Origin of the sequence: Nocardia sp. NPDC047654 (genome assembly GCF_043205035.1) — a bacterium.
In the GTDB taxonomy this organism is placed as follows: domain Bacteria; phylum Actinomycetota; class Actinomycetes; order Mycobacteriales; family Mycobacteriaceae; genus Nocardia.
Map to the genome: position 1 here is coordinate 114,862 of NZ_JBIDDF010000002.1, position 115,343 is coordinate 230,204.

Genomic DNA, 115,343 nt, shown 5'->3' on the forward strand with positions numbered 1-115,343 from the left:
TTGCGCAGGTGGAAGTACGCCTGCCAGTCGATGGCGTCGTCCTTGTCGCTCCAGGCCATGTGCCACACCGCCGCGCCGGGCAGGGTGACGGTCGGGTACCCGGCCGCGCGGGCGCGCAGACCGTATTCCGCGTCGTCCCACTTCAGGAACAGCGGAAGCGGCTGGCCGAGTTCCTCGGCGACGCGGCGCGGGATGACGCAGGTCCACCAGCCGTTGAAGTCGACGTCGATGCGCCGGTGCAGCAGCTTCGAGTTGTCCCGGTCTTTGAGCGGGTACTTCGAGAAGTCGTGGTCGTATTCGACGTTCGGGGCCGCGGTCCACATGAAGATGCCACGATCGACCACTTCACCCATGACGTGCAGGTGCGAGCGCTCCTGCAGGTTGAGCATCTGACCGCCGACCAGCACCGGCGACTTCGCGAAGCGGGCGAAGGCCAGCGCGCGCAGGATCGAGTCCGGCTCGATCTCGATGTCGTCGTCCATGTAGACGATGTACTCGGCGTCGGTGGTCTTCAGCGCCTCGTACATGACCCGGCTGTATCCGCCGGAGCCACCGAGGTTGGGCTGGTCGTGAATGGACAGGCGATTCCCGAGCGCCGCCGCGGATTCCGCGAAACCGGGCTCGTCGACGACCTTCCTGGTGCCCTGGTCCGGGATGATGACGGCCGCGATCTTCTCCAGCACCAGCGGATCCGAGCCGAGGGCGGCCAGGGTCTTCACCGCGTCGGTGGGCCGGTTGAAGGTGGGCATGCCGACCGCGATGCTGCCCTCGCCGGGCGCCTCGATCGGCGCGTACCAGCCGCCGGACAGCAGCGTGACCGCCGTGTCGGTGGTGATGTCGAACCAGATCCAGCCGCCGTCCTCGAACGGGGCCAGGTCGGTCTCGAACTCGACGACCACCGAGTCGGCGCCGGTCGCCACCGCGAATTCCCTGCCCTGCACGTGGATTCGCGAGCCGTCGGCCTTGGAGCGGTACACGTCCACCCGGCCGTGCCCGGCCAGTTCCAGCCGCAGCACCACCGACGACAGGATGCTCCAGCGCCGCCAGTAGCTCGCGGGCAGCGCGTTGAAGTAGGTGCAGAACGAGACCTCGGACTCCGCGCCGATCGACAGCGACGTGCGGGTGGTCGCGTGCGCGCGCCGGGCGTTGGTCTGCGACTCCTCGACATAGAGCGTGCGCACGTCCAGCGGCTCACCCGGCCTGGGCAGGATGATGCGTTGCAGCAGCGACTTCGCGCGGGTCTCGGTGGTCATGTCTTCCAAAATGGATTGGGAGGTCATCGGTCTCCTAAGCCTCCTGGTCCACCAGCGGCGCACCGTCCGCCAGGTGCGGGTGCAGCACGTTGTCGAACATGCTCAGTGCGCTGCCGATCGCCATGTGCATATCCAGGTACTGGTAGGTGCCGAGGCGGCCGCCGAAGACGACCTTCGCGGCGGCGGTCTCCTGCTTGGCCAGCTCCCGGTAGGCCAGCAGCTTCGACCGGTCCTCCGGGGTGTTGATCGGGTAGTACGGCTCGTCACCGGTCTGCGCGAACCGGGAGTACTCCCGCATGATCACCGTCTTGTCGGCGGGGTATTCGCGCTCGGGGTGGAAGTGACGCGGCTCGATGATGCGGGTGTAGGGCACGTCCGCGTCGTTGTAGTTCATCACCGAAGTGCCCTGGAAGTCACCGACCGGCAGCACCTCGGTCTCGAAATCGATGGTGCGCCAGCCCAGTTCGCCTTCGCTGTAGTCGAAGTAGCGGTCCAGCGGGCCGGTGTAGACGACCGGTGCGTCCGGGTTCTCGGCGCGCAACTGCTCGCGCACCTCGAACCAGTCGGTGTTCAGCCGCACCTCGATCAGCTCGGAGGCGGCCATGTTCTCCAGCCACTTCGTGTAGCCCTCGCGGGGCAGGCCCTCGTAGGTGTCGTTGAAGTAGCGGTTGTCGAAGGTGTAGCGAACCGGGAGCCGGGTGATGTTGCCCGCGGGCAGCTCCTTCGGGTCGGTCTGCCACTGCTTGGCGGTGTAGTCGCGCACGAACGCCTCGTAGAGCGGTCGGCCGATCAGCGAGATGGCCTTCTCCTCGAGGTTCTGCGCGTCCTTGGTCTCGATCTCCGAGGCCTGCTCGGCGATCAGCTTGCGCGCCTCCTCCGGCGAGAAGTAGCGACCGAAGAACTGGGAGACCAGACCGAGGCCCATCGGGAACTGATAGGCCTGCCCCTTGTGCATCGCGAAGACGCGGTGCTGGTAGCCGGTGAACTCGGTGAACTGGGTGACGTAGTCCCACACCCGCTTGTTCGACGTGTGGAACAGGTGCGCGCCGTACTTGTGGATCTCGATCCCGGTTTCCGGATCCGGCTCGGAGTACGCGTTACCACCGAGGTGGTGTCGCCGTTCGATCACCAGAACCCGTTTACCCAGCACGGTGGCGGCGCGTTCGGCAACGGTCAGCCCGAAGAATCCGGAGCCGACGACGATCAGATCGAACTGTGAGGCGGAATGGACGGAGTTACCCGGGGACGATGCGACGGTCACGGGAGCCCAGAGTATCGGAAGTCCCGGCCGCGTCCGGGCGGAGTAGGAAGTGCGCTCGGCGGCACCGTTCGCGACACCCGATTTCACGCCCCCGACCTCCTGATTTCGCCGGATGTTTGCCGGAATGGACCGCACGGGCAACCGCCGGGCTGTTTACTCCCCATGGCCGGCGATCGCGCTCGGTTCGCGATGCTCCGTGGCGGTGGGCCACCACGAACCGGTGCGCGACGAAGAGGACTCCCTTCCGCTGCCCGCGAGCACCTCGGATGGATCCGTGCGGAGGTGCCCGGGAGCCGCCCGCGTCCGGATCCACCCCACCGCGCTCAGGCCGGGAAACCGACGTCCTGCTCGACCTTGTCCCGCTCGGTGTACAGCCGCCAGTAGTGGTCACCGAGTTCTTCGCCGCTGATCCGCACGATTTCGAGGCCGTCGGGAATCAACTCCGGGTGCTCGTCGACGATCTGCGCGGCTTTGCTGCCTTCGATCAGTGCGCCGATGTTGAGCAACCCCACGTAGACGCCGGTGCCGCGCAGTTCCACCTCGAGCTGGCGCAAGTAGCCCCGCTGCGCGGCCAGCGCGATGCCGAAGTTGGCGAGGTAGGGCGCCACGAAGTGCTCGGACGAGCCCGAGGAGAACAGCAGCGCTCCGTCGCCTCTTTCCACCATTTTCGGCGCGAGTGCCCGCGTCATCAGAATCGGTGAGTGCAGCTTGAGCGCGAGCGGCGCATCGAGGGAGGGGATGTCCACCTCCAGCGTCGAGGGCAGCCGGTCGCTCATGTTTCCCGCCGCGCCGTGCATCGCCACGTGGATCGGCCCGAAAGTCGCCTCGATCTTCTCGATCACGCCCGTGACCTGCGCGGCGACTGTCACGTCCGCGGGGAAGGCGGCGGCCTCGATGCCCTCGGCCCCCAGTTCCTCGGCATGTCGGCGCGCCTTCTCGGGATCGCGCCCGATGACGGCCACACGGAACCCGTCGCGTCCGAATCGGCGGCCGGTGCCGACGCCCAGGCCGGGGCCGTACCCGAAGATCGCGATGGTCTTGGTCATTTCCACTCCAGAAATTAAGTTGAGAGATGGTTCAAGTTCGATATAGACGGTAACCTAACTTGAACCCATGCTCAACATATCCGCCACGGCCGATTTGTAGGATCGGCCCGTGGACAAGCCGTTACGCAGCGATGCCCAGCGCAACCGGGACGCGCTCGTGACCGCCGCCCGCGCCGTCTTCGAGGAACGCGGCCTCGACGCACCGCTGAAGGAGATCGCCGCCCGCGCCGGGGTCGCCATCGGCACCCTCTACAACCGCTTCCCCACCCGCGACGACCTCATCGCGGCGGCGGTGGAGGACCGCATCGAAGCGGGCGGCCGCATCGCCGAAGTCGCGCTGGCCATGGACGACCCTTGGGAGTCGTTCGTCTATCTGGTCGAGCAGGTCTGCGCTTTGCAAGCCGCCGATCGGCTGCTCAGCGAACTCGCCGTGCGGGCGGCCCCCAGCCGCGCCGTCGCGCAGGCGCAGGAATACGGCCACGGCTTGATGCGCCGGATCATCACCCGCGCCCAGGAAGCCGGGGTCCTGCGGGATGACTGGGTACTGGAGGACATCGCCTTCATCACCTGGTCGCACACCAGAATCGTCGAGGCGACCAGCCACATCGCCCCCGAAGCCTGGCGCCGCCACCTCGGCCTGGTGCTCGACGGCTTGCGCGCGGAGGCCGCCCATCCCCTCCCGGTTCCCCCGATCACCGAAGACCAGCTGATGCACGCGCTCGGGCGCGACGACCTGGCCTAGTGGGCCTGTCGGCGTGGTCCCGTGTCGCACCGTGCGCGCAGGCCGCGCGTCAGTAGGGCGGTCGCGACTGCGGTGCGGGCGGGTGTTGGCCGAATTGGGACGCCGGTGGCTGGGCACCGGGCTGCGGCACCGGCGGCTGGAGACCGGACTGCGGCACCGGCGGCTCGGGACCGAACTGCGGCACCGGCGGCTCGGGACCGAACTGCGGCATCGGCGGCTGGAGACCGAACTGCGGCACCGCTGACGGGTGGCCGGGCCGCGGGAGCAGGGGTGCGGGTGAAGCAGTGCGGCGACCGAGCAAACTGGTCACGATCGCACCCAGCGCGACCGTGCAGAGAGCTGCCCCGACGATCAGGTAGAAGGGCGAAGCAGCCGACCGCGCGGCCAGACCATGCTCACCGCCGTAGGTCGCCGTGATCAGGCCGCCGAAGAATCCCCATGCGGAGCCGATCAGCACCGCGGGCCGCCCAGCGGACTTGCCGAACAGCATGAGGATCGCACCGGCGACCAGGACCACCGCCAGCAGCGCGGATACCCCCAGCAAGATCTCCTGCACCGCACGAATACGGGAGGCAGCCCACCAAGCGTCGAAATCCTTGGAGGCATCCGGGATTCCGCTGGCCGGGGCGTTGAGTTCCCCGATGCCGAGCAGTGCACCGACACCGATCCCGCCGCCACCGAGACAGGCCGCGATCACCGCCGACGCGACGTGCCAAGTCGACGGCGCTCCGCTGCCCTGTCCCCCGGGCGGAGCAAACGAATTGTTCATCGAACCCCCCTTCGATATCGAACCCTACCGGCCCCTCCCGACAGAAATCGACCCGAAAGCGGCTCTCGCACAGTGGAATGGGCGGCGTTCACAACCGGGCGGACGACGGCCGGTACGCGGGCATGCGTACCGGCCGCCGGAGGGTTGTGCTCTACAGCCGCTGCTCGGCGTAGACCTTCATCGCATCGCGCACGAACTCCGCGGTACCCGCACCGTGGACGTCGTAGTTGACCGCGAAACGCGGATCGGCCACGTACATCTCGCCCAGGTTGACGAACGCCTCCTTCACCACCGGACGACCCTGCCACCCGATGCCGATCCAGTCGTAGTGGCGTTGGACGATGGCCTGCACCTCGTCGCTGTCGGGGGTGAGCCCGTCGGCGCGCGCACGGCCGTAGTCGGCGGCGATGTCGAGATGGGTCTGCTGGAAGGTCTTCTTGTCCGCGTCGGACATCGAGCGCCACCAGCGGTCACCGCTCTCGTAGGCGTCCTTGCCCCAGCGTTCGATCACCTCGTCCTTGTATTTCGTGTGGTCGAAGCCGTCGAAAACTTCTGCTGCCACGAGTTGTTCACCTCTTTCCGTCTTGTGCAGCGTGGTGTGCACCGACTCGATCAGCCGCCGGATCCGATCCTGTTCCTGCCGAAGCAGGTCCAGGTGCGTGCGCAGCGCGGCGGCGGTGTCCTGCTCTCCGGCAAGGACTTCGGCGATGACCGGAAGCCCGAGGCCGAGTTCGCGCAGCAGCAGGATGCGTTGCAACCGCACGAGGGAGGCCTGGTCGTAGAACCGGTATCCGTTGGCGCCGATCCGGCTGGGCGGCAGCAGCCCCAACTGCCCGTAGTGGCGCAGCGTGCGGCTGGTGGTACCGGCCGCCTTCGCCAGATCTTGGATGGACCATTCCTTGGTGACCACGACTTGTCCTCCCTCCTTACTCTCGTCGGTGTAACCAGCTTGCAAGTTGACGTTACGTCAAGGTCAACCCCCGATATCCGGGCGATTTCCGGCTCGGCGCAGGCTCTGATCGGCGCGACCAGCACTGGCGACGGCACAAAACGAGCCGGGACCTCGCGGGCACCGACCGTCCGGCCGAGCAGGGTTCCGCCCAGCGCGATCGCCATGCCGGGCACTGGAGCGGTCCGGATCCCGCTCACCGAACAGGGCCACTCGCTGACCGATGACCTGCTGCTCCAGCACATGATCGACCACAGGGGCTGCGCGCGGCACTCGACGGCACCATCGCGCCGGCGACCGGCCGGACTACTGCCGAGTCGGCCGAGCCGCTGGGCGACACACCTCGGTAGTGATCATCGCGAGGGGTTGCGGGCTAAGCCCCACCGCCCTGCGTGGTGGTAGCACCGAGCGGTGTCCCACCACGGGGTGCGATAACACCGGACTGGGCGACGCCACCACCACGCGAGGTAACCCCGGGTTCAGCCGCACCGGCAGGCAAGGCATCGTCTGCCGGAGCCGCACTGCCAGGCGAAGCAACATCTGCCTGAGCCGCACCGTCAGGCGCGGTGGCTGTAGGCGGGATTTCATCACCCCGGGCGGTGGCATCGGACCGAGCCGGATCACGGGATGCGATTGCAGAAGACATAGACCCATCACCGGGCTGCGCACCGTGCGGCGAAACAGCGTCGGGCTGAGCGCCACGAGACGCCGTGGCGGGCTGATCCACACCCGCAGGGGCGACAGCGTCGGCCTGAACCGCGCCGGGCGAGATGACACCGGCCCCACCGGGTGCGGTAGCACCAGGAGAAGGCGCCGCGCCAGACGACGCCCCGGGCGGGATTCGTAACGGCTCACCCGCTTCCGGAACCGCCTGCAACATGCGTGAGTAGTCCACGACCTGCGCGCCCAATGTGGGCGTCACGATAATGACGCCGTTGGTGTAGAGCCGGTAGGTGCCCGCGCGACGCGGCAGGATCATCTCCGGCCCGAGCGGCGTACCGATCGTGCTGGTCGCGCCACCGATACGGCGATACTCGGCATCGATCGCCGACTCGGTGACCGCCGCCTGTTCGCGCGGATCATCGGGTGGCGCGGTGGTGGTCGACTCGCCCGGCGCGGGGCCGACCTCGAGGGTCCGGATGTCCGCGGGTTCCCCGCCGTCGGGCGCGGCCGAGTACTCCGTGCGCAGGATCCGGCCGTCGCGCAGCAGGACCGCACCGGCCGTTGCCGAGACGGCGGCCGCCGTCCTCGGATCCTCCTGCGCGGTGCCGGGATACCGCTGGCAAGCGGTGGTGTCGCAGGTCTGCGCGTACGGATAGCGCTGTTCGGCAAGGGCATAGGAGCGCGCCGCGATCGCCTGGGCGCGTATGGCCTCCGCCGCGCCCTTGTCCGCCCAGTTGGGCTGCACCTCCGCCGGGACCACGCCGAGTAGATAGTCCTCGACGTCCACCTGGTTGATCGTGCGGGCCGCGCCGTCCTCGAGGGCGACGCCGAGCGCACCGCGATACGCCGAACCCCCGCACAGCGTGAGATGTTCCGCCGCAGGGCGGTTCGGCCGGGAGTCGACGGGATGGATCCAGGGGTCGTCGGTCTCGGCCTGCCACAGCACGTCACCGGCGCAGCCCGCCGTAACGACCACGCCCGCTCGGCCACCCGGCTGCGGCGTCAGGTGCGCGACCTGACCGGGCGCCACCTCCCTGCCCGCCACGCGCAGGCCGGCGTCCGCGAAGGCGTCGAGAGCCGAGTTGTCCCGCGTCATGAGACGAACCCGGACGGCGGTGGGCGCGATGGTGGTGAGCGTCGCGCCTGGGTAGTAGTGCTCGAGGATGCGTTCGGCTGCCCACCCCGCTCGCGCGTTCTCGAACGCGCCCACCTGGCTCATGCCGCGCCCGTGCCCCGGTCCTGCCAGAGGGCGATATGGAGCGTCCAGTGCACGTCCGGAATGCACGAAGAGCGTTCCAGCTACCATTCCGAAGCCGATTAGCAACACAATCGATGGCGAGTGGAGGCGCAGCTGTCGCCGATGCGGACGCACGACGCGCGATCGCTCCGAAAAAATGCCCTTTACCAGCATTGTTCCGCTCTCGGTGTGCTCAAATTACGAGGCATCCGTTCACTCCCGTGGTTTCCTCAGACGGTCGATCTCCATCTTTTCTGCACGTTCAGTAGATGCGATAGCAATCAACAAGCTACATTCAGGCAATCACATAATCCTCAACCAGAGGTTTAGTTATGTGACAAATGTGGCTATTGTGATCATTGCTACATCAGGAAGCAACCCTGAATCACTCATGATCACTGGTTCGACCTGATTGGAGACGCTCGTGCGGTACCGCAAACCGAAACGTTCCTACGTGCTCCCAGTTGTCACCACCCTCGCGGTAGCTGCCCCACTGGGCACGCTGACGTTCGGCGATTCGACCGACTACCGCACCACCACCGACAGCGAACCGGCCGCCGTAACGGCCGAACTCGCCGAGGTCGCGCTCACCCAGGCGCCCGATATCGTGCTGCCGCTGCGCGAACTCACCGGGTTGAGCCTGCCTGATCTGCATCTTTCCGATCTGCGCATGCTTCCGATCGCCGAGTCCATTCCGATTCCGGATGGCCCGCTACCACCGGACGCGCGGCTAACGGAGGGAATACGACTACCCAGCTCGAATTCCGGCCAAACCTCCGGCCCGGAATTCACTCCGAATCGTTCGCCGGAGAGCCCGAATTCCGCAGCTCAGCCCATCTCCCAGGGCAGTGTGCGCTTCATCGCGGAGCCCGACCGGCTCCAGCCGGGCACCACTCCCGACACCCCCGCGCTGTCTCCCGGCGCCGTGACCCCCGAGCTGATGAGCCAAGTGGGGGCACAGGTGAAAGAACTCTCCAGCGACACGCCGTTCAGCATGGTCGCGCTCACCGCCCGGCAGCTGGCCGACACCGCGGCCACGATCCGGGCTCGGCAGCCCGACGGCACGTGGGGGCCCTGGTACGACACCGAACCGGTCGACACACACCGCACCGACCGCTCCGGCCCGGGTGCGACCGACGGCACCGAGCCGATCTACGTCGGCGATACGAACGCGGTGCAGGTCCTGGTCACTCGAAAGCAGGCTGCGGCAGGCCCGATTCAGCCGGTGGCGCAGCCCGCACCCAGCGCGGACGACGCGGCGCAACAACCCGCCCCGCGTTCCGACGACCCGGCCCCCCAGGCCGCGGACCTGACCGCCGTGCTCATCGATCCCGGTCGGGGCGCTGCCGACGGCTCGCTGCACAACGTCGCCGCGGCGCTGCCCGGCGGCGGACCGAGCGTGATCACCCGCGACCAGTGGGGCGCCGACGAATCGATCCGCTGCGCCGAGCCGACCTACGACGACGGCCTCGGCGGCGTCACCGTGCACCACACAGCGGGCCGCAACGACTACAGCAAGTCCGAGTCGGCCGGAATCGTCCGCGCGATCTACACCTATCACGCGAAAACGCTGGGCTGGTGCGACATCGGCTACAACGCGCTGGTCGACAAGTACGGCCAGGTCTTCGAGGGGCGCTTCGGCGGCCTGGACCGCCCGGTGCAGGGCGCGCACGCGGGTGGGTTCAACGAGAACACCTCCGGCGTCGCGCTGATGGGCAACTACGAATCCGAGCAACCGAGCGAGGCGGCGATCGAGGCGATCGGCGCCTTCGTGGGCTGGCGCACCAAGATCGCCGGACTCGATCCCAAGGGCAACACCACGATGGTCTCCGAGGGCACCTCCTACACCCCGTATGCCCAGGGCGAGTCGGTCCAGTTGCCGGTCGTCTTCGCACACCGCGACGTCGGCAACACCACCTGCCCCGGCGACGCCGCGTACGCGCTGATGGATCGGATCCGCGATATCGCCGCCGGTACGCCGGGTGCGTCCGGCGGGCAGGACAGTCGACCCCCGGCATCCGGCGAATCCGATGTGGCGAACCTCGCCGCGCTGACCACGAAGCTGCTGAACATGGTGCAGGAGAACATCATCGCCAGGCACTGGTCCCAGTCCGGCGGACCGAACGGCCCGCTCGGCGCCGTCCGCTCGGACGTGCTGCCCGCCGCGGGAGGCCGACAGTACGCGAAATTCTCCAACGGTTACGTCTACACCGCGGCCAACGGACAGGTCGTCGAGGTGCTCGGCTCCATCCTGGATCGCTTCCTGCAACTCGGCGCCGACACGGGTGTCCTCGGACTCCCGCTGCAGAACGCCTACCCGGTCCCGGACGGCCTGCGCGTCGACTTCGAACGCGGCTCGCTGATCCTCAACCAGCTCACCGGCATCGTCACGACCGTGTGGAAGACCTACAACGACACCTACCGGGAGCAAACCCACCGGGACCCGATCGCGGCCCAGGTCAGCGCGCCGATTCCGCCCCACGCGCCTGCTCCGGCCGCATCGGTTCCGGGCGGCGCTCCGGGTCAGGGTGTTGCCCAGGCCCCGGCCGCTCGGACTCCGGGCGATGCCCCGGCCCAAGGCGGTGCCCAAGCTCCGGCCGCTCGGACTTCGAGCGCTCGGACTCCGGGCAGCGCCAAACCCCAAGCTCCGGCCGCCCAAACTCCGGGTAACGCCCCGCCCCAAGCTCCGGCCGCCCAGACTCCGGGTAACGCCGAGCCCCAGGCTCCGGCCGCGCAGACTCCGGGTAACACCCCGCCCGAAGCTCCGGCCGCCCAAGCTCCGGGCAATGCCCAGCCCCAAGGCGGTGCTCAGGCTCCGGCCGCCCAAGCTCTAGGTGCCCCCGCTCCGAGCTGACGCCCCGGCTGCTGTGCACGCTCCGCCGATCGCTTCCGAAGCAGGGACCCCGCTCACCCAGACTCCGACAGAGTCAGGCGCTCGCGCCCCGATCGGTCCGTCCCCGGCGGAACTTCAGCAGGCGGCCACCATCCAGCCGCTACACGGTCCGGCACCCGCGGTTGCCGACCCAGCCCAAGCCGCATCCACACCCTCACCCGAGGACTGATCGCGAACCACTCAGCAGGTCGGACTGATTCGGAGCCCGCGCCACGGCGCGGGCTCCGGCTGTGTACCACCGCTACATCCACCAGCGTTCGAGAATTCGCGCGACTCCGTCGTCGGAGTTCGATTCGGCGATCTCGTCGGCGGCGGCGATAGCCTCGGGGTGGGCGTTGCGCATCGCGACGCCGTGGCCCGCCATGGTGAGCATGGGGACGTCGTTGGGCATGTCGCCGAACGCGACGATGGTCGACTCGTCCACGCCGAGCCGCTGCGCGACCACCGCCAGCCCGGCGGCCTTGGTGATGCCGGGCGCGGACAGTTCGATGAGCCCGTGCTCGGTCGAGTAGGTGATGTCGGCTCGCTCACCGATCAGCGGGGCGAGCACGGTGCGCATGTCCGAGCTGCGCGCGCCGGGTAGCCGGATCAGCATCTTGATGGCGGGCGCGTCGATGACCTCCTCGCGGGCGACCGAGGTGTCGTCCGGGTTGAGCCAGGCGTGCTCGTACTGCGGCGAGCTGACGAACTGCGGGGTCACCGCGTCGTGCGCGCGCTCGCCGACGCGTTCGGCCGCCAGACCGCAGCCCGGCAACGCCCGCTCGGCGACGTCGGCGAGCCAGGCGAGCGTCGGCACATCCAAGGTCATGCTGGCCAACACCCGGTCGGCGGCGCTGTCATAGATCACCGCACCGTTGCCGCACACGCACAGCGGGGCGTAACCCAGGCCCTGCACCACGGGATCGATCCAGCGTGGCGGACGCCCCGTGGCCAGCACGAACGGCACACCGTCGGCGATCAGGGCGCCTACCGCTGCCTTGGTCCGCGCGGTGACCCGCTCGTCGTGATCGATGAGCGTGCCGTCCACATCGGTGGCGACCATCTTCGGCTTGGGCAGGTGCAGGGGCATCACCCATTCCATCCTGCCGGACGACGCCCGTCCGGTCCTGCGGGCCGGTGTCCGGCCGAGCCTCGGACATGCCCGGATGTCGTGTGGCACGCGCGCCGCCGACCACGTCCTTATGATCGGGGACTAATACCGACGCTGGCCCCGTCCAGCCGAAAGACCAGAGGACTGATGACCGGCTTCCTGCTACGACGCGCGCTCAACTATGTCGTGCTGTTGCTGCTGGCTTCGTTCCTGACGTTCAGCCTGGCGTCACTGACGTTCCGGCCGCTGGACAGTCTCGAACAACGCAACCCGCGCCCGCCACAGGCAGTGATCGACGCCAAGGCCGAGGAGTTGCATCTCAACGACCCGATCCCGCAGCGCTATATCACCTGGCTCGCGGGCATTCCGCACGGCGACTTCGGCACCACGCTGGCCGGTCAGCCGGTCAGCCGGGAACTGCCGCGGCGGGTCGCGGTGAGTCTGCGCCTGCTGATCGTCGGATCCCTGGTCGGCACGGTGCTGGGCGTACTGATCGGCGCCGCGGGCGCGATCCGGCAGTACAAATTCAGCGACTACTTCACCACGGTGGTGTCGCTACTGGTCTTGAGCACGCCGGTGTTCTTGCTCGCGACGCTACTGAAATACGGTGCGCTGGAGATCAACTCGCTTACCGGGTCGCAGATCTTCCTCTATACCGGCGAGACGTCGGCGAACAAGATCGAAGGATTCGGGCCGCAGCTGCTCGACCGCGTCCAGCACCTGATCCTGCCCACCACCGCGCTGGCTCTCGGCGCCATGGCGGGCTACAGCCGCTATCAGCGCAACGCCATGCTCGACGTGCTGCAGAGCGATTTCATCCGCACCGCTCGCGCCAAGGGCCTCACCCGAAGCAAGGCGCTGTACAAGCACGGCCTGCGCACGGCGCTGATCCCGATGGCCACACTGTTCGCCTACAGTCTCGGCGCCCTGATCACCGGCGCGACGTTCACCGAGAAGATCTTCGGCTGGCACGGTGTCGGGGAGTGGCTGGTCGACTCGATCAACGCGCAGGATCTGTACGTCGTGGTGACGGTGACCGCGTTCGCCGGCCTGGTCGTGCTGGTGTCGGGTCTGCTGTCCGACATCGTGTACGCGATTCTCGACCCCAGGGTGCGTGTGGGATGACCGAAGCCGAAATCATCGTCCAGGGCGCCCCGGAAGTCACCGCGACCGGACGGCGCAGGCTGGTCCTGCGGCGCTTTCTGCGTAACAAGCCCGCCGTCGCGGGTGGCTTGATCCTCATCGCGCTGTTCGTCGCGAGCTTCGCGCTGCCGCCCTTGCTGGCCTACGACTACCAGGAACTGGACTACACCGCCCTGCTCAAACCGCCGAGCGCGAAACATCCGTTCGGCACCACCCAGATCGGTCAGGACGTGCTCGCGCAGACTCTGCGTGGATTGCAGAAATCGCTGGTCATCGGCTTGTGCGTCGCGCTGTTGTCCACCACGATCGCGGCCACCGCCGGTTCGCTGGCCGGATTGCTCGGCGGCTGGACCGATCGCGCGATCATGTGGCTGGTCGATCTGCTGCTGGTGGTCCCGAGTTTCATCATCATCGCGCTGTTCGCGCCGCGCACCAAGGGCAGCGGTTCCATCCTGCTGCTGATCCTCCTGCTGTCCTGCTTCGGCTGGATGATCTCGGCGCGAATCGTGCGCGGGCTGACATTGGGCCTGCGTGATCGCGAATTCGTCCGGGCCGCGCGGTACATGGGAGCGCCCACCCACACGGTGATCTTCAGTCACGTCCTCCCGAATATCGCCTCGATCCTGATCATCGACACCACCCTCACCGTCGGCTCGGCGATCATGGCCGAAACGGGGTTGAGCTTCCTCGGTTTCGGCGTGCAGCCGCCGGACGTGTCGCTCGGCTCGCTGATCGCCGCGGGCACTAAATCAGCGTTGACCTATCCCTGGCTGTTCCTGTTCGCGGGTGGTCTGCTGATCATCACCGTGCTGTGCGCCAACCTCGTCGGTGACGGACTGCGCGACGCGTTCGATCCCGGCGCGAAGCGGGCTCGGTCGAAGAAGAAGGCGAAAGCATGACGGGCGCAGGAGAAACCGAGAAGACGGCCTCGACCGCGCCGCTGCTGGAGATCACCGATCTGCGGGTGAGCTTCCCCAGCGAGGAAGGCCGGATCGACGCGGTCCGCGGCGTCACCTACACGGTGTCCGACGGCGAGGTGCTCGCCATCGTCGGTGAATCCGGCTCGGGGAAGTCGGTGTCCTCGCTGGCGGTGATGGGATTGCTGCCGGAGCAGGCGCGGATCACCGGATCCATCCGGTTCCGCGGACGCGAACTGCTCGGGCTCGGTGATCGCGAATTGTCCAGGCTGCGCGGCAGTTCCATCAGCATGGTGTTCCAGGACCCGCTGTCGGCGCTCACGCCGGTGTACCGGGTGGGCGATCAGATCGCCGAAGCCCTGCTCGCGCACGGCAAGATGGGCAGGCGCGAAGCCGCGAAGCGGGCGGTGGAGCTGCTCGACCTGGTCGGCATCCCGGATCCGGAGGTGCGGGCCAAGGCGTTTCCGCACGAGTTCTCCGGTGGCCAGCGCCAGCGCGTGGTCATCGCGATGGCGATCGCGAACGATCCGGCGCTGATCATCTGCGACGAGCCCACTACCGCGCTGGACGTGACCGTGCAGAAGCAGATCTTGAATCTGCTGCGCAAAGCGCGCGACATCACCGGCGCGGGCGTCATCATGATCACCCACGACATGGGCATCGCCGCGACCCTGGCCGACCGCGTCGCCGTCATGTACGCGGGCAGGATCGTCGAGACCGCCACCGCGGCGGACCTGTTCAGTGCGCCGCGAATGCCGTACACCGTCGGTCTGCTCGGTTCGATTCCGCGCATGGACGGTCCGCCGCGGCAGCCGCTGATCCCGATCGTCGGCGCGCCGCCCGCTATGCACGCCCTGCCGCCGGGCTGCTCGTTCGCACCGCGCTGCCCGGTGGCGATCGACGAATGCAGGACTGCGGAACCCCCGCTGGAGGCCGTCGAACCCGGGCATACCGCCGCCTGCATTCGCACCGCAGAGGTCGGCGCCGACGACTTGTTCGAGGCCTACCGCCGCGAGATCGCCGAGCCGGACGCCGTGGCGGAGGTGGAGTCCGATGTGGTCTTGCGCGTCTCGGATCTGGTGAAAGTCTTCCCGATCACCTCGGGTGTAGTACTGCGCCGCCGCACGGGGGAGGTCAGGGCCGTCGACGGCATCAGCTTCGAGGTCCGCGGCGGGCGTACCTTGGCGCTGGTCGGGGAGTCCGGCTCCGGCAAATCCACCACGCTCACGCAGATTCTCGATCTGATACCGCCGCAGTCGGGCGCCATCGAGATCATGGGCAACGATGTCGCGTCGCTGAGCAAGGCGCGCAAGCGGGAGATCCGCCGGAAGATGCAGATCGTCTTCCAGGATCCCACCGCCTCGCTGGACCCGCGCCTGCCGATCTTCGACGCGATCGCCGAGCCGTTGCGCATCGACGGGCGAACGCGGGCCGAAATCGTCCGCCGGGTCCCGCAACTGCTCGAGCAGGTCGGGCTGCGCCCGGACCACGCCGACCGCTATCCCTCGGACTTCTCCGGCGGCCAGAAACAGCGCATCAGCATCGCCCGCGCACTCGCGCTGGACCCGGAGCTGCTGGTGCTGGACGAGCCGGTCTCCTCGCTGGACGTCTCGATCCAGGCGGGCGTGCTCAACCTGTTGCGCGATCTGCAGACCGAGCGCGGGCTGTCCTACCTGTTCGTCTCGCACGACCTGTCGGTGGTGCGGAATCTGGCGCACGACGTCGCGGTCATGTATCGCGGCAAGATCGTGGAATACGGCCCGGCGGAGCAGATATTCGCTGATCCTCGGCACGAGTACACCAGGGCGCTGATCGACGCGGTGCCGGTTCCAGCAGTCAGCCGATAGTCAGGAGAGCGCGATGCGGATCCGTTTCGACCGAATGCGATGGACCGCGGGCTTGGCGGCGTTCGCGCTGATCGCCGCGGGCTGCGGCGCGGGCGTCGACGATTCGGCGAAGGGTTTGTCCGACGCGCTCGGTACGACCAGCGATATCAATCCCAAGAACCGCGACGAGGTGCGCGAAGGCGGCAATCTACGCCTGGCGGTCACCAGTTTTCCGGAGAACTGGAACACGCTGTCCGTCGACGGCAACGACGGTGATATCGGCGACCTGGAGCGTCCGCTCATGCCGCGCGCGTTCGCCGTCGATGCGGCGGGCAACTCCACCGTGAACAAGGACTTCTTCACCGATGTCGCGCTGACCGGCACCGATCCGCAACAGGTCACCTACACGATCAATCCCGCGGCGGTGTGGTCCGACGGCACTCCGATCACCTGGGAGGACATCGCCGCGCAAGCACACGCGCTCAGCGGTCGCGATAAGCGCTTCCTGATCGCGATCACCAATGGCTTCGAGTTCGTCGACAAGGTCGAGCGCGGTGTGGACGATCGGCAGGCCGTGCTCACCTTCAACCATCCCTTCGGTGAATGGCGCGGCCAGTTCGCCGGCGACTCCGCGCTTTTCCCGAAGTCGGTGACGGCGACCCCCGAGTCGTTCAACAAGGGGCTGGTGGACCGGCTCGGCCCCAGCGCGGGCCCGTTCGTGATCCAGTCCACCGACCGCGCCCAGGGCCGGATCGTGTTGAGCCGCAACCCGAGGTGGTGGGGTCAGACACCGAAGCTCGACACCATCACCTACAGCGTGCTGGACAGCGCGGCCTGGGTGGGGGCCTTGCAGAACAATGAACTCGACCTGATCCGGCTGGCCTCGATCGACGAGGTCAAGACCGTCCGCAATTCCGATGGGCTGGTGATTCGCCGGGCACCGGGTAACCGCTGGCGGCACATCACCTTCAACGGCGCTCCCGGCTCCATTCTCGCGGACCCGCGCCTGCGGGTGGCGATCTCGAAGGCCATCGACCGGCAGGGTATCGCGACCGCGACCCAGAACGGTCTGGTCGAGAACCCGAAGCCGCTGAATAATCACATCTTCCTACAGGGTCAGGAAGGCTATCGGGACAATTCGGCGCCGGTGGCCTACGACCCCGACCAAGCGGCGCGGGAACTCGACGCGCTCGGCTGGAAACTCAACGGCGACGTCCGTGAGAAGGACGGTCGGAAGCTGGAAATCCGCGACGTGATGTACAACGACCCGCTGTGGATCCAGATCGCGCAGATCATCCAGCAGAACCTGGCCCGCGTGGGCGTACGGCTGACCATCGATACCAAGCCCGGCGCCGGCTATTTCACCGACGTCATCATTCCCGGTGATTTCGACGCCGCGCAGTTCATCTTCTCCGGAGACGCCTTCGCGATGAGCGACATCCGGCAGATCTATTACTACGACCCGAACGACCTACAGGGCAACTACGGTCGCATCGGTTCGCCCGAACTCAACGCCCTGATCGAGCGCACGCTGACCGAACTCGATCCGAAGAAGGCGATCGAACTGGCCAACGAGGTCGACCGGAAAGTGTTCGAGGAAGGACATTCCCTGCCGCTGACCCAGTCCGACGGCAGTTTCGGCGCCCGCGCGGACCTCGCCAATATCGGCTCCCCCGGTCTGGCGTCCTACGATTACACCGAGATCGGATTCGTGAAATGAGACCAGTACAGCCAACCCGCAACCGCCGGCGGCGGACACCGACCGTGATCGTCCGGGCACTCACGGTGGGCACGGCGCTCGCGCTACTGGTCGGCTGCGGCTCGGGCGACAGCGAGGTGAAGTCGGGTTCCAACGCGCTGGGTTCGACCAACGACATCAATCCCCAGGAGCCGAGCGCACTGCGCGACGGCGGCAACCTGCGTCTGGCCATCACGAATTTCCCCGCGACGTTCAATTCGCACCACGTCGACAGCAACTATGACCTCTCCGAAGTGGTCGACTGGACATTGCCAGGGCCGATCACCTCCAACGCCGCAGGCGAATTGTCGATCGACCACAATTTCTTCACCGACATCGCGCTGACCGAGACCAACCCGCAGCGAGTTGTCTACACCATCAACCCCAAGGCGGTCTGGTCCGACGGCAGCCCGATCACCTGGGAGGACCTGCGGTCCCAGGCGGAGGCGCTGAGCGGCCGCAACACGGAATACCGGGTCTCCGCGACCCAGGGTTACAGCCGGCTGGCCGGCGTCGAGCGCGGCGTCGACGACCGCCAGGCAATCGCCACCTTCGGACAGCACTACGCGGATTGGCGGGGCCTGTTCAGTCAGCTGATGCCGAAGGAATCGACCGAGACGCCGCAGGCGTTCAACGAGCGTGACCGCAACGGGCTCGCCAAGTCGGCGGGACCGTTCGTGATCACCTCCGTCGACCGGGCGCAGCAACGCATCGTGCTCAGCCGCAACCCGAGATGGTGGGGCGAGACGCCGAAACTGGACACCGTCACCTACAGCGTGCTGGACTATTCGGCCCGTCTCAACGCCTTGCAGAACAATGAACTCGACGCCATCGATATCTCGGGCATCGAGGAGGTCAAGTCCGCGACCAACTCACCGGGCATCATCGTGCGTCGCGCTTCGCGTCCGTCCAACTCGCACATCACGTTCAACGGAGCGCAAGGGTCGATTCTCGCGGATCCCCGCCTGCGCGTCGCGATCGCGAAGGCGATCGACCGTCAGGGCGTCGTCACGGCGCTGCAGAACGGGATCGTGGAGAATCCCAAGCCGCTGAACAACCACATCTACCTCGACGGGCAGAAGGGCTACCAGGACAACTCCGCGGTGATCGCCTACAACCCCGACGAGGCGGCCCGCATGCTGGACGAACTCGGTTGGAAGCTCAACGGCGACGTCCGCGAGAAGGACGGGCGGAAGCTGGTGATCCGGGATGTGATGTTTCAGCAGGACACCTGGGTGCAGATGGCGCAGATCATGCAGCAGAATCTGGCTCGGGTCGGGGTGAAACTCGAAATCCAGACCTTCCCCGGCAACGGCCTGTTCACCGATGTCATCGACCCGGGCAACTTCGACATCGCTCAGTTCAGCTGGCAACGAAGCATTTTCCCGCTCGGCGCGCTGCCCCAGATCTACGCCTACGACCCAGCGAATACGCTCAGCAACAAGGGGCGGATCGGGTCACCCGAACTGAACGCGCTGATCGAGCAGACCATCTCCGAACTCGACCCCGAGAAGGCGATCGAGCTTGCGAACAAGGCCGACCGGATGATCTTCGAGCTGGGTCATTCGGTGCCCGTCGCGCAATCGGCCGGCAACGTAGCGGTCCGTGCGGGCCTGGCCAACTTCGGCGCCTTCGGGCTGGCTTCCACGGACTACCTCCGGGTGGGCTTCGAGAAGTGAGGTCGTTTCCGTAGGACGCAACGAGCAGGAAGGATCACCATGCGGATTACCTCTGCGTGTGCCCGGCTGGCCTTATCGCTGGTCGTCGTAGGGCTGGCAGTCACCGGCTGTGGCGATGACAACGGAGTGACCCCGGGCTCCAGCACGGTCGGCAGCACCAACGACATCAACCCGAGGGACCCGAGCGAACTGCGCGACGGCGGCAACCTGCGGCTGGCACTCTCCAATTTTCCGGAGACTTTCAACTATCTGCACGTAGACGGCGGAACGGAAACCGTCTTCTACATAGCCGAAGCGACGATGCCCGCCGCCTTCGTCAGCGACGCGGCGGGGCAACTGAGCGTCGACCACAACTTCTTCACCGATATCAAGCTGACCGGCAACAGCCCGCAGCAGGTGGAGTACACCATCAACCCGAAGGCCGTCTGGTCCGATGGCTCGCCGATCACATGGGAGGATCTCCGGTCTCAGGCGAATGCGCTCAGCGGTAAGGACAACGCGTTCCTCGTCTCGGCCACCGGTGGTTTCGAACGGGTCGGCAAGGTCGAGCGGGGCGCCGATGACCGGCAAGCCGTGGTGACCTTCGACCAACCGTATGGCGAATGGCAAGGCCTGTTCAGCCCGCTGTACCCGAAGTCGGTCACCGCGACCCCCGACGCCTTCACCAACGCGGCCAGGAACGGGCTGCCGCAAAGCGCGGGCCCCTTCGTGGTCACCTCCATCGACCGCAGCCAGAATCGCATCGTGCTCGGGCGCAATCCCAAGTGGTGGGGCGATACGCCGAAGCTCGATTCCGTCACCTTCAGCGTGCTCGACCATTCGGCCTGGCTGCCCGCGATCCAGAACAACGAACTCGATATCGCCTACATGTCCGGCATCGAGAACGTCAGCGCGGCGCGCAATGCCGCGAACGTGGTCATCCGGCGCACGCCCGAGCCGACCTGGTCGCACATCACGTTCAACGGAGCACCCGGTTCCCTGCTCGCCGATCCACAGCTGAGAATCGCCATCTCCAAGGCGATCGACCGGCAGGGAGTGGTCACCGCCTCGCAGCACGGCGTCGTCGACGATCCCAAGCCGCTGAACAATCACGTCTTCGTGTCGGGGCAGAAGGGCTACCAGGACAACGCGGCGCCCATCGCCTACGACCCGGACGAGGCGGCCCGCATGTTGGACGCCCTCGGCTGGAAACTCAACGGCGATGTCCGCGAGAAGGACGGTCGCAGGCTCGAACTCCGCGACGTGATGTACCAGCAGGATCAGTGGGTGCAGACCGCGCAGATCGTGCAGCAGAACCTCGCGAGGGTCGGAGTGAAGCTGAGCATCCAGACCGTGCCCGGCACCGGGCTGTTCACCAACGTCATCGACCCCGGTAACTTCGATCTGGCCCAATTCAGCTGGAACGGCAGCGTTCTCCCGCTGAGCGGACTGCGGCAGATCTACTACTACGATCCGAACAACCTGCAGGGCAACAAGGCGCGGATCGGTACCCCGGAACTCAACGCGCTGATCGACCGGACACTTTCCGAGCTCGACCCGGACAAGGCCATACAGCTGGCCAACGAGTGCGATCGGATGATCTTCGAAGAGGGCTACTCCATCCCGCTGCACCAGGCGGCGGGCACCTACGCGGCCCGAACCGACCTGGCGAACTACGGTGCGTTCGGCCTCGCCTCGCGCGACTACACCAAGGTCGGCTTCCTGAAGTGAGTTCTGGATCGGGCCACCCGCTGGCCTATCCGGTCGCGGTGACGTGCGGCGCCCTCGCGGTCTGTGCCGCTTGGGCGCCGTTCGGCACGTTGGATCAGGTGGCCGGGATCGCGGCCGTCATGCTCGGCATCATCTCGTACACGGGATACCGGCTCGTCCTCGCATTCGGCCTGCTGCCGTTCCGGCGTTCCGGCTCAGCGCAGACCGTACGAGTCACACGCATCCGGCAACAGCACCGCCTGACCAACCGGTCGTGGTTACAAATCGAAGGAACCGACCGTCCGTACTGGCTTCCCGTGTATTTCGACCCGGCGCTGGCCACCCTCCCCGGAGCCGAGGCGAAGCTCACCGGCCGCACGATCCATCTCGGCGAGCAACGCCTCTACCCCTCCGGCCGGATCCGCAACGCCGAACCTCCCGGCCGCCTGATCGACAACCCCAGCCGCCCCGACCAAGATGCTGTCGCCCACACCGCGATGGCCATGCGCCCGCGCCGCCGCCTCCTGCTCGATGCCCAATCCACCGTCGCCGCGCCCATCGCCGCTCTCTTATGGGTCTATATCGACGACGGCGGCCTGCCCGCTTTCGTCGCCGCCGCTACCGTCGCCGCCACCACGACGATCTGGCTCTCCGCCATCCAGGGGTCCGACCCGACCTGATATCCACTTCCATGCGGATTCGGTTCGTTGTGTGACAGCGCCTGCGCGTGTGGGTTTATCCACAATCGACTGACCGGTGCGAGGAGGTCGGTCGCGTCTGGTGGACGGGTGTGTCGTGGTACGGCCGTCTACCGCGGCAGGAACGCTAGGGCACAGCTGACGGCAACCGCAACTGAAGGATCGTGTCGCAGACAACGACCGCGCAGGTCATACAGAGGCAAATGCCGTCCGGACCGGACACAGGACGGTGCAGGTTCATGGCGGCGTACCGCGATGGTGACCGGCTGGTCGCACCTCCGCGCCCTCGAGGCGTACTGCTGGCGGGAGCGAAAACATCCGCACTTCGATGGAACTGAATCAACCCGGCCGTCGTCTAAGCCTTTTGTAGAGACACAACCGATCCCGTCGTCAACGACGACGCGGTCGTCACACTCTTCGGGGGGAACACATGAAGCCGGCATCATCCGCCATAGCCAAGTACGCCACCCATGGCACGTCCGCGCGCGAGGAATTCGCACGACGACTATCCGCCTTGCATCGGGACGCGGGCGCTCCCTCGTTGCGGCATGTCGCCACGCTCGCCCAGCAGCAGGTGCGCGATGCCGACGGCGAGACCCGTTCAGCACACGCAACAGCCCAGAGGATCAGCGACTGGATGAACGGACGCAACGTTCCGGCGCGGTTCGAATCACTGGCTCCGGTGCTGAACGTCTTGGGCGCCCGGGCACGACGCCGCGCCGGAACAGTGACCGGGACAGTGCATCTACGCGCCTGGAGATCGTTGTGGGCAGCGGCGCGCAGCGCCCCGGTCACCGCATCTGGTACCGCGACCGAGCCGCCGTATCCGGATGCCGATGGGTTCTTCGAACGGCACGATCCCGCCTTCTTCGGGCGACAGCGCGCCATTGCGTCCATCCTGAAAATGATCCGAACATCGGCATGTTCGCAACGCGATGCCGATGTCATCGTGCTGACCGGCGCTTCTGGTATCGGCAAGACCGCGCTGCTACGTGGGGGTGTGATTCCGGCTCTGAGCGCGGAATCGACGCAGTGGGCGGTCGCTGTCACTGCGGCAGACCACAATCCTCTCGGTTCGCTGAAGCGCATATTCCGTGCCACAGATAGTTTCGGCGGACCGGGTTCTGATCTCGATGCCGTGCGGCGATGGGCCGGTGACCGTCGGCTGCTGCTGATCGTCGACCAATTCGAACATTTGTACCAGCCCGAGGTCGATGCCACGGTCCGCGAGGCGTTCCTGATCTGGTTGAAGCAGGTGTCGACATTCGCGTCGGTCCTCGTTGCGGTGCGTTCTGACCAGGTCGTCAACTGTTTGCAATGTCCGTGGCTTGCGCATGCCGTACAGCACAACAGCTTCACACTGAACCACCCACGTCGTCAGGAGCTGATGTCGGCCATCATCGGGCCACCACGCACACGCGGAATCGCAGTCGATCCCGCTGTGGCAGAACTACTTGTCACCGAACTCGAAGGAGGCCGACCGGGCAGCGACCGGCCGACCATCAACGCCGGTGTCCTACCTGTGCTGTCGGCGACCATGCGATCGATGTGGGCCTGTCAGTTCGGAAGTCGACTGGAACTCGCGGCCTATCATCGGGTCGGGGGCGTGGCCGGAGTGGTTGGTCGAATAGCCGAACAGATCTGGGAGGCGTCGACGTCGGCAGAACAGCGCGATACGCGCCACATTCTGCTTGCATTGGTGACCGTCCATCGCGACAGCACCGTCACCCGCTGCCGGACACCGACCAAGGAACTCGCTCGCATCGCCGCTTGCACCAGCACCGGTCCTGAGCTTGTTCACCGCTTGGTGGATGCGCGGCTGATCACCTTGGAGTCCCAGCATGCCTACCTTGTGCACGACGCACTGCTGGAGTGGGAACGGCTGCGCGGCTGGATCACCGAGAACCAATCACAACTCATCTGGCGACAGCGCATCGAAGACGACGCCGCGGAATGGGCGGCCGCCCGCCGAGACCCTGGCCTACTCTATCGAAGCACCCGGCTGACCACCGCAATCCGTCATGCCGACTCCACAGTGAGCACCATCGCCACCGCGTTCCTCAGCGCATCTGCCAGAGCAGAACTAGAGGCACAACCAGCTCAGCTTCTCCGCGAACCCGAATATCCGGCAAAGACCCAGCCGTGAGCACGGCCATCGAAACCCACCCGCTACCTGCGGCCCCGCGCGCACCGCCCCCGAACTACCGCAAAGATCAGCGCCGCCGAGCGCGGGCGACCCGCGTCCCTGTCGACCGCTGGCGCGAGACATCACACCGGCGACGAAAAGGTGTCGGGAGGAGGCGATCGGTTCAGGTGTATCAACTGTCAAGGTAAAGGCGGTCCGAGATCAGTCGAACCTTTCAACACACCGATTCGTCGTTCTCCACGCCCATCGAATCGCAGCGCCTTGATGAGTCCGTTTCAACATCACTCGCATGAATAGAAGTAAATCAAGCGACAGGAGTTGTACATGAGCAAAATCGTTGGACGCCCCATGGGGATCATCATATTCTTTGGAATAATCCTTCCGGGTCCGATCGTTCTCCTGAATTTCCCTGCAATACAACCAGGAGGACAATCACCGACTGCAAGTTACATTGCGGAGGGATCCCCACCCCCCTGTGAGAAGCTCGATCCTCCGTGGCCACCGAGGTGCGTATAACCATACCGGCGTCTTCGGGTTCTCACGGCCACCGGGGAAGGGAATTACCGCTCCGGCCGGCGGGTGACGGCGCCTGGATAATGGACAGAGCACCGATGGCCAGGGTGCTCATATGGTCCGTGCTTGGACAAGCCGGATAAAGCCGGGGATCGGCGGTGTCGCGGTCGCTGAGACCACGTCCGCACCGGGCGTAATCGCCCGACCGGGACACCTCCGACTCCAGAACATGAACGCCCATCGAATTCACCTCGCCGCTCGATTTGCGATAGCGGCGCGACTCGCCGCTATTCTTTCGCGAATACGCTGATCCTTGAAATCACGCTGCCCACCTCGCATCCCCGTGGCGGCGCAGCCCCGCACCCTGGCAGGTCGCCGACGGAATTACCACGCGAGATCTTCGAGACGAATTGTTCCACTGGGGACAAACTCTGCTGCCCGCCCTGAAAATAGCCGGTGCTCCAGAGTGTCGCACCAGGTCAGGACCGTGTCGCTCGGGCCGAGGGCGGTATCAAGAAGATATTCGGGGAGTGGATCACCGATGTCCAGCTCATCGCATATCGTTGTCCCGAACAATTTATCAGTGTGCTCGTAAATCCACTTGACAGGAAACACCGTTCGACTGTCCATCATGATACGGCGAGCTTCGGACTTCGCCTCGGGTGTCATAATTTTCCACAACTGGATGACATCTCGATATTGCGCCAGTGTAGACCCACCCTGAAGGGCGTCCCGCGCAATCCATGTCTCCCGGAAAAGATGAAGAACGGTAAACAGCCAGAGGAAAGGGCGGGAGAGTGAACTGATAGCTCCAGAAAAGCCTTGAGCGCAGGCAAAATCTTCTCTAGGAAGTACCGTCATCGGATCAGCCAGCGCGCGACCCATATCAACCTGCCAGGGCGACTGGAACCAGGTGAGACTGAATGCGAAATCCACCATGACAAATGGCACCAAAGGGTCATCTCGCATTTTTACCGCATGCGGCAAATGGTCGGGGTACATCCGATAGACCAGCTCGTTCTCCCTGCTGAGCGGGTTGATTCGATGAGTGTAACGGTCATAGGTTCCGAATTCGAATCCGAGATCCAGCAATGCCGTGGTGGCGGCATGCTTATTTTCGGGATGAATCATGAAGTCGATATCCGACAACCGCCGCGACCCATCGCCATTGTAGAGCAGATACTGCAGCACAACGCCTTTTGTCGCTAACGCCGGAAATCCCCTTTCCTGCAGTGCGCCGGCGATCTGAACTGCTTCCGAGGTCAACACCCGATTCCGGATGCGATTGGCGTTCAAATTAGTTCTGAGGAATTCTCGCACTTGCGGGTAGAACAAGTCTTTTCTATCAGTTAGTTCAATCAGAGTGGCAAGCGCTCCGGCCACCTTTTGCCTGATCGCCATATTCACGAGGGTCATACTGTCAGCTCGTCCCGCGGTAAGTGGAGAGAGCCAATCTTCTATCCACCCTTCCGCGGCGTCAGAGATAGGCGTGGCACACAGCCGCTTCAACATGCACCATTCGAGTTCACTGGCTAGATCGCCCGAGAGCACACTCATAGGACACAACCTTTCAGAATTCCTCATCGCGCCGCCGACTTCGTTACGACCGATTCGATATTTTTTACTGGGGCGAAGAATCTCCGGGAAGATCCATCAATTCGCCGACGCCGTCCGTCATCCTCAGGATTCTCGAGGCGCCGACCGTCAGCGCCGCCCGGTGGCCGAGAAGTATCGTCGTGATTCCGAGATCCTGAATATTACGGAGGATCGCGCTTTCGGTGTCGGGGTCGACGGCACTGGTGGACTCGTCCAGAATCAGTAGGGAAGGCTTTTTCACCAGCGCTCTCGCCAGAGCCATACGCTGCCGCTGACCGCCGGAAACACCGGCGCCACCAGCACCTAGCAGCGTCTCGTATTTCATCGGCAAGGTGCAGATGAAATCATCGATCTCAGCAAGACGTGCGGCAGACCTTACCTCCTCGAGCGAAGCGTCCGGGCAGCTGAATCTGATATTGTCCAGAATGCTCCCCGACATCAAGGTACTGTTCTGGTCGACATAGCCGATGTGGCTGCGGTACGCGATCGGGTCGATTTCGGCCAGATCGATCCCATCGATCAATATCCGCCCCGCGGTCGGACTCAGCAAACCGCCGATCAGCATTCCCAACGTAGACTTCCCGGATCCGGATGGTCCGATGATCGGCAGCAGCCGACCGGATGAAATCTCGGCCGTCGCCTCATGGACCGATGCTGCGGTCGCACCGGCATAGGTGTACGAGACGCCTTCCAGCCGGATGCACGGTGGCCGATCTTCCTGCGCCATGCCTCGCAGCCCGCCCCGCTCGACGGGGCTCGTCAGCACGTCATCGATCCGAGACAGGTCGGGCAGCAGCTCCACGAGTGCAGCCGATGCCAACGACAGGTTCGACAGCGACGCGAACAACCCTGAGCTCAAGGCCCCTAACGAGACCGCAGCGGACAGACCCGCATCGCTGCGCACGGCGACGGACACCCCTATGAGCAGGACCAACAACGGTGCAGCAAACTGTATGGTCGCCATGAATGACGAGACCATGCCCGCATGCCGCCGCTGCCTCGTCCCGTGAGTGAGTTCGTTCGCGAACGAATTCAGCCATCGAGCATGCGCGATGATTTCGGCACCCAACGACTTCACGGTCGTCATATTGGTGAGGATCTCGTGCAGGTCGTTCGACGACCTGGTGCGAGCTTCGAGCACATCCGAGGCCAGCTGCCGGTGTCGCTGCCACGACAGTGTCGTCACGAGTGCGAAGCAAACGATGCAGATGACTATTGCGAGCGATAACCAGAATTCTCGGTAGCCGATGACCAGCACGTACCCGATGACCAGTAGGGCGTCGAATACAGCGCCGACCGTGGTAACCGAGACGATCTGCCTGAGTCGCGCAGTGGACCGGACCCGCTGCGCCAGATCACCTGGGTGCCGGGCGTGAAAGAATTCCAGCGGCAGTCGGCTGAGGCGTCCCATCAGTTGATGTGCCGCACGTTCTTCGAGAAGGCTCTGTATCGAGACGATCAACCGCGAGCGCGTGAAGTGCAGTATTCCGAAAGAAGCGGCTGCGCAAGTCAGCACCGCAGCCCATCGCAGCTGGCCTGAAATGCCGCCTTGCAACGCATCAGCACCAGCGGTGACCATGCGTGCCAGAGCAAAAGGAAAGGTCAGCGCATAAACAAGGAGCAAAGCGGAGGCGGCCAGGGCTCCCAGCCACTTGGGAGTTCGCGGGAGAAAGGCTGTCGCCAGGGCTCTGCTACTGCTCTTACCCGCGGGTTCAGTTTCAGGTCGGTCGGTTGTTGTGTGGCCTGTGAACTCCAAAGCCAAGCCGGTGAAGTCGACATCGGCCTCGCTCCAGCTGATAACTCGACGCCCGACTGCCGGGTCGATGATCACAACGTGAGACCGGGTGGCCTTTACCAGCACGACAAAATGGTTGAATCGCCAGAACAGGATAGAACCGGATGCCAGATGCGCGAGGCCGGATAGGTTGGTGCGCACTCCGCGGCCATCCAGCCCGTGCCGCCGGCCGAGCTCCAGCAACCTCGATGCGGACACCCCGTTTCGACCGCTGCCCGCTTCTTCTCGAAGTTGCTGAGCGGGTACGTGAACGCCACGGCTGGCAAGGACCATGCGTAGACACGCGGGACCGCAGTCCGCTGCCGTCATCTGCGGGTAGAAGGGCACATCGCAGGACTCGACAGCCCGGAGGACGAAACCTAGCCTGTTCGGATCACGGCCGGCGCGGAACGCTACCGCTCCGAAAATGCTGGAGCGGCCGTACCGGTCGAGGGAAGACTTGCGGAACCGGGGTCTACCCGGGCATTCTTCATCTTTCTCCGAAACTATGTCCTGTGTCATTGCCCCGCCAATTGACTGAAAAGGTGCGCCGACTCTTCGACGGAGAATGCAGCGGAGTTCGTCTCCACAGTGATGTTGAAAGCCTCTCCGGTGTCGCTGATCTGCAGAGATATCGGCCTTGCCAGGGCATACGGCGCATTGAATCTCTCCGTGGGTACGACATCGGCTTGCCTGCTCCGGCTGCTGGGCCTGGAGGCATCGATGTAGTTGAACACCGGAAAGGGACGCTTCGGTATGCCTTGTCGTAGTTCGAGGTTGCGCAGCTCCCGGCTGTCGATCTGCTGGTGGGCAGCCGTACGAATCAGCTGACCGGCTATTCTGTCTCGCCATGTCCGTGCGCCGAAGTCGATGATAATTGGACGAATTGTCGAAAACATGCCGACTTGGTTCGCCAGTCTTTCCGAACGGACCGTGTAGAGGACATCGATCAGAGTTGTCCGCGGCTGGTGCTTTCGCCAGGCGGAAACCAGACGATCGAGAAACAACGCGGAGAGGCCCCACGCCCCCGACCCGGCGGTCCGCTTGAGCTCGACATATGGTTCACCCGCGAGGATTGCCCTGTGTGTTCGCGGGCGCGCAGGAGGAAAAGCCAGGTGCCCGCCGAATGCGTCGTCGGGTAGATCGAGTTCACGTTTCCAGTGACGTCTTGCCGCCGTATCGGCCGCAGGTGTCAAGAGCACCCCGCCGACCGCGGCTTCGTACCGGTCGGGAGGCATCACCGGATCTTCGCCTTGCGCGGCGGTGAGCACAGACGATCGGAGGGCGTTCAACACCAGCACGATCGAAGGCCGGTCGATTGCGACATGCTGCAACGAGAACACGAGCTGATATTTGTCGGCCGAACCTTTGACGACCACGAAGTTATAGACTCCGCGACGGTCCCGATTCCACTCGACGGTATCTCTGTAAAGAATGCTTCTTGCGTAGCGTGCTTGCCTATCGGCGGTAGCGTCCGACACATCATGGAATTCAACTGCCAGCTCATGCTGGTCGTACGGCTCGACCTCTTGGAGATACCCATGTGACGCCGACCCCGAGAATCTCAGCCGCAGTGCCGCGAATCCACGGACAATCGCTTGTATTCCCGAGACGATATGCTCCGGTCGTACGTGATCCGGGAACGTCATCGTGAATCCGAAAGGACTGCTGGAATGCTCGGCCTTCTCCTGCCCCATCAGCAAGTCCGCCTGACCGGCGAGAACGGGAAACTTCATACACGACCTCGAGTCAATGAATCTTCGGCGACCGAACGGGACCACCAAGGGCCCCAGACATGTCTGGGGCCCTTGGTGGCATGTAACGAACACATGGACGGCACTAGACACCAACGCAAGGCACTACCCGGCCTCCGACGATGTCGTCGAGGTCGAGATCATCGATGAACTCGATGTTCACTTTCTCGAAGTCGATCTGCATAATATTTCACCTCCTTCCGAAGCTGTCGTGGAAAGGGATTTTTTCTTCACGCCCGGCGGACGTTCCGAAAACCTACCTGGGAACATGGCGACACTTCGGAATTACGCCCCCGCCGCCCGCGCGATTGTCGGATCGTGAGCAGGCACTCGTTTCAACTCATCGACACGATATCGACCGCATCCCGAGCGGAGCCGCCATGAAAGTGAATCCGGCGGGCCAGCAGCACGATCCACGCCGATAGCCAACCTCCGATCGACTACTGAGCGGGAGGAATTCTTGCGAACAACCCCTCGCGTTCGACTCTAGGCACGCACCGAGGCGGTGGCAATCTCCACGACGCACCGAACGGGGATAACCGAAGGACAACGGCGTGAAATAACCGTCCGGACCGGACATGGCCCTATGACATTCACGCACAAATCGCACATCGCCCCCCAATGCCATGGTCATATATGTACCGATGACAGCTGTCTGCGCCGAGGAGTACGGATAACTGTGGAACCGCAAGCAGGTGCTCGTACGTCCCCTGATAGAGCAGGACCAGGGTGACGGAAATGTACACGCGCCGAGGCGCTCGGAGTTACACCGTGATTCGGCGTACGATTTGAAACGGGCAAGCGGAGTTCCCGCCCGGCTCTCACAAAATCGCGCGAACCACATCTCGTTGCACGACTCGTGCTGGCCTGGTCACCAGACAGCGGGCGCAATTCACAGGCCCACTGGACGAATATGCGGGCGGGTCACCATGACCCGCCCCAGGCCTTTTGCGGTTTCCGCGCAGCCAGCGCACCAGGTAGGCATCGATGTGCCACCCCGCGGGATCAGAGTCGACCGGGGCTCCGCTAGGCCGCCAGGATCGAACTACCGCGCCAAGTTATTCGAGGTCATGACCACTGGCGCGCAGCACGATCCGTGACGTGCGGTCGCGATGTCATTGGTGATGCCCACGTTTCACGGTCTTTGGGTGGATGCGCGCAGGGAAGCTTGGTCCTTGCCGGTGGAAACACGGTGGATTCGCCCGCCGAGACGGTGCTGTGTCACTGGGTCCGGCAGCTGCGCCAGTCGACGCATCACTGGACCGCGTTGTCGTCCCGCAGGCTGTCGATGGCCGCCCAGAGTCCGGCAGGCGTCGCGAAGGTGTTCACGGAGAGCAGATGGTCGGGGATCATGACAGCGAAGGTCTCTTCGAGGTCGAGCAGCAGCCTCACGGTGGCCATCGAGTCCAGGCCGTGATCAGCGAGGTTCATATCCGGAGTCACCTCTGTGTCCACCGATAGGAGAGGTAGATAGGTGCGCAAAATCTTCTCGAACGGTTCGGCCCACAGCTGCCGACTCATGCGAACTCCTTTATTACCGTGATTGAATGGGCCGTAGCGGCCACGCCGCTCGGTATATTTCCTCGTCTCAGGCCCTCTCGGCCGACTCCGCCTGACAGAGACCTGGGCCGGATTCGACACCGGCTGCGAGGGAGCCGGCTCCATCCAGCAAGGTCAGCGTGCCGATCGCGGTAAGTAGACGGTCGTTGGAGTAGTTGAGACTGGCCGACCGCAAGTCACGGAAATGACGCTCCAGCGGCACGGGTGCGTCGCGCTGATAGCCGGTCATCGCGCCGCCGAGCTGGACCAGGCGGTCCACTGCCGAGAACGTCAGCTCCGAAGAGGCCACTTTGAGCGTGTCGAGTTTGATCTGAAAGGCATACTCATCCATCCCTTGCTCGGCGCGCCTTCGATGCATCACCTCGTTCCGAATGTGCAGTAGATAGGCACCGCACAGCTCGAGATCGACGCGAGTGCGGGCGAGTCGGTGCCGGACGAGATCGTTGTCGATGTCGATGCTCGCCGGACGGTCCGAGGATCTGATGAGCGAAGCCATGGAGTTCAGGGCTGCCCGAGCCGCCCCCAGCCAGCACGCCGACCAGGCGAGATGGCCGGCCGGGATCATGCTGTCCACAGCCACCGCTCGGAACCCGCCCGCGGCCCCGATCAACTGGTCGGCGGAGGCGGTGCCAGAGAGCACCATTGCGACGCTACGCGTGCCGCGCATGCCCATCGCGTTCCAGTCACGCACCGTTCGAGCCTCGACCTGGCTGCGGTCCAGATACACGAGACTGACCCGGTTGGGTGGTTCGTGGGCGCTCGCGCGCATGGTGACCAAGAAGCCGTCGGCGAACTCACCACCGGTCACCACGGGCGCGTCGCGCCGCACCAACAGCTGCTGGTCCTCGCTGACAATTGCGGAACTCGCGGTCAACAGGTGTGCGCCCTTGCCGGGTTCGGTGGTCACCGAGGCGAGGTAGTACCCGTCCACGGCGATGCGGCGAAGGAGAACCGCCCGCAGCGCACCACCTGCGTGGCGGACAACGGTGTCGACCTGCTGGCAGTGCATCGCCCAGATCATGGCGGTGGACAGACAACCGCCCGCCAGCAGGGCCGCCGCCTCGACCATGTCTCCGAGGTCACCACCCATTCCGCCGTACTCGGTCGGGACCAGCAGTCCGAAAAGGCCCGCCTCGCGGAGCGCCTCGACACTGTCGCGGGGGAATTCGGCGTCGGCGTCAGCCTTCGCAGCGTGCTGGGCCAGCACCGGAGCCAGCTCGGCGGCGAGCGCAGCGGCTTTCGTCACGACGCCTCCTCTACCGGTTCCGCAACGGGAAAGCTTTCATAAGTCAGGCGCATCCGCCTCACTTCCACCACCTTGTCGTGCGCCAGGACGATCTCTGTGGGTGCCGGCCGCCCCAGGAACGCCACGAGGCTCGCACTCAACCCGTAGGCACCCACATTGGGCACGACCAGCAGATCGCCCGGAGCTACGGCGGGTACTTCGACATCGCGACCGAGTACATCGGCGGGGGTGCAGAGCGGCCCGACCAGTGTCACTGTCGCGGTCTCACCACCGGCATGGTCCGGGGTGGCCGACGGCCGAGCCAGCCTCCCCAACCCGGTCATCCCGCCGAGATGGTTGATCCCGGAGTCCAGCACCACGAATGTGCTGTTTCCGCTCGTTTTGATCTCCTGGACGGTGGTGACCAAACGACCGCTGTCGCCGACCAGGTACCGGCCGGATTCGAAGGCTATCTCGACTTCGTGATGGCGCCACCCAGGCAAACCTTCGTCCAGCGCGGCATCCAAGGCTTTGCGCAGACCGGGATACCCTGGCCGACGCCCCGGCCGCGCGTACGGCGTAGCGAATCCGCCACCGAGGTCGACGACGAGCAGCGGCAGTCCGGCCCGGTCGCGCAACCGTGCGGCGAGGGCGATGTTCTCCCGGAAGGCTGCGATCAGGCTGCTCTCGTCACGCGCGTTGCTGAGAGGGAACAGATGCAATCCCACCAGGCGAGCTCCTTGCACATTCATGAAACGTCCGGGATCTGCGATCACCTGCTTCTCATCCACCCCGAACTGGGACTCGGTCCCGGTCATCCGAAGCCCACTCGCTCCGACAGAGGTTCCGTTGACACGCAACAAGACTGTTGCTTCGGTGTGGTGCGCCAGCGCCGCCCGACCGATGCGGTCGAGTTCGCCGGCAGATTCGACGGAGAAGCGTCGCACCCCTTCGGCGATCGCGTTATCTATCTCGGAGTCGGTCTTGCCCGGGCCGGTGTAGAGACAGTCCTCGCCGCGGAAGCCGGCATTCCGGGCAGCCGCCAGCTCACCCGGCGAACTGATCTCCGCTCGGCAGCCGGACCTCCGCAATTCCCGGGCCACCGCTACGTGCGGATTGGCTTTGAGCGAGTAGTAGACGACCGATTGCGTTGGCAGGGCGGCCCGCAAATCCGCGAGAGCCCGTGCTACCGCGTCGAGTTGGTAAACATAGAGCGGGCTCCCATACTGCCTGGCCAGGCTGGCGATATCAGGCATGAGCGGCTTGCGCTTTCTCACCATCTACCAAAGCGGCCAACGCGGTTCGGTCGATTTTGCCTCTCGGCCCGAGCGGCAGCCGCGACAATGTCTGGCACCGCGTCGGCACCTTGAGCGGGTCCAGCCGGTCGCGCAGTCGACGCAGGACTTCAGAAGGCTCCAGAACAGTGACCGCGAACAGGACCGCTTCGTCATCACCGCGCGGTGGCACCACAGCGGCTTCATCGACCTCCGGCACCGCGGATGCCGCCGCCTCGATCTCAGCAACACTCGTGCGTACGCCATGGTGTTTGAACAAATCATCGCGGCGACCGTGGAAGAACAGGTTGCCACCCTCATCCATGTGCCCGTAGTCACCGGTGTGGAGCACCCGTTCGCCGGTGACGGCGTCCTCCTGGTAGATCCGTGCGGTCAGCTCCTCGTCCCGCCAATAGCCGTTCATCAAATGTGGTCCGGCAACCGTGATCTGGCCCTCCACTCCCGGTGGTACCGGACGCGCATCGTTGTCGACGATCCGCACACTGGTGCCGGGTAGCGGCGATCCCACCGAGCCGGGCAGGGCCAGGTCTTCGTTGGGTTGCCCGATGGTGATCCGTTTGCACTCGGTGGTGCCGTACATCAGTTGAACGGCTGCGGACGGAAACGTCCGGCGCAACGCAGCGATTTGTGGCGGCGTCAGTTCCTGGCCCGTATTGGTGAACAGGCGAATGCTGGGCACCGTGCCCCGTACCGCGAGCCGCGCAAGCATCGTCGCGAGGGATGGCACCAGTGGAGCAACAGTCACGCCATGGCGGCGCATGATCCCCAGTAGACCAGCGTCGTCGCCGGGTCCGGACAGTACCAGCGTCGCGCCGCAGAGGGCTGTCAGAAAGGTCTGATAGAGGCCGTAGTCGAACGAGAGCGGGAGCCTGCACAGCACCACATCGTCCGACCGATAATTCAGCCGGGAGGCGATCGCAGACGTCGCGAATAGTATCGAGCGGTGCGCGCACACCACAGCCTTCGGCGCGGCAGTGCTGCCGGAGGTATACAGGAGGAGCGCAACCGCGTCGGAATCGAAGTTTTCCGGCGACGCAGGTTTCCATGCCGTCGCCAGGCCTGCCGTCGGCAAGGGATCACTCATCACGAGTGCCGGCTCCGCGTCCCGATTGATCTGCTCCCATTGCGTCGGTCGCAGATCGGGATTGAGCGGCACGGCCATCGCGCCGATGCGGGAGCAGGCATAGATCGCCGCGATCACCCAGCGCTCGGCCATGGCGCGGATCAGAACCCGGTCACCGGCACGCACGCCCGCCGCAGCGATGTGTGTCGCGTATTCCACAGTGTGGCTGTGCAACTCCGCATACGTCCATGAACCGTTCCGATCCGCGACCGCGACTTTATCCGGATTCTGTGCGGCAGCGTTGGCAGCGAGTTCGTGAAGAAAAAGTGGCGCCGATTGGCGGAACATATACTATCAGCCTCCCCAGTGCTACCAGAAAAGTACATAGCAGCGTGCTCGATGTCAACGAAGTAAGAATTGAATCGTTGTCGGCGAGAAGCAATCGGTTTGCCTTGCATCCGCCGCACTCTCACCCCGTATCACAAAATTTCGGCATCGGCGATCTCGGCGACGACTAACCTGTCACATCCGGTTGAGCCGGCGGATCAGTAGTCAGGTAGCCGAAGACACGAGATCTATGAATATTGCCTGGGCCAGACCGATCTCGAAGCCGGTCTGCCCTCGTCGCCTGCATCGCACAGTTGTTGAACCCAAGTGGTGGCCGCGACATGGACGGTTGGCTGATGCCCGACCCCGACAGCTACGTCAGCTGTTCAACTGCTGACCACCAGCGGTTGAACAGCCGACATGGGTGGACGGCAGGTTCCGACAACTGGACAGCACTGAGACTCGTCCTCGCGGCCAAGCCTTACGCGCCACCCGACAACTGCCGCGAAAGGGCTGACCGCAACTACGTTGACTGTCGGACTGTGGATTTGGTCTGATTGGGACGAGGATGGGGTCATCCCGCTCACCCAGGGGGTCTTCTGCGATGCACGCTGCCGATTCGCCCGGCGAGTGATTCTCTTCTGCGAGGTGAATCGGAGCGTTCCCGCATTGCCGAACACGTTCCGGTTATCACGCATTTCGTCGGCCCCCGCAGCGGCGTCGCTGTAAGACCCACCGCCGGGAACCAACGGGATGGCGATGTGGGGAGGCGGTGATCAACATCGACGGGTTGACATTCGCCGTGTAGTAGCTGGCACGCGCCTGACGGCGGGGATTGTGTGAGACGAGGACGGAATGCGTTTCGGGATCGATATTGCCCAGAAGAACATGCCGTGGAGCGAAGTAGTGTCGCGGGTGAGGTTTGCCGAGGAGCTCGGATTCGACTGTGCCTGGGGATTCGATCACCTCGCCTCGAATCCGGAGGAACACGTAGACGCGACCTTCGAGGGAATGACGACATTGGCCGCGTTGTCCGGCCTGACTGATCGAATCAGACTCGGACTGCTCGTGACCGCCGTCACCTATCGCCAACCCGCACTGCTCGCCGCACAGGCGATGACGGTGGACCATGCGTCGGGCGGTCGCCTGAACTTGGCGCTGGGCGCCGCATGGAACGCCGATGAGCACAAGTCGTTGGGTATACCCTTCCCTTGCGTCGCTGAAAGATTCGAGTTACTCGCGGATACCATCGAGGTTCTCAATCGGCTGTTCTCCGGCGCGCGGGTATCGTACGACGGTGTCGGCGCGTCGCTCAGCGAAGCCCGCCTGCTTCCTGAACCTGTACAGGTGCCACGGCCACCGCTTTGGATCGGCGGCACCGGGCCACGGCGCACACTCCCCATGACGGCCTGGCACGCCGACGGATGGCACGCCTACGGAACGCCCACCTCGTTGAAGCCGTATATGCGTCGCCTCGACGAGCTCGCCACGGCCGCAGGCAGGAGTCCGTCGGAAATCCTTCGGGCCTCCACTCTGTCTGTTACCGAACCCATGGACGACGTCCGTCGCAGCGTGGCGGCTTGGCAGGAGGCCGGGTGGGACTACCTGGTGTGCTCATGGCCAGACGGAGGTCGTCGCGTGCTCGAGTCGTTGGCCGCGACGGTGATGATCGAGGCCGGGTGCTGATGCAGATCGTCGATCGGCGGTTGCCGGCGGGGTCGCACAAGCGGCCGGTCGTCAGTGCCAGAACCAGTCTGCACGAGATGGGACCGCAGCGATGGTGAACCTCGACGCGTTCGATCTCGACCCGCTGGATAGCGCACTCGCTGTCTTGCTGTCCACCGAGCGTGGACGCCAGGACCCGTACCCGTCGTATGCTGAGCTCTTGGCCAAGCCTGGCCTGCACCGCAGTGCGATGGGATCGCTTGTCGCGACACGCTTCCTCGACTGTGAGGTCATCCTCAAGAATCGGCGGTTCGGACATGCGCCCGCCACGACCCCCGCTGATTTCACGACCGCGGAACAGTACGAGGCTTTCAGACAGCGATATCCGCGAGTCGCGCAGCGCGCTCCTGTCATGTTGGAGCTGAATCCGCCGGAGCACTCCCGCTTGCGCGGGCTTGTCTCGAACGTATTCACACGCAGGGTCGTCGAGAATCTCAGGCCACGAATAACAGCCATCGTGGACGAGCTGTTACGAGGCATCACCGGCAAGTTCGACGTGGTATCCGATTTGGCTATACCGCTTCCGGCGCTCGTCATCAGCGAGTTGTTGGGGATTCCACGCGATGGTCATTACTACGTGATTCCGCATATTCGCAGGATCATCCAGGCGTTCGATACCCCGCTACCGCGTTCACAAAATCTGGACGAGATCTACCGGGCGACCGAATTGGTCGAGGAGTACTTCACCTCCCTCATCCGCAGCAAGCGGGCGAAGCCGGAGGAGGACCTGATCAGCGACCTGGTCGGAGTGCAGGATTCGGGCGGGAAGCTCTCCGAGGCAGAACTGATCTCGATGCTTCTGCTCTTGTTCGTTGCGGGCTATGAATCCAGCACGAACCTGATAGCCAATGGCTTCCACGCACTGCTGACCCACCCGAGCTCGGTAGAACTGCTTCACCGGGACCCCGGTAGCATCCCGCTCGCCGTCGAGGAGATGCTCCGCTGGGACGCACCGGTCCAGTTGGTCGGCCGCTCAGCGCTCGAGGACGCGGAAGTATCCGGACAGGTCGTTCGTAAGGGGGAGCAGGTTCTGCTGTTTCTAGGTGCTGCGAACAGGGACCCAACCCACTTCAGTGATCCGGACCGCTTCTCGATCACGCGAGACGAGGGTGCCCCCCTCAGCTTCTCCACCGGAATCCACTACTGCCTCGGTGCGCCACTTGCTCGGCTGGAGGCCCAGATCCTCTTCGCGGAATTGCTTCCGCTCTGGTCCCGGCTAGAGCCCGTGAGCGCCGCTCCTGTCCGGTTCCGCACCAACCTCGTGCTCCGCGGCGTCGCATCGCTGGAGATGCACCTGCGCACCGGAGGTCGATGAATGAGACAGCGAAGTTTTGTGGGCAAGCCCATCGTGGGGTGGGTTGCCGACAACTCGTTGCCACGATTCGGGCGGCTTCTCGAAGAACCGCATTCCCGCCGTGTTTTCGCCATAGATGTCACCCGGCAGTGGATCACACCTTTGGCGTCCGGACCAGGCCTGCAGGTCGAGGGCCCCTCTGGGAGCTACATCTTCGATGTGACGTGGCACCCGGATTACGGCCGGTTCTTCGCGTTCGGTCGAACCCACAACCGCGGCTCATGGGCATTGCTTCACGTTTGTGAGGACGGTTCTACTCGAGACGTAGGAGCACCAGCCGACATCGCCGTCATGTCCCTGTGCTATTCAGATGATGGGGATCTGATCCTCGGCGTTGCCTCGGTAGAAAGCGCCGACGGCCGGCAGATAGGTGGCGGAATCGCTTCGTTCTCCCCGTGGAGCGGGTCCTTCCATTGGCTATATCGGCCGCCTGAGGGAGAGCACTTCGTCCCGTCCGGTATCTGTTGTGATTCCGGTGCCGTCCTGTTCGTGCACACGAGCAGACATGCGCTCATGCGGCTGGTCCCGGATGGCCGGCTCGAGTGCGTGACCGGACATTTCGGGCGACCGGCTTCAGACTTGCGCGGATTGAACACCCCTACCGGGTTGACCGCTTCGGATGGCCGTTACTTGGTAACGGACAGTGGAAACCACCGTGTCCTGCGGTTGGACCGAGATGGAAGCGTGCTGGGCAGTTTCGGCGGCACGGAGCAGGGTGCGCATCTCATCGATCCCCGGCACGCCCTCGGCGCCGAAGACAAGGTCTATGTCGCGGATCTGGGAGCACGCTCTGTGCTGGTACTAGGTACTGATCTGCGGAGCATGCGAGCGCGGTGGGGCGGGCCCGCTGCCACCGGGCTGGTGCTTTCCAGGCCCCGCTCGATTGATCGGGCAGCGACCGGTGAACTGGTCATCGCGGACACGAACAACAACCGAGTCATCGGCGTGGACGACGACGGTGGCCTGCGCTGGCAGCTTCGCGAGCTGAAACGTGCCGACGGGCGAACCGAGGCGCTGAGATGGCCGCGGAGCGCTCGCATTTCGGATGGTGGTCTCCTCGTTGTCTCGGATAGCTTGAATTCGCGGTTCATTGTTGTTGGTCGAGACGGCTCGATCGAAAATGAGTTCGGCGTCGTACGCCTGGGCAATGACTCGTTTGTCGTCTCGGACCCTCATGATGGCCGATGGCTGGGCGAGGATGAGTTGCTCGTTGTCGACAGCGCTTCCGGGTGGGTAGCCAGGGTCGGCTGCGACGGCATTGCCTTGTGGGTCGTCTCAGGTCTGAACGATCCGCATCAAGCAGCTGTATTCGACGATCGGGTAGTCATCGTGGATCCGGAGATGGACACCGTGCTACTTGTGGATGCTGCGACCGGCACCGTGCTGTGGCGGAGGAACGAGTTCTTCGACTCGGCCGGGAACCGCTACCGCCTGTTCAAGCCTCGTGTTGTCCACACAGCATTCGACTATGTCTTGATCGTCGACGCAGACAGCCAAGTAGTCGCCCTGGGGGAGGACTGGCTGGTGCGGTGGACCTGGAGCGGCAGCCTCGCTCCCGCCTGTGGGCGTGACGGGGATTTCGAAGTGCCCGATGCTCCGCGCGACTTACTCATGGACCACCGGAACAAGATGTTGCTCACCGACTATCGCCGCAACTGCGTACTCGAGTTGCAGGCTGACCAGTAGGTTGTCTGTGCGCCGCCCGCTACGCCACGGTTCCCGCATCGGCGCCGCCTACGTGACAGGCGCGTCGAAGCTGGTCTCACCGTGCCGATCATCCGATGAGCCGAGCGCCGGCCCACTCAGCACAGCTGCGCCCTCTTGATGACCCACTCATACCGGCACGCCCAAGCCGCCAGGTACGCGGCATGCCGCTCCCGGGGCCTTCGCCACTCCGTCAACGATTGCCTTACGCCGGCGATCTCGATGACCGCGCTGGCGAGCGTTCTGACAGCCAAGTCGGACTCACTGATTCCCATCTCGACCCATGCCGGCGCGAGCTCGAGGAGGTCCTTGTAATCGAGGCCACCGATGCCGTTGTCCATCGCTTCACGAACAAGGATTTGCAATCCCATACCGGGAAGCCCCCAGTAGCCTTCGTCCCAATCGAAGATAACTGCCTGCTTCGTGGAGGTGCGCAAATAGTTTCCTACATACAGATCAGCATGCACCGGGGCGCATATTCCCTCGGGTGAGAGCGCAGTCAGCAGACTCGCCACAGATCGGAGCGCCGGAAGGCCGATTTCGGTCATGGCCCGAGCGTCGACCCCAGCCCAGTGCAGAATTTTGGGATCGGTCCAGTGGACTGGATCCCATGATTGTAGAAGTTCTTCGCTCCAGGTGGAAACTTCGTTGTGGCAGGCATCGATCAATACCCTCGTCGATTCGGTGCCGTACCGCGCAGCTGATTCCTGCAATGCCGCATAGATATTGAGACAATCCTTGGTGTCGCGCGCGGTTCCGCCTTCACCGTGGACATACTCGAAGTATGCGATACTGACCTCATCGTCGATGCAGTCGATCGCTAGGAGCGTCGGCACAAATCCGGCCGGCAGCGCAGCGCGCTGCAACAGGGGGTAGAAGTTTTCCAAACGGTGCGCCGAGTCGGGAGTCATCGACTTACAGAAGGTATCCGGACCGCGCCCCATTACATGCTTTCGACTATTCTCGCCGATGATGGTGAACCCATTCTGTATCAGGTAATACTTTGCGCGCGCACTGGCTTCTGGGGATATGCTTCGCGTGACTTTTTCGAGCCGCGAGCTCGCGATTCCCGACGAAAGTATGAATGGGTAGCCGATGGTTGACAATTAAAGATCCCCCCGAAAAATGGACGCGGTTTACTCGCTTCCGCGGACCATCCGTTGCTCGGCGGTGGGCACAATTCGGTCGAGTTGATGCCGTACCGGAATGTGCGCCCCCGCCTGTAATCAGTATCGTTCAGTTCACAAGGACCGCCTGACCGTCGTGAACTAGATCATTCCGCCGTATGTCGACGCCCACCCCGAGTAAGCCTACGAACGCTGGGAGCATTCCTTTTCGATCCAGTCGCACACTAGATCGGCTACCTCAGCGGATGTCATCCGAGTCGTATCCACGATCAGATCGGGCCGAGCGGCTTGCTTAGGAAGAGTGTTGTGATGAAGGGATAGCCCAACGGGATGTGCATGACGTCGCTGCCGGTCCGCCAACTGGTCGTCGGCCGCGCCGATTTCGATGATCGCGACCCGCGCTTCTCCCTTGGCCTCCAGCTCACGGAGGCGATCCTCCAGATCCTGGTTGACGCTGGGTTCGAAGGCTTGACCATCCACGATCACGCCTACGCCGGCGCTGAGCATTCCCACGACAGCCGAATTCATCGCGTAAAGCATGGATATGGCATCGACGCCGTTATGGATTCGACGCACCCCTGGAGCGTCGGGTACATCCTGGTAGGTGAAACCTCTGTCGGCGTAACGTGCGTTGGCTACACCACCAGCCCACTGACCTGGAACCATACGATAGAGTTCGTCCACTCCGAACCGCAGCAACGGTTCCTCGATACGATCCTGAATGGCTGCTGTGAGCGTCGATTTTCCGGCGGCAGATGGCCCATTTATGACGATACACAGTGGCGCCTTGTCAGACATCAGTTCCCTCTGTTTCCGCAGTCAGTAATTGCGTCAAGAACTTACACGAGCGACCCGCCTGGACGGGCACCGTCCCGTGAACGACTTGAGAACCCCAGATCAGCATGTCACCTGGCTCATGCTGGGCCGTCCAGCGAACGCGGCGCTGATCACGGAAGGATGGAGTGCTCCAGTCCAACCCGCGCCGCGCGCGGTGCGGCTCTTCCCACACAGAACTATCGCCACTCGACTCGACAAAGAACTGCCCGCCTACGTCGGCATTGTGAATCGATAAAGAGACAGTCGCCAGGACACCTGGCCAGGGGTCTCCTATCCGTCCATGATAGTCGACGTGAGGATTGACGAACTGACCGACGCCATATTCGACATAGAACCACCCATTGTTACGCACGGCATCGGGGTAGACGTACTGAATAGACGAAAGGTTTCTGCCGAAGATGTCATCGAGGATCTCTTCCACCGCCGGAGGAATCTCCGCGCACTCGATACGCCCCCTCGGCTCATAAATCGCCGCTGCTTCCCTGCCGGTATGACCCGGAATTTCGTGCACCGAAACGACTCTGCGGCCGCCGGTCACATATGCTCCGTCTGAGGCTCCGATAAAGTCCTCCATGAGATGCAACAGCTCGGCCGCCTCCGGCGGTCTGCACGCTTGCTCGACACTGTGTATCTCTTGCCCCGAACTCGGCACCTGTCCTCCCCCTCCTCGGGTTCGACCCAATTGGATATATCGACCTGCTATCAGGCCTCGGTCGGCTACTCGAACCGGACGCACATCGACGCGCGCCCGATCTGGCCGCCCGAAATGTCAAGCTGGACATCAGTAACCCAGAAGCTGCGCGGTCATCGAGCACTCGATTATCAATGTCACTTCCGAGACGGCTTGGGAGGCCTTTCTCATCGCGTCCGCCTCAGTCGGGCCGGACGCTCGTGCGGCTACCACCCGCGAGGAACGAGTCATATCCGCGGTCACCAGATCACCGCTATTGACCAGCACCTCGACCTGGGCCTCGGACTGCGCCGCACTCCGGACAGAGCGGACACGCCCCCGAACAGGCGAATACCCGAACCACACCGCCCGGCTGGATCCAGCGCGGGGCAGGACCTCGGGTACGCGCTCAATCACCGAGGCGCCCGCCGCCTGAGCGAATGTGAGGTCATACATGTCGATACCGATTGCATCCGCTACAAGATCAGGGATTCCGTGACCACCGAGGCGAGTGTGCGTCTCGATGAGATCGACTCGGCCGGCTTTCCCGAGAACAAGCTCGGTGTGGGTCGGGCCGTACCGCACTCCTAGCGCGCGGAGGGCGGCGACTGTGCCCGTCACGACCGCATCGGCCTCCGCAGTCGACAGGTCAGCCGGAACGCAGTGCCCTACCTCGGCGAACGTCCGCTCATCAGTGTATTTCTGCGTGATTGCCACTGGGCGATGCTCGCCTGCCTCGGAGATACACTCCACACTCAACTGACGCCCCGGCTTGAACTGCTCGACCATTACGCGCTGCGTGCCGGCGACGGGGTGGGCCACGTCATGTGCCCGATTGAAGGCTTCCGCACACTGGCGTAGGTCTACGAGTTCCGAAACCCCGCGACTGCCAGTCCCCATAGCCGGTTTGACGAGGCAGCGATTCTGCGATTGCCCGTGAGCGAACCGTTCAATCGCTCGATGATCCGCGGCCTCCGCGAAATCCACGGTGCCCAGCCCGGTGGCTGAAAGCCTCTTGCGCATCTCGATCTTATCGGCGACTACCCTTGCGACATCTACGCTGTGGTGGCCGTCCAGCTCCAGATCCGCGGCGATAATGGCAGCTATTATCTGCTCGTTCTCGCCGAAAACGACCACGCGGTCGACAGGACATGCCTTATCGACCTCTCTCGCGCTGTCGAGCCACGTCGTCGGTGCACTATTACGCTCAACATAAATTTCGCGGAGGAAAATGCATGGCGACGTTGGCTCGGCAGGCTTGTGACAGAGAACCGATGTGTGCACCTCTGGATGCGCCCTCGCGAAATCGGCGGCAAGGGCGGCACCCACGACGAGCACGTGGATACGAGCCATGGCTATGTCATCCTCTGGTCCAGGGGTAAGTCCCATCCGGCACGATGCACCCCGAAAGCCAGGTCGCCGAAGCCGAGAATCACATCGAGCTCCAGGCGGCCGGCGGTGACTTCATCCCAGGCTTTCTTTACCCCCGCCATCTCGGCCCAGGCGTGCGGATTCTTGGCCAAGTCCGCATAGTCGTCCATGATCACTGTGGCGCCGGGTACCAGCCGTGGAAGCACCGCTCTCAACGCACACGCCATAGACTCGTAGAAATCTGCATCAATATAAGCAAAAGCTATCTGGTCCGGCAATTCTACGAGCGTGTCCTCGAACCAGCCGGGGTGAACGATCGGGGGTCTCATCTGCAACCGATCGTGCAGCTCCAGCACATCTTCTGGAGACGCCCGTACATCGCCTTCCTTCAGATGGTCACCATCGATCTCCGATGGTCGTGGCAGGCCTTCGAAAGAGTCGAATACATGAATCTCGCGCGTCGAACGACAAAAGTCCAGAAGTGCCCGCATCCACGCGGACATCGCGCCTTTGTAGCACCCCAGCTCGACGACAGCGCCGTGCTCGGTCCGCGAAAGACTGGCCATCAGCTCCCCGTACACCGACAACAATCGATCGCGATCAATCGTGTTGTAATGCTCGCGGAGCAGACCGGCTCCCAGCTCACGCAGGGCAGCCGGAAGGGGCTCCCTCTCCAATGACATAATCGAATCTGCGGAGACCTGAACTTCCGCCACGCCCATCCACTTCCGTTCCACTGAATTGAATTGCTGCCGAGCCGACGGCTCGCTTGCCATCAAGGGGACACCCGATCGAGCGGTATTCCCCTCGCGTGGTTTATAGACAGATAGATCGTGTCGCCTCGTTCGACGATCTCCAGGTGGCCATCGGAAAATGAGCCGGGGGTCTCGCGCTCGAGTCTGCCGAGCACTCGGTCGCCCGCGCTCACGACGAGTGCGCCGTCAGGCGCTCCCGCGAGGGACAGCTGAACACCGAGGGAAGCAGCGGCGAACGTTCCCTCGAATGCAAGCAGACCGCCGGCCACGTGCTCACGCTCGCGGCTCATCGTCTCTGTTCCTCCGACCCGGAGGCCCGTGTGCGTGGCCATGATATTCAGCGGAGTCAGCGCGGGGTTGTTCGTGAGCGCAACGTGGCAGCGCGTGTTATTCGCGTCTATGACGGCCGCAGCCTGGAATCCACCGTCCTGGCCGGCGGCATAGAACATACCGCTGCTCAGCGCCAGGCCTCCATAAACCGGCCGGGTCTTGAAGCCATTCGTTATGCGCTCGATGAGCGTGGCCAACTCTTGGGCGTTGGCCCAGAAGTTGGTCGAACCCCTCCCGTCAACGAACGAGCCGAATTCGAGTACATCATCGTTCGCGCCGACTTCATAACCTCGAGCCCGCGCAGGCACAACTGCACGTGGATTGGTAACAAAGTTGCCGACGTCCGCGCCCAGCCAATCCCCCACGAGATCTTGGAGCGGGGCGCCGGTCACCCGTTCGATTGCCACCCCGAGCAAGAGATAGTTGGTGTTGCTGTATTGCCGCTCGAAGCCCGGCACCAGTTGCGTCTGCTTGATCGCGAGTTCGAATGCATCCGACACTCCGTATGCGAAGGTCGATCTCTCGCCGAACAGTGGTATCAGCGACCGAAAGTCCCACAGTCCTGATGTATGCGTCAAGCAACTCTCGACAGTGACGTCGCGCAACGGGCCCGGAAGTCCGGGAAGCAGAGTACCGATGCGGAGTTGCTCACGATCATCTCGACTGCTCCAGAGCCGCGTCACGAAGTGTGCGGTCACCAGCTTCGCGATGGATCCACAGTTCACTCTGGTCTGGAGAGTGAACCTTTCACCGCCCGCCAGACTGGCCAAGCCATCCGCGCCGGCACGCTCGGCGCCGTCCGGGCCATACTCGGCGCACGCGTAGCCGTACTCCGGCTTGAACTCGCCCCACGGGGAAACCACGACGGACATGCTCTATTCCACCGCCAGCGCATAGACGGCCGCGACGCGCTTGCCGAGGTCGTCGGGCAGCATCGACACAGCGGATGCCACGGACTCCTCACAACTGCGCAGCCGATCCCTCTCCGCACCGTGGAACGGGCGCAGCCAGGACCAGTCCGAGCTATCGTCGGACATCACGCTCGCCAGGAATGCGGTCACGATCGAGAAGGCCATGATCGAGTGAACAAACCCGAACAGTGGCCGCTTCGTGTCCTTCCACGGCGACCAGAAGGCGGGCGTGTATGGGTCGAGACGCAGCCCCCTCGAGGCCAGCCAGTCGTTCAAGTAGGCATGTGTCGCCTCGTGAATCAAGTCGCGAGCGACAAGCTCGGCTCGTGGCATGAGGTGCAGGTGCACGACATACGGAAGCCCTCCCGTAGCCCAGGTAGCCGTTGGCGCTCCCGGGGTCGCGATGCCGAGAACCGCTACGACGCCGACTGTGTCGCTGAAGCACTGCAGGTTTCCGGTTCGCTCGAGCACCCGCACGGCGTTCTCCAACAGTTCTCGTTCCTGCGCGGAAGGACTCGCGATGGCAATTCCTCGGGAGAACATGCACTGATCCTCGTCGAGCCCTGTGCACTGCAATGCCTTGACCGAATCCACCGAGACCAAGGCCCTAGCTCCGTGGTCCAATAGCTCATGGGCGGATGCGCGCAACTCGGTTTCGCTATGCTGGGAGTTCTCGATGGATTCCCTGAGGTGGAAGGCAACTTCGTTTGCGATCGCGTAGTCGGCGAGTTCGTCCCCACGAATTACGGGGTGGTCGAGTCCGAGACTTTCGAGCCCGTTCCGGACGAATCGGGCCCGCCGCGTACGAAATTGTCGAATCTCGTCGTCCACCGTAAGAAAGCGGCTGATCTCACTCATTCTTCGCTCCTCTGAAGCAACCGGTCCACACTGCCCACGATTTTTCGGCGAGCATCACAGAATTCCTCTGAAAGACCTGCATCACGCATGACTTTGCGCATGAACAGTTCACTGCCGCGGCAGCCGGCCCAGGCAGAACAGGCCTTGCATTCTTCGAGGAATGGCGCCCACTCGGCACCGGCCTGATCCAACTGCGTCTCGAGGAACTCATCGATCTGGTCGGTCGTGGTCTCATTGAGGGCGAACTCGTGTCCGCGGTCGTGCCCCGCGACCCTGCCACCGGGGTAGAGCGTCAGGAGCTGTCCGTCCTTCGTCAACGAGTAGTCGGTGTACGTACCTTCCAGGCCCGACAGGTTGTTGGCTATCGACACCGTGGGCTCCAACGAGAACGACCGCCATGCACCTGAGGAGATCCATGCGTCTTGGGCATCCTCGACGAACTGCGCGTAGTCGGCGGGGCCGATGGTCCAGCCGGGCCGGCCGCCGCTACCGCCCCCCTCGCTCGCGTACAGCTCCATGAGCTTTCCACTGACGGTGGCACGTGGGCGCACAGCCACGTCCTGGTCATAGCAGGGCAGTAGCTTGACCGATGCGAGGCCTTCGAAGTCCTTCACCGACTCGACGAACTCGCGCCCGCCACCGATATGAGCCGCAGTGACAACACAGATCAGACCGAAGGAATGGCCTGTATCGCCGAGCAGCCTGATGCCGGCCAGCGTGGCCGCATCGGTCGATCTTCCCTTGTAGTCGATGCGGTACTTCGACTGCGGCCCCAAGCCGTCGAAGCTCACTCCCCAGGTCAAGTCGGGGCAGTACTCGTCGAAGAGTTGGAGCCAGGAGGCGTCGAGTTTGACGGCATTGGTCTGGATCGTCACCGACTCCACGGTCGGGCAATCCCGCAATACTTCCAGAATCGGTGTCATTCTTCGCTTCCCGAGCAGGAGCGGTTCTCCACCGTGCAGGATGCAGTGCACACTCCTGGAGCCCAGCCGATCGAGAAAGTGCTGAACCTGTTCGGGATTCAAGGCACCTGCCTGGTCGGGCTTTCGCCGCTCGTAGCAATACGAACAGTCGATATTGCAGGCCTGACCTACCAGCTTGAGAATCGCGATCACAGAATTGTCGTCGTGGCGTATTTCCACAGGCACAGGCTTCACTGTGAACGACTGCATCTCTTACTCGCTCTCGCTCTGCTGGAATTCGATGTTTCCCGGCGCCCGGGAAGAGGGTCCGATAGCTGGCACGGGGATGGCTGACGCACCCCCGTGCCAACTCGCGCGTCAATCCTGAGCACGCATCTCGTCGGTCAGCAACGCCCAGTCCCGCGTCGAAACGCTAGACGTGAAGGCTGTAACCACTCGGTCCTGCCAGACCGGATCGGACTCGCGCATCGCTTCCATGAATTTGGCGAAGCCGGCACGTTCCTGAGTGGCCTGCAGATCGTTCTTGTTCTGGCTCATATTAACACCCCCTTAAATTCTCGAGAAATAGGCGTTCTGTACTGTTTCAATACAGCACAGGATATTTACGATCACATGGCCCATTGCCTCTGTCAAGATTCCAACTTTACGTACTCAACAGTCATGGGAATGGACCGGAGATTTCTACAGGTAAGGACGATTCGGCATGGTGAATCCCAAGAGCTACACCGCCCGGTGGCAGCGCGACGTGCCGTCCGTCGATCCCGACATCGGGAGCGTGCTACCGCTCGGAATTCGAACTGAATCGCAAATACAGACCGCTATATTTCGCAGTCGATCTGTGCCGCTGACATCGTGATACTTCCAGCCTGCGGATGGATGACTTTCAGGCGGCTCCGGAGTCCGCCTCGAATGTCGGGGGACCCTGATCAACCTCGGCAGCAAGTTCTTCGGCAAGGTCTTTCCACACTTGCGCCCACCCGCCTGCTGCCTTCGCGATCAACATCACGGTGTGCGTGGGCAGGCGTCCGAGCACGTTGTCTCTGGCCGAATGGTCGGACAGGTCGAGGCTCAGCACTGGCAGCAGCGTGCGGCCGAGTTGACTCGCCCGCAAAGCGGGATCGCGTTGAAGCAGTCCTAGAACACGACCGTAATCGACAAGATCTCGTCGAGAGGGGCCCGGGCGGCGCCGGGACCGTGCCCCGTCGGGCACTGCGTTCTCGCCGCACGCCAATCTGCGGCGCACGTCCGCCACTGTCGCCGGCGATAGGCCGACCTGTTCCGCGATCTCCCGCAGCGACCGGTTCCCATCCGCTTCCAGGAGTTCTTTCGCTCTTAGCCTCGCTTCGGCGCTGTGCAGCGGCCGTATCTTGCCGTCGCGGCCGTGTCGCGCGTTCAACTGCTGCTCGTCGCCGGTTGAACTTCGTAATGTCGCCACAGTCCGCGGGCTGACGCCGCTTGCCGACGCAACCAATCGATCCGACCATTGCGGGTGACTCTCGATGATCCGACTTGCCGCCGCGAGACGTTCGGCCCGAGTCAAGGGCAGGCCGTGGGCTACGTTGCCCTTGACCGCCAACACGAACGCATCAATCTCGTGACCCTCGAAGAAGCGCACCCGAATTGTCGCGTCACCGCGCCATTTTGCAGCACGCAGGCGATGAGCCCCGTCGACGACACGCATCGTAGAGCGGTGCACGACAATTGGCGGCCACCGATCGGATGTTTCTGCCAATGCCTTGACATGAGCTTCGCTCTCACCGTCTTTCCGAGGCGAAAAGCCCAAACGCAATCGGGATAACGGAACCTCGACTGTTTCGGCTGCCACCTGACGGCTCAACATATCGTCGAGCTCGTTGTGGTCTCCCCCTGCTCCGGAACTTCGGTCCTCATCAGTCATTCGCGCGCATCTCCCCGTACTCCCCGTTACTCGACTTACAGCTCGGCAAGAGCCTGCGGCGTGCCAGTCCGCTCCTTCGTCCTCGAACCGGTCGGCCGCTCTCCACCGTACAATTTCCCGCAGCTCGCCAACTCGAGTCGGATCGCGGGCCGACACGCAGTTGAGTCCCAACACACAGGTCATGGCCGAAAGCTGGCGTCCGGTCCGGACGGCTCAGGTGTCCGGACCGGACACCCTCGAAGGCAGGGTGATCGCGAAATCGAACGGCGCAGGCATCGTAGACAACGTCGTGTCGACTTCGATTGGCGCGGAGGGAGTAATCGGCGGCGACAGCGTACGCTCTCGGGCCGGTGATCGACCGGCTCGGAGGAGCAGCACGAGCTGCCGCTGACCGACAGCTCTCGGAGCTGGGGTGCGGAATATGTCAAACCCGGTGACCTGCTCGGAGCACGGATCTTATGTCGGTGTTCGCCTTCGGCTAGGTGGTATGCAGGAGCTCCGGCCGTATGAGCGGCCTTCGGATTGGTCTGACCACTTGACCTCCTGACCAACTCGGCGCACAGTAGACGCATGGCGTTGCAACCTGTGGTCAAACGGTCGGTGTCGGCGGATGTGTTCGAGCAGATCGCCGCGGATGTGCTCAGTGGCGAGCTGGCGCCGGGGGCGACCTTGCCCAGTGAGCGGCAGTTGGCGGAGGCGCTGGGGGTGTCCCGGCCCGCGGTTCGGGAGGCGCTGCAACGGCTGGCGGCGGCCGGGCTGGTGGCCGTGCGGCAAGGAGACGCGACGACCGTGCTGGACTATCGGCGCGGTGCGGGGCTCGAGGTGCTGCCCAGGTTGCTGGTGCAGGCCGGGGAACTCGACCCCGCTGTCGCGCGCAGCATTCTGGAGGCTCGCCTGCACAACGGGCCGAAGGTGGCGGAGTTGGCCGCGCGCCGGGTCGGCGCAGTCGGCGCGGAAGAGATTCGCCCTCTGCTGGAGAGCTCGGTCGAGGCGCTCGCCGCCGAACCGGACCTGATCGCCCAGCAGCGGCACGCGATGGAGTTCTGGGATCACGTCGTGGACGCGGCCGACTCGATCGTTTTCCGGCTGATGTTCAACATGTTGCGCGCCGCCTATGAACCAGCGCTCGCGGCGCTGGCCCCGATCATGTCCGCCGAGGTGGGCAACGTCGAGGCGTACCGCGAACTGGCCGCCGCCATCGCGGCGGGCCGGCCGCAGAAGGCCGCCACCACCGCTCGGGCGCTGCTCGAGCCGGCGACCACCGCTCTGATCGAGGTCCTCGGCGGACCGCCGGTCACGCACAGCTAGGAACCATCATGACCAAATCCAAGACATCCGACCGGGAATCGGTCGACGCGCGGGCGCGGGTGCGCAGGGACGAGCGAGCGCTGCGCCGCGGACTCACCCTGGGTCGGGCATTCGAGGAATTCCTCCGGCACCCTTCCCCGTGGATGATCGGAACCACGCTGGTCGGCGCACTGATCGCCCGGATCGTCGTCGGCGACTGGCAGCCCACCGATCTGCTGGTGCCCGCCGTGATGCTGGCGTTCTTCCCGATTTTCGAATGGATCGTGCACGTCACCGTGCTGCATTGGCGGCCACGGCGGCTCGGCCCGATCGCGCTCGACAGCGAACTGGCCCGCAAGCACCGCGAGCATCACGTGGATCCGCGCGACATCCCGCTGATCTTCATCCCGACCAGGACGCTGGCGGTGCTGGTCGTCGTGTTGATCGCACTGGCGGCGTTCGCCTTCCCCCGCGCGGGCCTGGGACTGACCTTCCTGATCACCATCACCCTGCTCGGCCTCGGCTACGAGTGGACGCACTACCTGATCCACACCGACTACAAGCCGAAGCGCTCGCTCTACCGGGCGGTGTGGCGCAACCATCGCCACCACCACTACAAGAACGAGCACTACTGGTTCACGGTCACCAGCTCCGGCACCGCCGACCGCCTCTTCGGCACCTATCCCGACCCGGCCACGACCGAAACCTCACCCACCGCGCGTAGTCTCCACTCGGCCTGACGGGAGCCCCAGGGATCACTTGTGGTCAGCAAATGTGTCATCACTCGGCCAGCAGGACGCGGCGGCGGTGCACACCGCGCTGACGCACTTCATGACCGAGGTCCAGCGCTAACCGAGTGTCGCCCGAGTCGCCGCATCGGACCGGCGGCGATCGGAAGTTCTACCGCGCGGCGAGCAAACGTTCTGCGATCGCACGCGCCCGGGAGGCCGCATCCGGATTCCCCTCACGAACAGCGGTGACGATCGCTCCGTCCACCAGCAACGCGAGTTCTGCGGCCATTCCCGAAGCATCGGACCAACCCGCCTCGGCGAGAAGTTCGGACAGGTAATCGATCACCCGCCGCTTGTGCCGATCGGCGACCTGGTGCGCGGCGCTCTCCCGATCGGCGACCTCGACCATGGTGTTGATGAACGCGCAGCCGCGAAAGTCCTTGCGGGCGAATCGGTCGGCCAGGGCGTCGAAGACCGCCAGCGGGCGGGCGGCCGGATCGACGGTCTTCGCCTCGACCGATTCCCGCAGCCAGCTCAGCCACCGGCGATCACGATCTTCCAGCACCGCGACGACAAGTTCGTCCTTGCTCGCGAAGTGGCGATAGAAGGACGCGCGGCCCACGCCGGACTCCTGGAGCAGCCGGTCTATGCCGACGGCTCGAATGCCTTCGGCATAGAAGAGCTCTTCCGCCGTGGTGAGCAGACGCTGCTTGGCCTGAGTTGCCATGACGTCACGGTAGCAGAACGGAACCAATCAGTACCATCCGGCTTGACCAATACGGAACCGATCAGTACCGTCCAAGTTCGGCACCGATCGGTACCATCTTGTTCGAGCTGGAGGCTTCGATGTCCCGCCTGCCCCTTGTATCCCCCGACTCCGCCGATGCCGAGCAAGCCGACCTGCTCGCCGAGGTACAGCGCCAGCTGGGCCGCGTCCCGAATCTCTACGCCGCCATGGCGAACAGTCCCGCCACACTGCGCGGATACCTGAATCTGCGCGACGCACTGACCAGGGGAAAGCTCTCCACTCGAGTGCGCGAGCAACTCGCACTGCTGGTCGCCGACGAGAACGGCTGCGACTATTGCACCGCCGCGCACACCATGCGCGCCGAGCGGATGGGCTTCACCGAGCAGGCGATCGCCGACACCCGCGCGGCGCGCGCCGAGGACCCGCACGCCGACGCGATCCTGCGCCTCGCTCGCGACGTACTGCGTTCCCGCGGCCGGATCGACGACGCCGCGCTCGCCGCGGCGCGCGCACGCGGCATCAGCGATGCCGAACTGAGCGAGATCGTCGGCCATGTCGCGCTGAACGTCTTGTCCAACTACTTCAACCACGTCGCCGAGCCGGAACTCGACTTCCCGCCCACGGCCCCGACGAAAGGCACAGTGATGGAAGCGAAATGGCGGTCCGCGGGCAAGGTCGTCCTGGTCGAGGGCTACTCCCTGCTGGACCGGGAGGGGCGGAGCGTGCGCAGCGTCGATGACGTCCGAATCGCCATCGAGGGCGGGTTCCTGCACATCAAGGTCTCCGATGCGGCCGAAGTACAGGTGGTCTCGGCTCCGGCCGTCGCCCTGGTGACCTACCCCGCCTCCTGATCCTCGACCAGCGAGCCCGGTCCGCAATCCATCGCGGACCGGGCTTTCGTCTACGCCGGGCTTGACAACTAAATACCCTAGGGGGGTAGGGTAAAGGCATCAGCAGCACCGCACGAGGAGAACGACCATGAGCACCAGCACCGTGACCGTCACCGGTATGACCTGCGGCGGTTGCGCCGCCTCGGTCCGCACCGAGATCGGCCGCATCTCCGGCGTCGATTCCGTCGCCGTCGACCTCGCCGACGGCCTGGTGACCGTCGACAGCGCGACTCCGATCGATCACGCCGAACTCACCGCGGCCGTGGCCCGCGCCGGCTACACGGTCACCGACTGACGGACGGAGCACTCCGATGAACGCATCCACCAAGTTCGGCGGTTTCGCCCTCGGTCTCGCCGCGGTCTTCGGGATCGCTCTCGCGGCCGGTTCGCTCATCGGGCCGGAACCCGCAGCCCATGACTCGACCGCACACGCCGCCGACCAGGGCGAACCCAACTCATCACCCGGAGGAATGATGGCAACCGACCGCGGCTACACCCTGCGGCTGGACACCGCCCAGACCACCGCCGCGGCGAACGTACCGCTGCGCTTCACGATCCTCGACCGCGACGGAAAACCCGTAACCCGGTATGTGCGCAGCCACGACAAGGATCTCCACTTGATCGTCGTGCGCCGCGATATGGCCGCCTTCCAGCATGTGCACCCGGTGCTCGACGGCAACGGAACGTGGAGCGTCCCGCTCGACCTCACTCGCGCCGGTGATTACCGGGTGTTCGCCGACTTCACCCCCGAGGGCGGCGACAACCTGACACTCGGCGCGGACCTGCGGGTGGCGGGCGTCTACGACCCACAGAAGCTGCCCGCGACGGCTTCCACCACCACCGTGGGCGACTACACCGTCACGCTGGAGGGCGCTGTCGTCCCGGGCCGGGCTTCGCAGGTGACGCTGTCGGTGAGCCGGGCGGGCAAACCGGTGACCGATTTGCAGCCCTACCTCGGTGCTTACGGCCACCTGGTGGCCCTGCGCGCCGCTGACCTGGGTTATCTGCACGTCCACCCGGAAGGCCACCCCGGCGACGGCGTGACCGCGCCCGGACCGGGCATCACCTTCGCGGTGACGGCGCCGAGCGCGGGCGACTACCGCTTGTTCCTCGACTTCCAGCACGAGGGTGTGGTCCGCACCGCCGAATTCACCCTGACCGTCACGCCGGGCACCCCCGCCGTAGACGCCTCCACTCACAACGAACACACTGGTCAGCAGCAGGCGCCGGACGGCCACGCGCACTGACCGACGACCGTCCGCGCACAGAACGGAGCACCTACCATGACCACCGCGACACAACCGCCGCCCGCCGGGCAGGTCGAACTCGTGATCGGTGGAATGACCTGCGCGTCCTGCGCCGCCCGGATCGAGAAGAAGCTCAACAAGCTCGACGGCGTCACCGCGACGGTCAACTACGCGACCGAGAAGGCCCGGGTCGAGGTCACCGGCAGCGTCTCGCCGGACGAGCTGATCGCCACCGTCGAACAGGCCGGTTACACCGCTGCCCTGCCCGCCCAGCCGGAGCGCTCGGAGAAGGCCGAGACCGAGGACGATCCCGCCGCCGCCCTGCGCACCCGCCTGCTGGTGTCGCTGGTGCTGTCGGTGCCGGTGATCGCCATGGCGATGATCCCGGCGTTGCAGTTCACCAACTGGCAGTGGCTGTCGCTGACCCTGGCCGCCCCGGTGGTGGTGTGGGGCGCGCTGCCGTTCCACCGTGCGGCATGGACCAACCTGCGCCACGGCACCGCGACCATGGACACCCTGGTCTCGATGGGGACGCTGGCCGCACTGGGCTGGTCGCTGTACGCCCTGTTCTGGGGCACCGCAGGCACGCCGGGCATGACGCATCCGTTCGAGTTCACCATCTCGCGGATGGACGGCACCGGCAGCATCTATCTCGAGGCCGCGGCGGGAGTCACCACGTTCATCCTGGCCGGACGCTTCTTCGAGGCGCGCGCCAAGCGGCGCGCGGGCGCGGCGCTGCGGGCTCTGCTCGAACTGGGCGCCAAAGAGGTCTCGGTGCTGCGCGGCGGAACCGAGCAGCGTATCCCGGTGGAGCAGCTGACCGTCGGCGACCGGTTCGTGGTGCGTCCCGGCGAGAAGATCGCCACCGACGGCCTCGTGACGGAAGGTTCCTCGGCCGTCGACGCCTCGATGCTCACCGGTGAGTCGGTGCCGGTGGAGGTCGGCAGAGACGACGTCGTGGTCGGCGCGACCGTCAACGTCGGCGGACGGATCGTGGTGCGTGCCACCAGGATCGGTTCGGACACCCAGCTCGCGCAGATGGCGAAGCTGGTCGAGGACGCGCAGACCGGCAAGGCGCAGGCCCAGCGGCTGGCCGACCGGATCTCCGGGATCTTCGTGCCGATCGTGATCGCCCTGTCGGTCGCGACGCTGGGCTTCTGGCTCGGCACCGGCGGATCGGTGGCCGCGGCCTTCACCGCGGCGGTGGCGGTGCTGATCATCGCCTGCCCGTGCGCGCTCGGGCTGGCCACGCCGACCGCGCTGATGGTCGGCACGGGTCGCGGCGCCCAGTTGGGGATCCTGATCAAGGGCCCCGAGGTGCTGGAATCGACCCGGCGGGTGGACACGATCGTGCTGGACAAGACCGGCACCGTCACCGCGGGCAAGATGACGCTGCTCGATGTCGTCCCCGCCGAAGGCGAGCAGGTCCCCAGGATTCTGGAACTGGCCGGAGCGCTGGAGGATTCCTCGGAACACCCGATCGCCCAAGCCGTCGCCAAGGGCGCCCGCGAGCGGGTGGGCGAGTTGAAGCCGGTCGAGGATTTCGCCAACGTCGAGGGCCTGGGTGTGCAAGGCATGGTGGACGGCCACGCGGTGCTCGTCGGCCGCGCCCGGCTGCTCGCCGACTGGTCACAGCACCTCGACGACGATCTGACGCAGGCGATGCGCGCGGCCGAAGCCGAAGGCAAGACCGCCGTCGCGGTCGGCTGGGACGGCAAGGCGCGCGGTGTGCTCGTGGTGGCCGACGCGGTGAAACCGACCTCCGCCGAGGCGATTTCCCAGCTGCGCGCCCTCGGTCTCACCCCGATCATGCTGACCGGCGACAATCGGGCCGCCGCCGACGCGATCGCCGCGCAGGTCGGCATCGATGAGGTGATCGCGGAAGTGCTGCCGCAGGACAAGGTCGACACCGTCAAGCGGTTGCAAGCCGAGGGCAAAGTGGTGGCGATGGTGGGCGACGGCGTGAACGACGCCGCGGCGCTGGCCCAGGCCGACTTGGGCCTGGCGATGGGCACCGGCACCGACGTGGCCATCGAGGCGGGCGATCTGACCTTGGTGCGCGGCGACCTGCGGGCGGCGGCGGACGCGATCCGGCTGTCGCGCCGCACCCTCGCGACCATCAAGGGCAATCTCTTCTGGGCCTTCGCCTACAACGTGGCCGCGATCCCGCTGGCCATGGCGGGCCTGCTGAATCCGATGCTCGCGGGCGCCGCGATGGCGTTCTCCTCGGTCTTCGTGGTCAGCAACAGCCTGCGGCTGCGCGGCTTCCGCTCCACCGCGAACTGACGAAAACACCGGACGGGACGGCACACGTAGTGTCGTCCCGTCCGGGCATCCGCCAGGAGGTCTCCATGTCGGCAATCACCGAAGGCGCGGCGCGAGCCGCGCGGCATCCGGCGGCGCGAGCGGCGGCCAGATGTCTCGCCGCGTGCCTGCTCGCTGCCGCTGCTCGAGTTCTACGCTCGAGCGCCGCGGATTCCGGCAAAGCATGCGCATAACGCCATGGGCGAGCGTACCCCTGGCACACCGAAATCCGAAATGAAATCTCGCTCAGCCGCGAAGGGTGGTGACCGTGACCAGCGATGGCTGGATGGGCGACCCGTACACCTCGATCGATACCCCGCCGGTCGGGGTTTCGCTGGCCCACCGGGCGTGCTCGGTGATCCCCTCGCCGAGCAGAGCTTTCGCTCCGGGAGACCACGCGACGGCCACCTGGCTCAGCGCCGGTCCGAGGTTCAGGTTCGCGATCGCCGCGGACTCACCGTTGTCGAAGTAGACCTCCGTGCCGCCGGGGAAGGGGTTCACCGCGACCGCGGACGCACTCGCGCCGCCGAACGCGGCGGCCGATCCGCCTGCTACGACCGCTACCAAGACCGTCATGACCCGTTGACGCATCCGAATTTCCTTTTCGTGTAAGCACACCGGCCGACCGGCCGGTCCTGTCACCCTTACCGAGCAGGCACCGTTCGGCAATTCGATGTGGCGCTGATCACAGGTACCCTACGGCGTGCGCTCGTCGGCCACGAAGTTACCGGCGTAATCGGTGGCCCATTCGGCAAAACTTCGGGCACGCCCGAGAATTCGGGCCACATCGTCGGTGACGATCGCATTGTGTCCCGCGCGCACATATGCCTGCCCGGCCAACGCACCGTCGGCGAATTCGGCGGACATTCCGGACGCGAGCATATGGGCCCTCGCTTCGGTTTCGGGAATATCGGTCACGTCGACGGGGCGGCCGGTGACAGTAGCCAGAATGGCGGCCAGGTCGTGCGTGGTCAGCAATTCCGGCCCGGTGAGGGTGTAGATCCGTCCCGCGTGATCGGCGGAGGTCAGCGCCTCGACCGCCACCCCGGCGACGTCGCGTGGATCGATGACGCCTTGCGCCGCGTCACCGGTCATGTTCGGCACCGGCTGCCCGGCACGGATCGCGGCGGCCCAGCTCAGGGTGTTGGAGGCAAACGAGCTGGGGCGCAGGATGGTCCAGTCGACGCCGCTCTCGCGCGCGGCCCGCTCACCCGGCAGATGCCAGGTTCCGACCCGGCCGAGGCCGGTATCGCCGGTACCGATCGCGGAGAGTTTGACGATCCTGCCGACTCCCGCGTCCCGCGCTGTCGCGATCAGCGCACGGTCGGCCTCCACATACTCCGGACCCAGCACGCCGACGATGAAGGCGGCCTCCGCACCGACCATCGCCTTCGCCATGGACGCGGGGTCGGTGTAGTCGCCGCGCACCACGTCGACGCCTGCGGGCACCTCGGCCCGGTTCGGGTCACGAGTGACAGCGCGGATCGCGGTTCCGCGCGTGCTGAGCTGCCGGACGATTTCACTGCCGATGGTGCCGGTCGCACCGGTGATCACGATCATGGGACCACCGTGCCGGGCATTCGCGCAGGTCTCTAGGAAATTCCGGCACACCTGCGGGAGGCGCGACTGCATACAGTGGATGCCGTGACCACCCTGCTGCGCCCGCCCGTCGTGACCGCCGAACTGGTCGAGACGTCCGAGCCGGCGCCGGAGTCGCTGCGCCCGTGGCTGGCCGAACTCGGCCGCATCCCGACCGTGCTCGACCTGTCCGAGCCGTTCGCGCACGTGCCGCAGACCGCCACCACGATCGTGCTGCGCACCGAGCACGGAGATGGCGGAGACCATCGTGTCGCGCTGGTCGTCGGGCCGCAGACCAAGGCGAGCTACTCGCGCGCGAGCAAACCCGCGGGCTGTGTCCGCTTGCGGCTGGCCCCGGGTGCGGTCCCCGCGCTGCTCGGCGTTCCGGCGGCCGACCTCACCGATCGCGTGCTCCGGCTGGACGATCTGCCCGGCCCGGTCGGGCAGCTGGCCGCCGCGCTGATCGAACTCGACCACGACGAGGTCGTGCCGTACCTGGAGAACGAGCTGCCGCGCCGCATCCCCGACGATCCGGTCCGGCGCGCCCACCACAGACTCCTCACCACCGCCGTAGCGGTCATCACCGCCGACCACCCGCTCTCCGTCACCGAATTGGCCGCGCGCCTCTCGGTCAGCGAACGCCAACTTCGCACTCTGTTCACCAATGGCATCGGCGTCTCCCCCAAACACTTCGCACGCATAAACCGAGTCCGCCGGGTCCTGTCCCGGACCGACGACGCGTCGTTGGCCGATATCGCCACCGGCACGGGTTATTACGATCAGTCCCACATGACAGCCGACTTCCGCAGCCTGATGGGCGTCCCGCCCACCTCATACCTCCGAGGTGAGGTCCCGGCCCCTTCCCCGTGCCGCGCACTCACCCGTCTCCGCTGATCGGGGCAACATCGCGTTCGTTTCCCGTCGAAATGACGCACAACGCGAGCTGACCGACCGCTCTTTCCGGGCAGTGCGCTTACCTGCCTCCACTGACCTGGCGTGCCGCGCGCTCGCAGTACAGACGTTCGCAAGGGAGGCGGGGTAGGCCTTCTGCGCCGTCCGGAAGGATTTCGACCGCGTCGGGGTAATGGGCGTGCCGCCATTCGCGCGCGAATGTCATCGCCGCCGTGACGCATGCGGCGAAATCCATTCGCAGACCGTGCAGGAACACACTCACGTGGACGTCGTCCGATGGATTCGCGCAGGGATCGCCGCACATCACGCACCTGATCCCAGCGTGTGGGTCGCGGGTTCGCGCACGGTCGCGGCGGCATTCGTTTCGGTGCGGCGGAAGTACCGGTAGTCCTCGCGGCTGACGATCACCGCCGCGACGAGCGTCGCGCACGATGAGTAGTCGCAGTTGTAGTGCAATTCGAGCGCCTTCCTGGCATTCGCGGGACTGGATACCGCCCACTTCGGGTTGTCATGCGCCAGCCGGGACCGCAACTCCTCCACGCGGAGGAACCGCCGAGCGCCAGAGAAGTCATCCGACATGAAATGTCCCCGAACCGCGCCGAGTACGCGGCATTTGATCCGCCCACGCCCGAACGGCCTCGACCACAGCCGCGCCTGATGGCTTGAAGGCGTTGCGCGGCGGGACTATCCACTGCCGGATGGCCCCGGCCGAGGCCGTAGGCGAAGGCAGCGTGATCGTCGCTCCGGCCCGCGCGACCGCCACGTCCATGCGGAACAACTCGGCGAACAACCGCACGTCATCGGGCAGATCAGGCTGGATGAGGAAGGTCCACCGCCCCGAACGCGGATGCCCCACGATCGGTCCCGGCGCGACGCCGCCGTTCTGCATGTGCGCTTTCACCGCCTGCCCGAGGCGAGTAGGCATTGTCATCGCCCACACCGACCCCGCTCGCATGACGATCCACCCGAGTTCCGGCGGGTCGACCACAGCGGGGAGGCCGCACTCCCGCCGGTAGAACAGGCACCGTGACCGTGGTGTGTCTCCATGCGTTTCCATCGATAACCCCCGCTCTCACGATTCGGACCGGCCTCTACCAGGCGCTACGTAGTAGTCTCGGACCAATAGGTCAGGCGCGGAATCGGTTTGCAGTCCACAAGCGTCCACAGAAGCGGGGGTGCGTCGGCTCGATGGAAAATCCTGGATTTCTGCTTCGAACTGCCCGGCTGAGCCGAGGAGTGAGCCTTGCGGCGCTCGCCGCGAAAACCAACTACAGCAAGTCTCTGCTCGGGATGTTGGAGAACGGGCAGCGCGATGTGAAGCAAGAGCACATCGTCAGCTACTCGCGAGCGCTGAACATTCCGATCAGCGCCCTGATGGCACCATCACCGGACCCGATCCGAGTCGCACACGAATGGCTGGTGGGAGAATCCGAACCCAAGACACATGCCTCCGCTGGTCGGCGCGTCGGGGACGAGCTGGCGACCGAGATGGAACGACGTGTGGTCGAACTTCGGCATCTGGATGACAGCGTAGGTGGCGAGGACTTGTTCCCGCTGGTATTGCAGGAGTTCGAAAGCGCTCGGAAGATCATCACGGAATGCAGTTATTCCGATCGAGTCGGGAAGCGGCTGCTGACGGTCGCGGGTGAACTGGCACAACTCGCCGGGTGGGTGGCCAGCGACGCGGGCAGATACGACGACGCGCAGCGGCTTTATCTGAGCGGCGCATCCGCCGCCGATGACGCCGGAGACCGCGTGTTGACGGCGCAACTTCTGTCGAGTCTGAGCTACCAGATCGCCAATGTCGGGAATCCCAGCGAGGCGACGCTGCTCGCTCGCACCGCCGTCAAAGGCGCGACGGACGCACCCCCGGTAGTCCGCTCCTTGCTGACGGATCGCTTGGCGTGGGCATGCGCGCGCTCGCGAGATCGCGAGGGAGCCGAACGGGCGCTCGATGCGGTCGACGAATCGTATGATCGCAGGTCATCCGACATTTCCGAGCCCGAGTGGGTGTACTGGATGGACCGCACCGAGATAGACGTAATGGCAGGCAGGTGCTTGGTCGAGCTGGGCGAACCGGCCAAGGCGAGCGCACTGCTTTCCCGTGCGATCGGGCAACTCTCGGCCGACCGAGCTCGTGAAGTTGCCCTGTATCGCACCTGGCTCGCGGAGTCCTTCCTGAAGAAGCGGGAACTGGACGCAGCACGCGCCACCATTCGAGAGGCGGAGACGGCAGCCGCCACCGCCCACTCGGCGCGGTTGGATCGGCGGATCGCCGAAGTACGGGGAATGCTCACCGGCTCCCACAGCCATGCGAGCGGGCCTCACTGATGGCCTCGATCACCATGCGGCTAGGCATATCACCCTTGCCGAGCCAGCGTCCGGCAATTCGATACAAGGCCGATCACACATCGACGCATGCGGCCATTCGTGCCCGGAATGCCGGGGGTGCGAACGTTTCCGCATGGGCGCGGATGACGCGGGGGTCGTAGTGGGCGTTGTCGAAGTCGGCCATCGCCGCGGCTAGGCGGGTGACGACATCCGTATCGGTGCCCGGAGCGAGGTGTTCGCCTGTCACGCCCGGTCGTACCGTGTCGAGTGCGCCGCCGGCGCCGAGGGCGATCACCGGGGTACCGCAGGCCATGGCTTCGACCGGGACGATGCCGAAGTCTTCCACGCCGGGCATGAGCAGGGCTCGGCAGCGTTGGTACATCTCCCGCAGCGTGTCGGTAGAGGTGGCGCCCAGAAAAGTCGTCTCGGGTCCGGCGAGAGCTTCGAGCTGAGACCGGAAGCGTCCGTCGCCCAGGACGACCAGCCGTTTCCCGGCGACTCGAGCGGCGCGGATGGCGAGATCGGCGCGCTTGTAGGGAACGAGGCGACCGGCGTAGAGAAAGAAGTCCTCCCGGGCACGTGCGGGATCGGGGGTGAAACGGTCGACGTCGACGGGGGGATTGATCACGGTGGCGGTCAAACCCCACCAGTCGCGGATCCGGTCGGCGACGGCGGTCGAGTTGGCAATCACCCGGGCCAGGCGCGGCGCGGCGCGCAGCTCGGCATGGCGGGCCAGTGCGCCCACGGCGCCGAGGGCGAACTGGCCGGCCCGTCCGCCGGCTTCGCGGATGCGGAACTCTCGATCCCAGGCCCATCGGGCAGGGCTGTGCACATAGGCGATCACGGGTGCGTCGGTGGCCAGTGCGGCCTGGGTAGCGAATGAGTGGTGGCTGACGACCACGGCGTCATAGCCCCGCAACGGCATCCGGCGCAGGGACCGGGGGACGAGCGGCAGCAGAGGGGCGTGCCGGCCGCGGGTCAGCACGTGGGCGCGGGAGAGCCAGGTGTCGTGGACATGCTGGACGGGCGGGCGGATTCCGCTCGGCATGACGATCGGCGCGTAGATGTCCGCGCCGGGCCAGGTGCGGGCGAACTCCCCCACCACGGCTTCGGAGCCGCCGAATTCGGTGAACCGTTCGTGGACGATGGCGATGCGGGGTGCGGTCATCGAGATGTGCTCGCTTCGATCTGTCGGGGTGCGGCGGTGCGGCGAAGCGCGGGAGCGACCGATCGTCCGCGCAGCAGTCCATCGACGGTGCCGCGTTCGAGGGCGGTCCGGTATACCTGGGCCGCCGCCGCGCAAGCCGACAAGGTGGCGGCGATCGCGTCGTGGTCGTGTGCCGCCGAGGTGACGAAGGATTGCCCGAGTACTCCGCGCTGGAGCAGTTCTTGCAGGAACAAGGTGCGGAATGCCTGGCAGGGTTTTCCGTCGGAATCGAGGGTTTCGAAGATCAGACACGAGGAGCGACCGCGGACCCGGAGGTGATCGCCGATGCCGAGTTCGTCTGCTGATGCCGCGAATCCGGTCGCCAGCGCGGCGCCTGCCGCTTCCATGCGGGAGATCGGATCGCCGGTCCGGTAGGCCGCGGCGACCGCGCGGAAGGCCGCGAGCCCGCTGGTTTCCGGGCCGTGCGTGGTGGACAGCAGGAATACGCGGTCGGCGCCGGTGCGCAGGCCGCCCCGCTCGAGGTATTCGCGTCGTCCGGCGAGCGCCGAGATGGGGAATCCGTTACCCATGGCCTTGCCCCAGCAAGACAGGTCGGGAGTCACGCCGTAGACGGACTGGGCGCCGCCGGTGGCCCAGCGGAATCCGGTGATCATCTCGTCGAATACCAGCAAGGTGCCGTGCCGATCGCACAGGGCGCGTACCGCTTGGAGGTAGCCGGGCTCGGGTTCCGCCGTCGCGGTGGCCGCCTCCATGACGACCGCGGCCACGCTGTCGCCCGCCAGGACCGTGGCGAGAGCGTCGACGTCGTTGTAGGGGAACCGGACAATTTCGGCGCCGACATGCTCGGGGATGCCTGCCGACATCGGTGTCGTCGCGATGAACCAGTCGTCGACCGAGAAGAACGGCTGCTCGCAGACGGCGATCCGCCGGCGGCCGGACACGGCCCGGGCCAGCCGAACGGCGGCGGTGGTGGCATCGGAGCCGTTCTTGGCGAACTTGACCATGTCCGCACCGGGAACGAGGTCCAGGAAGTCCTCGGCCGCGAGTAGTTCCAGCTCGGTCGGCCTGCTGAAGTTCACCCCGTCGGCGATGGTGGTCGTCACGGCGTCGAGGACCGGTGCGTAGGCATGGCCGAGGGTGACCGAACGCAGGCCCATCCCGTATTCGACGTACTGGTTGCCATCGGCATCCCACACTCTGCATCCGTTGCCGCGCACCAGTATCGGCGCCATCTGCTCGGGATACTGGTCGGCTCCGCGGGCGTAGGTGTGAGCGCCGCCGGGCACCAGCTCGTGCAACCGACGCTGCAGCGCATTGCTGCGGGCGAACCCGTGGTGCGGTGGGACGTCGGGATGCGGATTCATCTGGTGCTCCGTGTGCGGTGCGGGCGGGATACCGGCGGGCAGCCGGGATAGCAGAGCGATGCCGGCGAAGTGTCGGACGGGGATTCGCTCCGGCGTCGAGAGGGTCGCGGGGCCGGCCGGAGGCGTTGTGGTCGTGCGTCGGGGCGCACCCGGTCGCCGAACTCACGGATCCGGCCATCCACGGACCGGCCGGCCACGGGTCGGCGCGTCATCCGGGGGCGGCCGGGCCGGCCGGATGACTGTACGCCCAGAGGTCGTGATCGCCGCGGGGTCCGAAGACATCGAGGTGCCCGCGCATCCGCCCCTCCTCGGTGAACCCGGCCGCGGCGACCGCAGCCGCGGCGGCGAGGTCGGATACCGGGATCGCGGTGGCGATGCGGAGGATTCCGAGCCGTTCGGTCGCATGGCGCACCAGCAGGCGGAGCACGCCGGCGCGGAGTTCCGGACGGGCCGAGGCATCGGTCCAGATGCTGAGCCGGATGTTGTGATCGAACATGTCCAGCCCGTGCAGCCGGGCTTCCCCGACGAAGCGGCCGTCGTCGAGGATCGTCAGCGTCAGTCCTGGCCGGGAACGCAGGCCGGTCCTGGCTTCGGCGAGTTCGGCCAGCCAGCGGCGCAGGGAATGTCGGCGCAGCCAGGCGGCGGGTGACATATGCGGGTCACGTGCCAGCGTCGCACGGTTGCGGATGCGGGCCGCGCGGCAGTGCCGGTAGTCGGAGACCCGGCGGGATCGCACCAGCACCCGGCCGTGGGCGTCGGAGCCGGTGAGGGCGATGACAGCGCTGCCACGAAGCCACCTGACCACCCGGCGCGCTCGGGACAACCGGAACCGCAGATGCGCTGCTGCGACGCTCGAGCGGGGCGGCCTGTGCGGGACGGCAGAGGCGGCGGGCAGTTGCGTCGTCATCGGGCGGAAGCGTTGCCGGGCCGGATACGCGGCGGCGAACCCGCGATCGGGCCGATCGGCGCGGATCACCGCCCACAACTCGTGGTCGCGGCGTGCGCCACCGGCATCGAAATAGGTGCTCATCCGGGCTTCGTACCGCAGGCCCGCCGCGGCCGCGATCTTGGCGGCGGCGATATTGCCGGGTGCGATCGGTGCGGTGATCCGCATGAGACCGAGACTGTCGAATCCGAAGTCCACCATCATGGCCAGCACGAGGCCACCGATGCCGCCGCGGGCGACGGCGGAGCCTATCCAGATTCCGAGCTCGGCGCTGCGGGCCGTCGCATCGATCGAGGTCAGTTCGACCTGCCCGGCGAATCGACCGGCTACCTCGACGACCATGCTCACCGACCCCCCGGCCCGTGCCCCGGCCCGGTTGTCGAGGCATTCCCGCGCCCAGTGGCGGGCGGTGTGGCGGTCGTGCCAGTCCTGCGCCGAACTAACCCAGTAGGGCTCGATGATCGCGCGATCGCGGAGCCGGATCCGCCGCCACTCGGCGAAGTCGTCGAAGCGCGGCGGCCGCAACCGGATCGCCGTTCCGAGGGGACCGGTGATGGTGGGCTGCGCTTCGGTGCGGCGGTGCGGGCGTCGGGTCATCCGCCGGGACGCTTCCTGCCGAGCGCTACGGTATTCAGCTTCCCGTCGTCGGAGACGGTGAGCCGCCAGTAGCCGCCGTCGGGCGCCTTGAGCACGGGACCGTTGTCAGCGTGCTCGCAGACCCAGCTTCCGTCGGCGGTCACCGCGGCGCGGACAGCGCCGTCACTGCTCTGTGCCTGGAACACGTCCGCGCCGTGCGGCCCCGCTTGGGACACCACGGTGCCGGTGAAGCGCGAAGTACGCATGCCCTTGCGGCCGATGACGGTCCACCCGGCCGGAAAGACCCCGTCGGGAATGTCGTCGGTGATGCCGGAGATCAATCCGACCGCGGTGCCTTCCGGACAGCCGGCCTGATCCACGCGCACCGGGATGCCCGGCGGCCGCGACTCCGCGTCGAAGATCACGTTCGCCAGATACGGCTGTCGGCAGTAGTTCAGTTCGAGCCCGACCGAGCGGGCCGCGACCTTCGCGTTGACCATGCCGAACTGCGCGGGTCCACCGCGCCCGTTCTCGCCGACCGACAGGGCGACCTCGGCTCCTTCGAACCACACGTTGGTCAGCCACCAGTCGTTGGCGGCGCCGTCGATACGCAGGTGGCGGTCGGTGGTGAGCGGGTTCTGGTCGGAGACGAATTCGACGTTGGTGAGTGCCAGCCCGGCGTTGTGGTCGTTGCCGGTGCCGAGGACGCCGGTGTGATTGCTGGTGAACTTCGAGGAGGTGACGTAGTTCTGGATACAGGATGTGGTCAGCCCGATCCCGAAGTTGTTGATATCGCAGTTGATGAAGGCGGTGCCGCCGGTGTTGTCGCGCAACACGACGCCGCGCTGGGTCAGGTACTGCGGATGGTTGTCGCTGAGGTGGTTGCCGCGCAGTACCACCGCGTCGAAGGAGCAGCGGAAGCATTCCGACAGCTCGACCGCGGTCGAGCCGGGACCCGTGGTGAAGATCCCCAGCCTGGCGAAACGGACCCGGCTGCGCTTGCGCAGCCGCACCAGAGTGCCGTTGCCCGCGTAGACGATCGTGGTGACGTCGGCGCCGTCGCCGAGAATCGTGGCATAGTCCGGCAGATCGGGCATCGACTCGACCCGGTAGTGCCCGGCGGGCAAGTAGAGCACCAGCGGCCCGTTCGGGTCCGCGGCCACGGCTGCGGCCAAGGCCTTGGTGTCGTCGGCGATACCGTCTCCGACGGCTCCGAAGTCCCGGACGTTGCGTGCCGCGGGCGCATCGGTGGTGGGCGAACGGAACTGCGGGTCGTCCGGCTCGGCTGTGGCGCAGGCGGCGGTGAGCGGAATCGCAGCCGCCGCACCCAGAGTCGCGGCGAGCAAGCGGCGCCGCCGGAGAAAGTCGTCGCTCATACCTTCATCCTTCCCACCAGCCGGTCCACCGCCGAACCGGGTGTGCGGTGGCTGACCATACCGGTCGGCCCGGCCGTGCCGAACGCGATCAGGGCGGCACGCAACTGCGGTTCGGTGAGTCGGCCGAGATCGGCGACGCCGAGGACAGCATCGGACAGGGGCGCCACGGCGACCGCGTCGGCGGCGGAGCTGACCGGCGCGGTCTCGATGACCACGCGGTAGTAACGCTCGCGCAGATCGGCGATGAGATGAGCGAAGTGCTCCGAGGCGATCAGGTCGGACGTGTCCGGCTCGATGTGCCCGATCGGCAGCACCGCGACCCCGGTCCCGCCCCAGTCGTCGGTGATCGCCCGGTCCAGTGGTACGCCGCCGCGCAACAGTGTCGTCAGGCCTGGACCTGGCATCGCACCGGAGCTTCCGCCGCCGGAGGTGTCGGCGTCGACGAGGATCACCGGATGACCGGCATCCGCGAAGGCCAGCGCCAGAGTGTGCGCCACCTCGGACCGTGATCGGTCGGTGAGGCTGGTGCATTCGATGGTCTGAGCGCCCCGCAGGTGATTGCGCAGTCGCCGGGCCGTCTCGGCGGCGGATTCACCGTCGTCGAAGGCGGCGAACACCGGAACCGGCGCGACATCGGCGAGGTTGCCGCTGGTGCGAATGCGCTTGTCGGTGCGTTCACGCAGGAATGCGGCGGCGAAGCCGAACAACAGTCCGCCGAACAGGCCGAGAGCGACGAACCGGCTCGCCCCGGGGCCGACCGGAGCGGCCGGTAGTCGGGCACGGTCGACGACCGAGACGCGGGCGGCGGGAGCAGCGCCGGTCTCGATGGACTCGAGACCGTCGATCAAGGCCCGGAATTGGGCGACCGTGGCGTCGGTGAGATCACGCGCAGCCTGTGCGCTGGGCGCGGAGACCGCGATCTCCAGGATCGTGCTGGCGGGCGGCGACGAGGCGGTGATCCGGCCGCGGAACTCATCCGCGGATTCCGTCAGTCCTTGATCGTGGACGACCCGCTCCGCGACCGCGGCGCTGGTGGCCAGTTCGAGATAGGACCGCACGCGCTGCTGGGCCGCCAGGCCGCCCTGGTAGGAATCGTTGACCGAGGTACCGGTGGCCATCGAGACGTACATGGTGCTACTGGCCACGTACGTCACCGCCCGCGACGAGGCGTACCAGACGGCGGCCACCGTGACGGTCAGCGCGATGACGGCGATCAGCACCAACCGCCGCCGAACGATGTGCCAGATGTCGATCAAACCCATGGACTGCGACCTCATGTCTTCGTAACTGCTGAAGCGTGCGCCGGTGCCGGGAGCGGCGTCGGGCGGCGGCGGAATTCCGTGACGATCAGATGGACGAACCAGGCGAGCACGGCCGACTGCGCGAATTTGCCGAGATTCTCGAAGCTGCCGAGGATGCCGCGTTCGAACAGGGTGGAGGCGCCGGTGATCGCGAGCCCGAGCACCAGGACGGGGAAGTGCCGCCGATACAGCGATCGCTCCCAGGCGAGCAGCAGCACGAAGGTGAACACGACGGCGACAACCACGCCGGCCTCGCCGCCGAGCACATAGCCTTCGTTCACGTTGCCCTCCGCGAGGGACACCGACACGGTGCTCATATCCACTGACGCGCCACGCACGTCGTTCGCCCAGGCCGTGCCGGATTGGAGCTTCTCGGCACCGAGCACCTGCGCCGGGATCAGGCTGAGGCTCGCGTGGTGCAGTACCTCGCCGGGGGACAACCAGCCGCCCGGGCCGACAAAGTAGGCATCGGTGGCGGCTTCGAGCAGGTCGAAGCGCCGCAGGATACTCAGGAACGGCCGGACGTTCGCCGGGTAGCGGGAGTCGACGACGGTGGCGTCGAGGGCGGCCGTGCCGGAGTTCTTGAACGACTGCAGCCAGCCGAATCCGGCGACGCCGAGCACGCCGATCAGTGCCACACCGATCGTGGTGCGCCGGTTCCAGCCGAGCATCGAAAACCGTACGGCCAGAGCGAGTGCGGCGGCGAGGATCGGTGTCTTGGACTGCACGGCCGACGACCAGTACAGCTCACCCGCGAAGAGCGCGCCGAGCACCAGCGCCGTGGTCTGCGGCCGGGCCGGCCGGAGGAAGACGATCATCCCGAGCGCCGCGATCCCGGCGAATGTGGCGACAAAACTGAGCAGGGGGTTGCCGCTGCTGACCTCACCCGCAGTGCCAAGCGATCCGGTGGCCACCGAGGCCGCCCGACCCAACAGCCCGAGCGCGTAGAGCACCAGCAGCGTCGGCATCACGTCGGGGTCCGCGACTGCGGCCGGGACGGGGCGAGGCGGGTGCCGACGCCGCCAGAGCGCGTAACCGATCACCAGCAGCGCGTAACACCACAAGCCGAACACGACGTGGTCGAGCACCAGACCGATTCCGCGGTCGTACCCCAGACCAGCCAGCCGGGGGTCGGAGATGTTGTCGCCGTAATGCGGGTCCGGCTGCACCGCGAGCAGCACCAGCGGCCGCGCCACGTAGGACAGCGACCAGAACAGGGCCTGCGCGATGAAGAACACGCGGGTGATGCCGGGAACCCACAGTGCGGCCGCGGCAACCGTGACCAGTGCGGCGGCGACGGCGGCTATATCGGTGTAGGCGTTCAGTTCGCGACCTCCGCGGCGAGGCCGACGATCTGCCGGGCGCGATCCACGTAACGATGCCCCGCGGCGGTGATCCGCCGGTGCCCGGCCGCCGCGATCTCGGCCGCCCGGTCCGGGTGGGAGGCAACCCAATCGAGAATCGAGACCAGCTCGTCGGTGCCGTCGAACAGGAAGCACTCGACGGTGTCGCGCAGCAGGTCGGCGTGTTCGCCGGTGCGTTCACCGACGAACAATCCGCCGGCGGCGGGCACCTCGAAGGTACGGCAGGTGTGGGTGTCGCGGTTGCCGGAGTTGAGCAGCACCAGATTGGCTGTCACCTCGGCGACCGCGGCCGAATACCCGGGACCGTATACCGCGCCGCCGACGACAGCGCGGGTGGCACGCAACTCCGAAACGCGGCGCCAGCCGGGGCCACGAACCAGCAGACGCGGTCCGTAGCGGCGTGCCAGGGACACCAGTTCGGCGCGGCGGTCGGGCCGGCACACTCCGATGAAGCCGACCAGATAGTCACCCGCGCCGCGGCGCGCCGCCGGATGATGCCAGGCCGGGTCGTAAGCGCTGAGCACGAACTCGGCGGCACGGACGCCACGCGCCCGCAGCTCCGGCACGTTGTGCTGTTTGGTGGTGACGATCAGGTCCCAGCCGGCTTCCGCGGCCAGGTAGGCATCGGTGAGGTTCTCGGGGTTGGACACGTCGTCGGGGCTGTAGTGCACGTGCAGTGCGGCGGGCACATCGAGCAGTCGCTGCTGATCGAGATGGATTCCCTTGAACACGAACAGCATGTCGGGCCGGAACGTGGCGGCGTTGCGTTCGATCTGGGTGTGTACTCGTTCGACCGTGCGCCGGTCGCGCCGACCGGTCGCCTTCGCGTACGCCCACGGGGGCGAGAGCCTGGCCGGGAGCGTCACCGGTGTGGAGTCGACCACCAGCACGTCGTGGCCTGCCTGACGGAAACCGTCGGCCAGCGAACGTGCGTTGCTGCCGAGCCAGTCGTCGCCGACGAACAGAATTCTCATGGTCAGTTCTCCCTCCGGGGCACGACAGGCAGCGGCACGGTGTCGGCATCGGCGCGATCGCGGCGGGCCAGGAACCGCACTCGCAGCAGATGCCAGGTGGCGACGGTGATTTCGGCCAGCAGCAGGCCGTAGACCAAGGTGTGCACCGAGCGGGTCCAGACGGTCAGCAGCAGTGCGCCGATGGCGACGAGAGTCCCGAGCAGCGCGCCGATCAGGACCCCGGTGGTGTCCTGGCGCACCGGCAGAATGGCCGTGGTGATGAACGAGGTGACCGTCGTGGCGGGCAGAATCAGCACCTCGATCCGCAACAGACCGGTGGACGCGGCGAATTCGGTACCGAAGACCAGCCGGATCAGCAGGGGCGCGGCCAGCCAGATACCCGCCGCGGCGAGTGCGGCGACGGCGACGGTCACGGCCAGCGCCTGCATGCTGTGCCGCCAGAACCCGAGATGGTTGCCGCGCTTGGCCATTCGTGGCAGCAGCGCGAAACCGATGGCGTCGAGCAGTGATTGGACCGCGCGCACCAGGCGGTCGCCGGCCGAGTACAGGCCCAGCGAGACGGCGTCTAGCACGGCCGAGTACAGCGTCGCCGCGCCCTGCCCGTAGCCGGTGACCAGCAACCGGGAGACGAACACCGGCACGCTGCGGCGCAGCACGACGCCGTAATAGCGGGGGCGGGCCGGCGACCCGTACCGGCGCCAGGCATCCCACCATGTCAGTGCCACCGTCGGCACGGAGGACAGCAATAGGCACAGCAGGGCGACGTGCGGGTTCGGCAACTGCGGAAGCAGGCCGACCAGCAGCCCGAGATAGCACAGCCGGCCGATGGTCTGATACGCGGTGGAGGTGCCGAACCGCCCCTCACCGATGAGCAGCCAGTCCTCCGACAGGGACCAGAAGCCACCGACGAACAGGCCGAGCAGCACCATCTGCGCGGCTTCGGGCGCGCGTAGGGCCAAGGTCACGGCGAGCGCGACACCGAACAGCGTCGCCGTGGCGAGACGGATGGCCAGATAGTCGCCACGCAGCTGGTTGATCTCCCGCAACCGGGTGTCCTTGCGGGCGTTGATCTCCGGCACCCGGGCGGACAGGAACTGCGTGACTCCCAGGTCCACGACGAGCGAGCCGATGAAGTAGGCCGACATGCCGATGGCGAGCAGGCCGAGGCCGTGGGCGCCGAGTACCCGGGCGATCAGCGGCACGGTGACGACCGTGACGATGTACTGACCGTATCTGCCGAAACTCACCAGTGCGATATCGCCGAGTACCTCGAACCGGCTCGGCTTGCTGTGCGCGCCACCACCGCCCGGCCCGCGAGCCCCGTCGGCGCGACGGTGCACCCCGCCGGGACGCGGGGGCAGTTCGACCCGAGGGAAGACGTCAGTGGTCAGCGTGGCGAGGTAATCGGGTTCGGTCACGGCGGCGCCACTTCGTCGAGGAAGCGGGTGACCACCCGTGCCGTGCTGCCGATGTCGAAGTCGCGGGCGCGGTCGGCGCCCGCGGCGGCGATCCGGGCGCGCGCGGCCGGATCGCCGAGCAGTTCGGTGAGAGCCGTGGTGAGCGCGGCTTCGTCACCGGCGGGCACCAGTCGGCCGGTACGCCCGTCGGCGATGATCTCGGCCGGGCCGCCGGGCACCGTCGCGATCACCGCGCAGCCTGCGGCCATGCCTTCCACAACCACCTGCCCGAACGGCTCGGGCAGCACCGAGCAGTGCACGAGTACGTCGGCCTCGGCGAGATACCGGTCGGGGTCGTCGACGTGACCGGTGAATGTCACGGCCAGGCCGAGTTCGTCAGCGAGTTGTTCCAGGTACTGCCGGAAGGGTTGTTCATCGAAAAACGTCCCGCCGACGAGGTACACCGCCGCGGGCCGGGTCGGCACCGCCGCCAGGGCACGCAGAAAAACGTCCTGGCCTTTCCAGGGGCTCAGCCGTCCCACGACGACCACGACCGCCTCGGCGGCCGCGCGGGTGCGGGGCGGCGGCGGTGTGGCGGGCAGGGCGACGCCCGGGTAAGCCACGACCACCGGGATGCGCGCGGGCAGTGTCTTACGGGTGCCGTGACTGTTGGCGAGCAGTCCCCGGCAGAACAGAGCGGCCAGCAGCCGGATAGTGGTGGCAGGGAGCAGGCCGAAGTAGTCCCGGGTTACTCGGTCGTGGACCTGCCAGACGAGCGGCACCCGGGCGCGACGGGCCGCGACCGCTCCCAGCACCAGCGCCTTGGTGCTCTCGGCGACCAGCACCCGAGCGCGCAAGTCGCGGACCGCGCCCCCGACCGCCCAGCCCAGCCGCAGTAGCGCGAGAAACCCGCTGATCAGCCGCAACGGGCCGGATCCGATGGTCATCGCCCGGCTGTCGAATCGGCCGGTCACGACACGGGTGTCGATCCCCGCGTCGCGGGCACGGGCCGGCACCGGGCCGTCCTCGGTGCACACCAGCGCCACTTCGGTGCCATGCGCGCGCAGCGTGCGCAGCAGCCGCAGGGTGGCCAATTCGGCTCCGGACGGCGCGGCGGTATGGCCGAGGAAGACGGCGGGCCCGGTCATGCGAGCTGCCGATACAGTGCGGCGTGCCGCTGTGCGGCGGCATGCCAGCTGAAGGTCTCCGCGTGGGCGCGGCACTGCTCCGGCGCCGGCCGACGGCCGGAGATCGCCGCGCTGATCCGAGCCGCGAGCGCGGTGGGGTCGCCGGGCGGCACGATCAGCGAGGGGTCCAGGCCCCGCACGGCGTCGGGCAGACCACCGCACCGGGTGACCACCGGCGCCCGGCCCGCGGCGAGCGACTCGAGGGCGATCAGGCCGAATCCCTCCAGGGCCACCGTCGGCACCACGGTGAGCGCGGCGGCGGTGTAGCGGGCGGCGAGCTCATGGTCGGGAATCCGGCCGGTGAACTCGACGCTGGCCTCGAGCCGGCCCTCGGTGGCTCCGCGCCGGAGATCCGACTCGGCGCTGCCGGCCCCGACGATGACCAGACGAGCCTCCGGGTGCTCGGCGAGCACCCCGGGCCACGCGCGCAGCAACACATCGATCCCCATCCGGCGCTCCAGCCGCCGCACACACAGGACGACCGGCGGGGACGCGGGGACCGGGGCAGCTCGGAACCGGGTGAGATCGACTCCGGGCGCGATCACCTCGATGCGATCGGACGCGATGCGGTAGTCGTCGGACAACAAAGCGCGGAAGTGTTCGGAAAGCACGACGAAACGATCCGCGCGAACGTATCGCAAACATTCGATGAGGTATTTGGCGAAGGCCGCGGCGGGATGTTGTCCGTGCATTCGGCTTTCCGCTGCCCACGGACCGTGGAAATGCACGACCAGTGGTAGCCGACGACCACGCCGGTCCCTGGCGGCCGGGCCGTAGAGGCAGAAGTGGCGATCCACGACGGTGCCGGGGTCCAACGCGTCGCGAGCGCAGAACGCGGTGCGGGCGCGACGCAGTGTCGACCCGCCGACCGGCCCCCAGGACCGGGCACCGGCAACCGTCCGGTCGGGTCGGCCGAATGCGGCGGCGGACAACGAAATCCCGGGAACGTCCAGCAATGCGCCGTGCAAGTCCATGAAGTATCGGCCCAGGCCGCCGGGCGCGGCGCCGAACCATTCCGATCCGGTCATGTGCACCTTCACCGCGCCGGAAGCGCTGTTCATGACCCGATCCCCGCATCCCGCAGGCCGCACCGTGGAGTCGTCTGCCGAACTCGTTCGCGGCCGGGAAGTATCGGGTCGACCACCGGATTCGACCTTCTCACGCGGATGCGCGGTATCCGATATTCAGCACCGGACATCACGAGTCCGGATGCCGGCTCGGAGCGAAATATGGCATAGTCTGGGCAATTACGAGGCAATGTCCGATTCCGATTCTGACAAAGGGGCGGCTGGCGATGCGGAAACTGTCGGTGTGCGTGCCGGCCTACAATGCGGAACGAACGCTGTCCGCGACCCTGGATTCGGTACTGGCCCAAGATCTCGATTTCGAAGTCGTGATCCTCGACAACGCGAGCACCGACCGCACCGGTGACATCGCGCGGGCGCGGCGCGATCCGCGGGTGCGTGTCCTGCGCAATGATCGCGTACTGCCGATCGGCGCGAATTGGGACCGGGCGATCCGGGAATCCACCGGGGACCTCGTGAAGGTGGTCTGTGCCGACGACATTCTGCGTCCCGGCGCCCTCGCCGCGCAGTCGGCGGTGTTCGACGACAACGCGATCGCGTTGTGCGCGGGCAAGTTCGACGTGATCGACGAGTCCGGCGACATCCTCGAGACCGGGCTGGGGCTGCCGCAGCTGATCGGCCGGCACGGCAGCCGCCATCTGGCCCGGGTGATCGTGCGTCGGGGGGCGGCCGAATTCGGCCCCACCGCGGCCGCCATGTTCCGGCGTACCGACTACGACGCCGTCGGCGGACTGCGCGGCGACCTCGTATTTCCGATGGATGTGGACCTGTTCGCCCGCGTCGGCAGCCGCGGCGGTTTCGTCGGGCTCGGCGACATCGTGGCCGCATGGCGGAACTCCACGTTCAACCTGTGCAGTCGCACATCGACCCGCAGCAAGCTCACCGAGCAGCTGCGATTCCACCATCGGCTGGGCGCGGATCACCCGGAGCTCGTCGGTCCGTCCGACGTGCTGGCCGGTGACCTGCGCCTGGTCCGCGCGCTGGGGACGCGGCTGCGGGTGCGCGCGCGGGCCGCGGTCGGCCGCTGAACAAGACCGCGGTTGCTGCTGTCGGGAAGTGGCCACCGCCGATCACACCGTCGAGGCCGTGCTGCCGACATCCGCGGTGCCGCCGCTCGGCGATACCAGGTCGGCGCAGCGGCGCCCGCGCACGGGTCCGACCGGCTCGGTGACGGCGGCGAGCCCGAGACCGCCGGACCGGTCGGCCACGACCATCGGCGCCGTGGCCGGCGCGGCCGAGAGGGTCGGCGAATGCGCCTGAAGTCGGCGCATCCGAGGGGTGGTGTTCATCGGTACGGCTGTCCTCGCTCGGGATCTGCTGGCCGGGTGCGGCCCGTGAATTGTGGCTGTCGGGATGGCGTCACAGGGTCGGGGGCCGGTCATCCACACCTCCTTCTCTCGGTCCGCGGGGATCGTCGACGAACCAGCGGCCGTCGAGTTCTGGAAGTCCGGTCGACACTTCATCCAGTAGGTCGGGCAGCGTCAACAGCACTCGGTCGGGTGCTGCCGCGATCAGATCCCGCGGGCTGATGATCGGAATGTCGGTGCCGGGCATCCGGCGTCCCCGTTTGGCGGGCGCGGCGTCGGCGACTCCGGCGACAAGTCCCTGGTGCGCACCGGCCAGCGACAGCAGGGCAACCGCCCGGGACGCGGCGCCGTAGGCGTAGACGCGCTGCTGTGCCGCGGCCGCATCGATCAGCCAGTTCCGCAGCGCGCGCACGTGATCGTTCACGAATCGCTGGAGCCGATGCAGCGATTCCGGGGTGATGAGTTCGCGTTCGCGGGCCAGGATCTCGCGCACGGTGTGGTCGGGCTCGGTAGGGCCGCGGCGAGCCGCTACCAGCACCGTCCCGCCGTAGAGGTCGAACTCCCACGCGGTGGTCACGCCCATGCCCGCGGCGGCGAGCGCCATGGTCAGCGCATGCAGGGAGTAGTACGCGAAATGCCCGTGCCGCAACGCGTTCCACTGCCGCTGTGCCACGATGGCGGCCAGCGAGTGGTACTGCAGCAGGAGCAGCCCGTCCGGTGCGGTGGCCGCGGCGCGTGCGGCGAACGCGGCCCGCTGGTCGGGTTCGTGCATGATGCCGAAACAGTCCACGACCAGGTCCGCGAGCGTCGCGTCCGCTTCGGTGCAGCCACGCTCGGCCAGTAGCGGCAGCCAGGAACCACCATGCGGACTGCCGAACTCGATGACTGTGCGCCCGCGCAGCAGGCCGGCCGCGTCGACCCGGGCGATCGCATCGGCTGCTTGATCGCGGAGGGCCCGCGGCTCCACGCCGCGGGGCTCGGCGGCCACGGTGTCGTCTTCGGCGAGCTGCGCCAGCTCGCAGTGGGGGCACCGCACCATCCGCAGCGGATGCGTGGTCTCCGCCGATGTCACCGGCCGGGCCGCGGGCGGGAAATCATCGGCTGCGGGCACCGTCCCGAGATCGAGGACGGTGTGCAGAACGGCGCCGGAGCAGGCGCGGCAGCGGCCGGTCATGGCACGATGTCGGTGTGCGTATCGAGCAGACCGCCCTGGTCGGCGTGGTGGCGCTGGTCCCAGCGCCCGTCCGGGACGACCGCGGCCTGTTCACTCGGACCTTCGATGCCGCCGAATTCGACTCCCATCTGGGGATTCCGGGGATCTCGGCCGGTTTCGTGCAGGACTCGCAATCCAGGTCGCGCCGTGGGGTGGTGCGCGGCATGCACGGCCGGTCCGGGCGTGGGGAGGCCAAACTGGTCCGCTGCGCACACGGCGCGGTGTATGACGTGCTGGTCGACATCCGGCCGTCGTCGCCGACGTTCGGCCGGACGCAGGCGTTCCGGCTCGATGACGAGGAGTTCCGGCACCTGTACGTACCGCCGGGCTTTCTGCACGGATTCCAAGCACTCACCGACACCGCCGATGTGTGCTATCGCATCGATCGGCCGCACGATCCCGCCGAGGATCTCAGCGTCGCCTTCGACGATCCGGACTTGGGGATCGCCTGGCCGCTGCCGGTGACGGCGGTGTCGGATCGCGACGCGAACGCCGGACGATGGAGCCATCTGCGGGCTACCCTGTCACCGGCGCGGTGACCGCACGCAGTCGCGGGTCCAGTGCGCCGGACGCTCGCAGCCGCTGCAGCCGCGCGAGCCGGGTGAATCGCTGGAAGAAGTCCTCTTGGGTGAGGCCGCGCTGGGTGTATTCGCGGTAGAGCTCGGCGGCGCCGTCGGACACCGACCACTGCGCCTCGAAGCCGAGCACCGCGCGGGCGGCGGAGAAGTCGACCCGGTACGAGCGGGGGTCGGCCCCGGTCTCCCCGGTGATCAGCAGTCGCGAACCCGGCACGGTGGCCACTACCGCCTCGGCGATCTCGGCCACGGTGAGGTTGTTTCGCTCCGTGCCGATGTTGAACGCCCGGCCGGCGACGGCCGTCGCCGGTGCGGTGAGGCAGCGTTCGAACGCCGCCGCGATGTCGCGGGCGTGGACCAGCGGCCGCCAGGGCGTGCCGTCGGAGAGCACCTTGACCGCACCGGTGAGTACGGCGTGTCCGACGAGGTTGTTGAGCACGATGTCAGCGCGGGGACGAGGCGAGAATCCGAATGCGGTGGCATTGCGCAGGAAGACGGGAACGAAGTGGTCGTCGGCCAGCGCCGCGACATCGTCTTCGACCCGCACCTTCGACTCGGCGTACGGGGTGATCGGCCGCAGCGGCGCCGACTCGGTCACCAGCTCGTCTCCGGCGGCGCCATACACCGAGCAGGTGGAGGCGTACAGGAACCGGGACACACCGGCTTCTTTCGCGAGCCGAGCCAGACGCACCGAGGCGCGATGGTTGATCTCGTGGGTGACTTCCGGCGCGAGCGCGCCAAGGGGATCATTGGACAGCGCGGCGAGATGGACGACCGCATCGATGCCGCGAAGGGCATCGATCTCCACCGATCGCAGGTCGAGGCACAGGCCCGCCGGGTCGCCGGAGAACTCACCGAGCAGGCAGTCGGCGAACCAGCCGGTGTCGAGCCCGACGACTTCGTGCCCGGCGGCTCGCAGTACCGGGACCATGACGGTGCCCAGGTATCCCTGATGCCCGGTGACCAGGACTCGCATCGTTGTCACTCCTTTTCCCATGAGATGACGGCCTTGTCCACCACGAAGGCTTCGGCGTACTCGGTGCGGCACTGCACGCCGCGGATCCGCGCGGACGCCAGGAACGCGGTTTCGTCGAACCAGTCGCGACCGGTCTGCGACGGGTAATACCGGTGCAGCAATTGCGATTTCCGCCGGACCAGATCCGCGTCGACCGGGTGGAATACGGTCGGCGCCGGTGTGTCGACCTCCGCCTTGAGAATCTCGTAGCCGAGGATCAGGTGGTCGCGGAACTCGGTCGGCACCAGCTCCGCGAGCGTGCGGTGATCCTGGTGCGCGTCGCCCGGTTGCGGGGCGAACACCAGGTCCGGTTCCCCCGCCCGGCGAAACTCTGCTACGGCCGTCTTGATCCGGTCCCAGTGCGCCGGTGCGCGTCCGTCCGGGACGTCGAGCACCGTCAATTCCGGTGTCCGTCCCGAGCAGAAGGCGGTGAGCGCCGCCCGCTCCTCCTGTTCGCGCTCCGTGCCGGCACCGGAAAGGACCAGCGCGCGCACCCGCATATCCGGATGGGTGCGGGTCAGCGACAGCAGCGTGGCTCCCATGCCGATCGGGATGTCATCGCAATGCGAGCCGAGCAGGGCGATCTCGGCAGGCCGCGGGGAAAGCAGCGCGATCACTGCTCCCACACCATCCATGGCCGGTGTCCGCTGCTGTAGGCCGCATCGAGTTCGGCGCGCTCCTTGAAAGTATCCGCCGGCTTCCAGAATCCGTCGTGGCGGTAGCCGAACAACCGGCCCTGGCCCGCGAGCGTCCCACAGGCGTCCTCCACCAGATCGCCACCGGGTGGCAGCAGGTCGAAGATCTCTCGGCCGAGCACGAAGTAGCCGCCGTTCTCCCACAGGGGCATACGCGCCACGGGAACGATGTCCTTGACCTCGCCGCTAGGACTGAGATCCACGCAGTGGAACGACGATTGCGGTGGCACCACCAGGAGAGATGCCGCGGCCCCCGAAGCGTGGAACTGGATGATCATTTCGTCCAGGGGAGCGTCGGTGAGGACGTCGGCGTAGTTGGCCAGGAAGTACTGGTCGTCGCCGAGGTGCTCGCGAACCCGGCGCAATCGCTCTCCGATGGCCGACTCCACGCCGGTATCGACGAAAGTGATCGTCCAGTCGTCGATATCGCTGCCGAGCAATTCGACCCGGCCATTGCGGATCACGAAGTCGTTGGACGCCGACTCCCGGAAGCTGAGGAAGAAATTCTTGATGTGCTCGGCGCCGTATCCGAGACACAGGATGAATTCGGTGTGACCGTAGTGCGCGTAGTACCGCATCACGTGCCAGAGCAGGGGACGGGGGCCGACGAGTTGCATCGGCTTGGGCACCATGTCATCGGTGCCGCCGCGCATGCGCATGCCGTAACCACCGCAGAACAGAACGACTTTCATCAGCGCCGGTTTCCTGTCGACTCGGCTCGGGCCGACGGCAGCGACGCCGGGTCGACCAGATGCAGCTCGGGCAAGGGATAGGCGAGCTGACCGCCCCACTCGGCGACATGCCGCAGCTGCGCGGTGATCTCGTGCTCGAGATTCCAGGGCAGCACCACGACCACGTCCGGACGATCGGCGTCGAGCCGAGCAGGCGGGTGGATCGGGATTCGCGTTCCGGGCGTGAATCTCCCCTGTTTGTAGGGGTTGCGGTCGACGGTGTACTCGAGTAGATCAGGCCGGATCCCGCAATAGTTGAGCAGTGTGTTGCCCTTGCCCGGCGCACCGTATCCGACGACGCGTTTGCGCTGACGTCGGCAGTCGAGCAGGAACCCGAGCAGCTCATGCCGCACGGACTCGGCACGCCGCCGCAGCGATGCGTAGCCGTCCGCCGAGTGCAGTCCCGCGGACCGCTCGAGGTCGAGCACGTCCCGCACCCGGTCGCTCACCGCCGCCACGGCGGCATCGGGGCGCACCCACAGCCGGATCGATCCGCCGTGCGTCGGCAGCCGATCGACATCGACCACGGTCAATCCCGCTACAGCGAGCGCACGTTGCGCCGAAAGCACGGTGTAGTACTGGAAATGCTCGTGGTAGATGGTGTCGAACTGGCCGAGCCCGACCAAGTTCAGCGCATGGTGCACCTCGATGGTCAACATGCCGTCGTCCGCCAGCAGGATGCGTAGCGCACGGGTGAATCCGCGCAGATCCGGGATATGGGCATAGACGTTGTTGGCGACCACAAGATCCGCGGGGCCGTGTTCGGCACGGATCCGGCGAGCCGAATCCTCGTCGAGGAAGGTGGTTTCGGTGGGTACGCCCGACTCGCGAGCCGCTGTTCCGACGTTGACCGAGGGCTCGATGCCCAGGCATCGGATGTCGCGGCCGACGACGTGGCGGAGCAGGTAGCCGTCGTTGCTGGCGACCTCCACCACGAAGGAGTCCCTGCCCAGCCCCAGCCGGGCCGCCGCGGTGTCGACGAACTCGCCCGCGTGGCGGACCCAGCTGTCGGAGTACGAGGAGAAGTAGGCGTATTCGGTGAAGGTGTCCTCCGGTGTGATCAGTGCCGGAATCTGCAGCAGCAGGCAGTCGGCGCACACCCGCAGATGCAAGGGGTAGGTCGGCTCGGGCAGGTCGAGCTGGTCGGCGGTGAGGAACGATTCGCACGGCGGCGTGGCGCCGAGATCCAGAATGCTGGACAGTCTGCCGGAGTCACAGAGTCGACAGCGCACAGATCCGATCCTTTGCTCGAAGCGTCCCGGCCCGTCGGAACGCCTGTCGCGGCGCACGGAAGCATCAGCTGCCCGGCGCATCACGAGATGCGCATGACGAGAACGTCATTCGTCGTACGGGCCGCACTGTTGCGACCGTCAGCGTACCGACGGCAATATCGGCCGGATTCCATATCCGCGTTACAAACTGTGATATAGAGCACATTCCATATTCACCTTCATGGTGTTATTCCGGATGTGCATCGAGATGGGTCGCCGGGTTGATCCGGAGCAGTTAACATCCCGATCACGCTGCTTCGCGCATACCTTCTGACCGGCGAGAGATGTTGTGACACTTGCCGATCAAGTGCCGATGAAGCGTTCGGTAGAGGCGGTCGGGACGCTGCCGGGAAAGACGATCTCCGGATCGGGTAGCAATTCCACCTTGCCCCAGGAGGGGTGTTCTCTTGATGAAATCGAAGGCTGTCCCGGGATGGAATGGGACCGCCGAATCCGCACGATCCTTTGCGGCTGGGCCGGTGAACAATTCGAGCCGTAAGGCCTGGCGATCGGAGTACGTACGCCGTCTCGCCATCACCGATTTCGCCGCCGTTTCCATTGCCGTGGGGAGTGCGCAGCTGATCCGTTTCAACGGGGGCGGCGCTCCGCCGCTGGCTTGGGATCAGCCGTACCGGGTCGGTTACACGGTGGTCTCGGGCGTGCTCGCCATGGGCTGGTTCGCGATCCTCGGAAGCGCGGGTAGCCGCGCGCCGCAACTGGTCGGCAGCGGTGTCGAGGAATTCCGGCGGCTGATGTCGGCGACCATGCACCTGTTCGGCGTACTGGCACTCATGTCACTGGCACTCGAAATCAAATTCGCCCGAGGCTATCTCGCGATCGCCTTTCCGGCCGGCGTCCTCGCGGTGGTCGGTGGACGACTGTGGTGGCGTCATCGGCTTGCCAGGGAACGCCGCCGGGGACGCCATCGTTCGGCCGTACTCGTGGTCGGCACTGCCGATGCGGCCGCGGCGATGACCGCGGCGTTCGCCGCGGACCCGGGCGCCGGTTACGACGTCGTGGGCGCCTGCGTGCCGGGTGGGCAATCAGGCGATGCACCACTGGCTTTCGCCGGTCGTACGGTCGCCGTAGTCGGTGACGACAGCGCTGTGCTGCGGGCGGTACTGCACACCCACGCCGACACCGTGGCCATCGGTCCCTCCCGGCATCTCGGCCCGGCCGAACTCCGCAGGCTCGCTTGGGAACTGGACGCGCTGGGCGTCGAGTTCATGCTGGCGCCAGGGGCGATCGACATCGCCATATCCCGGCTCACCAATCGGCAGGTCGCGGGGATGCCGATGATGCACATCGCCGAACCGCAGTACGAGCGGGCTCGGTCGGTCAGCAAAACGGCCTTCGACATCGGCTTCGCGACAGTGTGCCTACTGCTGCTCCTGCCGGTGTTCCTGGCGATCGCGATCGCGGTGAAGGCCACCAGCCGCGGCCCGGTCTTCTACCTGTCGGAACGCATCGGCCGATACGGCTTGCCCTTCCGCATGATCAAGTTTCGCAGTATGTACGACGATGCCGACCGGTATGCCGAAGCGTTGATCGCACAGCAGGGCGGAAATCCGGTCTTCTTCAAGATGAAGGTCGACCCCCGGGTCACGCCGGTCGGGCGGTTCCTGCGCAAGTACAGTCTCGACGAACTGCCGCAGTTCCTCAACGTGCTGCGTGGCGATATGAGCGTTGTCGGGCCGCGACCGCAGGTGCGGCGGGAAGTCGACACCTACGACCACATGATGGGCCGACGCCTGCTCGTGAAGCCGGGGCTGACCGGCTTGTGGCAGGTCAGCGGCAGGTCGGACCTTCCGCTCGAGGACGCGGTGCGACTCGACCTGTCCTACGTGGAGAACGTGTCCATGCGGATGGACTTGCGGCTGATCGCGCGCACGGTCGGTGTCGTGGCGCGAGGCGAGGGAGCGTACTGATGACGCCGCGGGGCGGTGGTTGCGAAATGCCGACCATCGCCCGCGAAGCGGAATCACCGCGCCTTCGCGCGCCGCCGCCTCTCCATCTCCTCGCGTTCCAGCACAGCCGCCTCGGCGAGGGTCGAGGCGGTCCCGCCGAGCCGGGCGGGCACCCAGCGGGCGCCTTCCACCATCGGATAGTCGCGTTGCGAGCGTTCCAGCAGCTCGCTCATCCGAGTGCGCAGGGTGGCGGTGAGTTTCTCGACCGGTTCGTCGGGTGGGATCGGCGCGCCGATACGGATGTCGACCGGGAAGCGATGGCGGCCGAGCTGTTTCGGGATGTCCTTGGTCCAAATCCGGTGCGCGCCCCAGATGATCATGGGGACGATCGGGACATCGGCTTCCACAGCCATCCGCGCCGCGCCGGATTTGAATTCCTTCAGTTCGAAACTGCGGCTGATCGTCGCCTCCGGATAGACCACCACCACCTCGCCCTGGCGCAGCGCCGTCACCGCGCGGGCATACGACTCGGCCCCAGCCGTGCGGTCGACGCCGATCGCCTTGCAATGCTTCATGAGAAAGCCGACGATGCCGTGCTCGAGTTCGGCCTTCATCATGAACCGGACGTTGCGGCCGGACTTGCGCCCGACCAGTCCGACCTCCATGAAATCGAGGTAGGCCGTGTGATTCACGGCCAGCACCGCGCCACCGGAGCGCGGAATGTGCTCTTGACCTCCGATATCGATGCGCAGGCCCTGCGCGAGGAAAATGGCGCGGGCAAGGCCGGTGAGGATGTCGTAAACCGGTTCCCGCGCCATCACAGCCCCGTTACTGCCCCGCCGCGTTCTTGCGTGCGGCCTTCGCCTCGGCTTCGGCGGCGTCCATCGCGTCCGCCTCTTCCAGGGTAGGAGCGCTGCCGCCCAGCCGCGCCGGAACCCAGTACGCGCCGGGCTCGTGCACGTAGTCCTTCTGCAGGTCCAGCAGCATGTCCTGCATGGTCGAGCGCAGCTCGGCGGTGAGTTCGGCGACGGGCTCGAACGGTTGGATCGGTTCACCGACGGCGATCGAGATGGGGGTGTTGGTGCGGCCGAGCCGCTTCGGGAAACCCTTCGTCCAGACCCGCTGCGCGCCCCAGATGACGATCGGGATGATCGGCACCTCCGCCTCGACGGCCATGCGCGCCGCGCCGGATTTGAATTCCTTGATCTCGAAACTGCGGCTGATCGTGGCCTCTGGGTACACGCCGACCAGCTCGCCTCGGCGCAGGTATGCCACGGCGGCCTTGTAGGAGTCCGCGCCCGCCGAGCGGTCCACCGGGATGTGCTTGAGCGCGCGCATGATCGGGCCGGAGATCTTGTTGTCGAAGACCTCCTTCTTGGCCATGAACCGGATGTAGCGCTTCGGGGTGCGCACCGGCAGGCCCGCGTAGGTGAAGTCCATGTAGCCGGTGTGGTTCACCGCCAGCACGGCGCCACCGCGCGCGGGGATGTGTTCAGCGCCCTTGACGGTGAACTTCAGACCTTCGACGAAGAAGACGGTACGGGCCAGCCCGATGATCGTCCGGTAGACGGGTTCCACAAGTCCGCTAGCGTAGTCGCTGCTCGTCCCCACCGGCAGTGCGCGCCATCACGCGCCGCGCCGGAGCGAGGACGCACGAGCAGTCCCGACCACACGCCTGAGAGAAGAGGATCGCCGAAGTGGAACGCGCCCGATCGGCACCGCGCGAGTACGACCGCAGTGCAGCACGCGAGCGGAATCGGGCCTCGGGTGGGCGAGCGCCCCGCGCTGCGCTGGTCGGCGGCTCGGTCCTGATCGCAGCGATCGCGTTGTCCGGTTGCGACGCGGTCGTCGGGATTCCGGAGGAGAGCGCGCCGCAGGCGGCGGTGCGTACAACGCCACCGGTCGCCGTCCCGACCACGCCACCGCCCAGCACCTCCGCACTGCCCCCGGTTCCCGCCGACGCTCCGCCGGTCGGTGCGGTCGCCGGACTGCCCGCCGCCGTGATCGCGATGCAGCGCTGGGCCGCCGACCTGCGTTCGCACACCATCGCCGAGATGCAGGACAAGTGCTGGACCATCGCGCCGAAGAACGTGGCCGACATGTACGCCGACCAGCAGGCCGTCTTCACCGCCTTGGCCCAGCCGGGCACGACGACCGAGGACGCCGTCGTCTGGAGGAGCCCGGCCACCACGGTCGCCGTGCCACGCGCCGAGCTCGAGAGCGGCTACGCCTGCCCACGCGTCGCCGCGGAGGGCGCGGAGATCGCCTACAACGACGCCGATGCCCGCCACACCGTGCGCCGCTACCTGTCCCGGTTCGTCGGCACACCGCTCGACCCCGCCGACAAGGAGGGCGACTACCCTCTGATCTGTAAGGCGTCCCCGGCGACCTGGGACCCCAAAGGCACCGGGCGTCCGAGCCCCGCGCCGCTGGCGAACAACCAGGGCGCGCTCACCGGGGCCACCGAGTTCGCCGACCAGCAGATCCGGTCGGAGCAGGTGAACACCGACTACATCGCGGTGCTCGTGCCGGTGACCAACTCCTCCGGTGTGACGCAGACCCGCACCTTCACCTTGCGCTCCGGGCCGGACGGCTACTGCATCGGCGACATCTCGCCGTAACTACTACCCTGGTTGGCTGGTAAACAGCAGGAGGAGCAGCTAGTGCAGATCACCAGCGTCGGACACGCCGGATTCCACATCCGCACCGCGGCCGGGTCGATCCTTTGCGATCCCTGGGTGAACCCCGCGTACTTCGGTTCCTGGTTCCCGTTCCCCGACAACACCGGGCTGGACTGGGACGAGCTGGGCGCGTGCGACTTCCTGTACGTCTCGCACCTGCACCGCGACCACTTCGACGCCCGGACGCTGACCGAGCACGTCAACAAGGACGCGACCGTCCTACTGCCGGACTATCCCGTGCCGGACCTGCGCCGCGAGCTCGAACAACTGGGCTTCCACAAGTTCTTCGAGACCGAGGACTCGGTCAAGCACACGGTGACCGGTCCCGGCGGCGACCTGGAGATCATGATCATCGCGCTGCGCGCGCCCGCCGACGGCCCGATCGGCGATTCCGGGCTGGTCGTCTCCGACGGCGAGACCACCTGCTTCAATATGAACGACGCCCGGCCGGTCGACATGGACGTGCTGCACGACGCGTTCGGCCATGTCGACATCCATCTGCTGCAGTACTCGGGCGCGATCTGGTACCCGATGGTCTACGACATCCCGGCCCGTACCAAGTCGAACTTCGGCAAACAGAAGCGTCAGCGCGGCATGGACCGCGCGCGCAGCTACATCGAGCAGGTCGGCGCGACCTGGGTGGTGCCGTCGGCGGGTCCGCCGGTGTTCCTCGACGACGAGCTGCGCTACCTCAACGACGACCGTGGTGACGAGGGCAACATCTTCCCCGATCAGAAGGTGTTCCTGGAGCAGATGGAGATCCACGGCAACGCCGGCGGCATCCTGATGATCCCCGGTTCGGTCGCCGACGTGCGCGGCGCCGAGCTGACGTTGACCCATCCCAGCGACCCGGCCGAGATCTACGAGCACAAGGCCGAGTACATCGAGCGGATGGCCCAGCGCTTGGCGCCGGTGCTGGAGGCCGAGAAGGCGACCTGGGAGCGCGGCGACGGCTCCCTGCTGGAACCGCTGCGCAAGCTGTTCGAGCCGATCATGGCGCAGAGCGACGTGATCTGCGACGGCATCGGCTACCCGGTCGGCCTGGTGATCGGCGAGGAAACCATCGTGCTGGACTTCCCCAAGCGCGCGGTGCGCGAGCCGACCGAAGGCGAGGGCCGCTACCGCTACGGCTTCCGCATCGCGCCGGAACTGGTCCGCACGGTGCTGCGCGACCGCGAGCCCGACTGGGTGAACACCATCTTCCTGTCCACCCGCTTCCAGGCCTGGCGAATCGGCGGGTACAACGAGTTCCTCTACACGTTCTTCAAATGCCTCACCGACGAGCGGATCGCCTACGCCGACGGCTGGTTCGCCGAGGCGCACGACGATTCCGCCTCCACCGAGCTCAGCGGCTGGGAGGTGCAGCGCCGCTGCCCGCACTTGAAGGCGGACCTGTCGAAGTTCGGTGTGGTGGAGGGCAGCACGCTCACCTGCAACCTGCACGGTTGGCAGTGGGACCTGGAGTCGGGACGGTGCAAGACGTCCAAGGGTCACGAACTGCGCTCGCGCAAGCTGGACTGACCCTGACTTCCGGCCGACGCGTCCACGTCGGCCGGAAGCAGTTGCCAGCTGATTGCTATCGGTCGGCAACCTCGCGGGTCAGCTTCGAAGACCACGGACACCAGAAGCAGCCCGGCAGGAAGGCGCCGCAGGCCTCGTCCAGATGGTCGTTGACGTACATGATGCTGGCGTCGCAGACCTCGATCGCCATGGTGAAGAAGGTGATGGTGTCGGGGTCCAGATGGAAGTCCCAGCCCGGGTTGTAGGGCGCGGGCATCTTCCGGATCCGTCCCATGACGTGCACAGACATCTGCTCGTCACCCGACAGGATGCGGCGGGCCTCAGCGATCCGCTGTTCGTTGGTCAGCTGGACGATGAACTCTTTGCCGGAGTAGTCGGTGAATGCGAAGAGCGCCATGTCTTTCCCCTCTTGTCGATGGGTCCTGTGGTCGATGGATGGCGAATTCCGCACCGGTGCGACTCGATCCTACGGTGCCTCAAGTTAATTTGCTAAGAATTTGCCATCTAGCGAACAACCGGCCTGGGTAAGTCCCGGGGGAAAGAGGTACGTCCCGAAATCAACGCGCGGCCCCGGCCGGGATCCTGTCGCGCGCGGGCTCGCGCGGCGATCTCCGCACCGTGGTGATCAACTCGCGGATCGCGATACCCCCTCTGGCCACCGGCGCGGCGACCCGCCCCTCGGGGTCGATCAGCACGGCGGACGGGGTACCGCGCACCCGGTAGCGCAAGGCGGCCTCGTTGCCCTGCTGCACGAGCGAGGGAATGTCACCCAGACCGTGTTCGACGCCCCAAGCGGCTTGCTCGGCTGCGTCTCCGTTGCCGACCGCCACGATGGACAGGGCGTCAGACGCCCGAGCGCGCCAGCGGGGCAACTCGCGGGCCAGCGCCGCGCACAGCTCGCAGCCCGGGTGCACGAAGACCAGCAGGACCGACCTGGCCCCGGTCAGCAGATCCTCGAGCGTGGTCTTCGTTCCCTGGGGGCCGAACAGTTCGAACTCCGGCGCCACCGCGCCGACCGGCAAGCCCTCCGCACCCAGCGTAGACAGCGCCTGCTCGTCCACCCGGCGGCGCAGGACACGCACCTGGCCCGCCAACCACACCAGCACCGCCACCACCGCGGCGGCCATCGCGCAACCGATCGCGTTGTCGGCGGGCAGACCCATCGGCACGCGCGGATGTGTCAGCGCGCCGATACCCACCAGCACGGCGAGCACGGCGAAAAGACCATTGCGCACCAAAATCTTCGGCCCGATCGGCGCGGCGCTCGCAGCACCGAAGCAGGAACACGACGGATGCTCGCCACGCCGCAGTAAGCGCACGATCACTGCCGTGAACACGGCGAGCAACAGCAGCGTCGCCAGCGCGGCCACGCCGCAAACCCACGGAAGCAGCACGCCTACCGCGATGGTCGCCTCGGCGATCGATAGCGCCCAGGCCACCGCGGGCACCCAGCGCAGCGGCACCCCGAAATCCCCCACCGCCTGCCGCGTCGCGCTCCGATCCGCCAGCTTGCCCCACGCCGACAACCCGAACACGACACACAGCCCGAGCCGCGAAACCCACACCCCGTATTCGATCAGCATGAGCGCACCATTCCACACTCATGCGCTTCGAGCATGAATGCGCGGCGAGTGTCCTCAGGACTGCGACCGAGTGGCGATGGCGACCGCGACCAGGGTCAGCGCACAACCGACGATCGCGGTGGCGGACAGACCGGCGCTGGTCGGGGTGAGCACATCGAGGATCACCGAGACCAGCAACTGCCCCGCCACAGAGGTGAGCCCGAGCAGAAGGACGCCGATCCAGCGAACGGTCAGCGCGGCGAGGGCGATGAAGGCGACGCCGATGAAACCGCCGAGATACAGCCAAGGCTCGGTCGGGAGTTCGGCCGGTCCGCCGGAGGACGCGACGACCCCGGCCTCGATGACGAGCAGCGCGGCCAGACCGGCGCAGAAATTCACCATGGCCGCCGAGAGCGACCCGCCGACGGCGCCCACCTTGCCGTTCACCGCCTGCTGCCAGGCCAATCCGATGCCCGCCAGCGCGGGCAGCACGATCAGCAGAGCGGTCGGCGTGCCGCGCAGCGCATCGGGCACGGAGAGCCCACCGCTGACGCGAGTGTGCCCGAATCCGGCGACGAGCACCGCGACCACGCCGAGCGCCGCCCCCACCAGACGCACGGTGGTGACCGGCGTGCGTCCGCTCGGACCGAGCCCGAGCCGATCGACCACCAGACTGCTGAGCAGCTGGCCCGCGACGGCCGCCACGGTGAACGCGGTGACGCCGATCGCCGCGACGGTCAGCCCCTGGCACGCGACGAAGAACGCGCCGCACAGACCGCCGAGCAACTGCCAAGGCCGCAGCACGCCCTCCGACAACGCCCGCCGCACCCGTCGCCCACCCTCCCGCAGCCGGCCACTGACCGCGAACGCCACCGCCAGCACGACGAATCCCGCGCCGAAACTGATCACCGCCGCGGCGACCCCATCCTCCAGCCGCGCCCCCAACGCGCCATTGATCCGCGCCTGCACCGCCACCCCCGCACCGATCCCGAACCCGAGAACCAGCCCCACCCTCGCCTCCGCACTCACCTTCCGCACGCTACCCAACCGCGAGTGGCGCATGGTCGCGGCGTTTCCCGAGAAGGGCTCTCGGTGGTGTGCCGCTCGTCAGTCGGCGCGGGGTGGGAGCCAGCGGGGAGCGAGGGTGGAGAGGGCGAGGATGGAGGCTCCGAGGAGGGCAAGAAGGGTGGCCATGGAGGACCAGCTGGTGATCACGGCGGCGAAGCCGAAGACCGCTAGGGCGATCACCTCGCCCAAGAAGCCGGAGACGGAGGTGACCGTCGCCCGGGCCGGGCCCTCGATGGCGTCCTGGAGGCGAGCGCCCGCGACGATGCCCGCGTTGTAGACGATGCCGTAGGAGACGCCGATCGACGCGAAACCGAGGCCCGTCAACAGGTAGATCGCGTCCGGACGACCGGTCGCGAGGCCTGCGATCAGCGCGCCGCCGAGGAAGAGCACGCCTGCGACGCCCACCGCGATCGACATCGTGCGGCCCGACATTCCTTCGGTGCGCCCCGCCAGCACGGAACCGGTCAGCGAACCGAGCACGGTGAGACCGACCAGCAGCGGCACCACAGCGGTCGAGACGCCCGATTCCTCCGCCAGCAGGGCGAAATACTCATCGAACGCCGTGATCCCGAACAGCAGCGCTTCCAGCAGCACGCCATGGCGCACCACCCGCACGCGGACCGCCTCGCCCACACCGGTCTTCAGCATGGTGAGGTATCGCGCGAACGGGCGAGGTTGCGCCGCTTCGCGATTCCCGGTGAACGCCGCCTCGTCCGTCTCGTCTCGACCGCCGGACACCGAGACGGAACCACGTGCATCCGCGCCGGGCGCCCTACCGGGTCGGGCGGAGTCACCCGCGAAGCCGAGGAGGGACGCGACGTTCCCGACTGCCAGGTCTGGGGCCGACGTAGCGGTGCGCGCAGCGGATGCCGGCTCTTCCTCTTCCAGGTCGTCGATGTCCGCCGCCGACACCGCCTTCGGCGCGGTGGGCAGCGACAGCGCGATCAGCGTATGCACGGCCGCGACGGCGACACTGGACCAGCCGACCAGGCCATAGCCGCCGTAGAGATACAGGGGCGTCGCGGCGATGATCGCGATGACGACGGCCGCTTCCGCGCCGGCGCGGGTGTAGCCGAGGACGCGCGGGTATGCCGACGACTCGCCCCGGGCGGCCAGCTCGTCGTACAGCAGCGCCTCGAAGGTGCCGGAGGCCAGCGCCCCCGAGGTTCCCCACAGCACGAATCCGGCGGCGAAACCCGCGAAGGAGGGCGCCGCCGTCCACAGCGCGAAGCCTGCCGTCAGCAACGCACCGCTGAGCACGAGCAGTCCGCGCCGGGAGACCGTGTCGGCCCACGCACCGGAGGGCACCTCGAGTAGGAACGAAGTCGCCGACCAGATGGCGAACAGCAAGGAGATCTGCCCCGTGCTCATGCCGTGGTCGGCGAACAGCAGGGCGTACAGCGCGTACAGCGGAATCAGTTCACCGATGCTCTTGAAGAGCACCGCCCGAACCGTCAGCGAGCGCAGGCCGAAGGTATGTGCGCTACCCGCCCGCGGGGGGCGCAGCGATTCGGCGAATCAATAGGCGTAGACGAGCAATCGCATGTCGACCAGCATGCTCACCGTCGGCCCGTACGGTCAAGCGATTTACGGCAGTGGCACCCAGCCGTTGGCGGGCACCGAGTCCCCGTCACCCAATTCCCGGTCGGTGACGCCGGGGCCGATCCGGCCTTTGTTCTCGTTGAGGTCGCTGATCAGCTCCGATACCGGGTGCGAATCGCTGTAGTGATAGCCCTGCGCGAGCGCGAAGCCCAGTTCGGTGAGCACGGCCGCTTGGTATTCGGTCTCCACGCCCTCGGCGATGACCTGCAGGTCCAGCGCATTGGACAGGGCGGCGATCACGCCGAGCAAAGGCGGCGCGGGCGAATCGGAGCGGATCGCGGCGACGAAGGACTGATCGACCTTGAGGATGTCGCTGGGCAGGGTGGCCAGCCTGCTGAGCGAGGAGTAACCGGTGCCGAAGTCGTCGATGGCGATGCGCACGCCTCGGTCGCGCAGCAAGTGCAGGTTCTCGATCGCGGTCTGTGATTCGGCGGCCAGCTCGCTCTCGGTCACCTCGAGCACCAGCTGATCGGCGGGCCATCCCGTGGCGGCGAGGATGCCCGCCACCCGGTCGGCGTAACCGGTCTCGGCCAGCTCCAGCCCGCTGACGTTCACGTTCAGCGTCAGATCCAGCTGGGCGAAGGTTTCCTGCAATCGTGCGGCGTCCGCGCAGGCCCGGCGCAGCACCAGTTCGTCGAGGTCGGAGATGAGGTCGTACTCCTCGGCGACGCGGATCAGACCCTCGGTGGTGACGTCCGGCTGCGCGCTGGAAGACCAGCGCAGCAGCGCCTCCACGCCGACCGCCTTGCCGCCGCCTTCGGTCAGGCTGACGATCGGCTGGTAGTGCACGTCGAGGGCGCCGCGGTCGATCGCCTCGCGCAGCTCCACCGCCAGCGGCAACTGCCGGGAGGACTCCAGCACCGTCCGGTTGCGCCCGGCCTGCTTGGCGCGGTACAAGCCGACATCGGCGCGGCTCACCAGCAGCGACCCGGATTCCCCCGGCTGCCAGGAGGTCACACCGGCCGAACAGCCGGTGGTCACCGCCGCGCGCAGCTGTTCGGTGAGCAGGATCGCGGCCTGCTCGGTGGTGTTCGGCAGCAGCAAGGCGAACGCGTCACCGCCGTAGCGCGCCAGGCGCTGGTCGGGGGCCAGCAGCTTCGACCAGGTGTCGGCCACCCGCTGCAGGACGGCGTCCCCGGCGCGGTGGCCGAGATGGTCGTTGATCTTCTGGAAGCGGTCCAGGTCGACCAGCACCAGCGCGAGCCCGTGACCGGACCTGGTGGCCTGCTGGATCGCGGTGTTCAGCGCCCGGTCGAAGCCGCGCCGGTTGAGCAGTCCGGTGAGCACGTCGATGTCGGCCTCCGACGCCATCCTGGTCAGGATTCCGACCACGACGCCGACGCCGAAGGTCACACCGGCCGGGATCAGGCCCGACCACCACGGCAGCCCCGGACTCACCGGCCGCGCGGGCAGCACCCACAGGCACAGCGCCAACGCGAACGCGATGTGGGCGGCGGCCTGCGACCAGGCGAAGAACAAGGCGGCGTCGCAGGCGATGAAGACGTAGAACGCGGCGAGGCTGATCGCGCCCACCGTATTCGGGAAGGAGTGCACCGCGATCGTCACCAGCACCGTCGCGATCGCGACGTAGACGTGGTGGATCGAATGCGGCAAGCGCGGCCCCCACGCGAGCAGCGTGAGACCGAGCACCAGCGCTACCGCTGCTGCCCCGCCGACCAGCGGCCGATTACCCTCCTCACCAGGGGCGATGGCGGTGATCAACAGACCGAGCACCCCGCCCATGACGTAGAACGCCCCGGTGGTCCGAGCCATGACCATAGCCGTCGCCAGCGCAGACGCGGCCCGCACCCGGGTTCGGGTATCGCCGCGAGACCCGATTCCTCGCACGACGAATAGCCTATCCACAAGGAATCCCGCCGGTTGCCACATCCCGGGAATCCGGCATGGCGAACCAGTAGCTATTCACCTGGACGTCATTCGCGCGTCGTCAGTTCGCCGGTCGGAGCACGTCGGTCCCGACGAACGGGACCAGGGCGGACGGAACCCGGACCGACCCGTCGGCTTGCTGATGATTCTCCAGCAGGGCCACGATCCAGCGGGTGGTCGCGAGGGTGCCGTTCAAGGTGGCGGCGATCTGCGGCTTGCCGTTCTCGTCGCGATAACGCACCGACAGCCTGCGTGCCTGGTAGGTGGTGCAGTTGGAGGTGGAGGTGAGCTCGCGGTAGGTCTGCTGCGTCGGCACCCACGCCTCACAGTCGAACTTGCGCGCGGCGGAGCTGCCGAGATCGCCGGCCGCGACGTCGATCACCCGGTAGGGCACCTCGATCGCCGCGAGCATCTCCTGTTCCCAGGCGAGCAGGCGCTGGTGTTCGGCCTCGGCCTGATCGGGCGTGGTGAAGACGAACATCTCCACCTTGTCGAACTGGTGCACCCGGATGATGCCGCGGGTGTCCTTGCCGTAGCTGCCCGCCTCCCGGCGGAAACACGACGACCAGCCCGCATACCGCTTGGGCCCGCCGCTCAGGTCGAGGATCTCGTCCGAGTGGTAGCCCGCCAGTGGCACCTCCGAGGTGCCCACCAGGTAGAGGTCGTCGTCGGCGAGGTGGTAGACCTCCGCCGAGTGCTGTCCGAGGAATCCCGTGCCCGCCATGACCTCCGGGCGCACCAGCACCGGCGGGATCATCATGGTGAAGCCGTTGGCCACGGCCTGCTGCGCGGCCAGTTGCAGCAGGCCTAGCTGCAGCAGCGCGCCGTAGCCGGTCAGGAAGTAGAACCGGGCGCCGGAGACCTTCGCGCCGCGCTCCATGTCGATCAGGCCGAGCGACTCGCCGAGTTCCAGGTGGTCCTTCGGCTCGAAGTCGAACTCGGGGGGCGTGCCGACGGTTTGCAGCACAATGTAATCGTCCTCGCCGCCCGCGGGCGCGCCCTGCTGCACCACGTTGGAAATGGCGCGATGCGCGGCGTCCAGATCCGCGTCGGCGGCGTGCTGCGCGGCCTCGGCCTCCTTGACCTTGACCGACATCTCCGACGCCTGCGCCAGCAGCGCGGAACGCTCTTCCTTGCTCGCCTTGCCGATCAGCTTGCCCATCGCCTTGTGCTCGGCGCGCAGATTGTCCGCGGTGGCCACCGCGGCACGACGCGCCGCGTCCGCCTCGAGCAGCGCGTCGACGAGAGCGGGGTCTTCGCCGCGGGCGCGCTGCGAGGCGCGGACCGCATCGGGGTCGTCCCGCAGGAATCGGAGGTCGATCATGGGCAACCAGCCTAGTGGTCGCTGTGCCGACCTTTCACGCCGATATCCCAGGATGCGGTACATCCGCGCGAGATCGCGCGCATAGTGGGCTTGTGGGCACTCCGTTCGACGAGACAGCCATCGACAACGCGCTGGCCGACCTCATCGCGGGCGAGAAGGCGTGGGCCGCGACCTCGCTGCGCCGCCGGCGCGAGCTGCTCGACGAGGTGCACGCCAGGACCGCCCGCTTCGCGGAGGACTGGGTGCGGGCCGCGTGTGTCGTCAAGGACCTCGCCGCGGATTCCCCGCTGGTCGGCGAGGAATGGATGTCCGGCCCGCTCACCCTGCTGCAAGCCACGGCCGCGCTGTCGGCCACCCTCGCCGCGCTGGAGGCCGGGCGCACCCCGCTGACCGGCATCACGCTGCGGGAGGCGCCTGGCGGACGGGTCGCGGTGCCGGTATTCCCGCTCGGCGTCTACGACCGGCTGCTGCTCAACGGTTTTCACGGTGAGGTGTGGCTGCGACCCGGCGTGGACGCGGGCGCCGCACGCAGGCGAGCCGGACTCGGCCAGCTGGATCCCACCGCGACCGGCGGGATCGGCGCCGTGCTCGGCGCGGGCAACATCACCTCGATCCCGCCGCTGGACGCGCTGTACGAGCTGTACGCGCACAACCGGGTGGTCGCCCTGAAGCTCAACCCGATCACCGACCCGCTGTTCACGGTGTTCGAGATGGTCTTCGAACCGCTGCTGGAGCTCGGCGTGCTGCGGATTCTCACCGGCGGCGCACCGCAGGGTGGCTATCTGGTCGGTCATCCCGATGTCGCGCACGTGCACATGACCGGCAGCGCGCAGACCCACGACGCCATCGTGTGGGGCCCCGGCGCGGAGGGCGCGGAGCGGAAGAAGGACAACCGGCCGCTGCTGGACAAGCCGATCACCAGCGAACTGGGCGGGGTCTCGCCGACCATCGTGGTGCCCGGCGACTGGTCCGACGCCGATCTGCGCTACCAGGCCGAGCACGTGGCGACCCAGCGGCTGCACAACGGCGGCTACAACTGCGTGGCCGCGCAGGCGGTGGTGATCGGCGCGGGGTGGGACCGCAAAGACCGGTTCCTCGCCGAGCTGCGCCTGGCCATGGAGCGGGCGCCACACCGCACGGCGTACTACCCGGGCAGCGACGCGCGGGTCGCCGACGCGGTGGCCTCGTATCCGGAGGCCGAGCGTCTCGGCGGGCAACGGGTGCTGGTCGACGGATTGCCGCCCACCGGCACACCGCTGTTGCGCACGGAGTACTTCTCCCCCGTGCTCGGCGTTGTCGAGTTGCCCTTCGCGGGCGGCGAGTTCCTGCAACGCGCGGTCGACTTCGCCAATGCCGAGCTGACCGGGACGCTCGGCGCGAACGTCATCGCTCATCCGACGACGATCCGCAGGCTCGGCGTCGCCTTCGACCGCGCGATCGAGCGGCTGCGCTACGGCGCGATCGCGGTGAACACCTGGACCGGGCTGGCTTTCCTCGCGCCGCGGGCCGCCTGGGGAGCCTTCCCGGGCCACACCCTCGACGACGTGCAGAGCGGGATCGGCGTGGTGCACAACGCGCTGCTGCTCGACGACGTGGAGCGCACGGTGGTGCGCGGCCCGTTCCGGCCCGCGCCGCGCTCGTTGCTGGGCGGTGAACTCGCCCTCTCCCCGAAGCCGCCGTGGTTCGTCGGCAACACCACCGCCGCGATCACCGGGCGCAGGCTCACCGAGTTCTACGCCGACACCAACCCCGCCCGGCTGCCCGGCGTCTTCCTGTCGGCTCTGCGCGGCTGACCGCCCGTGACTCGTGCCGCGCCGATCGGGGCAGGTCGTGGCACCAAGGCACGGACGCTGCCATGATGGACCGCGATGTCCTCCGAACCTGTGTCCCGGTCCCCGCAGGCGCCCAAGCGCGGCGCGTCGTCGCGTGCCGACTCGGTACGCCGCTCGATCGACTCGGCCAAGGCCGCTCTCGCCGACAGTGATCTGCGCGATGTGCAGCTGTCGGCGCCCACGTTGCGCTGGGGTCTGCTCGCGGTGGCCGTCGGCGCCGTGGTCGCGGCCCTGGTGACGCTGTCCATCACCGGTTTCGACAACGGGAAGAACCTGGAAGTGCACAATCCCGGCTCCCCGGCGCAGCCCGTGCTGGACAAGGAATTCGGCACCGCCGCCAAGGGCGACTGCCTGAGCTGGACCAAGCCCGACCGGTCCGATCTGGTCAAGGTGAACTGCTCGAGCAAGCACATGTTCGAGGTCGCGGCCGATATAGATATGAGCAGGTACCCGGGCAAGGAGTTCGGTCCCGGCTCGCGCTTCCCGGACTCGCTGCGGCTCACCGAGCTGAAGGAAGAGCACTGCGTGCCCTCGGTGCAGAAGTACATGGCGGGCCGCTTCGATCCGCGCGGCAAGTACATCGTCGGACTGATGTACCCGAGTCCGGACGGCTGGCAGCACGGTGATCGCACCCTGCGCTGCGGCCTGCAGGTCGCGGCCAGCGTCGGCACCCCGCCGTCGGTCGGCAGCGCCACCGAGCACGACCAGTCCAAGGTGTACGAGGCGGGCGTGTGCCTCGGCATCAACCAGAACCTGCCCACCGATCCGGTGGACTGCGCGCAGCCGCACGCCGTCGAGATCGTCTCCACTGTCGATCTCGCCGGGCATTTCACCGGCGGCCCGCCCGCCAAAGAGGATCAGGACAAGTTCGTCGAGGAGGAGTGCACCCGCACCTCGACCGACTACCTGGGCGGGCCGGACGTCATCCGCAACAAGACGCTCACGCTGTTCTTCGACTACATCGATGCCCGCAGCTGGATGGCGGGCAGCCGCAAACTGGACTGCATGATCGGCAAGGGCGCCGACCGGGAAGGTTTCGCCCCGATCACCGGCTCGGCCAGGGGTGACATCCTGATCAACGGCCAGGCTCCGGTGCCGCCGCCGAACTCCGGGCGTTCCACGCCCGCACCGCTGCCCGGCGCCGCGCCGCTGCCGCCGCAGCCCCAGCCGAGGTAGCCCGGCGCCGATGCCTGTATCGATGTCCGACGACCGGTTCGAGGAATTGGTCGGGGACGCATTGGATCTCATCCCGCCCGAGCTGACCCGCGCGATCGACAATGTGGTCGTGCTGATCGAGCCGCGCAATCCGGAGGATCCGCATCTGCTGGGCCTGTACCACGGCATCGCGCTCACCGAACGCGACAGTCATTACGGCGGAGCGCTTCCCGATACCGTGACCATCTACCGCGAGGCCATTCTCGAACTCTGCGCCGACGAGAAGGAAGTGGTGGAAGAGGTGGCGGTCACCGTGATCCACGAGATCGCACACTATTTCGGCATTGACGAAGACCGCCTGCATCAGCTGGGATGGGGATAGTCTGAACCGAGCTGTATTGCGCACCCCGAGCGGTGGGTGTGTAATCGGCACGGAGATCGAAAAGTTGGGGATTCGATGGAACCGATCGCGTTGCTGTCGCGTCCTATCACTCGAAGGGGGAATTCTCGTGGTTCCGCCCCACAGCCACTAGAAGGAGTCGAGTCATGGTTGGACATGTACTGATCGCACCCGAAGCCATTCTCGCCGCCGCGGCCGAACTCGACCTCGTCGCCGAACGTCTGGCCGCCGCCGCCGCGATCACCGCGCCCGCGACGCACGTGCTGCCCTCCGGCGCCGAGGAGGTCTCCTTCCTCGGCGCGAGCCATTTCAACCAGGGGGCGATGTCGCACGACCGCGCGATCGCGCAGGCGATTCTGGAATGCCACCACGCCGCGGCGACGCTGCGCATGCAGCTGGCGCAGCACGTCGCGGGTGACGTGGTGCGCGCCGCGGGCATCAGCGCCATCCAGGTGTAGTTCCAGACCCATCAGCAACGCTTAGCAGGGGAGAAGTCAAACATGGTTGCAGGAGTCACCGGGGTGATCTGGGCGGCGCGCCCATCGGAGATCAATTCGGCCACCCTTCACGCGGGCGCGCACGCGATTCCGATCTCGGCCGCGGCCACCGCCTGGGGCGGCCTCACCGCCGCCTGGATCGACGCGACGACGACCGTCGCCAGGGTGATGGCCGAACTCGGCGTCGGGATGCAGGGCATCAACGGTATCGCCGCGCTGAGCAAACTCACCGGTTTCCTCGGCTGGTCCGAGCAGCAGGGCGTGCAGGCGGCCGCGATGGGCGCGAAGGCCGCGGCGAACGCCACCGCCTACACCGTCGCCTCGCTGGCGATGCCCAGCCCGCCCGAGATCGCGGCCGTCAACGCCGCTTTGGCCGCGTCTGCGAACCCGCCCGGCGTACTGAGCGGCGCGTTCGAGGTCGCGGAAGTCGCCAGGAACGCCATGGACATTCGCGCGGCGTTGGTCATGGAGACCTACGAGGCCGCCACCAGCGCCATGGTCGCCACGCCTGCCGAGTTCCTGCTGCCGCCGCCGATCGCCAAGGGCGCCGGAACGGCCAGCCCCGAACAGGCGGCGGATACGGCCGCCACCGAGGTCCCGGCCGATCCGATCCAGGCTGCCGTGGCCGCCACACAGGCGTTCTTGAGCAATCCCGGTGTGGCGAGCGCTGCCACCCAGGCCGCTCAGGCCGTCGGCTCGATCGCCACCACCGGTGTGTCCACCGTCGGAAATGTCGCGGGCAGCGCGATCGCGGCGGCGACCACCACCTCCGCGCCGACCTTCTCGGGCATGGCTCCGATGGCGATGGGAGCCGGTGCGGCAGCGACCGCCGTCGGCGCGGCGACTCGGGCGGTGTCGTTCTCCGGCCTCGGGTCGGCCGGTCTCAGCAACGGATCGCTCAAGCTTCCGGAAGGCTGGGGCTCCAGCGGCACGATCGGTGGCTCCGCCGCGGTGCAGGAGACTGTGGCGGTCAAGCCCGTCGAGGCTGCCCCGGTCCGTTCGGCGAACAGCGGCAACGGCAATCCGCTGCTCGGTAACCAGGCTCGCAGCGACGAGGAGGACGAGAGCGAGCACAACGGCCGGGATTACCTGCGGTCGACCGAGCACTTCAACGACGGCCGCTTCACCGCCGATGGAGTCATCGGCGGTGACTTCAGCGGGACGGTTAGGTGACCGTACTCGGTGCGGGCCGCGACCCTTCGACGCTCGAGGCGGTCGTCCTGTCGCTCGACGAGATGCAGTTTCTTGTCGAGAAACTGCAGATCGAAGTCCCCGTCGTCTTGAACGCTCGGGCACGTTACGACAACCTGACCGATCACAGAGCGGCGATGGACGCGGCCGCCGAGTCGCTCGTCCAGCGGGAACTCCTCATCGACGATGTGCTCCATCGCGACCTGGAGAATCGGCTGCGCGCGCTGAACCGGCCGCATTGGATCATCGCGCTGCGATTGATCGTCGACGGTTGGGTGAGTCGCTTCTGTCTGGCGAAGGGCGCCGACCTCGCGGTCGTCGCCCTTCGGGGACAGGACTCCTATGTCATCGACGAGGCGGGAATCGACCTGCCCGGCACCATTCTCGCGGCACTCGGCTACGCCGAGCCGCTGGAGCTGTACGGCATGAACGCCCCCACCGAAGAGCTGGCCACGATCTTCGGCGACACAGGTGACGCCGCGGCCACCGCCCAGCGGCTGACGAAGGTGGGCAACCCTGCCCACGATGCGAAGACCTTGGCGGCGGCTTTGGTCGAAATCCACTCGTACGCCGAGATCGTCGGCGTCATCTACGGTGACGGCACCAGGGATATGGCCGACAACCACATCGCGGTCTTCAACACGCGCGCAGGGCGATTCATCGCGACCGCGAGCAAGTCCGACGACGGCGTGAAGTGGACGTCACTCAGCAGCGGAACCCCCGCGCGACTGCGCACGGCGGTGCAGGACCTGATCAACTCCCTGCCGGAACGCGAAGAGTTCCCCCGGCATCCGAAGCTGTCCTGAGCACGCCGAACATGCGTCGCTAACCCATGGGATCGTCGGAGGTAGGCGCGACGTCGTAGCCGAACGGCGGCGTGAACCGGCCCCAGCGGATGCACTCCCACCCGCCGTCCGGCATCGGCACCAACTCGATGGTCTCGGTGTTGTCCAGGTGGTTGTTCGTGGTGAACGGCGGTCGAACATCCGCGAGCGTGCGGCCGACGAGCCGCATGGCCGCACCGTGGCTGACCACCATCACGTCGCCGTGCCCGTCGTCCTCCGGCGTCAGATACGTGCTCCGCAACTCCGCGATCACGGGCAGGTACCGATCCAGCACATCCTGGGCGGACTCGCCGCCGGGCACCCGCAACGTGAGATCGCCTTCGTGCCAGGCGCGGTAGATCTGCTGGAACCGCTGGTGCGCGTCCTCGCTGTGCTGGCCCTCCAGGTCTCCGGCCTGCACCTCGTGCAGTCCGTCCAGGACCATGGCGGCGATACCGGTCGCCGCCTCGATGTAGCTCGCCGTCTGGCGTGCCCGCAGCGCCGCCGAGGAGAACAGCACCTTCGGCGCGCGGAGCAGGCCTTCACCGAACGTCTTCGCTTGTGCCGCACCGCGTTCGGTCAGCGGTAATCCTGGAATTCTGGTATCCAGCAGCTTGGCGACGTTACCTTCGGTCTCCCCGTGCCGGACCAGAATCAACCTCCCGGTCATAGGTCCGCCTTCCCCTTTCTCAGCTGGATCAACCACTCCGACGCGGCTTCGTCGGACGGTGGCGGCGTGCCGGTCGCCGATGTCGCCGGCCAGGACCCGAGAAAGCGGATCCGCGCGGCGCGGTGCAGCGCCTTGAGCGCCTCGGCCACCGCCGTGTCGTCGATGTGCCCGACGCAATCGAGATAAAACCGGTAGGTGCCCATGCCGGTTCGGGTGGGCCGCGACTCGATCCTGGTCAGATCGATACCGCGCGTGGCGAATTCGGCGAAGGCGCGCATCAGCGAGCCCGGTACGTTCGGCAATTCGAGCACGATCGAGGTGCGGTCGACGCCCGTGGCGGGCGGCGCAGCCGTGGGCCGGGTGCACAGCACGAATCGCGTGATGGCCTGCTCGTGGTCGGCGACTCCGGAGGCCAGCGCGATCAACCCCAGCCGCTCGCCCGCCAGAGCGGTCGACACGGCGGCATCGGCGTGGCCTGCCACCACGTCTTCCGCGGCCGCGGCATTCGATGCCGAGGTGTAGGGCCGCGCCTGCGGCAGATGCCGCGCGACCCACAGCCGCACCTGTGCCGCGGCCACGGGGTATGCGGCGAGGGTGCGCACATCCGGAAGCGCCGTACCTGGCTTGCCCAGGATCGTGAAACTCACCTCGAGTTCGGTCTCGGCGACGATCTGCAGACGCGGGCCGATTGCCAGCGAGTCGAGCGTCGCCGAGATCGACCCCTCGACGGAACTCTCGATCGGCACCACCGCGCCGTCCACGTCGCCGGAGCGGATCAAGTCGAGCGCGGCCCCTTGGCTGGGCGCGGCAATCCGCTCGACGGGTCCGTCGAAGGTTCCCGAGGATTCGAGTTGGGCGAGGGCCATCTCGGTGAAGGTTCCGGACGGCCCGAAGTACGCGATTCGCGGCACGGTTACGAGATTACTTGCGCGCTCGCCCGGCCCCCCACCAATCGCGGAAGGCCCAGCCACCGCGCGGCCGCTGTTCCACGGCCGCCCGAGCGCCGTTCAGCCTTCGTTGAGCACCCGCAACGCGTCGTTCACCCGGTCACCGGCCGCGGTTTCGATGGCGAGCAGGACGGATCTGACCGCCTCGACGGCCGGTGGTTTCAGAGAAGTCAGGAAGGCGATATCGGGGTTGCGCAGTGCGGCGCCGATGTCTTCGCCGCACAGTGCGGCGGCCGTCGCGGCGACGATGGCCACCGCGCGCTCACCGGACGCGGTACGCGCGACAAAGCCGGTATCGGAGTGTGCCGCCTGGGCGAGGAAGTCGGCGATCCCGCTGTCCGGCGCGTCCAACTCCACGGTCGGCGCGGCGGGGCTTGCGCCGATGTTGCGGACCAACCCGTCGACCAGACGGCGCCGCGGCGGCGTCGACAACGTCACCAGCACCGGTTCTCCGGATTCCGTCCCTTCCGACACGCCCTCACCGTAACAACACTGCTCGATCCGAGACCGGCTGCCCGCGGGACCGGTGCGCACGAGGTGCGCCGCGGTCGGCCGTATGCCACGCGTCGCTTCGATTCGGCTCGATCGGGAACGCTTGCGGAACCCCTACGCCGTCACTTAGCTTAGGGTAACCTAATCAATATCGCGCGCCGCCCGCTCCACGGAGGTTTGTATGCCGAGTCCGTCCTCGACCGTCGCACCGTCCACCGCCGAGCGGGTGCGCAGCGCGTGCGCCCACGCGGAGCAAGCGGTGCTGGCCATGCCGGGCATCGATCCCACCCCCGCGTCGGTGCACCACGTACGCCAGTGCGGCGACGCCGTCATCGCGGTGCCCACCGCCTCGGTCGCCGCGATCCTGGCGGGCAATTCCGGCGAGCAGGGCGCGCCCGCGGTGCTCGAACTCACCGATCACGCCCCGCTGCCGCTACGCGAGCCGGTGCGCGCACTGGTCTGGCTGCGCGGCTGGGTGCGTGCGGTGCCCACCCAGGCCCAGCGCGCGCTGGCCACCGAGGTGGCCAAGGACCACCCGCATCCCGGGCTGCTCGACGTCGGCTTCGGCGCCACGCTGCTGCGGCTGGTGATCAACTCCGCGGTGGTGGCCGACTCGACCGGCGCGGAATCGGTGAGCAGCGACGAGTTGCGCTCGGCGCAGCCGGATCCGTTCTGCGCCATGGAATCCGCATGGTTGCAGCACATGCAGGCCGACCACGCCGATATCGTCGCCCAGCTGGCCAGGCACCTGCCGGCGCACCTACAGCGCGGCGTCGTGCACCCGCTCGCCATCGACCGCTACGGGCTCACCCTGCGGGTGGAGGGACACGACGGCGACCACGACTTCCGCTTGCCGTTCAGCGCTCCGGCCGACGACATCGAAGGCCTCAGCCGGGCCGTACGCACGCTGGCAGGCTGCCCGTTCCTCAACGGCTTGCGCCGCATCTGACCCGGCGCGAACGCACCCGGCCCCTGTCCGCCGCCCCGCGGGGACGGAAGCCGGACATTTCGACGTGCGTGACTCTCGACGTAGGCCGACCCACAGCGGCGGCCGGCGTGAAGCGATTACGACGCGACGCGTGGTGCCGCACCACACAGGGAGAGTTCCGGACCGTCGCTGGACTCGACAGCGACGCGCTGCGCGCCGGGCGGGGCGAGCGCAATAGATTCGACCCATGCGTGCGGAGTCCGATGCCCAGTGGGACGAGGCCGAGCCGACCGATCGCGAGCGGCTGGCGCTCAAACTCGAGATCGCGGTGGTGCTGCTCGTCACCTTCGGGCTCAGCGGGCTCAGCGCCGCGCTCTCGTTGGTGGAGAGTGCGCTCGCGCCGGGCGGGATCGGTGGGCGGACCGTCGCGCTGAACCCGTCGCGGTCCACCCAACCCACCATCGACCTGCTGTTCCAACTGCTCAGCGTGCTGCGACTGCTCGGCTGGGCGGCCTTGGGCCTGTATCTGCTGTGGCGCGGCGGCATCGGGCCGCGACTGATCGGGCTGGCGAATCGGCTCCGGTGGCGCGCGGACGTGCTACCCGGCTTGACGCTCGCCGCGATCATCGGAGTACCGGGGCTGGGACTGTATCTCCTTGCCCACGCACTGGGCCTCAGCGTGACGATCGTGCCCGCCTCGCTCGGCGACTACTGGTGGCGGCTGCCCGCGCTCATCCTCTCGGCCTGCGCGAATGCCCTGGCCGAGGAGGTCATCGTGGTGGCGTTCCTGCTCACCCGGCTGCGCAGGCTCGGATGGTCGGCGAACTCGGCGCTGCTGGCCTCGGCGCTGCTGCGTGGCAGCTATCACCTATATCAGGGACTGGGCGGAGGACTCGGAAATTTTGTGATGGGCGTCATATTCGGTCGCTATTGGCAGCGCACGAACCGGCTGTGGCCGCTGGTGCTGGCGCACGCGACCATCGATGCGGTCGCCTATCTCGGCTATACCGTTCTGCGTGGCCATGTTTCGTGGCTCCCGTGACGCAACCGTGCCCTGCGGAACGCTAACAACCCGGCGCCGCCTGCGAATTAGGAAGCAGCGCCGCTTCCGTGTGCGCCCGGTGTCCACATGCGACACCTCACAACCGCCCGATAAGTAGAGTTTCAGTGATGAACGGCGACGACCCCCAGCGCAACGCGCACACGCGCCGGATGCCGCCGCCCGGCAGGCCCGGTGAGCCTCCCATGCGCCGCCGCGTGCCACCGCCCGGTCCAGGCGCGCCGCCGCCGATCGAGCCCACCCAGGTGATGCGTCGCGATGGCGCGGTCGACCCGCACGGGCAGCCGCTGGCATATTCGCAGGTGCCGCCGGAACAGGCACGACGCATCCCGCCGCCTCCCCCGGCCCGCAGGCACGCCCCCACGCAGCGCCCGGCGCCGCATCACGAAGCTCCTACGCACGCGCCCACGCAGCGCCCGGTGCCCTATCACGAAGGTCCGCCGCCCACGCCGCCCCGCAAGCCACGGCCGTTCCGCGAGGGCCCACCGCCCGTGCCGCCGCGTGGCGAACGCCCGCCGCGAGCGCCGCGACCGCGCCGCAGGCGACACCCGTTCCGCTGGTTCCTGGTGATCCTGCTGGTGCTGGTGATCGCGGCCGTCGGCGCCGTCATCCAATTGGACAACTCGCTCAACCGCATCCCCGCCCTGGCGAACTACGCCAAGCGGGTCGGGAACACCCCCGGCACGAACTGGCTGCTGGTCGGCTCCGACGGCCGCGGCGAGCTGACCCCCGAGCAGGAGCAGGAACTCGCCACCGGCGGCGAGGTGGGCCCCGAGCGCACCGACACGATCATGCTGGTGCACGTGCCGAAATCGGGCAAGACCACCCTGGTCAGCCTGCCGCGCGACTCGTACGTCGGCATCCCGGGCCAGGGCAAGGACAAGCTGAACGCCGCGTTCGCCATCGGCGGCCCCGCGCTGCTGGTGCAGACCGTGGAGATCGCCACCGGCTTGCGCATCGACCACTACGCGCAGATCGGTTTCGGTGGCTTCGCCGGCGTGGTCGACACCCTCGGCGGCATCGACGTGTGCGTTCCGAAGGCGATCGACGACCCGCTCGCCGGCATCGACCTGCCCGCGGGCTGCCAGCGGCTGAACGGACCACAGGCGTTGGGCTTCGTCCGCAGCCGGGCGACCGCGCTCGCGGACATCGACCGGATGAACAATCAGCGCCTGTTCATGGCCGCCCTGCTGAAGAAGGCCACGAGTGGCGCCACGCTGGCCAACCCGTTCAAGCTCTGGCCGCTGGCCTCCGACACCGCAAAGTCGCTGAAGGTCGACAACAGCGACCACATCTGGGACCTCGGCGGGTTGGGCTGGGCGCTGCGCGGCGAGACCGTCGCCACGACGGTACCGATCGGCGGATTCGACGACACCGACAGCGGCAACGTGCTGCTGTGGGACAAGGAGAAGGCCGGCCGCTTCTTCGACGCACTGGCCGCCGACCGTGCCGTTCCGGAGGATCTGCTGACGCGGTAGCGTCGATGCCATGCCGGACACCGACGAGGCCGACGAGTCCTTCCCCGACTTGCTGCGCACGCAGATCCGTCACGAATTCACCGTCGCCCAGCAGTATCTCGCCGCCGCCGTGTACTTCGACGCGCGCAGACTGCCGCAATTGGCCGGACACGCCTACGGCCGGTCACGCGAGCACCACGGCAATGCGCTGCGCATGGTCCAGTACCTGCTGGATCGGGATCTCCCGGTGCAGATCGGGGGCCTGGAGGAGATCACATCGACCTTCGAAACCCCGCGCGGCGCAATCGCTCTGCTGCTGGAGATCGAACAGGACCGCAGCACCCGGATCAGCGATCTTGCCCGTGCGGCCCGCGGCTCCGGTGACTATCTGGGCGAACGATTCGTCCGGTGGTTCTTGGAGGAACAGGTGAAGAGCGTCGCGCGGATGACCACGCTGCTGGCCGTACTCGACCGCGCCGACGGGCAGTTGTTCGACGTCGAGGAGTTCGTCGCCCGGGAGATGCGGGCGCGGCAGCGCACCGATATACCGGCGCCGAAAATGGCTGGAGCGGCGCGGAATTAATTAGGCAACACTAGCCTCAATAAGGCTGCACTTGGATGACACGCGATCTGACCAGCGCTAATGTCGATGCCATGTCAAGCCATCCGGACGCACCCCGCAGCAAATTTCACAGCCTGTTGCACGATCAGATCCGGCACGAATTCAATGCCGAGCATCAGTACATCGCGATTGCGGTGTGGTTCGACAATGCCGACCTGCCGCAGCTGGCCAAGCGGTTCTACAAGCAGTCGGTCGAAGAACGCAATCACGCGATGATGATCGTGCAGTACTTCCTGGACCGGGATATCAGCATCGAGATTTCCGGCATCGACGCGGCGAAATCGCATTTCGAGAGTGCTCGGGAGCCGATCGCGCTCGCGCTCGCTCAGGAGAAGACGGTCACCGAGCAGATCATCCAGCTGGCGAGCACCGCCCGGGAAGAGGGCGACTACCTCGGCGAACAGTTCATGCAGTGGTTCCTGAAGGAACAGGTCGAGGAAGTCGCGAACATGACCACACTGCTCACCATCGCCGATCGCGCCGGGTCGAACCTGTTCGACCTGGAGGAATTCGTCGCCCGGGAAATGAGCGGCCCGAGCGACACCTCCGGTGCGCCTTCGGTGGCGGGCGGCTCCGTCTGACGGAGCTCGCGTCGAGAAGGCGAACAGGCCCGGTTTCTTATCAGGAACCGGGCCTGCCGCTGTTCGGGTCTTTTCCCGCCGAATCCGCGCGAGACGGTTTCGGCGCTTTTGGTCGAGAGTTCGGTGAGACTTCCCTATCGTCCAGCGTTATCGGCGGCAATCGAAAAGCGGCGCCGCCGATCGATAGGTATTTCGCATGAATCCCGTCGACTGGGAACTCAGCGCAGTGTGACCTGACGTGACCGCAGGCCGTCACGGGAGCGGCGCTCGTCGGCCGTCAGCGGGGCGTCGACAGCCAGCGCCTCGGACAGGCGCGCACCGAATTCGGTTGCGGGCTTCACCCATTCGTCGGGGTGCCGCTCCGGGTCCAAGTCGAACACCGGGACCAGCACGCCGTGCGTACGGAACGACCCGGCGAATCGGGAACCCTCACCGAGGTGCAGGCCGCCGGAGGCGTGCAGGCGAGCCAGCGCCAGCATCAGCGCGTCCTCGTCCTCCGGCCGCACCCAGCGGATATGCGCCTTCTCACCCGCGTCCACCCACCAGGCCGCGCCGATCGCGTCGGCGTCCAGCCCGAGCCGCGCCGACGGCATGATCGCCTGTTTGGCCTGCTCGATGGTGGCGGCGACCTGCGCGTCGGGCTCGACTCCGGCAGGCACCCACCAGTCGAAGTCCTGGTGCACGGTCAGCTCCAGGCTCGCGGCGGGATCGATGACATCGGCCAGCCGCGGGCCGCCCGCGACACTCGCCACGGAGGACAGCGAATCACCGGGCTCGGCGGACTGGGTCCACAGGATCGCCGCGGCCAGATCGGCTGCCGGGTCGGCGCCCTGGAATTGCGTCTGCACGCCCACGTACCCGCTGGGCTCGTCGCCGGCGCGCACCAGCGCGGCCACCGCGCCGGGCAGCACCGTGGCGAGCACGACCGGCCGCTCGGCCGCGACCGACGCCACCGGCGTCAATCGCGCGGTAGCCGAGGGAACGAATTCACGGAGCGCGACCAGATCGCACTCCGCGGCCAAGCCCTCGAACGGACGCGTGACGGCCTGTGCCGCTTGCTCCTGCGCTGCTCGCCGCTCGGCGAGACGCTGGGCCCGGTTCCCGCCGGGCTTAGGACTGTTGCGCTTGCTCTTACCCACGAGGGGTCAACCTACACAGTGTTGGACCGGCCGCGCCTGCGGCGCGGCGTGTTCACCACTGTGTTGAATTTCCAGCGCCTGCGGCGCTGGGTGTTCGCGGCCCCTTCATAGCTCACGTCCGAGCGACCGCTGCTGGCGACTTCGTCGCGGACGCAGCGATCACTCGGACGCGAGCCGGGCCGCGAACGGAACATGCTCGGTCTCGCTTCGCTCGAAACCGACAGTTGAGGTGTGCTGGGCACGCTGGGCAATCGAGTTCCGGCATGGAGCACGCGACTCGGTACGGCGAGCCGGCCGTGCGCGGTCTCGCGCCTGTCGAGCCGTGTGGTCGAGGTGCTCGGTCGCGTCGGGCACGGCCTGACCCGCCAGCGGAACCACTGCGGATGAACAACGCCGCATTTCGCGAAATCGACGACGACGCATTCGGTGACGGCCGGCCGAGTTCGGCGATGCGGCCATGCCCGCATCGTTGGAGGGTAACCGCGTGAACTGGAGCGCGCCGTTGTCAGGGAAACGCTGTCGCCGCGCGTGCGCCCTGACCCGCGATTCCGATCGAGACCGCGGGTAGCAACGATTCGGCGCGGCTGATTTGTGGCGAGCCGGCTGATACCGACGTCGGCACACAGTCCCAAGCGGCGATTCACGCCGCGGGGAGCAGCGACTTGGTGCGGCCGGGGTGGTTGGTGGCGATCCAGCTGACGCCGAGGTCCGCGCACAGTTGGACGTCGTCGGCGTCGTCGACGGTCCAGCAGTAGGTGGCGCGGCCTGCGGCGGCGGCCTTGTCGACCAGTTCGGGGTGTTCGCGCAAGGTCTTCACCGAGGGGCCGACGGCCGTGGCTCCGACGGTTGTGGCCGCGGAGCCGCCCAGGTAGCGCGATGATTCGCCGAGCAGAACGGTGGGCAGCAGCGGCGCGGCGCGGCGGATGCGCCACACCGCGGTGGCCGCGAACGACATGACGACGGCCCGGGAATGATCAGCGGAGGCCGGGGTGGCGATGCCGAAGCGCTGGAGCTCGGCGAGCAGTTTGTTCTCGACGAGCGCGCCGTAGCGGACCGGGTGTTTGGTTTCGATGAACAGCTTGGTCGGCCTGCTGCGCCAGTCCAGCACCAGGCTGATCAGCTCGCTGAGGGTCAGCACCGAGGCGGGCGAGCCGTCGGCACCGAAATCGAGAGCCCGCAGTTCCTCCAGCGTCATCTCGCTGACCAGCCCGCTGCCCGAGGAGGTTCGGTCGACGGTGCGATCGTGCACGCACACCAGATGCCCGTCCCTGGTCAGCCGGACATCGCATTCGACGCCGTCGGCACCCTCCTGCAGCGCCAGCTCGTATGCGGCGAGCGTGTGCTCGGGACGCGCCGCCGAGGCACCTCGATGCGCGACGACGAATGGCGCGCGACTGCCCTGGCTCACTTGGCCATAACCTCCTCCTGCTCACGGTCCTGAGCACCGTTGTCCTCGGGTGCCTGCTCGGCGCCCGCCGGTTCGGCCGCGTGTCCGCGTCCGCCGGGATGCACCGGCTCGATCACCGGCACGGCGGGGTCGACCGCGATCAGCCAGCGGCGCGCGGTCCGCCGGCGACCGAGCAGGTCACGCCCCTCGAGCGTGCGCAGCACCCACAGGGTCAGCAGCGCGACCGCCGCGGCGACCACGTCGGTGAACGCGGTGAACAACACCCCGTCCGCCTCCGCCTGCAACGAATCCGCGGTGCGCCACAGTAGCGCGGCCGCCGCGACGACCGCGCCGAACACCCACGCCGCCCACCAGATCCGGGCCGCCCGTACCGCCCGGGGATCACCCTTCAACGCGGCCACTTCGAGCAGGAAGATCCCGGGCCACAGCAAGTTGACCACCGGGATCAAGCAGCCGGATATCAGCGCTCGCGGCGAACGCGGGTCGCTCCGGCCCACGGCGTCGTAGGCCGCCCGCCTGAGCTCGATCAGCCTTCCGACCGCGGACAAGGCCGCCAGCAGCGCGATCAGGATCGCGAGCATTCCCGCGCCGATCACGAACGCGTCGGAGGCGAAGAGCACGACGGGATGGATCAGGCGCGTCCGGTTGCGCAGCAAGAGCGCATAGCGCGCCAGCTCGGCGACGGCCGCCATCCCGAAAACGCCCGTGGCAGCGACGAGCAGTGCGGTCACCGAGTCGGTCAACTTGCCCAGTGGGCGGCGTACCGCGCCCCCGGCCTGCGGTGGCGCATCGATCAGACCCCAGCGCGGAATCCGCGTGTAGCGAGGTGTGCGGCTCTGCTCGGCGGGCCCTGGCGGCTGCCTGCGGACGCGATGATCCGGTTTACGGGCCACCCAGCGATAGTTGCGGCGGTCGGCGGGCGCGTCGATCGGCGCCGGCGAGAGGAGCACGCCGCGGCAACGCGGGCACCAGTGCATCGGCGCCCTTTGCACGGCCCAGCGCGCACCGCAGCGCGCACAAGGTTGTACCACCGTACTCACCCGCGCACCTCGTTCTTTCGTCAGTAGATCTTCGCCTCGTGGTCGCCCTCCGCGACCAGCGGGCGGCCGGCCTGCTGCCACGCCACCATGCCCCCGCGGACCTGAACGGCCTCATAGCCGATGTGCGCCAGATATTCGACCACCTGCAAGGACCGGCCGCCCTGCCTGCAGATGACATAGAGTTCCGCGTCGTAGTCCAGCTCGTCGATCCGGGCGGGGACGTCGACCATCGGGATGTGGATCGCACCCGGGGCGTGTCCGAGCCGCCACTCGTCGTCCTCGCGGACGTCGAGCAGGATCGGTCGCGGCGTGTCGGCCGACGCGGGCGCGCTGTCGAATTCGGCAGGCACGTCCTCCACCGTGACCGACGGAACGTGGGGGCTCGTCACAGATTCGATCCTGCCATGGGCGGCGGGCCGCCGTGCAGTTCCATGCCTGGGGAGCGGCCTCGACAGCGCGCGACGACTTCGGGTATGTTCTCTCTTCCGGAACCGACCACGCCCCCGCTCGATGCGGGTTGTGCATAACTCGGGCGAAGTTATCCACATAATCCACAGGTTGATCCACAAGGCGCAGCTGTCGACGGCGTTTTGCCGTGGTGGCCGAGCGTCTGCGCAACTTATCAGCTACCACTTCGGGGTGTTTCCGTACTTCTGGTCCGGATCAGAGCGCTGATACCTGATAGGTGACAGGATTCACCCCCTAACGGTCGTGCGGTGCGAATGGCCGATCCGGGACTCCCCTCCTATCGATCCCGGAGCGGCCATTCGTCGCCGACATCGGAACCTGCGGCCGAAGGGGTTCCGACATCTACTTGGACGGGGCCGGGGCGCGTTCGGTTCCATGAAATTCAGAACGCCGCCGAAATGCCGCGATCCGGCGTCGACGATCGGTAGCCTGAGCGCATGAACGTGAGCAGGGGGCTACGCCACGGAATGGACACCGAAGGGCTCAACGTCGCGTTGTCCGAGGCCACGTGCCTCGGGCTCGCGGTCGACGAGACCGCGGGCGAGTTACGACTCGACCTCGAAGTGCTGACCCTCCCCGAACACGGGACGGCCGCCGAGGACAGCCGGGTGCAGGTGCGGTTCACCCGCGTGAGCCGGGTCGCCGCGTCACTGCGCACGCAGCACTGGGACGACCTGGAACCCCGGGTGCTGCCGCTGCAACTGGACGGCCTGGACGAGGCGATCCGCAGCTTCGGCGGCGGGCGGCTGCACGGCTGGGAGTTCATCGATCTCGACGACAGCAGCTGGGCGCTGTGGAGCGAACTGCTCAGCTTCGATACCAGGATCGACGATCACGAGTCCGCGCACGTTCTGGAGTTCTCCCAGGAGGAGGGCATCGATCCGCGCGAGCTGGACGTCCGGGTGTGGTTCGACGACATCGTCGTATACGACACGCGGGGCAAGCAGATTCCCCTGGCGGACTTCGTCGAGGGTGGTGCGCGGTGGTGGCGGGCGCACGATGCGGGTGATCCACGGGCGATGCGTCCTGGTATCGCTCCGCCACTGTGAGCGCCGCACCCGGGATCTTCGCGAGCCGACCGCACATCCGCCCGACCGGATGTGCGGTTTTTCGTGTCGGGGCGCTCAGGCGCCCGTGCCCACCGGGCAGCTCACTCCGGTGGCGTGCGCCGGGCAATATCCGCCGGGGTTCTTCGCCAAATACTGCTGGTGATAGCCCTCGGCGTAGTAGAAGGCCGCCAAGCCGGGCAGCGGCGCGATGTACGTGGTGATCCGCCCGTACCCCGCCGCGGCCAGGCGCTTGCCATACACTTCGGCCGTCGAGCACACGAGATCGGCCTGCTCCGGGCCGAAGGTGAAGACCGCCGAACGGTATTGGGTGCCGCGGTCGTTGCCCTGACGCATACCCTGGGTGGGATCGTGGTTCTCCCAGAAGTGCCGGAGGATGCCCGCGTAGTCGATCACCGCGGGATCGAACACGACGAGCACGGCTTCGGTATGTCCCGTCCGTCCGCTACACACCTCTTCGTAGGTGGGGTTGGGCGTGTATCCGCCGACGTAGCCGGCCGCCGTGGTGTAGACGCCGTCGAGTTCCCAGAAGCCCTTTTCCGCGCCCCAGAAACAGCCCATCGCGACGACCGCGAGCTGAAACCCTTCGGGAAACGGCGGGTGGATCGGGTGACCATTGACGTAGTGGGTATCCGGCACGTCGAGCGGCTCCGCCCGCCCGGGCAGGGCTCGCTCGGGTGCGATCATGACGGGTTCGGGGAGGCTCAGACGCCCCACTAGTTCGTCGTACCACGACATGGTTCGATGCTACGCGTGCGTTTCCAGTGGGGCCGATGTGCGTGATGTGACGGTGCGCGACCCGCAGGCTGTGAGCGGCGTCACCGGAATGTGCGGGCGTGGGCCCGAGTTGGAATCGACCGGGTGTACGAATGATGGTTGGCTGTGCTCGGAACAACGGGCACAACCGGCCCGACATAGGAAGGGACATCGTGGCTGAGTACACGCTGCCAGATCTGGATTACGACTACAGCGCCCTGGAGCCCCACATCTCCGGGCAGATCAACGAGCTTCATCATTCCAAGCACCACGCCGCGTACGTCGCCGGTGCGAACACCGCGTTGGAGAAGTTGGAAGCCGCTCGCGAGTCGGGCGATCACAGCGCCATCTTCCTGCACGAGAAGAACCTCGCGTTCCATCTGGGTGGGCACGTCAACCACTCCATCTGGTGGAAGAACCTCTCCCCCAACGGCGGCGACAAGCCGGTCGGCGAACTCGCCGCGGCGATCGACGACCAGTTCGGTTCGTTCGACAAGTTCCGCGCGCAGTTCACCGCGGCGGCCAACGGTCTGCAGGGCTCGGGCTGGGCGGTGCTCGGCTTCGACACCCTCGGCCAGAAGCTGCTGACCTTCCAGCTCTACGACCAGCAGGCCAACGTCCCGCTGGGCATCATCCCGCTGCTGCAGGTCGACATGTGGGAGCACGCCTTCTACCTGCAGTACAAGAACGTCAAGGCCGACTACGTCACCGCCTTCTGGAACGTCGTCAACTGGGCCGACGTGCAGGAGCGCTTCGCCAAGGCCACTTCGCAGGCCAAGGGCCTCATCTTCGGCTGAGCCGGATCGAGCACCGGAACCGGGTCCGCGAATCCGGCCGCCACGCGCGGCCGGATTCGCGGGCCCGTTCTGTTTCCCGGTGACGCGAGTACTTTGCCGAGGACCTTGCCCGGTGACGAGCAATTCGGACCCCACGAGGTGGGGCCGGATCCGACGCATGCGCAGCCCGATTGCCCGCAGATCTCCGTCCGACTGTCCGATTGGCACTCTTTGGTACTTGTGTGCCAGGTGACTCGTGGTTCATATTCGGGATCCACACCAAAAAGGGACGGGCAAGGTCGCCCCCGGGTTCGACAACGGGAGGCAGAAATGCGCACGAACGAACCGATCGGCATCACGCCGTTCCATTCGCGCGGGTCGCTGCGTGGCTTCTTGATCTCCGGCCGCTGGCCGGACACCACCAAGGAGTGGGCTCAGGTGCTGGTCCTGGCCGTGCGCGTGGCCACGCTACCCGGGTTGCTGACGACCTCGACGGTGTTCGGGGTCCGAGAGGACCTGCCCGACGATCCCGCGCCCGGCACGGTCGGCCTGGTGCTGGCCGAAGGTCCGGTGCTGGGCGAGGAAGCCGTCGAGCCGGGCCACTTCGCCGAGCATGTGCCACCGGCGCTGCTGATGTTGCATCCTCCTTCCGAAACCCGACCCTCGCTGCCGGAATGCGCCGGCGCGGCGTCCGGCTGCGTGCTGCTGCCCGGCGTGCCCCATCTGGGGCTGGAGCACCGTGCCGCGTGGGTGGAAGCGGAGTCGGACGGAACGATCACTTCGCTGGTCAGCCGGGTCGGACTGGACCCGATCAGCGATCCCGACACCGCGGTTCTGGCTATGCTGCTGGCCGCGTGAGGGTAACCGAAATTCACCGGTTGGATCGCCAAACTTATTGTGCGCATAGCGATTTCGATGACAGCGGGTTGGCAGGAGCCGGTTCCGCCGGGTAGAGTCGGCTACAGCGAAGGGGAGTAGCCCCCAATCACGCAGTCGACATACTGACCCTCCGGCCCACCGGCGGGTCCGGCTGTGTGAACCGGCATCCGTCCGGTGGGCGAGACCTTCGGCCTGGACAACCATTTCGTTGTCGGCCGGAGCCCCGCGTCTCCGACCGGCAGGCCGGAGACCTGGGAGAACCGCCACACATGATCGCCACCGTCTTGCTGAGCATCGGCATCGTCTTTCTCGCCGAACTGGGTGACAAGTCCCAGCTGATGGCGCTGACGTTCGCGCTGCGCTATCGCTGGTGGGTGGTGCTGGGCGGTATCGCGACGGCCTCCGCCGCGGTCCACCTGATCTCGGTCGGCGTCGGTCACTTCCTCGGCGCGGCCCTGCCCACCAGAGCTATCGCGCTGGTCGCCGCCGTCACCTTCCTGGCCGTCGGACTGTGGACCCTGCGCGAACACTTCGGCACCGGCGACGACGATCCCGCACCGAAGACGCCGAAGGCCGCCGGAGCGCCGTTCTTCGTGGTGCTTTCCGCCTTCCTGCTCGCCGAACTGGGCGATCGCACCATGTTCGCGACCGCCGCGCTGGCCACCGACTACGACTGGGTGGGCGTCTGGCTCGGCTCGACCATCGGCATGGTCGCCGCCGA

General features: G+C 66.6%; 102 protein-coding genes and 1 pseudogene (2 of these 103 only partly in view). 42 read left to right on the forward strand and 61 right to left on the reverse strand.

Going from position 1 to position 115,343, the window contains the following annotated elements:
* From ACGF7Y_RS09085 to ACGF7Y_RS09095, 3 genes are all read right to left on the reverse strand, one after another.
* Positions 1 to 1,280, reverse strand: the 5' portion of a protein-coding gene (locus ACGF7Y_RS09085; RefSeq protein ID WP_393231229.1) for a glycosyltransferase. Its footprint begins 655 nt before the window's first position; only the first 1,280 of its 1,935 coding nucleotides appear in the window; the start codon lies at positions 1,278 to 1,280; the stop codon falls past the left edge of the window.
* 7 nt (positions 1,281 to 1,287) lie between these two features.
* On the reverse strand, positions 1,288 to 2,514 hold the full coding sequence (gene glf, locus ACGF7Y_RS09090; protein ID WP_062967159.1) for a UDP-galactopyranose mutase: 1,227 nt from the start codon (positions 2,512 to 2,514) through the stop codon (positions 1,288 to 1,290).
* Between the two features lie 323 nt (positions 2,515 to 2,837).
* On the reverse strand, positions 2,838 to 3,560 hold the full coding sequence (locus tag ACGF7Y_RS09095) for an SDR family NAD(P)-dependent oxidoreductase (protein ID WP_393231232.1): 723 nt from the start codon (positions 3,558 to 3,560) through the stop codon (positions 2,838 to 2,840).
* A gap of 109 nt (positions 3,561 to 3,669) precedes the next feature.
* On the opposite strand from ACGF7Y_RS09095, the gene ACGF7Y_RS09100 reads away from it, so the two are divergent.
* Complete coding sequence (locus ACGF7Y_RS09100) at positions 3,670 to 4,302, forward strand: TetR/AcrR family transcriptional regulator (protein WP_062967155.1); 633 nt, start codon at positions 3,670 to 3,672, stop codon at positions 4,300 to 4,302.
* A 49-nt stretch (positions 4,303 to 4,351) separates the two neighbouring features.
* Here ACGF7Y_RS09100 and ACGF7Y_RS09105 read toward each other — a convergent pair whose 3' ends face one another.
* The 3 genes from ACGF7Y_RS09105 to ACGF7Y_RS09115 form a co-directional block, all read right to left on the reverse strand.
* On the reverse strand, positions 4,352 to 5,071 hold the full coding sequence (locus tag ACGF7Y_RS09105) for a hypothetical protein (protein ID WP_393231235.1): 720 nt from the start codon (positions 5,069 to 5,071) through the stop codon (positions 4,352 to 4,354).
* Between the two features lie 151 nt (positions 5,072 to 5,222).
* Entirely contained in the window at positions 5,223 to 5,981 is a 759-nt protein-coding gene (locus ACGF7Y_RS09110; protein WP_393231237.1) for a MerR family transcriptional regulator, read from the reverse strand.
* 412 nt (positions 5,982 to 6,393) lie between these two features.
* On the reverse strand, positions 6,394 to 7,902 hold the full coding sequence (locus ACGF7Y_RS09115) for a SpoIID/LytB domain-containing protein (protein WP_393231239.1): 1,509 nt from the start codon (positions 7,900 to 7,902) through the stop codon (positions 6,394 to 6,396).
* A 442-nt stretch (positions 7,903 to 8,344) separates the two neighbouring features.
* On the opposite strand from ACGF7Y_RS09115, the gene ACGF7Y_RS09120 reads away from it, so the two are divergent.
* On the forward strand, positions 8,345 to 10,774 hold the full coding sequence (locus ACGF7Y_RS09120) for an N-acetylmuramoyl-L-alanine amidase (RefSeq protein WP_393231241.1): 2,430 nt from the start codon (positions 8,345 to 8,347) through the stop codon (positions 10,772 to 10,774).
* A gap of 280 nt (positions 10,775 to 11,054) precedes the next feature.
* Here the strand turns inward: ACGF7Y_RS09120 and ACGF7Y_RS09125 are convergent, their stop codons facing one another.
* Positions 11,055 to 11,882 (reverse strand): HAD family hydrolase, encoded by an 828-nt coding sequence (locus tag ACGF7Y_RS09125; RefSeq protein ID WP_357123073.1) that lies wholly within the window; start codon positions 11,880 to 11,882, stop codon positions 11,055 to 11,057.
* Positions 11,883 to 12,050: 168 nt separating this feature from the next.
* Here ACGF7Y_RS09125 and ACGF7Y_RS09130 point away from each other — a divergent pair, with 168 nt between their 5' ends.
* From ACGF7Y_RS09130 to ACGF7Y_RS09165, 8 genes are all read left to right on the forward strand, one after another.
* The gene (locus ACGF7Y_RS09130) at positions 12,051 to 13,028 is read left to right on the forward strand and encodes an ABC transporter permease (protein WP_040864240.1); all 978 of its coding nucleotides are present in this window, start codon (positions 12,051 to 12,053) and stop codon (positions 13,026 to 13,028) included.
* Positions 13,025 to 13,945, forward strand: coding sequence for an ABC transporter permease (locus ACGF7Y_RS09135; RefSeq protein WP_393231246.1), 921 nt, complete (start codon positions 13,025 to 13,027; stop codon positions 13,943 to 13,945). Before ACGF7Y_RS09130 ends, ACGF7Y_RS09135 begins: the two co-directional genes overlap by 4 nt.
* On the forward strand, positions 13,942 to 15,810 hold the full coding sequence (locus ACGF7Y_RS09140; protein ID WP_393231249.1) for an ABC transporter ATP-binding protein: 1,869 nt from the start codon (positions 13,942 to 13,944) through the stop codon (positions 15,808 to 15,810). Before ACGF7Y_RS09135 ends, ACGF7Y_RS09140 begins: the two co-directional genes overlap by 4 nt.
* 13 nt (positions 15,811 to 15,823) lie before the next feature.
* Positions 15,824 to 17,509, forward strand: coding sequence for an ABC transporter family substrate-binding protein (locus ACGF7Y_RS09145; protein ID WP_393231252.1), 1,686 nt, complete (start codon positions 15,824 to 15,826; stop codon positions 17,507 to 17,509).
* Complete coding sequence (locus ACGF7Y_RS09150; protein WP_393231254.1) at positions 17,506 to 19,206, forward strand: ABC transporter family substrate-binding protein; 1,701 nt, start codon at positions 17,506 to 17,508, stop codon at positions 19,204 to 19,206. Before ACGF7Y_RS09145 ends, ACGF7Y_RS09150 begins: the two co-directional genes overlap by 4 nt.
* 39 nt (positions 19,207 to 19,245) lie before the next feature.
* Positions 19,246 to 20,916 (forward strand): ABC transporter family substrate-binding protein, encoded by a 1,671-nt coding sequence (locus ACGF7Y_RS09155; RefSeq protein ID WP_393231257.1) that lies wholly within the window; start codon positions 19,246 to 19,248, stop codon positions 20,914 to 20,916.
* Entirely contained in the window at positions 20,913 to 21,575 is a 663-nt protein-coding gene (locus tag ACGF7Y_RS09160) for a hypothetical protein (RefSeq protein WP_393231259.1), read from the forward strand. The genes ACGF7Y_RS09155 and ACGF7Y_RS09160 overlap by 4 nt, the downstream gene beginning before the upstream one ends.
* A 448-nt stretch (positions 21,576 to 22,023) precedes the next feature.
* The gene (locus tag ACGF7Y_RS09165; RefSeq protein WP_393231261.1) at positions 22,024 to 23,739 is read left to right on the forward strand and encodes a hypothetical protein; all 1,716 of its coding nucleotides are present in this window, start codon (positions 22,024 to 22,026) and stop codon (positions 23,737 to 23,739) included.
* Positions 23,740 to 24,636: 897 nt separating this feature from the next.
* Here the strand turns inward: ACGF7Y_RS09165 and ACGF7Y_RS09170 are convergent.
* The 7 genes from ACGF7Y_RS09170 to ACGF7Y_RS09200 form a co-directional block, all read right to left on the reverse strand.
* The gene (locus ACGF7Y_RS09170; RefSeq protein ID WP_393231264.1) at positions 24,637 to 25,659 is read right to left on the reverse strand and encodes a nucleotidyltransferase family protein; all 1,023 of its coding nucleotides are present in this window, start codon (positions 25,657 to 25,659) and stop codon (positions 24,637 to 24,639) included.
* 214 nt (positions 25,660 to 25,873) lie between these two features.
* Complete coding sequence (locus ACGF7Y_RS09175; protein WP_393231266.1) at positions 25,874 to 28,144, reverse strand: peptidase domain-containing ABC transporter; 2,271 nt, start codon at positions 28,142 to 28,144, stop codon at positions 25,874 to 25,876.
* Entirely contained in the window at positions 28,141 to 29,358 is a 1,218-nt protein-coding gene (locus tag ACGF7Y_RS09180) for a hypothetical protein (RefSeq protein ID WP_393231268.1), read from the reverse strand. The genes ACGF7Y_RS09175 and ACGF7Y_RS09180 overlap by 4 nt, the downstream gene beginning before the upstream one ends.
* 1,272 nt (positions 29,359 to 30,630) lie before the next feature.
* The gene (locus ACGF7Y_RS09185) at positions 30,631 to 30,897 is read right to left on the reverse strand and encodes a phosphopantetheine-binding protein (protein WP_393231271.1); all 267 of its coding nucleotides are present in this window, start codon (positions 30,895 to 30,897) and stop codon (positions 30,631 to 30,633) included.
* 67 nt (positions 30,898 to 30,964) lie between these two features.
* On the reverse strand, positions 30,965 to 32,182 hold the full coding sequence (locus tag ACGF7Y_RS09190; RefSeq protein WP_393231272.1) for an acyl-CoA dehydrogenase family protein: 1,218 nt from the start codon (positions 32,180 to 32,182) through the stop codon (positions 30,965 to 30,967).
* Complete coding sequence (locus ACGF7Y_RS09195) at positions 32,179 to 33,417, reverse strand: type III PLP-dependent enzyme (protein ID WP_393231274.1); 1,239 nt, start codon at positions 33,415 to 33,417, stop codon at positions 32,179 to 32,181. The genes ACGF7Y_RS09190 and ACGF7Y_RS09195 overlap by 4 nt, the downstream gene beginning before the upstream one ends.
* Positions 33,410 to 34,867: a class I adenylate-forming enzyme family protein gene (locus tag ACGF7Y_RS09200; protein ID WP_393231277.1), complete on the reverse strand. Its 1,458-nt coding sequence runs from the start codon at positions 34,865 to 34,867 to the stop codon at positions 33,410 to 33,412. The genes ACGF7Y_RS09195 and ACGF7Y_RS09200 overlap by 8 nt, the downstream gene beginning before the upstream one ends.
* 834 nt (positions 34,868 to 35,701) lie before the next feature.
* On the opposite strand from ACGF7Y_RS09200, the gene ACGF7Y_RS09205 reads away from it, so the two are divergent.
* The 4 genes and pseudogenes from ACGF7Y_RS09205 to ACGF7Y_RS09220 all read left to right on the forward strand — a co-directional run bounded on the left by ACGF7Y_RS09205 (position 35,702) and on the right by ACGF7Y_RS09220 (position 39,611).
* Positions 35,702 to 36,532 carry an LLM class flavin-dependent oxidoreductase gene (locus ACGF7Y_RS09205; protein WP_393231280.1) on the forward strand — a complete coding sequence of 277 codons (831 nt, stop codon included), beginning with the start codon at positions 35,702 to 35,704 and terminating at the stop codon, positions 36,530 to 36,532.
* Positions 36,533 to 36,623: 91 nt separating this feature from the next.
* Positions 36,624 to 37,886, forward strand: a complete 1,263-nt coding sequence (locus tag ACGF7Y_RS09210) for a cytochrome P450 (protein ID WP_393231282.1) — start codon at positions 36,624 to 36,626, stop codon at positions 37,884 to 37,886.
* A gap of 552 nt (positions 37,887 to 38,438) precedes the next feature.
* Positions 38,439 to 38,579 (forward strand): annotated as a pseudogene (locus ACGF7Y_RS09215) (hypothetical protein); the annotation flags it as partial.
* A gap of 30 nt (positions 38,580 to 38,609) precedes the next feature.
* Positions 38,610 to 39,611 (forward strand): hypothetical protein, encoded by a 1,002-nt coding sequence (locus ACGF7Y_RS09220; protein ID WP_393233184.1) that lies wholly within the window; start codon positions 38,610 to 38,612, stop codon positions 39,609 to 39,611.
* A 116-nt stretch (positions 39,612 to 39,727) separates the two neighbouring features.
* Here ACGF7Y_RS09220 and ACGF7Y_RS09225 read toward each other — a convergent pair whose 3' ends face one another.
* The 10 genes from ACGF7Y_RS09225 to ACGF7Y_RS09270 form a co-directional block, all read right to left on the reverse strand.
* Positions 39,728 to 40,735, reverse strand: coding sequence for a hypothetical protein (locus ACGF7Y_RS09225; protein WP_393231284.1), 1,008 nt, complete (start codon positions 40,733 to 40,735; stop codon positions 39,728 to 39,730).
* Between the two features lie 204 nt (positions 40,736 to 40,939).
* Entirely contained in the window at positions 40,940 to 41,554 is a 615-nt protein-coding gene (locus ACGF7Y_RS09230) for a hypothetical protein (protein ID WP_393231287.1), read from the reverse strand.
* Positions 41,547 to 42,104, reverse strand: a complete 558-nt coding sequence (locus tag ACGF7Y_RS09235; protein WP_393231290.1) for a hypothetical protein — start codon at positions 42,102 to 42,104, stop codon at positions 41,547 to 41,549. The genes ACGF7Y_RS09230 and ACGF7Y_RS09235 overlap by 8 nt, the downstream gene beginning before the upstream one ends.
* Before the next feature lie 270 nt (positions 42,105 to 42,374).
* Positions 42,375 to 43,616: an acetyl-CoA carboxylase biotin carboxylase subunit family protein gene (locus ACGF7Y_RS09240; protein ID WP_393231293.1), complete on the reverse strand. Its 1,242-nt coding sequence runs from the start codon at positions 43,614 to 43,616 to the stop codon at positions 42,375 to 42,377.
* A 2-nt stretch (positions 43,617 to 43,618) separates the two neighbouring features.
* A complete protein-coding gene (locus ACGF7Y_RS09245; RefSeq protein WP_393231296.1) occupies positions 43,619 to 44,410 on the reverse strand; it encodes a TylF/MycF/NovP-related O-methyltransferase in 792 nt (263 codons plus the stop codon).
* Positions 44,410 to 45,591 carry a serine hydrolase domain-containing protein gene (locus ACGF7Y_RS09250; RefSeq protein WP_393231299.1) on the reverse strand — a complete coding sequence of 394 codons (1,182 nt, stop codon included), beginning with the start codon at positions 45,589 to 45,591 and terminating at the stop codon, positions 44,410 to 44,412. Before ACGF7Y_RS09250 ends, ACGF7Y_RS09245 begins: the two co-directional genes overlap by 1 nt.
* Positions 45,592 to 45,594: 3 nt before the next feature.
* Positions 45,595 to 46,488: an aKG-HExxH-type peptide beta-hydroxylase gene (locus ACGF7Y_RS09255; protein ID WP_393231302.1), complete on the reverse strand. Its 894-nt coding sequence runs from the start codon at positions 46,486 to 46,488 to the stop codon at positions 45,595 to 45,597.
* Complete coding sequence (locus tag ACGF7Y_RS09260) at positions 46,485 to 47,660, reverse strand: radical SAM protein (RefSeq protein WP_393231304.1); 1,176 nt, start codon at positions 47,658 to 47,660, stop codon at positions 46,485 to 46,487. Before ACGF7Y_RS09260 ends, ACGF7Y_RS09255 begins: the two co-directional genes overlap by 4 nt.
* Before the next feature lie 108 nt (positions 47,661 to 47,768).
* Positions 47,769 to 47,948, reverse strand: coding sequence for a hypothetical protein (locus tag ACGF7Y_RS09265; RefSeq protein ID WP_393231306.1), 180 nt, complete (start codon positions 47,946 to 47,948; stop codon positions 47,769 to 47,771).
* Positions 47,949 to 48,294: 346 nt separating this feature from the next.
* Positions 48,295 to 49,308: a ParB/RepB/Spo0J family partition protein gene (locus ACGF7Y_RS09270; RefSeq protein ID WP_393231309.1), complete on the reverse strand. Its 1,014-nt coding sequence runs from the start codon at positions 49,306 to 49,308 to the stop codon at positions 48,295 to 48,297.
* A 570-nt stretch (positions 49,309 to 49,878) separates the two neighbouring features.
* Here ACGF7Y_RS09270 and ACGF7Y_RS09275 point away from each other — a divergent pair.
* Both ACGF7Y_RS09275 and ACGF7Y_RS09280 read left to right on the forward strand, forming a co-directional pair.
* Positions 49,879 to 50,616 (forward strand): FadR/GntR family transcriptional regulator, encoded by a 738-nt coding sequence (locus ACGF7Y_RS09275; protein WP_040864218.1) that lies wholly within the window; start codon positions 49,879 to 49,881, stop codon positions 50,614 to 50,616.
* 8 nt (positions 50,617 to 50,624) lie between these two features.
* Positions 50,625 to 51,335 (forward strand): sterol desaturase family protein, encoded by a 711-nt coding sequence (locus tag ACGF7Y_RS09280; protein WP_393231311.1) that lies wholly within the window; start codon positions 50,625 to 50,627, stop codon positions 51,333 to 51,335.
* A gap of 160 nt (positions 51,336 to 51,495) precedes the next feature.
* Here the strand turns inward: ACGF7Y_RS09280 and ACGF7Y_RS09285 are convergent, their stop codons facing one another.
* Entirely contained in the window at positions 51,496 to 52,053 is a 558-nt protein-coding gene (locus ACGF7Y_RS09285; RefSeq protein WP_393231314.1) for a TetR/AcrR family transcriptional regulator, read from the reverse strand.
* A gap of 119 nt (positions 52,054 to 52,172) precedes the next feature.
* On the opposite strand from ACGF7Y_RS09285, the gene ACGF7Y_RS09290 reads away from it, so the two are divergent.
* From ACGF7Y_RS09290 to ACGF7Y_RS09305, 4 genes are all read left to right on the forward strand, one after another.
* The gene (locus tag ACGF7Y_RS09290; protein WP_393231317.1) at positions 52,173 to 52,925 is read left to right on the forward strand and encodes a carboxymuconolactone decarboxylase family protein; all 753 of its coding nucleotides are present in this window, start codon (positions 52,173 to 52,175) and stop codon (positions 52,923 to 52,925) included.
* 127 nt (positions 52,926 to 53,052) lie between these two features.
* The gene (locus tag ACGF7Y_RS09295) at positions 53,053 to 53,259 is read left to right on the forward strand and encodes a heavy-metal-associated domain-containing protein (protein ID WP_393231320.1); all 207 of its coding nucleotides are present in this window, start codon (positions 53,053 to 53,055) and stop codon (positions 53,257 to 53,259) included.
* Positions 53,260 to 53,275: 16 nt separating this feature from the next.
* Complete coding sequence (locus ACGF7Y_RS09300) at positions 53,276 to 54,211, forward strand: hypothetical protein (RefSeq protein WP_393231322.1); 936 nt, start codon at positions 53,276 to 53,278, stop codon at positions 54,209 to 54,211.
* A 36-nt stretch (positions 54,212 to 54,247) separates the two neighbouring features.
* Positions 54,248 to 56,497 (forward strand): heavy metal translocating P-type ATPase, encoded by a 2,250-nt coding sequence (locus ACGF7Y_RS09305; protein WP_393231325.1) that lies wholly within the window; start codon positions 54,248 to 54,250, stop codon positions 56,495 to 56,497.
* Positions 56,498 to 56,761: 264 nt separating this feature from the next.
* Here ACGF7Y_RS09305 and ACGF7Y_RS09310 read toward each other — a convergent pair whose 3' ends face one another.
* Both ACGF7Y_RS09310 and ACGF7Y_RS09315 read right to left on the reverse strand, forming a co-directional pair.
* A complete protein-coding gene (locus ACGF7Y_RS09310) occupies positions 56,762 to 57,106 on the reverse strand; it encodes a hypothetical protein (protein WP_393231327.1) in 345 nt (114 codons plus the stop codon).
* A 105-nt stretch (positions 57,107 to 57,211) separates the two neighbouring features.
* Positions 57,212 to 58,075 (reverse strand): SDR family oxidoreductase, encoded by an 864-nt coding sequence (locus ACGF7Y_RS09315; protein ID WP_393231330.1) that lies wholly within the window; start codon positions 58,073 to 58,075, stop codon positions 57,212 to 57,214.
* An 84-nt stretch (positions 58,076 to 58,159) separates the two neighbouring features.
* On the opposite strand from ACGF7Y_RS09315, the gene ACGF7Y_RS09320 reads away from it, so the two are divergent.
* Positions 58,160 to 58,987, forward strand: a complete 828-nt coding sequence (locus ACGF7Y_RS09320; protein WP_393231333.1) for a helix-turn-helix domain-containing protein — start codon at positions 58,160 to 58,162, stop codon at positions 58,985 to 58,987.
* Positions 58,988 to 59,308: 321 nt separating this feature from the next.
* Here the strand turns inward: ACGF7Y_RS09320 and ACGF7Y_RS09325 are convergent, their stop codons facing one another.
* Together ACGF7Y_RS09325 and ACGF7Y_RS09330 are read right to left on the reverse strand one after the other, a co-directional pair.
* A complete protein-coding gene (locus ACGF7Y_RS09325; RefSeq protein WP_393231336.1) occupies positions 59,309 to 59,584 on the reverse strand; it encodes a hypothetical protein in 276 nt (91 codons plus the stop codon).
* Positions 59,574 to 59,936: a hypothetical protein gene (locus tag ACGF7Y_RS09330; RefSeq protein WP_393231338.1), complete on the reverse strand. Its 363-nt coding sequence runs from the start codon at positions 59,934 to 59,936 to the stop codon at positions 59,574 to 59,576. Before ACGF7Y_RS09330 ends, ACGF7Y_RS09325 begins: the two co-directional genes overlap by 11 nt.
* 257 nt (positions 59,937 to 60,193) lie before the next feature.
* Here ACGF7Y_RS09330 and ACGF7Y_RS09335 point away from each other — a divergent pair, with 257 nt between their 5' ends.
* A complete protein-coding gene (locus tag ACGF7Y_RS09335) occupies positions 60,194 to 61,336 on the forward strand; it encodes a helix-turn-helix domain-containing protein (RefSeq protein WP_393233078.1) in 1,143 nt (380 codons plus the stop codon).
* A gap of 73 nt (positions 61,337 to 61,409) precedes the next feature.
* On the opposite strand, the gene ACGF7Y_RS09340 is transcribed toward ACGF7Y_RS09335, so the two are convergent.
* The 10 genes from ACGF7Y_RS09340 to ACGF7Y_RS09385 form a co-directional block, all read right to left on the reverse strand.
* Positions 61,410 to 62,504: a glycosyltransferase gene (locus ACGF7Y_RS09340; protein WP_393231341.1), complete on the reverse strand. Its 1,095-nt coding sequence runs from the start codon at positions 62,502 to 62,504 to the stop codon at positions 61,410 to 61,412.
* On the reverse strand, positions 62,501 to 63,868 hold the full coding sequence (locus ACGF7Y_RS09345; protein WP_393231343.1) for a glutamate-1-semialdehyde 2,1-aminomutase: 1,368 nt from the start codon (positions 63,866 to 63,868) through the stop codon (positions 62,501 to 62,503). The genes ACGF7Y_RS09340 and ACGF7Y_RS09345 overlap by 4 nt, the downstream gene beginning before the upstream one ends.
* Positions 63,869 to 64,076: 208 nt before the next feature.
* Positions 64,077 to 65,411, reverse strand: coding sequence for a GNAT family N-acetyltransferase (locus tag ACGF7Y_RS09350; protein ID WP_393231346.1), 1,335 nt, complete (start codon positions 65,409 to 65,411; stop codon positions 64,077 to 64,079).
* Positions 65,408 to 66,766, reverse strand: coding sequence for a glycosyl hydrolase family 28-related protein (locus tag ACGF7Y_RS09355; RefSeq protein ID WP_393231348.1), 1,359 nt, complete (start codon positions 66,764 to 66,766; stop codon positions 65,408 to 65,410). Before ACGF7Y_RS09355 ends, ACGF7Y_RS09350 begins: the two co-directional genes overlap by 4 nt.
* Positions 66,763 to 68,028, reverse strand: coding sequence for a protein tyrosine kinase (locus tag ACGF7Y_RS09360; RefSeq protein ID WP_393231350.1), 1,266 nt, complete (start codon positions 68,026 to 68,028; stop codon positions 66,763 to 66,765). Before ACGF7Y_RS09360 ends, ACGF7Y_RS09355 begins: the two co-directional genes overlap by 4 nt.
* Positions 68,029 to 68,039: 11 nt before the next feature.
* Entirely contained in the window at positions 68,040 to 69,305 is a 1,266-nt protein-coding gene (locus tag ACGF7Y_RS09365) for a hypothetical protein (RefSeq protein WP_393231353.1), read from the reverse strand.
* A gap of 83 nt (positions 69,306 to 69,388) precedes the next feature.
* Positions 69,389 to 70,405, reverse strand: coding sequence for a glycosyltransferase (locus ACGF7Y_RS09370; RefSeq protein ID WP_393231356.1), 1,017 nt, complete (start codon positions 70,403 to 70,405; stop codon positions 69,389 to 69,391).
* Between the two features lie 2 nt (positions 70,406 to 70,407).
* Positions 70,408 to 71,661: a lipopolysaccharide biosynthesis protein gene (locus ACGF7Y_RS09375; RefSeq protein WP_393233081.1), complete on the reverse strand. Its 1,254-nt coding sequence runs from the start codon at positions 71,659 to 71,661 to the stop codon at positions 70,408 to 70,410.
* 158 nt (positions 71,662 to 71,819) lie between these two features.
* Positions 71,820 to 72,950: a glycosyltransferase family 4 protein gene (locus ACGF7Y_RS09380; RefSeq protein WP_393231358.1), complete on the reverse strand. Its 1,131-nt coding sequence runs from the start codon at positions 72,948 to 72,950 to the stop codon at positions 71,820 to 71,822.
* Positions 72,947 to 74,023: a glycosyltransferase family 4 protein gene (locus ACGF7Y_RS09385; protein ID WP_393233084.1), complete on the reverse strand. Its 1,077-nt coding sequence runs from the start codon at positions 74,021 to 74,023 to the stop codon at positions 72,947 to 72,949. The genes ACGF7Y_RS09380 and ACGF7Y_RS09385 overlap by 4 nt, the downstream gene beginning before the upstream one ends.
* A gap of 260 nt (positions 74,024 to 74,283) precedes the next feature.
* On the opposite strand from ACGF7Y_RS09385, the gene ACGF7Y_RS09390 reads away from it, so the two are divergent.
* The gene (locus ACGF7Y_RS09390) at positions 74,284 to 75,102 is read left to right on the forward strand and encodes a glycosyltransferase family 2 protein (protein ID WP_393231361.1); all 819 of its coding nucleotides are present in this window, start codon (positions 74,284 to 74,286) and stop codon (positions 75,100 to 75,102) included.
* 42 nt (positions 75,103 to 75,144) lie between these two features.
* On the opposite strand, the gene ACGF7Y_RS09395 is transcribed toward ACGF7Y_RS09390, so the two are convergent.
* Together ACGF7Y_RS09395 and ACGF7Y_RS09400 are read right to left on the reverse strand one after the other, a co-directional pair.
* Positions 75,145 to 75,363, reverse strand: coding sequence for a hypothetical protein (locus ACGF7Y_RS09395; protein WP_393231364.1), 219 nt, complete (start codon positions 75,361 to 75,363; stop codon positions 75,145 to 75,147).
* Positions 75,364 to 75,433: 70 nt separating this feature from the next.
* Complete coding sequence (locus ACGF7Y_RS09400) at positions 75,434 to 76,555, reverse strand: class I SAM-dependent methyltransferase (RefSeq protein ID WP_393231366.1); 1,122 nt, start codon at positions 76,553 to 76,555, stop codon at positions 75,434 to 75,436.
* Positions 76,556 to 76,569: 14 nt separating this feature from the next.
* Between ACGF7Y_RS09400 and ACGF7Y_RS09405 the strand changes: the two genes are divergently transcribed.
* Entirely contained in the window at positions 76,570 to 77,133 is a 564-nt protein-coding gene (locus ACGF7Y_RS09405) for a dTDP-4-dehydrorhamnose 3,5-epimerase family protein (protein ID WP_393231368.1), read from the forward strand.
* Here ACGF7Y_RS09405 and ACGF7Y_RS09410 read toward each other — a convergent pair.
* The 4 genes from ACGF7Y_RS09410 to ACGF7Y_RS09425 are packed head-to-tail and all read right to left on the reverse strand — an operon-like array spanning position 77,111 to position 80,842.
* Complete coding sequence (locus tag ACGF7Y_RS09410; RefSeq protein WP_393231371.1) at positions 77,111 to 78,145, reverse strand: NAD-dependent epimerase/dehydratase family protein; 1,035 nt, start codon at positions 78,143 to 78,145, stop codon at positions 77,111 to 77,113. The genes ACGF7Y_RS09405 and ACGF7Y_RS09410 overlap by 23 nt on opposite strands.
* 5 nt (positions 78,146 to 78,150) lie before the next feature.
* Complete coding sequence (locus ACGF7Y_RS09415) at positions 78,151 to 78,801, reverse strand: PIG-L deacetylase family protein (protein WP_393233087.1); 651 nt, start codon at positions 78,799 to 78,801, stop codon at positions 78,151 to 78,153.
* Positions 78,798 to 79,571, reverse strand: a complete 774-nt coding sequence (locus tag ACGF7Y_RS09420) for a glucose-1-phosphate cytidylyltransferase (RefSeq protein WP_393231374.1) — start codon at positions 79,569 to 79,571, stop codon at positions 78,798 to 78,800. Before ACGF7Y_RS09420 ends, ACGF7Y_RS09415 begins: the two co-directional genes overlap by 4 nt.
* The gene (locus ACGF7Y_RS09425) at positions 79,571 to 80,842 is read right to left on the reverse strand and encodes a methyltransferase domain-containing protein (protein ID WP_393231375.1); all 1,272 of its coding nucleotides are present in this window, start codon (positions 80,840 to 80,842) and stop codon (positions 79,571 to 79,573) included. The genes ACGF7Y_RS09420 and ACGF7Y_RS09425 overlap by 1 nt, the downstream gene beginning before the upstream one ends.
* Positions 80,843 to 81,360: 518 nt before the next feature.
* Here ACGF7Y_RS09425 and ACGF7Y_RS09430 point away from each other — a divergent pair.
* Positions 81,361 to 82,809 (forward strand): sugar transferase, encoded by a 1,449-nt coding sequence (locus tag ACGF7Y_RS09430; protein ID WP_393231378.1) that lies wholly within the window; start codon positions 81,361 to 81,363, stop codon positions 82,807 to 82,809.
* Positions 82,810 to 82,862: 53 nt separating this feature from the next.
* Here ACGF7Y_RS09430 and ACGF7Y_RS09435 read toward each other — a convergent pair whose 3' ends face one another.
* Entirely contained in the window at positions 82,863 to 83,606 is a 744-nt protein-coding gene (locus ACGF7Y_RS09435; RefSeq protein ID WP_393231381.1) for a lysophospholipid acyltransferase family protein, read from the reverse strand.
* A 10-nt stretch (positions 83,607 to 83,616) separates the two neighbouring features.
* Positions 83,617 to 84,366: a lysophospholipid acyltransferase family protein gene (locus tag ACGF7Y_RS09440; protein WP_393231384.1), complete on the reverse strand. Its 750-nt coding sequence runs from the start codon at positions 84,364 to 84,366 to the stop codon at positions 83,617 to 83,619.
* A gap of 119 nt (positions 84,367 to 84,485) precedes the next feature.
* Between ACGF7Y_RS09440 and ACGF7Y_RS09445 the strand changes: the two genes are divergently transcribed.
* Both ACGF7Y_RS09445 and ACGF7Y_RS09450 read left to right on the forward strand, forming a co-directional pair.
* A complete protein-coding gene (locus ACGF7Y_RS09445) occupies positions 84,486 to 85,409 on the forward strand; it encodes a hypothetical protein (protein WP_393231387.1) in 924 nt (307 codons plus the stop codon).
* A gap of 42 nt (positions 85,410 to 85,451) precedes the next feature.
* Entirely contained in the window at positions 85,452 to 86,990 is a 1,539-nt protein-coding gene (locus tag ACGF7Y_RS09450; RefSeq protein ID WP_393231390.1) for a Rieske 2Fe-2S domain-containing protein, read from the forward strand.
* 55 nt (positions 86,991 to 87,045) lie between these two features.
* Here ACGF7Y_RS09450 and ACGF7Y_RS09455 read toward each other — a convergent pair whose 3' ends face one another.
* From ACGF7Y_RS09455 to serS, 6 genes are all read right to left on the reverse strand, one after another.
* Positions 87,046 to 87,387 (reverse strand): calmodulin, encoded by a 342-nt coding sequence (locus ACGF7Y_RS09455; RefSeq protein ID WP_393231392.1) that lies wholly within the window; start codon positions 87,385 to 87,387, stop codon positions 87,046 to 87,048.
* A 160-nt stretch (positions 87,388 to 87,547) separates the two neighbouring features.
* Positions 87,548 to 88,573 carry a peroxiredoxin family protein gene (locus tag ACGF7Y_RS09460; RefSeq protein WP_393231395.1) on the reverse strand — a complete coding sequence of 342 codons (1,026 nt, stop codon included), beginning with the start codon at positions 88,571 to 88,573 and terminating at the stop codon, positions 87,548 to 87,550.
* Positions 88,574 to 88,627: 54 nt separating this feature from the next.
* The gene (locus ACGF7Y_RS09465; RefSeq protein ID WP_393231396.1) at positions 88,628 to 89,581 is read right to left on the reverse strand and encodes a DMT family transporter; all 954 of its coding nucleotides are present in this window, start codon (positions 89,579 to 89,581) and stop codon (positions 88,628 to 88,630) included.
* A 78-nt stretch (positions 89,582 to 89,659) separates the two neighbouring features.
* Positions 89,660 to 91,063 (reverse strand): MFS transporter, encoded by a 1,404-nt coding sequence (locus tag ACGF7Y_RS09470; protein WP_393231398.1) that lies wholly within the window; start codon positions 91,061 to 91,063, stop codon positions 89,660 to 89,662.
* Between the two features lie 144 nt (positions 91,064 to 91,207).
* Complete coding sequence (locus ACGF7Y_RS09475) at positions 91,208 to 92,995, reverse strand: bifunctional diguanylate cyclase/phosphodiesterase (protein WP_357122991.1); 1,788 nt, start codon at positions 92,993 to 92,995, stop codon at positions 91,208 to 91,210.
* A 175-nt stretch (positions 92,996 to 93,170) separates the two neighbouring features.
* Entirely contained in the window at positions 93,171 to 94,433 is a 1,263-nt protein-coding gene (serS, locus tag ACGF7Y_RS09480; protein WP_393231402.1) for a serine--tRNA ligase, read from the reverse strand.
* Between the two features lie 92 nt (positions 94,434 to 94,525).
* Between serS and ACGF7Y_RS09485 the strand changes: the two genes are divergently transcribed.
* The 6 genes from ACGF7Y_RS09485 to ACGF7Y_RS09510 all read left to right on the forward strand — a co-directional run bounded on the left by ACGF7Y_RS09485 (position 94,526) and on the right by ACGF7Y_RS09510 (position 100,314).
* Entirely contained in the window at positions 94,526 to 96,226 is a 1,701-nt protein-coding gene (locus ACGF7Y_RS09485) for an aldehyde dehydrogenase family protein (protein ID WP_393231405.1), read from the forward strand.
* A 75-nt stretch (positions 96,227 to 96,301) separates the two neighbouring features.
* Complete coding sequence (locus ACGF7Y_RS09490; protein ID WP_393231407.1) at positions 96,302 to 97,441, forward strand: septum formation family protein; 1,140 nt, start codon at positions 96,302 to 96,304, stop codon at positions 97,439 to 97,441.
* Positions 97,442 to 97,451: 10 nt separating this feature from the next.
* Entirely contained in the window at positions 97,452 to 97,802 is a 351-nt protein-coding gene (locus ACGF7Y_RS09495) for a metallopeptidase family protein (protein ID WP_393231410.1), read from the forward strand.
* Positions 97,803 to 97,966: 164 nt separating this feature from the next.
* On the forward strand, positions 97,967 to 98,278 hold the full coding sequence (locus ACGF7Y_RS09500) for a PE domain-containing protein (protein ID WP_040864191.1): 312 nt from the start codon (positions 97,967 to 97,969) through the stop codon (positions 98,276 to 98,278).
* Positions 98,279 to 98,320: 42 nt separating this feature from the next.
* Positions 98,321 to 99,490 carry a PPE domain-containing protein gene (locus ACGF7Y_RS09505; protein WP_393231413.1) on the forward strand — a complete coding sequence of 390 codons (1,170 nt, stop codon included), beginning with the start codon at positions 98,321 to 98,323 and terminating at the stop codon, positions 99,488 to 99,490.
* Positions 99,487 to 100,314 (forward strand): ESX secretion-associated protein EspG, encoded by an 828-nt coding sequence (locus ACGF7Y_RS09510; protein WP_040864189.1) that lies wholly within the window; start codon positions 99,487 to 99,489, stop codon positions 100,312 to 100,314. Before ACGF7Y_RS09505 ends, ACGF7Y_RS09510 begins: the two co-directional genes overlap by 4 nt.
* Before the next feature lie 19 nt (positions 100,315 to 100,333).
* Here ACGF7Y_RS09510 and ACGF7Y_RS09515 read toward each other — a convergent pair whose 3' ends face one another.
* From ACGF7Y_RS09515 to ACGF7Y_RS09525, 3 genes are all read right to left on the reverse strand, one after another.
* Positions 100,334 to 101,002, reverse strand: a complete 669-nt coding sequence (locus tag ACGF7Y_RS09515) for a histidine phosphatase family protein (RefSeq protein WP_393231417.1) — start codon at positions 101,000 to 101,002, stop codon at positions 100,334 to 100,336.
* Positions 100,999 to 101,913: a prephenate dehydratase gene (pheA, locus tag ACGF7Y_RS09520; RefSeq protein ID WP_393231420.1), complete on the reverse strand. Its 915-nt coding sequence runs from the start codon at positions 101,911 to 101,913 to the stop codon at positions 100,999 to 101,001. The genes ACGF7Y_RS09515 and pheA overlap by 4 nt, the downstream gene beginning before the upstream one ends.
* Positions 101,914 to 102,009: 96 nt before the next feature.
* A complete protein-coding gene (locus tag ACGF7Y_RS09525; protein ID WP_393231423.1) occupies positions 102,010 to 102,423 on the reverse strand; it encodes a hypothetical protein in 414 nt (137 codons plus the stop codon).
* 199 nt (positions 102,424 to 102,622) lie between these two features.
* Here ACGF7Y_RS09525 and ACGF7Y_RS09530 point away from each other — a divergent pair, with 199 nt between their 5' ends.
* From ACGF7Y_RS09530 to ACGF7Y_RS09550, 5 genes are all read left to right on the forward strand, one after another.
* A complete protein-coding gene (locus ACGF7Y_RS09530; protein WP_393231426.1) occupies positions 102,623 to 103,390 on the forward strand; it encodes a DUF2470 domain-containing protein in 768 nt (255 codons plus the stop codon).
* Positions 103,391 to 103,616: 226 nt separating this feature from the next.
* Complete coding sequence (locus ACGF7Y_RS09535; RefSeq protein ID WP_393231429.1) at positions 103,617 to 104,411, forward strand: CPBP family intramembrane glutamic endopeptidase; 795 nt, start codon at positions 103,617 to 103,619, stop codon at positions 104,409 to 104,411.
* Positions 104,412 to 104,539: 128 nt separating this feature from the next.
* Positions 104,540 to 105,907 carry an LCP family protein gene (locus ACGF7Y_RS09540; protein ID WP_393231432.1) on the forward strand — a complete coding sequence of 456 codons (1,368 nt, stop codon included), beginning with the start codon at positions 104,540 to 104,542 and terminating at the stop codon, positions 105,905 to 105,907.
* A gap of 10 nt (positions 105,908 to 105,917) precedes the next feature.
* Complete coding sequence (locus ACGF7Y_RS09545) at positions 105,918 to 106,469, forward strand: ferritin (RefSeq protein ID WP_393231435.1); 552 nt, start codon at positions 105,918 to 105,920, stop codon at positions 106,467 to 106,469.
* 71 nt (positions 106,470 to 106,540) lie between these two features.
* Positions 106,541 to 107,089: a ferritin gene (locus ACGF7Y_RS09550; RefSeq protein ID WP_357043446.1), complete on the forward strand. Its 549-nt coding sequence runs from the start codon at positions 106,541 to 106,543 to the stop codon at positions 107,087 to 107,089.
* 218 nt (positions 107,090 to 107,307) lie between these two features.
* Here ACGF7Y_RS09550 and ACGF7Y_RS09555 read toward each other — a convergent pair whose 3' ends face one another.
* The 4 genes from ACGF7Y_RS09555 to ACGF7Y_RS09570 form a co-directional block, all read right to left on the reverse strand.
* Entirely contained in the window at positions 107,308 to 108,228 is a 921-nt protein-coding gene (locus ACGF7Y_RS09555) for a DUF5926 family protein (protein WP_357043131.1), read from the reverse strand.
* A gap of 640 nt (positions 108,229 to 108,868) precedes the next feature.
* Positions 108,869 to 109,636, reverse strand: a complete 768-nt coding sequence (locus ACGF7Y_RS09560; RefSeq protein ID WP_040864180.1) for a glycerophosphodiester phosphodiesterase — start codon at positions 109,634 to 109,636, stop codon at positions 108,869 to 108,871.
* Positions 109,633 to 110,676 carry a DUF4328 domain-containing protein gene (locus ACGF7Y_RS09565; RefSeq protein ID WP_393231439.1) on the reverse strand — a complete coding sequence of 348 codons (1,044 nt, stop codon included), beginning with the start codon at positions 110,674 to 110,676 and terminating at the stop codon, positions 109,633 to 109,635. Before ACGF7Y_RS09565 ends, ACGF7Y_RS09560 begins: the two co-directional genes overlap by 4 nt.
* 20 nt (positions 110,677 to 110,696) lie before the next feature.
* Complete coding sequence (locus ACGF7Y_RS09570) at positions 110,697 to 111,065, reverse strand: rhodanese-like domain-containing protein (RefSeq protein WP_393231442.1); 369 nt, start codon at positions 111,063 to 111,065, stop codon at positions 110,697 to 110,699.
* Positions 111,066 to 111,581: 516 nt separating this feature from the next.
* Here ACGF7Y_RS09570 and ACGF7Y_RS09575 point away from each other — a divergent pair.
* Positions 111,582 to 112,193, forward strand: a complete 612-nt coding sequence (locus tag ACGF7Y_RS09575; protein ID WP_393231445.1) for a hypothetical protein — start codon at positions 111,582 to 111,584, stop codon at positions 112,191 to 112,193.
* Between the two features lie 75 nt (positions 112,194 to 112,268).
* On the opposite strand, the gene msrA is transcribed toward ACGF7Y_RS09575, so the two are convergent.
* Positions 112,269 to 112,949 (reverse strand): peptide-methionine (S)-S-oxide reductase MsrA, encoded by a 681-nt coding sequence (msrA, locus tag ACGF7Y_RS09580; RefSeq protein WP_393231448.1) that lies wholly within the window; start codon positions 112,947 to 112,949, stop codon positions 112,269 to 112,271.
* 191 nt (positions 112,950 to 113,140) lie between these two features.
* On the opposite strand from msrA, the gene ACGF7Y_RS09585 reads away from it, so the two are divergent.
* The 3 genes from ACGF7Y_RS09585 to ACGF7Y_RS09595 all read left to right on the forward strand — a co-directional run.
* Entirely contained in the window at positions 113,141 to 113,764 is a 624-nt protein-coding gene (locus ACGF7Y_RS09585; RefSeq protein ID WP_039794275.1) for a superoxide dismutase, read from the forward strand.
* 309 nt (positions 113,765 to 114,073) lie between these two features.
* A complete protein-coding gene (locus ACGF7Y_RS09590) occupies positions 114,074 to 114,601 on the forward strand; it encodes a peptidase (RefSeq protein WP_357040772.1) in 528 nt (175 codons plus the stop codon).
* 290 nt (positions 114,602 to 114,891) lie between these two features.
* Positions 114,892 to 115,343, forward strand: partial view of a TMEM165/GDT1 family protein gene (locus ACGF7Y_RS09595; RefSeq protein WP_393231451.1) — the 5' portion only. It continues 325 nt past the right edge of the window; the window shows 452 of its 777 coding nt (coding positions 1–452); the start codon lies at positions 114,892 to 114,894; the stop codon falls past the right edge of the window.

Coding starts and splice junctions, on each gene's coding strand:
- ACGF7Y_RS09390 (WP_393231361.1), top strand. CDS start 74,284: ATGCGGAAACTGTCGGTGTGCGTGCCGGCCTACAATGCGGAACGAACG.
- ACGF7Y_RS09205 (WP_393231280.1), top strand. CDS start 35,702: ATGCGTTTCGGGATCGATATTGCCCAGAAGAACATGCCGTGGAGCGAA.
- ACGF7Y_RS09420 (WP_393231374.1), bottom strand. CDS start 79,571: ATGAAAGTCGTTCTGTTCTGCGGTGGTTACGGCATGCGCATGCGCGGC.
- ACGF7Y_RS09300 (WP_393231322.1), top strand. CDS start 53,276: ATGAACGCATCCACCAAGTTCGGCGGTTTCGCCCTCGGTCTCGCCGCG.
- ACGF7Y_RS09315 (WP_393231330.1), bottom strand. CDS start 58,075: ATGATCGTGATCACCGGTGCGACCGGCACCATCGGCAGTGAAATCGTC.
- ACGF7Y_RS09150 (WP_393231254.1), top strand. CDS start 17,506: ATGAGACCAGTACAGCCAACCCGCAACCGCCGGCGGCGGACACCGACC.
- ACGF7Y_RS09545 (WP_393231435.1), top strand. CDS start 105,918: ATGCCGGACACCGACGAGGCCGACGAGTCCTTCCCCGACTTGCTGCGC.
- ACGF7Y_RS09185 (WP_393231271.1), bottom strand. CDS start 30,897: ATGAGTCGGCAGCTGTGGGCCGAACCGTTCGAGAAGATTTTGCGCACC.
- ACGF7Y_RS09270 (WP_393231309.1), bottom strand. CDS start 49,308: ATGACTGATGAGGACCGAAGTTCCGGAGCAGGGGGAGACCACAACGAG.
- ACGF7Y_RS09455 (WP_393231392.1), bottom strand. CDS start 87,387: ATGGCGCTCTTCGCATTCACCGACTACTCCGGCAAAGAGTTCATCGTC.
- ACGF7Y_RS09175 (WP_393231266.1), bottom strand. CDS start 28,144: ATGACACAGGACATAGTTTCGGAGAAAGATGAAGAATGCCCGGGTAGA.
- ACGF7Y_RS09475 (WP_357122991.1), bottom strand. CDS start 92,995: ATGGCTCGGACCACCGGGGCGTTCTACGTCATGGGCGGGGTGCTCGGT.
- ACGF7Y_RS09230 (WP_393231287.1), bottom strand. CDS start 41,554: ATGTCTGACAAGGCGCCACTGTGTATCGTCATAAATGGGCCATCTGCC.
- ACGF7Y_RS09490 (WP_393231407.1), top strand. CDS start 96,302: ATGTCCTCCGAACCTGTGTCCCGGTCCCCGCAGGCGCCCAAGCGCGGC.
- ACGF7Y_RS09290 (WP_393231317.1), top strand. CDS start 52,173: ATGTCCCGCCTGCCCCTTGTATCCCCCGACTCCGCCGATGCCGAGCAA.
- ACGF7Y_RS09195 (WP_393231274.1), bottom strand. CDS start 33,417: ATGCCTGATATCGCCAGCCTGGCCAGGCAGTATGGGAGCCCGCTCTAT.
- ACGF7Y_RS09180 (WP_393231268.1), bottom strand. CDS start 29,358: ATGAAGTTTCCCGTTCTCGCCGGTCAGGCGGACTTGCTGATGGGGCAG.
- ACGF7Y_RS09285 (WP_393231314.1), bottom strand. CDS start 52,053: ATGGCAACTCAGGCCAAGCAGCGTCTGCTCACCACGGCGGAAGAGCTC.
- ACGF7Y_RS09280 (WP_393231311.1), top strand. CDS start 50,625: ATGACCAAATCCAAGACATCCGACCGGGAATCGGTCGACGCGCGGGCG.
- ACGF7Y_RS09115 (WP_393231239.1), bottom strand. CDS start 7,902: ATGAGCCAGGTGGGCGCGTTCGAGAACGCGCGAGCGGGGTGGGCAGCC.
- ACGF7Y_RS09265 (WP_393231306.1), bottom strand. CDS start 47,948: ATGAGCCAGAACAAGAACGATCTGCAGGCCACTCAGGAACGTGCCGGC.
- serS (WP_393231402.1), bottom strand. CDS start 94,433: ATGATCGACCTCCGATTCCTGCGGGACGACCCCGATGCGGTCCGCGCC.
- ACGF7Y_RS09345 (WP_393231343.1), bottom strand. CDS start 63,868: ATGAATCCGCATCCCGACGTCCCACCGCACCACGGGTTCGCCCGCAGC.
- ACGF7Y_RS09305 (WP_393231325.1), top strand. CDS start 54,248: ATGACCACCGCGACACAACCGCCGCCCGCCGGGCAGGTCGAACTCGTG.
- ACGF7Y_RS09250 (WP_393231299.1), bottom strand. CDS start 45,591: ATGTCCGTCGTGGTTTCCCCGTGGGGCGAGTTCAAGCCGGAGTACGGC.
- ACGF7Y_RS09130 (WP_040864240.1), top strand. CDS start 12,051: ATGACCGGCTTCCTGCTACGACGCGCGCTCAACTATGTCGTGCTGTTG.
- ACGF7Y_RS09435 (WP_393231381.1), bottom strand. CDS start 83,606: ATGGCGCGGGAACCGGTTTACGACATCCTCACCGGCCTTGCCCGCGCC.
- ACGF7Y_RS09260 (WP_393231304.1), bottom strand. CDS start 47,660: ATGCAGTCGTTCACAGTGAAGCCTGTGCCTGTGGAAATACGCCACGAC.
- ACGF7Y_RS09240 (WP_393231293.1), bottom strand. CDS start 43,616: ATGGCTCGTATCCACGTGCTCGTCGTGGGTGCCGCCCTTGCCGCCGAT.
- ACGF7Y_RS09350 (WP_393231346.1), bottom strand. CDS start 65,411: ATGACCCGACGCCCGCACCGCCGCACCGAAGCGCAGCCCACCATCACC.
- ACGF7Y_RS09340 (WP_393231341.1), bottom strand. CDS start 62,504: ATGACCGCACCCCGCATCGCCATCGTCCACGAACGGTTCACCGAATTC.
- ACGF7Y_RS09125 (WP_357123073.1), bottom strand. CDS start 11,882: ATGCCCCTGCACCTGCCCAAGCCGAAGATGGTCGCCACCGATGTGGAC.
- ACGF7Y_RS09335 (WP_393233078.1), top strand. CDS start 60,194: ATGGAAAATCCTGGATTTCTGCTTCGAACTGCCCGGCTGAGCCGAGGA.
- ACGF7Y_RS09360 (WP_393231350.1), bottom strand. CDS start 68,028: ATGGGTTTGATCGACATCTGGCACATCGTTCGGCGGCGGTTGGTGCTG.
- ACGF7Y_RS09295 (WP_393231320.1), top strand. CDS start 53,053: ATGAGCACCAGCACCGTGACCGTCACCGGTATGACCTGCGGCGGTTGC.
- ACGF7Y_RS09140 (WP_393231249.1), top strand. CDS start 13,942: ATGACGGGCGCAGGAGAAACCGAGAAGACGGCCTCGACCGCGCCGCTG.
- ACGF7Y_RS09135 (WP_393231246.1), top strand. CDS start 13,025: ATGACCGAAGCCGAAATCATCGTCCAGGGCGCCCCGGAAGTCACCGCG.
- ACGF7Y_RS09210 (WP_393231282.1), top strand. CDS start 36,624: ATGGTGAACCTCGACGCGTTCGATCTCGACCCGCTGGATAGCGCACTC.
- ACGF7Y_RS09325 (WP_393231336.1), bottom strand. CDS start 59,584: ATGTCGGATGACTTCTCTGGCGCTCGGCGGTTCCTCCGCGTGGAGGAG.
- ACGF7Y_RS09355 (WP_393231348.1), bottom strand. CDS start 66,766: ATGAGCGACGACTTTCTCCGGCGGCGCCGCTTGCTCGCCGCGACTCTG.
- ACGF7Y_RS09165 (WP_393231261.1), top strand. CDS start 22,024: ATGAAGCCGGCATCATCCGCCATAGCCAAGTACGCCACCCATGGCACG.
- ACGF7Y_RS09145 (WP_393231252.1), top strand. CDS start 15,824: ATGCGGATCCGTTTCGACCGAATGCGATGGACCGCGGGCTTGGCGGCG.
- ACGF7Y_RS09095 (WP_393231232.1), bottom strand. CDS start 3,560: ATGACCAAGACCATCGCGATCTTCGGGTACGGCCCCGGCCTGGGCGTC.
- ACGF7Y_RS09155 (WP_393231257.1), top strand. CDS start 19,246: ATGCGGATTACCTCTGCGTGTGCCCGGCTGGCCTTATCGCTGGTCGTC.
- ACGF7Y_RS09540 (WP_393231432.1), top strand. CDS start 104,540: ATGAACGGCGACGACCCCCAGCGCAACGCGCACACGCGCCGGATGCCG.
- ACGF7Y_RS09495 (WP_393231410.1), top strand. CDS start 97,452: ATGCCTGTATCGATGTCCGACGACCGGTTCGAGGAATTGGTCGGGGAC.
- ACGF7Y_RS09200 (WP_393231277.1), bottom strand. CDS start 34,867: ATGTTCCGCCAATCGGCGCCACTTTTTCTTCACGAACTCGCTGCCAAC.
- ACGF7Y_RS09370 (WP_393231356.1), bottom strand. CDS start 70,405: ATGAGAATTCTGTTCGTCGGCGACGACTGGCTCGGCAGCAACGCACGT.
- ACGF7Y_RS09105 (WP_393231235.1), bottom strand. CDS start 5,071: ATGAACAATTCGTTTGCTCCGCCCGGGGGACAGGGCAGCGGAGCGCCG.
- ACGF7Y_RS09410 (WP_393231371.1), bottom strand. CDS start 78,145: ATGCGAGTCCTGGTCACCGGGCATCAGGGATACCTGGGCACCGTCATG.
- ACGF7Y_RS09245 (WP_393231296.1), bottom strand. CDS start 44,410: ATGGCAAGCGAGCCGTCGGCTCGGCAGCAATTCAATTCAGTGGAACGG.
- ACGF7Y_RS09275 (WP_040864218.1), top strand. CDS start 49,879: ATGGCGTTGCAACCTGTGGTCAAACGGTCGGTGTCGGCGGATGTGTTC.
- ACGF7Y_RS09310 (WP_393231327.1), bottom strand. CDS start 57,106: ATGCGTCAACGGGTCATGACGGTCTTGGTAGCGGTCGTAGCAGGCGGA.
- ACGF7Y_RS09515 (WP_393231417.1), bottom strand. CDS start 101,002: ATGACCGGGAGGTTGATTCTGGTCCGGCACGGGGAGACCGAAGGTAAC.
- ACGF7Y_RS09535 (WP_393231429.1), top strand. CDS start 103,617: ATGCGTGCGGAGTCCGATGCCCAGTGGGACGAGGCCGAGCCGACCGAT.
- ACGF7Y_RS09575 (WP_393231445.1), top strand. CDS start 111,582: ATGAACGTGAGCAGGGGGCTACGCCACGGAATGGACACCGAAGGGCTC.
- ACGF7Y_RS09460 (WP_393231395.1), bottom strand. CDS start 88,573: ATGCTGATCGAATACGGGGTGTGGGTTTCGCGGCTCGGGCTGTGTGTC.
- ACGF7Y_RS09550 (WP_357043446.1), top strand. CDS start 106,541: ATGTCAAGCCATCCGGACGCACCCCGCAGCAAATTTCACAGCCTGTTG.
- ACGF7Y_RS09500 (WP_040864191.1), top strand. CDS start 97,967: ATGGTTGGACATGTACTGATCGCACCCGAAGCCATTCTCGCCGCCGCG.
- ACGF7Y_RS09400 (WP_393231366.1), bottom strand. CDS start 76,555: ATGACCGGCCGCTGCCGCGCCTGCTCCGGCGCCGTTCTGCACACCGTC.
- ACGF7Y_RS09395 (WP_393231364.1), bottom strand. CDS start 75,363: ATGAACACCACCCCTCGGATGCGCCGACTTCAGGCGCATTCGCCGACC.
- msrA (WP_393231448.1), bottom strand. CDS start 112,949: ATGTCGTGGTACGACGAACTAGTGGGGCGTCTGAGCCTCCCCGAACCC.
- ACGF7Y_RS09505 (WP_393231413.1), top strand. CDS start 98,321: ATGGTTGCAGGAGTCACCGGGGTGATCTGGGCGGCGCGCCCATCGGAG.
- ACGF7Y_RS09590 (WP_357040772.1), top strand. CDS start 114,074: ATGCGCACGAACGAACCGATCGGCATCACGCCGTTCCATTCGCGCGGG.
- ACGF7Y_RS09330 (WP_393231338.1), bottom strand. CDS start 59,936: ATGACAATGCCTACTCGCCTCGGGCAGGCGGTGAAAGCGCACATGCAG.
- ACGF7Y_RS09255 (WP_393231302.1), bottom strand. CDS start 46,488: ATGAGTGAGATCAGCCGCTTTCTTACGGTGGACGACGAGATTCGACAA.
- ACGF7Y_RS09380 (WP_393231358.1), bottom strand. CDS start 72,950: ATGACCGGGCCCGCCGTCTTCCTCGGCCATACCGCCGCGCCGTCCGGA.
- ACGF7Y_RS09530 (WP_393231426.1), top strand. CDS start 102,623: ATGCCGAGTCCGTCCTCGACCGTCGCACCGTCCACCGCCGAGCGGGTG.